The organism is Vibrio sp. SCSIO 43097 (genome assembly GCF_023650755.1).
Classification (GTDB): Bacteria; Pseudomonadota; Gammaproteobacteria; order Enterobacterales; family Vibrionaceae; genus Vibrio; species Vibrio alginolyticus.
This window is the reverse complement of record NZ_CP071841.1, coordinates 115,343-230,685: the sequence shown is the minus strand read 5'-3', so window position 1 is coordinate 230,685 and position 115,343 is coordinate 115,343. Positions and strand designations below refer to the sequence as shown.

At 44.1% G+C, this 115,343-nt stretch carries 103 protein-coding genes, 1 tRNA gene and 4 pseudogenes (2 of these 108 running past the window's edge); 51 read left to right on the top strand and 57 right to left on the bottom strand.

Annotation, left to right across the window (positions count from 1 at the left end):
* The 5 genes from J4N40_RS17405 to J4N40_RS17385 all read right to left on the bottom strand — a co-directional run.
* Window positions 1–1,639, bottom strand: partial view of a hypothetical protein gene (locus J4N40_RS17405; protein WP_054576781.1) — the 5' portion only. Its footprint begins 98 nt before the window's first position; 1,639 of the gene's 1,737 nt are visible here — the first part of the coding sequence; its start codon is at window positions 1,637–1,639; its stop codon lies off the left edge, out of view.
* A gap of 101 nt (window positions 1,640–1,740) precedes the next feature.
* Complete coding sequence (locus tag J4N40_RS17400; RefSeq protein WP_213876120.1) at window positions 1,741–3,342, bottom strand: BCCT family transporter; 1,602 nt, start codon at window positions 3,340–3,342, stop codon at window positions 1,741–1,743.
* A 109-nt stretch (window positions 3,343–3,451) separates the two neighbouring features.
* Entirely contained in the window at window positions 3,452–4,441 is a 990-nt protein-coding gene (locus J4N40_RS17395) for a membrane dipeptidase (protein WP_005388594.1), read from the bottom strand.
* Between the two features lie 69 nt (window positions 4,442–4,510).
* Window positions 4,511–5,971 carry an aldehyde dehydrogenase family protein gene (locus J4N40_RS17390; protein WP_053307779.1) on the bottom strand — a complete coding sequence of 487 codons (1,461 nt, stop codon included), beginning with the start codon at window positions 5,969–5,971 and terminating at the stop codon, window positions 4,511–4,513.
* 73 nt (window positions 5,972–6,044) lie between these two features.
* Window positions 6,045–6,443 (bottom strand): RidA family protein, encoded by a 399-nt coding sequence (locus J4N40_RS17385; protein WP_250654616.1) that lies wholly within the window; start codon window positions 6,441–6,443, stop codon window positions 6,045–6,047.
* A gap of 155 nt (window positions 6,444–6,598) precedes the next feature.
* On the opposite strand from J4N40_RS17385, the gene J4N40_RS17380 reads away from it, so the two are divergent.
* The gene (locus tag J4N40_RS17380; protein WP_005375788.1) at window positions 6,599–7,489 is read left to right on the top strand and encodes a LysR family transcriptional regulator; all 891 of its coding nucleotides are present in this window, start codon (window positions 6,599–6,601) and stop codon (window positions 7,487–7,489) included.
* Between the two features lie 80 nt (window positions 7,490–7,569).
* On the opposite strand, the gene J4N40_RS17375 is transcribed toward J4N40_RS17380, so the two are convergent.
* The 13 genes from J4N40_RS17375 to J4N40_RS17315 form a co-directional block, all read right to left on the bottom strand.
* Window positions 7,570–8,676 (bottom strand): NADH:flavin oxidoreductase, encoded by a 1,107-nt coding sequence (locus J4N40_RS17375; protein WP_171345438.1) that lies wholly within the window; start codon window positions 8,674–8,676, stop codon window positions 7,570–7,572.
* 671 nt (window positions 8,677–9,347) lie between these two features.
* Complete coding sequence (gene cyoE / locus J4N40_RS17370) at window positions 9,348–10,262, bottom strand: heme o synthase (RefSeq protein WP_165401665.1); 915 nt, start codon at window positions 10,260–10,262, stop codon at window positions 9,348–9,350.
* Entirely contained in the window at window positions 10,223–10,534 is a 312-nt protein-coding gene (cyoD, locus tag J4N40_RS17365; protein WP_005375783.1) for a cytochrome o ubiquinol oxidase subunit IV, read from the bottom strand. Before cyoD ends, cyoE begins: the two co-directional genes overlap by 40 nt.
* Window positions 10,534–11,136: a cytochrome o ubiquinol oxidase subunit III gene (gene cyoC / locus J4N40_RS17360; protein ID WP_005375782.1), complete on the bottom strand. Its 603-nt coding sequence runs from the start codon at window positions 11,134–11,136 to the stop codon at window positions 10,534–10,536. Before cyoC ends, cyoD begins: the two co-directional genes overlap by 1 nt.
* Window positions 11,126–13,162, bottom strand: a complete 2,037-nt coding sequence (gene cyoB, locus J4N40_RS17355) for a cytochrome o ubiquinol oxidase subunit I (RefSeq protein ID WP_005375781.1) — start codon at window positions 13,160–13,162, stop codon at window positions 11,126–11,128. Before cyoB ends, cyoC begins: the two co-directional genes overlap by 11 nt.
* A 5-nt stretch (window positions 13,163–13,167) precedes the next feature.
* Window positions 13,168–14,049, bottom strand: coding sequence for a ubiquinol oxidase subunit II (gene cyoA, locus J4N40_RS17350; protein ID WP_005388604.1), 882 nt, complete (start codon window positions 14,047–14,049; stop codon window positions 13,168–13,170).
* A 798-nt stretch (window positions 14,050–14,847) separates the two neighbouring features.
* Window positions 14,848–15,606 carry an SDR family oxidoreductase gene (locus J4N40_RS17345; RefSeq protein ID WP_053307782.1) on the bottom strand — a complete coding sequence of 253 codons (759 nt, stop codon included), beginning with the start codon at window positions 15,604–15,606 and terminating at the stop codon, window positions 14,848–14,850.
* 110 nt (window positions 15,607–15,716) lie between these two features.
* Window positions 15,717–16,622, bottom strand: coding sequence for a 3-hydroxyisobutyrate dehydrogenase (mmsB, locus tag J4N40_RS17340; RefSeq protein WP_053307783.1), 906 nt, complete (start codon window positions 16,620–16,622; stop codon window positions 15,717–15,719).
* A gap of 11 nt (window positions 16,623–16,633) precedes the next feature.
* Complete coding sequence (locus J4N40_RS17335) at window positions 16,634–17,773, bottom strand: enoyl-CoA hydratase/isomerase family protein (protein ID WP_053307784.1); 1,140 nt, start codon at window positions 17,771–17,773, stop codon at window positions 16,634–16,636.
* Window positions 17,774–17,781: 8 nt separating this feature from the next.
* Window positions 17,782–18,567, bottom strand: a complete 786-nt coding sequence (locus J4N40_RS17330) for an enoyl-CoA hydratase (protein WP_053307785.1) — start codon at window positions 18,565–18,567, stop codon at window positions 17,782–17,784.
* Between the two features lie 38 nt (window positions 18,568–18,605).
* A complete protein-coding gene (locus J4N40_RS17325; RefSeq protein WP_250654615.1) occupies window positions 18,606–19,760 on the bottom strand; it encodes an acyl-CoA dehydrogenase family protein in 1,155 nt (384 codons plus the stop codon).
* A gap of 19 nt (window positions 19,761–19,779) precedes the next feature.
* Window positions 19,780–21,273, bottom strand: a complete 1,494-nt coding sequence (locus tag J4N40_RS17320) for a CoA-acylating methylmalonate-semialdehyde dehydrogenase (RefSeq protein WP_206952826.1) — start codon at window positions 21,271–21,273, stop codon at window positions 19,780–19,782.
* 23 nt (window positions 21,274–21,296) lie between these two features.
* The gene (locus tag J4N40_RS17315) at window positions 21,297–22,508 is read right to left on the bottom strand and encodes an acetyl-CoA C-acyltransferase (RefSeq protein WP_025767662.1); all 1,212 of its coding nucleotides are present in this window, start codon (window positions 22,506–22,508) and stop codon (window positions 21,297–21,299) included.
* 275 nt (window positions 22,509–22,783) lie between these two features.
* Between J4N40_RS17315 and J4N40_RS17310 the strand changes: the two genes are divergently transcribed.
* The 5 genes from J4N40_RS17310 (at window position 22,784) to J4N40_RS17290 (ending at window position 27,801) form a co-directional block, all read left to right on the top strand.
* Window positions 22,784–23,158: a MerR family transcriptional regulator gene (locus J4N40_RS17310; RefSeq protein ID WP_017821195.1), complete on the top strand. Its 375-nt coding sequence runs from the start codon at window positions 22,784–22,786 to the stop codon at window positions 23,156–23,158.
* A gap of 66 nt (window positions 23,159–23,224) precedes the next feature.
* Entirely contained in the window at window positions 23,225–24,394 is a 1,170-nt protein-coding gene (locus J4N40_RS17305; protein ID WP_250654614.1) for an isovaleryl-CoA dehydrogenase, read from the top strand.
* Between the two features lie 25 nt (window positions 24,395–24,419).
* Window positions 24,420–26,024 (top strand): carboxyl transferase domain-containing protein, encoded by a 1,605-nt coding sequence (locus J4N40_RS17300; protein WP_085568958.1) that lies wholly within the window; start codon window positions 24,420–24,422, stop codon window positions 26,022–26,024.
* A gap of 29 nt (window positions 26,025–26,053) precedes the next feature.
* Window positions 26,054–26,893, top strand: a complete 840-nt coding sequence (locus tag J4N40_RS17295) for an enoyl-CoA hydratase-related protein (protein ID WP_085568957.1) — start codon at window positions 26,054–26,056, stop codon at window positions 26,891–26,893.
* Window positions 26,893–27,801 carry a hydroxymethylglutaryl-CoA lyase gene (locus J4N40_RS17290; RefSeq protein WP_250654695.1) on the top strand — a complete coding sequence of 303 codons (909 nt, stop codon included), beginning with the start codon at window positions 26,893–26,895 and terminating at the stop codon, window positions 27,799–27,801. Before J4N40_RS17295 ends, J4N40_RS17290 begins: the two co-directional genes overlap by 1 nt.
* A gap of 46 nt (window positions 27,802–27,847) precedes the next feature.
* Here the strand turns inward: J4N40_RS17290 and J4N40_RS17285 are convergent, their stop codons facing one another.
* The 3 genes and pseudogenes from J4N40_RS17285 to J4N40_RS17275 form a co-directional block, all read right to left on the bottom strand.
* A complete protein-coding gene (locus tag J4N40_RS17285; RefSeq protein WP_005375761.1) occupies window positions 27,848–28,726 on the bottom strand; it encodes a DMT family transporter in 879 nt (292 codons plus the stop codon).
* A gap of 391 nt (window positions 28,727–29,117) precedes the next feature.
* A complete protein-coding gene (locus J4N40_RS17280; protein ID WP_171342544.1) occupies window positions 29,118–30,431 on the bottom strand; it encodes a methyl-accepting chemotaxis protein in 1,314 nt (437 codons plus the stop codon).
* Between the two features lie 420 nt (window positions 30,432–30,851).
* A pseudogene (locus J4N40_RS17275) lies at window positions 30,852–30,968 on the bottom strand (universal stress protein); the annotation flags it as partial.
* A gap of 246 nt (window positions 30,969–31,214) precedes the next feature.
* On the opposite strand from J4N40_RS17275, the gene J4N40_RS17270 reads away from it, so the two are divergent.
* Window positions 31,215–31,655, top strand: coding sequence for a phosphate-starvation-inducible PsiE family protein (locus J4N40_RS17270; protein WP_005375731.1), 441 nt, complete (start codon window positions 31,215–31,217; stop codon window positions 31,653–31,655).
* 421 nt (window positions 31,656–32,076) lie between these two features.
* Here J4N40_RS17270 and J4N40_RS17265 read toward each other — a convergent pair whose 3' ends face one another.
* Together J4N40_RS17265 and J4N40_RS17260 are read right to left on the bottom strand one after the other, a co-directional pair.
* A complete protein-coding gene (locus J4N40_RS17265; RefSeq protein WP_054576790.1) occupies window positions 32,077–32,685 on the bottom strand; it encodes a MarC family protein in 609 nt (202 codons plus the stop codon).
* A gap of 279 nt (window positions 32,686–32,964) precedes the next feature.
* Window positions 32,965–33,390: a TraR/DksA C4-type zinc finger protein gene (locus tag J4N40_RS17260; protein ID WP_017635733.1), complete on the bottom strand. Its 426-nt coding sequence runs from the start codon at window positions 33,388–33,390 to the stop codon at window positions 32,965–32,967.
* 190 nt (window positions 33,391–33,580) lie between these two features.
* Here J4N40_RS17260 and zigA point away from each other — a divergent pair, with 190 nt between their 5' ends.
* On the top strand, window positions 33,581–34,780 hold the full coding sequence (gene zigA / locus J4N40_RS17255) for a zinc metallochaperone GTPase ZigA (RefSeq protein ID WP_250654613.1): 1,200 nt from the start codon (window positions 33,581–33,583) through the stop codon (window positions 34,778–34,780).
* 145 nt (window positions 34,781–34,925) lie between these two features.
* Here zigA and J4N40_RS17250 read toward each other — a convergent pair whose 3' ends face one another.
* Window positions 34,926–36,140, bottom strand: coding sequence for a CobW family GTP-binding protein (locus J4N40_RS17250; RefSeq protein ID WP_213972148.1), 1,215 nt, complete (start codon window positions 36,138–36,140; stop codon window positions 34,926–34,928).
* A gap of 523 nt (window positions 36,141–36,663) precedes the next feature.
* The gene (locus tag J4N40_RS17245; protein WP_005375721.1) at window positions 36,664–37,923 is read right to left on the bottom strand and encodes a peptidoglycan DD-metalloendopeptidase family protein; all 1,260 of its coding nucleotides are present in this window, start codon (window positions 37,921–37,923) and stop codon (window positions 36,664–36,666) included.
* A 147-nt stretch (window positions 37,924–38,070) separates the two neighbouring features.
* On the opposite strand from J4N40_RS17245, the gene J4N40_RS17240 reads away from it, so the two are divergent.
* Window positions 38,071–38,943, top strand: coding sequence for an aspartoacylase (locus tag J4N40_RS17240; protein ID WP_017821070.1), 873 nt, complete (start codon window positions 38,071–38,073; stop codon window positions 38,941–38,943).
* A 207-nt stretch (window positions 38,944–39,150) separates the two neighbouring features.
* On the opposite strand, the gene J4N40_RS17235 is transcribed toward J4N40_RS17240, so the two are convergent.
* The 6 genes from J4N40_RS17235 to J4N40_RS17210 all read right to left on the bottom strand — a co-directional run bounded on the left by J4N40_RS17235 (window position 39,151) and on the right by J4N40_RS17210 (window position 44,453).
* Window positions 39,151–40,164, bottom strand: a complete 1,014-nt coding sequence (locus tag J4N40_RS17235; protein WP_021707804.1) for a CobW family GTP-binding protein — start codon at window positions 40,162–40,164, stop codon at window positions 39,151–39,153.
* Complete coding sequence (locus tag J4N40_RS17230) at window positions 40,154–40,714, bottom strand: LbetaH domain-containing protein (RefSeq protein ID WP_017821071.1); 561 nt, start codon at window positions 40,712–40,714, stop codon at window positions 40,154–40,156. Before J4N40_RS17230 ends, J4N40_RS17235 begins: the two co-directional genes overlap by 11 nt.
* A 44-nt stretch (window positions 40,715–40,758) precedes the next feature.
* Window positions 40,759–42,093, bottom strand: a complete 1,335-nt coding sequence (locus J4N40_RS17225; protein ID WP_062730948.1) for a dihydroorotase — start codon at window positions 42,091–42,093, stop codon at window positions 40,759–40,761.
* 82 nt (window positions 42,094–42,175) lie between these two features.
* Entirely contained in the window at window positions 42,176–42,646 is a 471-nt protein-coding gene (locus J4N40_RS17220; RefSeq protein WP_017821073.1) for a Fur family transcriptional regulator, read from the bottom strand.
* A gap of 4 nt (window positions 42,647–42,650) precedes the next feature.
* Window positions 42,651–43,319 carry a DUF1826 domain-containing protein gene (locus J4N40_RS17215; protein ID WP_025767648.1) on the bottom strand — a complete coding sequence of 223 codons (669 nt, stop codon included), beginning with the start codon at window positions 43,317–43,319 and terminating at the stop codon, window positions 42,651–42,653.
* Window positions 43,320–43,658: 339 nt separating this feature from the next.
* A complete protein-coding gene (locus tag J4N40_RS17210) occupies window positions 43,659–44,453 on the bottom strand; it encodes an AraC family transcriptional regulator (RefSeq protein WP_047104473.1) in 795 nt (264 codons plus the stop codon).
* A 122-nt stretch (window positions 44,454–44,575) separates the two neighbouring features.
* Here J4N40_RS17210 and J4N40_RS17205 point away from each other — a divergent pair, with 122 nt between their 5' ends.
* A complete protein-coding gene (locus J4N40_RS17205; protein WP_115386706.1) occupies window positions 44,576–45,382 on the top strand; it encodes a sulfite exporter TauE/SafE family protein in 807 nt (268 codons plus the stop codon).
* Window positions 45,383–45,501: 119 nt separating this feature from the next.
* Here J4N40_RS17205 and J4N40_RS17200 read toward each other — a convergent pair whose 3' ends face one another.
* The 4 genes from J4N40_RS17200 to J4N40_RS17185 form a co-directional block, all read right to left on the bottom strand.
* Window positions 45,502–46,527 carry an alpha/beta hydrolase family protein gene (locus J4N40_RS17200; RefSeq protein WP_115386932.1) on the bottom strand — a complete coding sequence of 342 codons (1,026 nt, stop codon included), beginning with the start codon at window positions 46,525–46,527 and terminating at the stop codon, window positions 45,502–45,504.
* A gap of 398 nt (window positions 46,528–46,925) precedes the next feature.
* Entirely contained in the window at window positions 46,926–47,228 is a 303-nt protein-coding gene (locus J4N40_RS17195; RefSeq protein ID WP_042521903.1) for a hypothetical protein, read from the bottom strand.
* A 205-nt stretch (window positions 47,229–47,433) separates the two neighbouring features.
* Window positions 47,434–48,372, bottom strand: a complete 939-nt coding sequence (locus tag J4N40_RS17190) for an alpha/beta hydrolase (protein WP_017635745.1) — start codon at window positions 48,370–48,372, stop codon at window positions 47,434–47,436.
* A gap of 72 nt (window positions 48,373–48,444) precedes the next feature.
* Entirely contained in the window at window positions 48,445–49,359 is a 915-nt protein-coding gene (locus J4N40_RS17185; protein ID WP_017821078.1) for an alpha/beta hydrolase, read from the bottom strand.
* Between the two features lie 128 nt (window positions 49,360–49,487).
* Here J4N40_RS17185 and J4N40_RS17180 point away from each other — a divergent pair, with 128 nt between their 5' ends.
* On the top strand, window positions 49,488–50,417 hold the full coding sequence (locus tag J4N40_RS17180) for a LysR family transcriptional regulator (protein ID WP_115386707.1): 930 nt from the start codon (window positions 49,488–49,490) through the stop codon (window positions 50,415–50,417).
* 68 nt (window positions 50,418–50,485) lie between these two features.
* Here the strand turns inward: J4N40_RS17180 and J4N40_RS17175 are convergent, their stop codons facing one another.
* Window positions 50,486–51,679 carry an acetate/propionate family kinase gene (locus J4N40_RS17175; RefSeq protein ID WP_005375697.1) on the bottom strand — a complete coding sequence of 398 codons (1,194 nt, stop codon included), beginning with the start codon at window positions 51,677–51,679 and terminating at the stop codon, window positions 50,486–50,488.
* Between the two features lie 363 nt (window positions 51,680–52,042).
* On the opposite strand from J4N40_RS17175, the pseudogene J4N40_RS24675 reads away from it, so the two are divergent.
* Both J4N40_RS24675 and J4N40_RS24670 read left to right on the top strand, forming a co-directional pair.
* A pseudogene (locus J4N40_RS24675) lies at window positions 52,043–52,364 on the top strand (GGDEF domain-containing protein); the annotation flags it as partial.
* Window positions 52,365–52,489: 125 nt separating this feature from the next.
* A complete protein-coding gene (locus J4N40_RS24670) occupies window positions 52,490–52,666 on the top strand; it encodes an EAL domain-containing protein (protein WP_373921230.1) in 177 nt (58 codons plus the stop codon).
* Between the two features lie 100 nt (window positions 52,667–52,766).
* Here J4N40_RS24670 and J4N40_RS17160 read toward each other — a convergent pair whose 3' ends face one another.
* Complete coding sequence (locus J4N40_RS17160; RefSeq protein WP_248525413.1) at window positions 52,767–54,689, bottom strand: DEAD/DEAH box helicase; 1,923 nt, start codon at window positions 54,687–54,689, stop codon at window positions 52,767–52,769.
* 413 nt (window positions 54,690–55,102) lie between these two features.
* On the opposite strand from J4N40_RS17160, the gene rnb reads away from it, so the two are divergent.
* Both rnb and J4N40_RS17150 read left to right on the top strand, forming a co-directional pair.
* Complete coding sequence (rnb, locus tag J4N40_RS17155; RefSeq protein WP_017635749.1) at window positions 55,103–57,106, top strand: exoribonuclease II; 2,004 nt, start codon at window positions 55,103–55,105, stop codon at window positions 57,104–57,106.
* A gap of 71 nt (window positions 57,107–57,177) precedes the next feature.
* On the top strand, window positions 57,178–57,987 hold the full coding sequence (locus J4N40_RS17150; RefSeq protein WP_053307810.1) for a helix-turn-helix transcriptional regulator: 810 nt from the start codon (window positions 57,178–57,180) through the stop codon (window positions 57,985–57,987).
* Between the two features lie 33 nt (window positions 57,988–58,020).
* On the opposite strand, the gene J4N40_RS17145 is transcribed toward J4N40_RS17150, so the two are convergent.
* A complete protein-coding gene (locus tag J4N40_RS17145; protein ID WP_017635751.1) occupies window positions 58,021–58,374 on the bottom strand; it encodes a DUF3024 domain-containing protein in 354 nt (117 codons plus the stop codon).
* Between the two features lie 266 nt (window positions 58,375–58,640).
* Between J4N40_RS17145 and J4N40_RS17140 the strand changes: the two genes are divergently transcribed.
* Window positions 58,641–59,465 (top strand): phosphate ABC transporter substrate-binding protein, encoded by an 825-nt coding sequence (locus J4N40_RS17140; protein ID WP_017635752.1) that lies wholly within the window; start codon window positions 58,641–58,643, stop codon window positions 59,463–59,465.
* A gap of 63 nt (window positions 59,466–59,528) precedes the next feature.
* On the opposite strand, the gene J4N40_RS17135 is transcribed toward J4N40_RS17140, so the two are convergent.
* Window positions 59,529–60,209: a MaoC family dehydratase gene (locus tag J4N40_RS17135; RefSeq protein WP_115386709.1), complete on the bottom strand. Its 681-nt coding sequence runs from the start codon at window positions 60,207–60,209 to the stop codon at window positions 59,529–59,531.
* 329 nt (window positions 60,210–60,538) lie between these two features.
* On the opposite strand from J4N40_RS17135, the gene J4N40_RS17130 reads away from it, so the two are divergent.
* The 14 genes and pseudogenes from J4N40_RS17130 (at window position 60,539) to J4N40_RS17065 (ending at window position 72,639) form a co-directional block, all read left to right on the top strand.
* Window positions 60,539–60,629 (top strand) — tRNA-Ser (locus J4N40_RS17130).
* Between the two features lie 88 nt (window positions 60,630–60,717).
* On the top strand, window positions 60,718–62,052 hold the full coding sequence (locus tag J4N40_RS17125) for a tyrosine-type recombinase/integrase (RefSeq protein WP_250654612.1): 1,335 nt from the start codon (window positions 60,718–60,720) through the stop codon (window positions 62,050–62,052).
* 2 nt (window positions 62,053–62,054) lie between these two features.
* Window positions 62,055–62,834: a hypothetical protein gene (locus J4N40_RS17120; RefSeq protein ID WP_065788139.1), complete on the top strand. Its 780-nt coding sequence runs from the start codon at window positions 62,055–62,057 to the stop codon at window positions 62,832–62,834.
* Window positions 62,835–62,842: 8 nt separating this feature from the next.
* Window positions 62,843–63,046 (top strand): hypothetical protein, encoded by a 204-nt coding sequence (locus J4N40_RS17115; protein WP_130201316.1) that lies wholly within the window; start codon window positions 62,843–62,845, stop codon window positions 63,044–63,046.
* Between the two features lie 271 nt (window positions 63,047–63,317).
* Window positions 63,318–64,253: a tyrosine-type recombinase/integrase gene (locus J4N40_RS17110; RefSeq protein WP_250654611.1), complete on the top strand. Its 936-nt coding sequence runs from the start codon at window positions 63,318–63,320 to the stop codon at window positions 64,251–64,253.
* 56 nt (window positions 64,254–64,309) lie between these two features.
* Window positions 64,310–64,696: pseudogene (locus tag J4N40_RS17105) on the top strand (tyrosine-type recombinase/integrase); the annotation flags it as partial.
* 2 nt (window positions 64,697–64,698) lie between these two features.
* Window positions 64,699–65,523, top strand: coding sequence for a hypothetical protein (locus J4N40_RS17100; protein ID WP_250654610.1), 825 nt, complete (start codon window positions 64,699–64,701; stop codon window positions 65,521–65,523).
* A gap of 150 nt (window positions 65,524–65,673) precedes the next feature.
* Window positions 65,674–66,261, top strand: a complete 588-nt coding sequence (locus J4N40_RS17095) for a hypothetical protein (protein ID WP_250654609.1) — start codon at window positions 65,674–65,676, stop codon at window positions 66,259–66,261.
* Window positions 66,252–68,063, top strand: a complete 1,812-nt coding sequence (locus J4N40_RS17090) for a relaxase family protein (protein WP_250654608.1) — start codon at window positions 66,252–66,254, stop codon at window positions 68,061–68,063. Before J4N40_RS17095 ends, J4N40_RS17090 begins: the two co-directional genes overlap by 10 nt.
* 752 nt (window positions 68,064–68,815) lie before the next feature.
* On the top strand, window positions 68,816–69,292 hold the full coding sequence (locus J4N40_RS17085) for a hypothetical protein (protein WP_250654607.1): 477 nt from the start codon (window positions 68,816–68,818) through the stop codon (window positions 69,290–69,292).
* Window positions 69,293–69,644: 352 nt separating this feature from the next.
* Entirely contained in the window at window positions 69,645–70,478 is an 834-nt protein-coding gene (locus tag J4N40_RS17080; RefSeq protein ID WP_250654606.1) for a hypothetical protein, read from the top strand.
* The gene (locus J4N40_RS17075) at window positions 70,471–71,208 is read left to right on the top strand and encodes a hypothetical protein (RefSeq protein ID WP_250654605.1); all 738 of its coding nucleotides are present in this window, start codon (window positions 70,471–70,473) and stop codon (window positions 71,206–71,208) included. Before J4N40_RS17080 ends, J4N40_RS17075 begins: the two co-directional genes overlap by 8 nt.
* A gap of 344 nt (window positions 71,209–71,552) precedes the next feature.
* Window positions 71,553–71,876 (top strand): hypothetical protein, encoded by a 324-nt coding sequence (locus J4N40_RS17070; RefSeq protein ID WP_250654604.1) that lies wholly within the window; start codon window positions 71,553–71,555, stop codon window positions 71,874–71,876.
* A gap of 28 nt (window positions 71,877–71,904) precedes the next feature.
* Window positions 71,905–72,639 carry a hypothetical protein gene (locus J4N40_RS17065; RefSeq protein WP_250654603.1) on the top strand — a complete coding sequence of 245 codons (735 nt, stop codon included), beginning with the start codon at window positions 71,905–71,907 and terminating at the stop codon, window positions 72,637–72,639.
* Between the two features lie 580 nt (window positions 72,640–73,219).
* On the opposite strand, the gene J4N40_RS17060 is transcribed toward J4N40_RS17065, so the two are convergent.
* Entirely contained in the window at window positions 73,220–74,770 is a 1,551-nt protein-coding gene (locus J4N40_RS17060; RefSeq protein ID WP_025768974.1) for a methyl-accepting chemotaxis protein, read from the bottom strand.
* A gap of 285 nt (window positions 74,771–75,055) precedes the next feature.
* Between J4N40_RS17060 and modF the strand changes: the two genes are divergently transcribed.
* The gene (gene modF / locus J4N40_RS17055; RefSeq protein WP_250654602.1) at window positions 75,056–76,510 is read left to right on the top strand and encodes a molybdate ABC transporter ATP-binding protein ModF; all 1,455 of its coding nucleotides are present in this window, start codon (window positions 75,056–75,058) and stop codon (window positions 76,508–76,510) included.
* Here modF and J4N40_RS17050 read toward each other — a convergent pair.
* The gene (locus tag J4N40_RS17050) at window positions 76,498–77,970 is read right to left on the bottom strand and encodes an EAL domain-containing protein (RefSeq protein ID WP_054574374.1); all 1,473 of its coding nucleotides are present in this window, start codon (window positions 77,968–77,970) and stop codon (window positions 76,498–76,500) included. The genes modF and J4N40_RS17050 overlap by 13 nt on opposite strands.
* A gap of 348 nt (window positions 77,971–78,318) precedes the next feature.
* On the opposite strand from J4N40_RS17050, the gene J4N40_RS17045 reads away from it, so the two are divergent.
* The 3 genes from J4N40_RS17045 to J4N40_RS17035 all read left to right on the top strand — a co-directional run bounded on the left by J4N40_RS17045 (window position 78,319) and on the right by J4N40_RS17035 (window position 83,233).
* Window positions 78,319–79,053: an IclR family transcriptional regulator gene (locus J4N40_RS17045; RefSeq protein WP_005386192.1), complete on the top strand. Its 735-nt coding sequence runs from the start codon at window positions 78,319–78,321 to the stop codon at window positions 79,051–79,053.
* Between the two features lie 6 nt (window positions 79,054–79,059).
* Window positions 79,060–79,899 (top strand): arginase, encoded by an 840-nt coding sequence (locus tag J4N40_RS17040; RefSeq protein ID WP_005375657.1) that lies wholly within the window; start codon window positions 79,060–79,062, stop codon window positions 79,897–79,899.
* Between the two features lie 307 nt (window positions 79,900–80,206).
* Entirely contained in the window at window positions 80,207–83,233 is a 3,027-nt protein-coding gene (locus J4N40_RS17035; protein WP_250654601.1) for a polymer-forming cytoskeletal protein, read from the top strand.
* A gap of 63 nt (window positions 83,234–83,296) precedes the next feature.
* Here the strand turns inward: J4N40_RS17035 and J4N40_RS17030 are convergent, their stop codons facing one another.
* The 4 genes from J4N40_RS17030 to pcp form a co-directional block, all read right to left on the bottom strand.
* Window positions 83,297–84,589 carry a DEAD/DEAH box helicase gene (locus J4N40_RS17030; RefSeq protein WP_005386186.1) on the bottom strand — a complete coding sequence of 431 codons (1,293 nt, stop codon included), beginning with the start codon at window positions 84,587–84,589 and terminating at the stop codon, window positions 83,297–83,299.
* A 170-nt stretch (window positions 84,590–84,759) separates the two neighbouring features.
* Window positions 84,760–85,746 (bottom strand): CobW family GTP-binding protein, encoded by a 987-nt coding sequence (locus J4N40_RS17025; protein WP_115386713.1) that lies wholly within the window; start codon window positions 85,744–85,746, stop codon window positions 84,760–84,762.
* Window positions 85,747–85,809: 63 nt separating this feature from the next.
* Entirely contained in the window at window positions 85,810–86,073 is a 264-nt protein-coding gene (locus tag J4N40_RS17020; RefSeq protein ID WP_115386714.1) for a hypothetical protein, read from the bottom strand.
* Window positions 86,074–86,271: 198 nt separating this feature from the next.
* Complete coding sequence (pcp, locus tag J4N40_RS17015; protein ID WP_064354607.1) at window positions 86,272–86,910, bottom strand: pyroglutamyl-peptidase I; 639 nt, start codon at window positions 86,908–86,910, stop codon at window positions 86,272–86,274.
* Window positions 86,911–87,199: 289 nt separating this feature from the next.
* Between pcp and J4N40_RS17010 the strand changes: the two genes are divergently transcribed.
* From J4N40_RS17010 to trpB, 4 genes and pseudogenes are all read left to right on the top strand, one after another.
* Window positions 87,200–87,448, top strand: a complete 249-nt coding sequence (locus J4N40_RS17010) for a hypothetical protein (RefSeq protein ID WP_005375646.1) — start codon at window positions 87,200–87,202, stop codon at window positions 87,446–87,448.
* Between the two features lie 306 nt (window positions 87,449–87,754).
* Window positions 87,755–87,967 (top strand): cold-shock protein, encoded by a 213-nt coding sequence (locus J4N40_RS17005; protein ID WP_005375644.1) that lies wholly within the window; start codon window positions 87,755–87,757, stop codon window positions 87,965–87,967.
* 364 nt (window positions 87,968–88,331) lie between these two features.
* A pseudogene (locus tag J4N40_RS24620) lies at window positions 88,332–88,638 on the top strand (S1 RNA-binding domain-containing protein); the annotation flags it as partial.
* 400 nt (window positions 88,639–89,038) lie between these two features.
* Complete coding sequence (gene trpB / locus J4N40_RS17000) at window positions 89,039–90,262, top strand: tryptophan synthase subunit beta (RefSeq protein WP_005375643.1); 1,224 nt, start codon at window positions 89,039–89,041, stop codon at window positions 90,260–90,262.
* 131 nt (window positions 90,263–90,393) lie between these two features.
* Here the strand turns inward: trpB and J4N40_RS16995 are convergent, their stop codons facing one another.
* A complete protein-coding gene (locus J4N40_RS16995; RefSeq protein WP_005375642.1) occupies window positions 90,394–91,851 on the bottom strand; it encodes a DUF3360 domain-containing protein in 1,458 nt (485 codons plus the stop codon).
* 410 nt (window positions 91,852–92,261) lie between these two features.
* Here J4N40_RS16995 and J4N40_RS16990 point away from each other — a divergent pair, with 410 nt between their 5' ends.
* A complete protein-coding gene (locus J4N40_RS16990; protein ID WP_005375544.1) occupies window positions 92,262–92,678 on the top strand; it encodes a VF530 family protein in 417 nt (138 codons plus the stop codon).
* Window positions 92,679–92,829: 151 nt separating this feature from the next.
* Here the strand turns inward: J4N40_RS16990 and J4N40_RS16985 are convergent, their stop codons facing one another.
* Window positions 92,830–94,080, bottom strand: coding sequence for a DEAD/DEAH box helicase (locus J4N40_RS16985; RefSeq protein ID WP_005375545.1), 1,251 nt, complete (start codon window positions 94,078–94,080; stop codon window positions 92,830–92,832).
* Window positions 94,081–94,656: 576 nt separating this feature from the next.
* On the opposite strand from J4N40_RS16985, the gene J4N40_RS16980 reads away from it, so the two are divergent.
* Complete coding sequence (locus J4N40_RS16980) at window positions 94,657–95,862, top strand: MFS transporter (RefSeq protein ID WP_115386715.1); 1,206 nt, start codon at window positions 94,657–94,659, stop codon at window positions 95,860–95,862.
* The gene (gene yidZ / locus J4N40_RS16975; protein WP_033907131.1) at window positions 95,837–96,793 is read left to right on the top strand and encodes an HTH-type transcriptional regulator YidZ; all 957 of its coding nucleotides are present in this window, start codon (window positions 95,837–95,839) and stop codon (window positions 96,791–96,793) included. Before J4N40_RS16980 ends, yidZ begins: the two co-directional genes overlap by 26 nt.
* A gap of 251 nt (window positions 96,794–97,044) precedes the next feature.
* Here the strand turns inward: yidZ and J4N40_RS16970 are convergent, their stop codons facing one another.
* Together J4N40_RS16970 and J4N40_RS16965 are read right to left on the bottom strand one after the other, a co-directional pair.
* A complete protein-coding gene (locus J4N40_RS16970) occupies window positions 97,045–97,290 on the bottom strand; it encodes a hypothetical protein (protein ID WP_033906842.1) in 246 nt (81 codons plus the stop codon).
* 40 nt (window positions 97,291–97,330) lie between these two features.
* The gene (locus J4N40_RS16965) at window positions 97,331–97,546 is read right to left on the bottom strand and encodes a DUF3820 family protein (protein WP_005375557.1); all 216 of its coding nucleotides are present in this window, start codon (window positions 97,544–97,546) and stop codon (window positions 97,331–97,333) included.
* Window positions 97,547–97,690: 144 nt separating this feature from the next.
* Between J4N40_RS16965 and J4N40_RS16960 the strand changes: the two genes are divergently transcribed.
* Entirely contained in the window at window positions 97,691–97,999 is a 309-nt protein-coding gene (locus J4N40_RS16960) for a cysteine-rich CWC family protein (RefSeq protein ID WP_080276966.1), read from the top strand.
* A 38-nt stretch (window positions 98,000–98,037) separates the two neighbouring features.
* Here the strand turns inward: J4N40_RS16960 and J4N40_RS16955 are convergent, their stop codons facing one another.
* Window positions 98,038–98,382: a HopJ type III effector protein gene (locus J4N40_RS16955; protein WP_017634382.1), complete on the bottom strand. Its 345-nt coding sequence runs from the start codon at window positions 98,380–98,382 to the stop codon at window positions 98,038–98,040.
* Window positions 98,383–98,581: 199 nt separating this feature from the next.
* On the opposite strand from J4N40_RS16955, the gene J4N40_RS16950 reads away from it, so the two are divergent.
* The gene (locus tag J4N40_RS16950) at window positions 98,582–100,351 is read left to right on the top strand and encodes a choice-of-anchor I family protein (RefSeq protein ID WP_250654600.1); all 1,770 of its coding nucleotides are present in this window, start codon (window positions 98,582–98,584) and stop codon (window positions 100,349–100,351) included.
* Window positions 100,352–100,422: 71 nt separating this feature from the next.
* On the opposite strand, the gene J4N40_RS16945 is transcribed toward J4N40_RS16950, so the two are convergent.
* Together J4N40_RS16945 and phhA are read right to left on the bottom strand one after the other, a co-directional pair.
* Window positions 100,423–100,761, bottom strand: a complete 339-nt coding sequence (locus J4N40_RS16945) for a 4a-hydroxytetrahydrobiopterin dehydratase (RefSeq protein WP_005375563.1) — start codon at window positions 100,759–100,761, stop codon at window positions 100,423–100,425.
* Window positions 100,751–101,545 carry a phenylalanine 4-monooxygenase gene (gene phhA, locus J4N40_RS16940; protein WP_005375564.1) on the bottom strand — a complete coding sequence of 265 codons (795 nt, stop codon included), beginning with the start codon at window positions 101,543–101,545 and terminating at the stop codon, window positions 100,751–100,753. Before phhA ends, J4N40_RS16945 begins: the two co-directional genes overlap by 11 nt.
* Window positions 101,546–101,767: 222 nt before the next feature.
* Here phhA and J4N40_RS16935 point away from each other — a divergent pair, with 222 nt between their 5' ends.
* Entirely contained in the window at window positions 101,768–103,735 is a 1,968-nt protein-coding gene (locus J4N40_RS16935; RefSeq protein ID WP_250654599.1) for an acetoacetate--CoA ligase, read from the top strand.
* A gap of 155 nt (window positions 103,736–103,890) precedes the next feature.
* On the opposite strand, the gene J4N40_RS16930 is transcribed toward J4N40_RS16935, so the two are convergent.
* The gene (locus J4N40_RS16930; RefSeq protein ID WP_017821100.1) at window positions 103,891–104,466 is read right to left on the bottom strand and encodes a class I SAM-dependent DNA methyltransferase; all 576 of its coding nucleotides are present in this window, start codon (window positions 104,464–104,466) and stop codon (window positions 103,891–103,893) included.
* Between the two features lie 171 nt (window positions 104,467–104,637).
* Here J4N40_RS16930 and J4N40_RS16925 point away from each other — a divergent pair, with 171 nt between their 5' ends.
* Window positions 104,638–105,516: a LysR family transcriptional regulator gene (locus J4N40_RS16925; RefSeq protein WP_005375568.1), complete on the top strand. Its 879-nt coding sequence runs from the start codon at window positions 104,638–104,640 to the stop codon at window positions 105,514–105,516.
* Window positions 105,517–105,692: 176 nt separating this feature from the next.
* Window positions 105,693–106,586, top strand: a complete 894-nt coding sequence (locus tag J4N40_RS16920; protein WP_005389400.1) for a cation diffusion facilitator family transporter — start codon at window positions 105,693–105,695, stop codon at window positions 106,584–106,586.
* A 151-nt stretch (window positions 106,587–106,737) separates the two neighbouring features.
* Here J4N40_RS16920 and yddG read toward each other — a convergent pair whose 3' ends face one another.
* Window positions 106,738–107,640 (bottom strand): aromatic amino acid DMT transporter YddG, encoded by a 903-nt coding sequence (gene yddG / locus J4N40_RS16915; RefSeq protein WP_005389394.1) that lies wholly within the window; start codon window positions 107,638–107,640, stop codon window positions 106,738–106,740.
* A 120-nt stretch (window positions 107,641–107,760) separates the two neighbouring features.
* On the opposite strand from yddG, the gene J4N40_RS16910 reads away from it, so the two are divergent.
* The 5 genes from J4N40_RS16910 to J4N40_RS16890 all read left to right on the top strand — a co-directional run bounded on the left by J4N40_RS16910 (window position 107,761) and on the right by J4N40_RS16890 (window position 112,038).
* A complete protein-coding gene (locus J4N40_RS16910; protein ID WP_017634379.1) occupies window positions 107,761–107,910 on the top strand; it encodes a hypothetical protein in 150 nt (49 codons plus the stop codon).
* A 12-nt stretch (window positions 107,911–107,922) separates the two neighbouring features.
* Window positions 107,923–108,573, top strand: coding sequence for an isoprenoid biosynthesis glyoxalase ElbB (elbB, locus tag J4N40_RS16905; RefSeq protein ID WP_017634378.1), 651 nt, complete (start codon window positions 107,923–107,925; stop codon window positions 108,571–108,573).
* 333 nt (window positions 108,574–108,906) lie between these two features.
* On the top strand, window positions 108,907–110,055 hold the full coding sequence (gene yiaY, locus J4N40_RS16900) for an L-threonine dehydrogenase (RefSeq protein WP_005388247.1): 1,149 nt from the start codon (window positions 108,907–108,909) through the stop codon (window positions 110,053–110,055).
* Window positions 110,056–110,204: 149 nt separating this feature from the next.
* Window positions 110,205–111,281 (top strand): PQQ-dependent sugar dehydrogenase, encoded by a 1,077-nt coding sequence (locus J4N40_RS16895; RefSeq protein ID WP_250654598.1) that lies wholly within the window; start codon window positions 110,205–110,207, stop codon window positions 111,279–111,281.
* 142 nt (window positions 111,282–111,423) lie between these two features.
* Window positions 111,424–112,038, top strand: coding sequence for an HAD family hydrolase (locus J4N40_RS16890; RefSeq protein ID WP_169628795.1), 615 nt, complete (start codon window positions 111,424–111,426; stop codon window positions 112,036–112,038).
* A 108-nt stretch (window positions 112,039–112,146) separates the two neighbouring features.
* On the opposite strand, the gene J4N40_RS16885 is transcribed toward J4N40_RS16890, so the two are convergent.
* The 3 genes from J4N40_RS16885 to J4N40_RS16875 form a co-directional block, all read right to left on the bottom strand.
* On the bottom strand, window positions 112,147–112,626 hold the full coding sequence (locus J4N40_RS16885) for a Dps family protein (RefSeq protein WP_033906834.1): 480 nt from the start codon (window positions 112,624–112,626) through the stop codon (window positions 112,147–112,149).
* Between the two features lie 300 nt (window positions 112,627–112,926).
* On the bottom strand, window positions 112,927–114,927 hold the full coding sequence (locus tag J4N40_RS16880) for a HAMP domain-containing methyl-accepting chemotaxis protein (protein WP_033906833.1): 2,001 nt from the start codon (window positions 114,925–114,927) through the stop codon (window positions 112,927–112,929).
* A gap of 121 nt (window positions 114,928–115,048) precedes the next feature.
* Window positions 115,049–115,343: the 3' portion of a hypothetical protein gene (locus tag J4N40_RS16875; RefSeq protein ID WP_033906832.1), read on the bottom strand. It continues 59 nt past the right edge of the window; only the last 295 of its 354 coding nucleotides appear in the window; its start codon lies beyond the right edge, outside the window; its stop codon occupies window positions 115,049–115,051.

The following is a 115,343-nucleotide window of genomic DNA, read 5'->3' as shown; positions in this document are numbered from 1 at the left end:
GGTCGTGAATTTCATCTAACAACGGCGCACCTTGGAAGAAAGTTACTCGAACCCAACGATCCGAGCGCGGATCAAACTTAGTCGCACCAAAGATCGCCAATTTACAGCGCAGTAAGTGCATTGGTAACGCATCTTTACGCAGCACATTCATTTGAATATCCCCCATCGCACGGTTGCCTAACGTCCATACGCGACGTGTGATCGAACGATAAGCCGGTTTTTGCAATAGAAACTCTGCTACAGACATTTCTACATCACAGTCAAGCAAGGCCTGGTACAAGCGATTCACTTGTCTGCCAATATCAAGCGGCAGTTCTTTTTCTTCTCCAGCCTCTTCCCCGCGGACACCAAGCCTTGGCTCTTCTTTGTCTTGTGAGCGATACCAGAACCAGTAGTTGTTCTCAGCTAGTGAGTAATCCGCATCAATCGCCCAGCGGTACTTGCTTTGCAACACTTCCAGTAAATCTTGGATCTTTTTCCCGCCCGGAATAGATAACATTTCATCCGTATTCATTTGGCTAGCAAATTCATCCACTAAAGATGGGTAGAGTTCGATCAAGCAAGAGGTGAGGATTTCTTGGGCTTCCACACTCATTGTTTTCTTATGCTCGACCAAACTCGCCCAGTGCGGATGTAATGCCATTAACGTTGTTAGCTCCGATAGCAGTTGTTTGATGTCTGCTATCGCTTGATGATTGAGCCTGTCTTGATGTTCATTGATGGTGATGACTTGCTCTAAATGACGCTGTGCTTTTTGCAGCAATCCTTGCAAAGGAGCATGGAACGACGCTTCACATGGCATCGCAAAGACTCGCGCTACCGCACGTTCGCGAGAGGTCATCCATTGGTCAACGATGCACGGGTGATTAATCAAGTATGGAGCCATGCCTAAGCCAGTAGCATTGCCGACACCAAGGTAGCGCTGCAAGCCACGATGCAAAGCCACCGCCTTGTCGCCACCTTGTTGAAGTGCCAGATAGTGCACCCAATCTAGGCTGAATTCACGCAACATATATACGGCACACATTTGCGCACTAAAAGACTGGCTGAAATCTGAGTTGTTCTCTAACAGTTTGAAATCGGCGATACCAAACTTTCCGTTACCATAAACAGCTGTGGTACGCAGGATATAACCCACTTCCGCTAACTCTTTCGGCTCAGGCTGCTCGCCTTGAGAAAGCGCGCTAACAATGTGCTCAAACACGCGCACACTTTTGTTTGCGCGAGCAAGAACAAGTACGTTGTTTGGATTACGTCCCGCTTCTTGCAGCGGTACATTTTCTCGCAATCTTTCCAACAAAGTAACATCAACATCGCCTTGAACCAGTGCAAATGTGACGTCCCACTTTTCAGCAATTACGCGATCATTACGCTCGTCGTCGGCAATTTCATCACAGAATACCACCAAATGATAAACGTGCTCTGGCGTGGTCAATTTGTAAATCACATGACCATAACCACGAGGACAAAGCTGCCACTCATGCTTGGTTACTTGCCAGTTTTGGCTTGCCATATTACGAATCAGACTGCGAACAAAGCTGATTCGGTTTTGGTGCATTGCGCCAAGCCTTTCGGCTGCCATGACAATCGCTGCATCGCGCATAGTTGCTTCCGTATAAGTAGAACGATGTGCATCCATTTTGCTCACCACCTATTTGTTATTGTAAGAATACTAGGGTTTGTGCGGATGCAGGAGGAAAACACCCGCACAAGCTCCACGTTGTTTGAATTGAATAATTGTTATAGCCCTTGCTCTTTCGCCATTTTGATTGCAATTTGTGGCGCATTCCAAAGTGACGGTAACAGAATCAACGAAACCGGAACCGCGGTAATAACAATGAAAGATTGCAGAGCAGAGATGCCGCCAGAGCCAAGGGAAATTAGGATCAATGCCGTCACACCCATCATTACTCCCCAGAAGGTACGGATGATCGCATTCGGCTCCGTTTCACCACTGATCACGACACTGATTGTGTAGGTCATTGAGTCGCCCGTCGTGACGATGAAGATCGTGGTTAAAATCAGAAATAGAATTGAAGTCAGCATTGGCATTGGTAGTTGCTGAGTCACTGCAAGCAAAGCACCTGGCAAGTTAAAGCCCTCAAACGCCGCACTCACGCTACCCGGTTCAGCAATTTCAAACGCAAGACCTGAGCCGCCCACAATCGTGAACCAAAAACAGGTGGTTAACGGAGCCACAATACTGATGGTGGAAATAACTTGGCGAATAGTTCGACCACGGGAAATACGCGCAATAAAGATTGCCATCATCGGACCATAACCCAGGAACCAGCCCCAGAAAAATACTGTCCACCAACTTAGCCAACCTTCGTCACCGCGATAAGTCGCCATTGGGATAAAGTTATCCAACATGCTTCCTACACCTTGAATGTATCCGTTAAAGATAAAATTCGTCGGACCAAAAAACAGGATGTAAACCATCAATGCCATTGCCAGAATCACGTTGTAACGACTAAGCAGTTGCATGCCTCGGCTTAATCCACTGAGTGCTGACAAGGTGTAAAGCGCAATCGCAAACAAGATGATGATAAGCTGAGTGGTAAAGCCATCAGGGATATCAAACAACGCATTTAACGCGTAGCTAACCTGCAAGCCCAGAAACCCAATTGGACCAATGGTGCCCGCGGCTACCGCGATAATGCAGCATGCGTCAATCAATGCACCGAGTTGGCCTTTAAGTGCTCGTTCGCCCAAGACTGGGTAAAGCAAAATACGGGGTTTTAGTGGTAAACCTTTGTCGTAATGTAGGTGCATCACCACGATGGAAGTTAAGCTACCTACAATCGCCCAAGCTAGAAAGCCCCAGTGCATAAAGGATTGCGACAACGCATTCACCGCACCTTGCTGCGGGTTATCTTGCGCGCCGTATAGAGGAGGTGGGCTAACATAATGCGCGATAGGCTCAGCCGCGGCCCAGAAAACACCACCACCAGCCAATAAGGTACAGAAAATAATCGCCATCCAGCGGAAAGAATCCATTTCTGGTTTTGCAATCCCGCCCAACATCACCTTGCCTGTTCGCCCTGCAGCCAAGCCAAGACCAATAAGAAAAGTGAGAAGCAGCAGTAACTGCCAGTATGGACCAAACACCTGAACTGCCCAGCTAAAACCGGCGTTAACGATCGTAGATAACAGCTCGCCGTCATAAAGTGCAATAGCAACGAACAACGCGATGAAACCACCGCTATACCAAAAGGCCGGGTTATTCAGTCCTAATTTGTCCGTCGTGTTTTCTGTTGTTGATGTGTTGTGTTTTGCTTTTGACTTGCCCGATGACACGCTCATCGTGGAAGCTTTCATGCTATTGGTTAAATCAGACATACTCTGGCTCCAGAGGTTCTTTGCAGCAGCCAAAGACTGGCTACAAATGTGAGTTTTACGCCTGCCGTATTGTTATTATGTGGGCAGGCGGTTCCTACTTTGGGGAATGCTATGAAATAGGCTCTAATCCTTCTTTAAGGAAGTTGAACCAGTTTTCACCCAATATTTTTCCAGCCTCAGATTCACTGAATCCGTGACCCATTAATCCGTTGTAGATGTTCTCCATCCCTGCGCTGCCGCAGAACCATGGCAGCGCATCTGGCCATCCCGAGTTACTTGCTGAACCTTCGCCGTAATCCATCGCTTTTGACCAACGCCCGTTGCGCATCCACTCCAACACTTGTTGCGGCTGATTTAGGCACAAATCGCTACCGATACCTAAATGGTCAACGCCAAACATGTCTGCGGTTTTCGCAACCATCTGGCAGAAATCATCCAACGTGCACTGGCTGCCATTTGGCAAATGGAACGGATATAAACTGAATCCAATCAAACCACCGCGCTCCGTCAGTGCTTTGATCACGGTGTTGGACTTGTTGCGCAGTGCGTCATGCGCAAAAGTCGGGTTAGCATGGCTGATACAAATTGGACGCGAAGAAAGATCGATGGCTTCCAACGTCGAACGCTCTGCACTGTGGGACATATCAATGATCATTCCGACTCGGTTCATCTCTTCAATCGCTTGCTTACCAAAGCGAGTTACGCCGGAATCGTTTTGTTCGTAACAACCTGTCGCCAGTAAGCTTTGGTTGTTGTAGGTCAGTTGCATGATCAGCAGACCTTGGCGGCGCATCACTTCAATCAGACCAATTTCATCATCGATAGGTGAGCAATTTTGCGCGCCGAAGAAGATGCCGACTTTGCCTTCTGCTTTGGCTTTTTCTACATCTGCCATTGAATAAATAGGCATGATGAGGTCCGCATTTTGCTCGAAGCGCAAGTTCCACTCAGCAAAACGCGTTAAGGTTTCGCGCGCAGTTTCGTGGTAGACGATGGTGGCATGAACGGCGGTAATGCCACTCGCCTTAAGCGTTTGGAAATACTCTCGATCCCAATTGCAGTACTGCAATCCGTCAATCACAATCCGTTGTTGGTACATAACCACTCCTTAAACAATTTCTTAGCCTTTTCGTGCGGGCAGCTGACACCATCAGCTACCCTGCTGTTCTTAGTAAGGGCGCTGATAAGCGGTTTTCACCACGGTGTAGAACTCTTTGGCGTACTGACCTTGCTCACGAGGGCCAAAGCTAGATTCTTTACGGCCACCAAATGGCACGTGATAATCTGTACCCGCAGTTGGCAAGTTAACCATGACGCAGCCCGTTTGGACTTGCTGTTTGAAGATCGCGCTATTGCGCAGGCTTTGCGTGATAATGCCGCCTGTCAGGCCAAAGCGCGTATCGTTCGCGACTGCAATTGCCTCATCCAGATCAGAAACGCGAATCACGCTCGCCATTGGCGCAAAGACTTCTTCTTGGTTCACTTCCCAGCCATTCTGTGTATTTAAAAACAGAGTTGGTGACATGTAGTAACCGTCATGCTCTAGGCTCAGACGCTCACCACCGAAAGCCAGCTCCGCGCCTGCTTGGCGTGCGTTTTCGATCCACTCAAAGTTCGCATTCAGCTGGTTACCATCAACAACAGGGCCCATGAATACGCCCTCTTCTAGAGCGTGACCCACTTTAAGTTCGCTCATGCGTTTGATTAGCGCCTCAACATACGCGTCGTGAATTCCGTCCATAACCACAAGACGAGAAGACGCGGTGCACTTTTGACCTGCACCCGAGAATGAGCCTGCGATTGTCGCTTCGACAGCAATCTGAATGTCTGCATCATCTGCCACTACGAGCGCATTTTTGCTACCCATCTCTAGCTGACAACGCACAAAATTTGGTGCCGTTGCCGCTGCAACTTTACGGCCAGTGCCCACAGAACCAGTGAAGCTCACGCCGTTCACTTCCTTCGAATTAATAAGGGTATTACCGACTTGCGAACCGCTACCCAAAACGAGGTTAAACGTGCCGGCAGGTAAACCTTGGCGATGGATAATCTCTGTCAGCGCAACGGCACTTGCTGGGGTTAGGTTGGCAGGCTTCCAGACGACGCTGTTGCCAAACGCAAGTGCTGGCGCGATTTTCCAAGCCGCTGTTGCTGTTGGAAAGTTCCAAGGAGAGATAATGGCGATAACGCCGACGGCTTCACGAGTAACTTCAACGGAGACACCTGGACGGACGGAAGCAGCGTTATCGCCAATTTGACGCAGAACCTCAGCAGCAAAGTATTGGAAGAATTGGCCAGCACGGTATATCTCACCTCGACCTTCAGCAAATGGCTTACCTTCTTCACGCGAAAGTAAGGTGCCCAATTCGTCACATCGTGCAATGAGCTCATCACCAATCGCTTGTAGCACTGCTTGCTTGCGCTCGATTGGTGTTTTTTCCCACTCTGGCTGCGCTGATTTAGCCGCTTGAATCGCTTGCTCTACTTGCGACACACTCGCTTGTGCGAAATCGCCAATGTTTTCGCTGATATCAGAAGGGTTAATATTGGCGATGGTGTCCATGCCCGATTGCCACTCACCCGCTATATAGAGGGATTTTTCTGCTTGAACATTGTTAATAAAAGTCATGGTTCTTTCCTTGTTCTTCCGATTTGTGATGGCAAGCCACCCACTCACTGATCTCTAATTGTTCTTATTGGATTTATTCTGGTTGGCTTGCCGACGCGTAGACGACAAACTCCACCAACATCTCTTCTCGCGCTAACCCTGCAACCACCATGGCGGCGCGATTTGGGTACGGTGCTTCAAAATATTCCGCGTACACTTGGTTAACGGTCTTTAAGTATTCTCTATCAGTCACATAAATCAGGACCTGCAACACCGAGTCCAAAGACTCCCCTGCACACTCCAGGGTGTGAATGAGATTGTTAAAGGTTTGACGTGTTTGTGCTTCGATACCGCCTTCCACAACCGCGCCTGTGTCATCAATAGGAATTTGAGCCGTATACAGGGTTTCGTTGTTGACTATCGCCCATTCAAGCGGCGCTTTAGAAGCAAATAGACTGGTTTTAACTGGGTGTTTTTTAGTAGGAGTATTCACGTGCCTTTCAACCTTTGTAACAGCTTTGTTTCAATATGGTTAAATGATGCACATTGACAGGCGATAAATCTAACGGTAAATTTTTGACATTTGATAAATTAAACTTATCACTCTGTTTAAAATAACGTAAATAAAGGGATTAAGAGGCATTAGGGATGAGTATTAAGCTTCAACAATTAATGCATTTTGTGATGGTAGTCGAGGAAGGAGGCTTTCGAGCCGCTTCACATCGTGCAAATCGTTCTCAGGCGGCACTGTCAACATCGATAAAAGAGCTTGAAAAAATTCTAGGGCAAACGCTGTTTGAACCCGGAAACAAAACCAAATTGACCCCGTTTGGTGAAATTTGTCTTCCCAAAGTGGTTCAGTTTCTCAATATCTACAGTGCACTAGACAACGATCTCAAAGCAGCCGCTGCCGGACAGCAAGGGAGAGTGCGAATTGCGAGCGTTCCTTCTGTTGCAGCGAAGCTCATTCCTAGCGTGTTGGGCGCCTTTTGCGAACAGTATCCAAATGTAGAAGTAAGCTTGATAGACGATAATGCCGCTGGCGTCGAGGCTCGCCTACTCTCCGGTGAAGTCGACTTAGCGCTCGGTAACCCCTCTCACCTCGATGAGGGCGGCATTGACTTTACACCGCTGTTAGCCGATCCAATAGGCGTGGTGTGTTTAAAGGACAACCCTATTGCGAGTCATCCAGAAGGAATCGAGTGGCAAACTTTGTTGGAACAACCCTTTATCCGTAACGGCACTTGTACACTTCTAGATCCAACCCCAGCAAGAGCTCTGAGTCAGCAAGCGCTCTATTCGGTCGAAAATATTACTTCGCTATTTTCTGTCTTAGAACTTGGGATTGGTGTCACGACCCTACCGAAGCTTGCTTTCCCAACCAATGAAACACGCTTGGTTTGGATTCCGCTTATCGATCCACCACTTGAAAGGCAAATTGGTATATTTACGTTAACCGATCGCACGATCTCGCCTCAAGCTAAAGCATTTCACGATCTTTGTGTGCATTATTTAAACTATCAAAAAGAAGATAAATAATGGTTCGATTAACATGCGGATAATTAAAAGCCTCCATATTCAGAGTGGAGGCTAATTTGTATTTGTGTAGTCGCTTCGTTTTATTTTTTGCGACGATTTCGGTTCTTATACACCACGCAAAAGTTACCACGCTTGGTACGACACTTTGAGCAACGTTCGCAATCTACTGGTGCGCGATTGCCTTCTTTCCAACGTTTGATCAACTGCGGCTCAGCCAATAAAGGGCGTGACACAGCAAAAAATTGGATATCTGTGTTTTCTGCAATTTTCTCAATCGCATCAATGTCGCTCAGCCCGCCGACAGTAATCACCGGTATGCTAACGTCCTGACTGATCACGTGACCATATTCGTGAAAGTAACCTTCTTCTTGTAGTGTGTAACCATCGAACGTTTGACCAACAAGTTCGTTTGCTTTGCCGTGAATATTGCCAGACACGACGATCGCATCAACGCCTACTTCTTCAAGTTTCTTACAGACGACGCGAGTTTCATCGAACGTTAAACCGCCGTCAAAGAACTCTGTTGCCGTCAGTTTTACGAGGATGGGAAATTCGCTTCCAACCAGCTTTCTGGTTTCAGAATAAATTTCTAAAAGAAAGCGCATGCGATTTTCTAAGTCACCACCATATTCGTCTTCTCGACGATTATAGTACGGGCTTAAAAACTGGTTAATTAAATAAGTGTGCGCCGCATGAATCTCTACGCCGTCAAAACCAGCGTCTTGAGCACGTTTACTCGCCAATGCGAATGCCTTTACGATGTAGTCTATTTCGTCCTTTGTCATCGCTTTGCCTTGCGTATTTGTACCACGCTCAGGCACGTCACTCGGAGCGAAGATGACACGCTCACCGACGTTATGGGTGGTTTTGGTGCCACCGTAAGCAATTTGCATCACGATTTTAGAATCTTGTTGATGTACTAGCTCTGTTAGCTTTTTGTATTCTTCAATAAAAGAGTCGTTGTAGATCCCCATCATACCTGCGTTGGGTTTCTCTTCTTCAACGATATTGGCATAACCCGTGACAATAAGCCCAACTTCCCCTTTCGCAAGCGTTTCGTAAATATCGTAAAGCTTTACCGTCATGTGACCATCTTCGGTCGCCATGTTCTCCCACGTTGCGCTTCGCACAAAACGGTTCTTTAGGATCATGTTGCCAATGCGGGCTTCGGAAAACAAAATGCTCAAAACCAGTCCTCTTAAAGTTGTCTTTATGTTTTATCTTTTCGCAAGTAAACAAGAACGAAAAAGGAACAGCGATACACGATGTATGGCTGTTCCTTCTCTGAATCCTTGAGACCTGCAAACTACAGGCGCACCTTAATGCCTCGGAGACGACAAAACTTTAATCTGGGTTAATGTTTAGTGAGTTTTTAGACTATGTAAAAGGATGATTCTTAATCGTGTTCATTTCACTGGAGTTAAGATGCTTCCTCACCCACTTTCAGTCGTAAAACTTGTGTATTTCGCTAGCTGGTGATTCAACTTAAACATTCGCATTGTTAGTTTGTATGCTGCTATGGGAACTAGCACTACCCCAAATGTTTACATTACAAACTATCGATATTGAATTCTCATATGGTAAGTAGAGTTATTGCGCTGTTTATACTTTTTAGCTTAATCGTCGCTATCTCTTGACATTATTACGAGTCAGCGGAAACGCGCGATCTACTATGTTTTACACACTGGTTGTTTTTGCTTTTAGATATGAATACGTGATAGTGAAGCTAGAGGAGGAACAGGAAAAACAGGGAAAATAAAGGACAATAGAAAGTTAAATGACCTTACTTCTAGGTAAGGTCATTCATGCATTCAGCAGCAAAAGATATTGGCGCTTAGCAAACGCTTAGGTTTGGTTGTTACAGAGCTAGAGGAATCAACTCGACGCCAAGCACACCACTAATCCCCATCACCACTAGCAGTGAGACTTTAAACACCGACTTTGACCAAGCGATGTAGTTGTTGTCATCAATGCTGCGAAAGGTCACTTTCGTCCACATAAAGCAAACAACCGCTGCAACTGCTAAGTATTCATACCCTGCTTCACCTAGTAAAAATAACCCCAACGATACTGCTCCAAACGCTACGACATACGCTTTCATGTGTCGATGCGCTTTATGAATGCCTTCTTTAAGTGGCAATACGGGAATCCCGGCTTCTCGGTAGTCTTGCATGCGGAACATGGCAATGGCATACGAGTGCGGCATTTGCCAGAGACAGAACATGGTAAAGAGTAAAATCGCTTCCAAGCTAATGAAGTTTGTTACCGCTAAGTAACCCACCAATGGCGGAACTGCGCCTGAGATACTTCCCACTAAGGTTCCATACACCGAGTTACGTTTGTACCACATCGTGTAAAAGAACACGTAATACACGTAGCCAAGCAACACGACGACAGCGGATAGTGGGTTCACTCGGATAAATAACAGTGCGGTTCCTACCAGCAATAAAGCAAGTGCATAAACAAACGCAATATCGATATTGATGTTGCCTTTCACTGTTTCACGATTTCGTGTACGTGCCATCTTCTGGTCGATATCACGATCGAAAATATTATTCACCACACAACCTGAAGCGATGACTAACCCAACACCAACTAACGTCGTAACGAACAGCATTAGACTGGCTGGTTCTGTTTTTGCGGCGAGGAAGAACCCCGCCGCAACAGAAATCAGGTTGCCGAAAATAATGCCCGGTTTAGTGATAGACAAATAACTTTTCAGCATACCTTGACCTACAACTTCATGTTGACGTTCATGTTGTAGATGATCCATACCGAGCCAGCGATAAGGATAAGTACAACAATGGCGGTAAACATCAGTGATACAAGGTTCCAACGTCCGTCGGATGTTTTTGTTTCCATGTGCAAGAAGTATTTAAAGTGAACAAATATCTGCACTAATGCACATCCAAATAGAATCGCATAGGTCGTTGTATCTGGTAATGATTTCGTCCAAACAAAGTAGAACGGAATTACCGTCAGAATCAGTGAGGCAATAAAGCCTTTCACGTAATCTGACGAACTGGTTTCTACATGTTGATCCATTACATTACCCCCAGTAAGTAAACGATGGTAAAGACACAAATCCAAACGATATCTAGAAAGTGCCAGAATAGGCTTAAGCAGTTAAAGCGCATTGCCATATTGTCGTTCAGACCTTTCGTCGACAGTTGATGATACGCTACCGCTAACCAAATCAGACCAAAGGTTACGTGCAGGCCGTGCGTACCAACCAACGTAAAGAATGCCGACAGGAATGCACTTGTTTGTGGCCCATAGCCTTCTTCAATCAGGTGATGGAACTCATAGACCTCCATACAGATAAAGCCAAGACCAAGCGCGAACGTGACTAACATCCAGCGTTTGAGACCAGCAACGTTGTTGCGCTTCATCGCGATAATGCCAAAACCAAATGTGATACTGCTAAACAGCAGCAGCATGGTTTCGACAAACACGAATGGGAGTTCGAAAATGTCTTTACCTGTTGGGCCCGCAATTGAATTGCTCGACAGCACAGCGTAAGTCGCGAACAAGGTCGCAAACAATACACAGTCACTCATCAGGTAAACCCAGAAGCCAAATAGCTTGTTGCCATTCGTGTCATGGTGGTGATCATGGTCGTGATGTGCTGCGATATTAGTTTGCATACGTCACCTCCAGATCATCTTTACTTTCGCTGTCTTTCACTGAGTTTTTCTTCGCTTCTTCAAGCTGAGCTCGACGTTCAGCCTCAATTGCTTTGATCTCTTCAACTTCCACGTAGTAATCCACATCATCGTTATAGCTATGCTGAATACACGTCACGATAATACCGACCAAACTTGCCGCCGCTAGCCACCAGATGTACCAAATCATGCCGAAGCCAAATAGGAGCGACCAAGCCGACACGTAGATGCCTGTTGCCGTGTTTTTTGGCATATGAATACGTTCGTATTCCACTTCTTTAGTTGGATCGAACTCGCCACTTTGTTTCTGGTACCAGAAGGCATCCAGCACATCACCTTTTGGTAGGTGCGCAAAGTTGTAGAACGGCGGTGGAGACGATGTTGCCCACTCAAGAGTACGACCACCCCACGGGTCACCAGTTAGATCACGGTTTTGCTCGCGGTCACGGATACTCACGTAAATTTGGATGAACTGAGACAATACGCCCAGCGCAATCACAACCGTACCTGCTGCGGCAATCGACAACAGTGGGAAGTATTCTGGGTTGATGTCTTGGCTTAAACGACGAGTCATCCCCATGAAGCCCAGCGCGTAAAGCGGTAAGAACGCCATTAAGAAACCAATAATCCAAAGATAGAACGCGCGTTTGCCCCAAGTTTCATTCATGGTGAAACCGGTCGCTTTCGGGAACCAGTAAGTGATCGCAGCGAAACATCCAAACACCACACCACCGATGATAACGTTGTGGAAGTGAGCGATAAGGAATACTGAGTTATGCAGAACGAAATCTGCACCCGGAACAGCCATTAGTACGCCCGTCATACCACCAACAGTAAAGGTGATAAGGAAGCCCACCGTCCACATCATTGGCGTCGTAAAGCGGATGCGGCCTTTGTACATCGTGAATAGCCAGTTGAAGATCTTCACCCCTGTTGGGATAGAAATGATCATCGTGGCAATACCGAAGAAGGCATTTACGTTCGCGCCAGACCCCATCGTAAAGAAGTGGTGTAGCCAAACGACAAACGCAAGAATCGTGATAACTACGGTAGCCCAAACTAGCGATGTGTAACCGAACAACTTTTTACGTGAGAAGGTTGCGGTGACTTCTGAGAACACACCAAAAATTGGCAAGATCAAAATGTACACTTCTGGGTGACCCCAAGCCCAAATCAGGTTGACGTACATCATTACGTTGCCGCCAAGATCATTGGTAAAGAAGTGCATGCCTAGGTATCTATCCAGCGTAAGCAGAGCGATAGTCACCGTTAGGATTGGGAATGAAATGATGATCAAAATGTTTGCACACAGAGACGCCCAAGTGAAAACTGGCATCTTCATCATTGGCATAGACGGTGTACGCATACGCAAAATGGTCGCGAAGAAGTTCACGCCTGTTAACGTCGTACCAACACCTGATATCTGCAGCGCCCAAATCCAATAGTCGACCCCGACTCCTGGGCTAGCCTCAATACCTGAAAGCGGCGGATACGCCAACCAGCCGGTACGACCAAATTCACCTAAGCCGAGAGACATGTTTGTTAGGATGACACCTACAACAAACAGCCAGAAGCTCAAGTTATTCAGATACGGGAAAGCTACGTCACGCGCACCAATCTGCAATGGCACGATGATGTTCATCAGACCAATGACCAATGGCATCGCTACGAAGAAGATCATGATCACGCCATGGGCAGTAAAAATTTGATCGTAGTGATGCGGTGGTAAGTAACCTGCTTCACCCGCAGAAGAAAGGAGTTGCTGACTACGCATCATGACTGCGTCAGCAAAACCACGAACAAGCATCACCATCGCTACTGCGATGTACATGAAGCCAAGTTTTTTATGGTCTACTGAAGTAAACCATTCATTCCACAAATATTGCCACTTTCCGGCTTTGGTCACCGCGTAAACTACGGCTAAACCAACCAGCGCCACAACCGCTAGGGTGATGACGATAATAGGTTCGTGGAATGGAACTGAATCAAGAGTTAATCTTCCAAACATTACGATTATCCTTGGTTTTCAGGCAAACAGTTCATTGAACCAGGATGCTGAGTCACAACGTCGGTGAACAAGAACGGAGGAACGCTAGAGAACAAAGTGACTGGCTCTGCGATACTTGGCGCTGCCAGTGAGCTGTATTGCTCCCAATCTTCAATACGATCAGGGCTCGCCTTCACTTTCTGCACCCAATTTAGGAACGCAGCACGATCAGACATTGCTGAAGCTGTGAACTTCATTTGCGAAAAGCCTTCGCCGCTGTAGTTCGATGCAAAACCCTTATAGTCACCTTCGTGGTTCGCTATGAGGTTGAGCTTGGTTACCATTCCTGGCATCGCGTAGATCTGTGTACCTAAGCGAGGGATGAAAAACGCGTTCATGATGTTGTCCGAAGTCAGTTTGAACTGCACTGGCACGTCTTTCGGGAACGCCACATAGTTCACCGTCGCAATGTTTTCCTCTGGATAGATGAACAACCATTTCCAATCGAGTGACACCACTTCGATGGTCATTGGTTTAACATCACTTTCCAAAGGTTTGGATGGCTCTAGTTCATGAGTCGAACGCCATGTGATCGTCGCAAGAATCGCAATGATGATGATTGGAATTGTCCATACCACCACTTCGATTTTGGTCGAGTGTGACCACTCGGGTGCGTACTCTTCTTCAGTATTAGAGGCGCGGTATCGGTAAGCGAAGTAAATCGTCATTAAAATCACAGGGATTACAACGATCAACATCAGCAAAAGAGCAGTAATAATTAACTCTTTTTCTTGCACACCAATGGCACCTTTGGGGTCAAGTAAAGCTGAATTACATCCTGAGAGCATAAGTATGACGGACGCCAAACTTCCCCTCGACAAGATGCGTTTATATCTTGAGGCTTCCATTAACTTTCTCGATGGTTGTCTGGTTTCAAAACAGATGCCAATCAAAGTAAATAAGAGCTCACAAATTGCGCAGAGGTAATGTATGAGAACAAGAAGAAACTTCGATAAGTAGTTATTCTACTTACAATTTTTCAACTTCGTCATCAAGCATTTAACCAGCTAGAATGAACCGTTATTTGCTACGATACGATTGGTATCAAGCCAAGAACCAGTTGTTATAGTCATTAGAATGTTTATGTGTTGAGCATGAGTAACGTCGGGTTCAGAGCGAAACAAAACGGAATTGAGTGGAGATCAAAACCACACTCTTAGTGTGAGTTTATTGTTACACTTTGAAACACTATGTTACATTTGGCGCATTATGAGGAGTAAAAAGTTAAAGCTCATTAGCCACAACTGGAAACTAACCTTCCATTAATGGAAGTTACACACTTTAAATAGAATATTAACCTCAACACGAATTTCTCGTGCTTCAACAATTAATTATTTAAAAACAAATAGTTGAAACTTAAAATTGATGAGACTGACTATCAACTTCATTTACGCAGATAGCCTTAATGAGAAGCGGAAACTAAAAAACCAAAAGTGTGATCAACATCAAATTAATGATTTCACTTAATATTTGAGTGGTATTTACATCTCTTTATTGGATTGTGAGAAATCATTCTCAAGGTAAATCCAAACATAAGTTGTAAATACATTTGGGTTGCGCAGAATTGGCACTCCACAACATAGAAAATGCTGAAATGGAAAGAAACTTATTATTCAGGTCTATCAGAGCCTTATTTCAGTAGTCACTTACATACGAATGCCGCCATCCACTTCTAAAACCCTGCCAGTAAAGTAATCACTCTCAATAATGTATTTTACTGCATGCGCGATTTCGCTTGTTTCGCCCATCCTGCCAACTGGGATCATCTTTTCTAGTCGCTCTATGGCTTCGGGTTTCATTTGCTCTGCCATCGCGGTATGAACTACACCTGGTGCAACCGCCGCCGCGCGAATACCGTATCTTGCGAGCTCACGAGCCCATGTTGTCGCCATGGTCGCGACCGCCGCTTTAGATGCAGAATAATTGGTTTGTCCGATATTCCCTGCTCTCGCAACACTAGAAATATTGATGATAACGCCTCGGGAGCCACTCTCAATCATCTTGACGGCAGCTTCACGCCCACACAAAAATGTTCCTGTCACGTTAACGTTCATGACCAAATTGAATTGATCCAAAGACATCTTACTGATCACGCCATCTTTTGCTTTTACAAGTAACCCATCTCTTAACACGCCAGCGTTATTGACTAACCCATTGAGTTGACCAAAATCTTGGATAATCGCTTCAAACGTGGTTTCAACATCGATTTCGTTGGTGACATCCACTTGATATGTCAACGCTTTCGCACTCAGCATTCGACACTGCTCTTGTGTTTCCATTAAGCCACTGGCGTTTACATCCAACAACGCTAAATCAGCGCCAGCTTGAGCAAGGGTAATGGCCATCATTTGCCCAAGCCCCTGCCCTGCTCCTGTAATGGCAATAACACTACTTTTTATGTCCATATTGGTGCACTCCATAGCTCGTAATGTTCTCTATCTCAACCAGTCTAAGTTGGCCGAAATGATGCGCGTTTTAGGTCACCATCTCGGGCTGGTTTGTCACAAAACTCGGTCTAGCCTTTCTTACTCTTGTATAACTCAAATAAGCTTGAGAAATCGAGCTCGCCGTGGCCGCTCGCGTTGTGGAAAGAATATAAGTTGCGCGCTAACGACCCCATCGGAACCGAAGAATGTGTTTGTAACGCCGCATCTAACCCCAAGCCGAGATCTTTTAGCATGAGTTTGCTCATAAAGCCCGGCTGGTAATCGTGACTGGCTGGCGCACTGTCCATCACGCCTGGGCAAGGATTGTAAAGCTCCAATGCCCAATTTCGGCCAGAGCTTTGCAGCATGATGTTTGATAGCACTTTTGGATCGAGTCCATGATCGATACCTAGGTTTAATGCCTCGCACGTACCAGACATTAAAATGCCGAGCATAAGGTTGTTACAGATTTTAGCCATTTGACCATCGCCTGCTTTGCCAGCATGGAAAACATTTTTTCCCATATACTGCAAAATCGCATTGGCTTTAGAAAACGCTTGATCCGAACCACCAACAATAAAGGTTAATGTCGCCGCTTTAGCGCCAGCAACGCCCCCCGAAACGGGCGCGTCGACAAACAACACGCGTTTATTTGCCGCTTCATTGGCGACTAATCGCGCAGAGTCCGGATCAATGGTTGAACAATCAATCATCAAGGTACTTGGCGAGACAAGATTGAGGACACCTACGCCGCCGTGTAAGTCGCCAAGATACACGGAACGAACGTGAGATCCTGCTGGTAGCATCGTGATGACCGTGCTTGCACCATCCACGACTTCCTCGATAGAGCTCGCCACCACCGCACCAAAAGGTGCAAGTTGCTTTGCCGCTTCGCTATCGACATCAAATACTTGCACGTTAAATCCAGACGCTAATAAGTTTTGCGCCATCGGATGCCCCATTCTTCCTAAACCGATAAATGCGATGGTACTCATGATCATTCTCCTTATTGACCTAGTGTTTGTTCACCCAAATCAGCAAGCGGATGTTCGTCATCCGGCCAAAGTGAGGTAAACAAGGTATCGATGATATCTTCATCGACTTCACTGACATTGTTAAACATCCAGTTAGGTTCGCCATCCCGGTCAATAAGCCGAGAACGGACGCCCTCTTTAAACTCACCTAATAAGGCACTGCGAACCGATAAACTCAGCTCCAAGCGGAAGCAACCTGCAAGTGGTAAACTGTGGTATTCTTTCACTTGTCTGAAGCAAATATGCGCGGTGATCGGACTGCCTGCGGCGAACGTTTGTTTCGCGTTTTCTATCCACTGACTGTTCCCGTCGATAGCCATGATTCGCTGTGCTATCGTATTAAGATCAAAACCTTTGCACGCTTCCTCTATCTGATCTAAGTATGGACAAATTTGCGTGGTTGGTTTGCTATCAATAACTTGTTCTTCCATTAACTGTAGTAGTGCAGTTACCAACTCTTTCGCATCTTCTTTGCCCCACTGGAGCCGCTTTAGCTCATCCAGTAAGGTGGGATACTGCTCTTCCAACAGTAACCAATCGGCCAAACCAATAGTGACAGCGTCACTTGAATTTACCATTGAACCTGTCAATCCGAGGAATAAGCCCACTTGCGGATCTATCTGGCTTAAAAACCACGTACCTCCCACATCAGGATACAGTCCGATATTGATTTCTGGCATAGCAAGGCGTGATGTTGTTGTCACAACTTTATGGCTGGTTCCCATAAAAAGCCCCATCCCACCGCCCATGACAATACCTTCTCCCCAACCGATAATGGGTTTGTTGTAAGTGTGGATGAGATAGTCACACTCATACTCCAACGAGAAATAGTTCGTACAGAACTCTACGATTTTTTCTTTACTCTCGTTATGCATGACGTGATACATAGCTCGAACATCACCACCAGCACAGAATGCTTTTTCTCCAGCGCCAGTCAGTACCACACAAGCCATATGTGGATCATCTTGCCACTTGATAAGCTGATCGTTAAGTTGGACTAACATGTCATACGTCAATGCATTCAATGAAGCGGTGTTGTCTAACGTTGCGATACCAATGCGGTGCACGCCATCTAAGCACTCTATTTCACTAATGGTTACCATCCCTGCCATGTGGCCTCCTATCGGTTTTTCCATTGCGGTGGGCGTTTTTCTAAAAAGGCGCGAACACCCTCAACTTGATCTTCCGTATCAAAAAGATTCAGAAACAACTCTCGCTCTTTCATTAAGCCGTGCTTAAGTGGCGCAGAGCGCATATTTTGAATGAGCGCCTTACATGCGGCGACAGAAGATGGTGACTGGTTCGCAACAGATTCAGCAAGTTCCAGCGCTTTACTTAAAGCTTCACCTTTGGGAACCAACTCCTCAACTAGGCCTAGTTCTTTTGCTTTGTCAGCGCTGACTTGCTCTCCACATAAAATGATACGCTTTGCCCAGCCTTCCCCTACTAACGCTGTGAGGTTTTGGGTACCGCCAGCGCAGGGCAAAAGTCCGACTTTGGCTTCAGGTAAAGCAAGTACCGCTTGCTCTTCAACGACTCGAATATCACAAGCTAATGCCACTTCTAAACCTCCACCCATGGCGTAACCATTAATAGCGGCAATGGAAACACCACGGAATTCCGAGAGCGTTTCAAAGGCTTCACCAAAGCATCGCGCCATGTCTAACGCAATCGCTTTGTCACCGTCAGAAAATAGCTTGAGATCTGCACCAGCAGAGAAAAACTTTTCTCCACTGCCGGTTAAAACCAGTGCGTAGACCTGCTTATCATTGTTAAGTGTGAGTATCAGCGACTTCAGTACCTTGAGGCTCTCTGCTGTCCACGTATTGGCTGGCGGGTTGTTCATCGTCACCACCGCAACGTGATTAGTGATCGTATGTTGAATGGCTTCTTGGGTTAATGGCATATCTGAATCCTTTCTCAATGAGCAAATCCAATACTTCGCTACAGCAAGGCCGACTCCTCAGAGAGCAAACGACGTGCGATGATCAAGCGCATGATTTCGTTTGTCCCCTCCAGAATTTGATGCACACGCACATCTCTGAAATGACGCTCCATTGGATACTCTTTGATGTAACCATAGCCGCCATAAAGCTGCAGCGCTTGGTCGCAAACCTGAAAGCCCACATCGGTTGCGAACCGTTTTGCCATAGCGCAATAAGCCGTCGCATCGGGGTCATTTCGGTCGAGCTTGCTGGCGGCATAGCGCACTAACTGCCGTGCAGCCACGAGCTCTGTCGCCATGTCTGCTAATTTGAATTGTAAGGCTTGAAACTGCGCAAGCGGTTTGCCGAACTGCTTACGCTCCTGAATATACTGTGTCGCCTGTTCAAGGGCCTGTTGAGCCGTACCGACGGAACAGGTCGCAATATTTATACGCCCTCCATCAAGCCCTTTCATCGCAAAGACAAAACCTTGCCCTTCTTCGCCCAGTAAATGGCTAGCTGGAATAACGACATTTTCAAAAGTAACCGCTCGTGTTGGTTGGCTGTTCCAGCCCATTTTGGGTTCTTTGCGCCCATAGCTGATACCATCTGCGTGAGCAGGAACAACAAATGCAGACACGCCTTTGGCACCCGCTTCTCCGGTTCTCGCCATCACGACCAAAACATCTGTCTCTCCCGCGCCAGAGATAAAGGTTTTGCCGCCGTTGATGACATACTTATCTCCCTTTTTTGTAGCGGAAGTGGTCAGTGCAGCGGCGTCTGATCCTGCGTTGGGTTCGGTTAAGCAATAGGAGCCTAACCACTCCCCCGTAACTAATTTCGGACAGAACTGCGTTTTGGCTTCATCGGTAGCAAAACTGGCTATCATCCAACTCACCATATTGTGGATAGTCATGAAAGCGGTCGTCGACGTACAGCCCATTGAGAGTTGTTCAAAGATAATTGACGCATCCAAACGGCTTAACCCTAAGCCGTCATGTTCTTCTGGTGTGTAGAGACTGAGAAACCCCAGTTCCCCCGCCTCTCTCAATACGTCTTTGGGGAAAATCTGCTTTTCATCCCACTCCGCCGCCATCGGTGCTAAACGCTCATCGGCAAATTGTTGAGCGGTATCGGCAAATGCACGTTGATCTTCATTAAGTTCAAAGTCCATAAAAGCTCCTTTTATTCACTCAGCGCAGTTGGATGGTCAGATTGGGCCCCGTTGGAATATCGTCATCAAACCAACGTGCCGTCACCGTTTTGGTCTCGGTATAAAAACGTACCGCTTGTTTACCATACGCATGTAAATCACCATAGAAACTGCCTCTCCAACCAGTAAAGGAGAAAAATGGTAAAGGGACTGGAATAGGCACATTGATCCCAACCTGACCGACTTGAATGTCATGCTGATATTTTCTCGCAGCAGCGCCATTAGCGGTAAATATAGAAGTTCCGTTGCCGTACGGGTTGCGATTCACTAACTCAATAGCTTCTTGCAACGTTTCGACTTCCATACAAACTAAGACAGGGCCAAATATCTCTTGCGTGTAAATCGACATGTTCGCTGTTACACCGCTAAACAAGGTTGGGCCAATCCAGTTTCCATCGGGAAAGCCGTCCACTTCACACTGACTGCCATCGAGTTCACACACTGCGCCTTGTTGTTTACCATCTTCGATTAGGTCCAATACGCGTTGTTTAGCTTGCTCACTGATCAGTGGGCCATAAGCAGCCTGCTCATCATCCCAAGGCCCTGGGTGTACTTTCGCCATCGCCAGTTTCAGGTCTGCAATCCATTGTTTTGAATCGCCGACAAATACCGCAACAGAAATTGCCATACAACGCTGTCCCGCCGCCCCAACGGAGGCTCCGATTAGGTTATTCACCACTTGTTCCTTGTTCGCATCAGGCATGATCACCATGTGATTTTTAGCACCAGCAAAAGCTTGAACGCGTTTAAAGTGTTTCGTACCCGTGGTGTAGATATAACGGGCAACAGGAACCGAGCCAACAAATGACACCGCTCGAATGTCAGGATGAGCCAGCAGAAAATTGACTTGGTCTTTGCAACCGTGAACGACTTGCAACACTCCTTTCGGCGCGCCAGCTTGCTCAAATAGTTCGGCTAAACGAATAGAGGTCAATGGCACTTGTTCGGAGGGTTTGAGCACAAACGTATTGCCCGCAGCGATAGCGATTGGGAACATCCACAACGGAATCATGGCTGGAAAGTTAAACGGCGTAATGCCGCAACACACACCTAGGGGCTGAATCATTGAGTAACTATCAATATCCGTGGCAACGTTTTCGACGGTTTCTCCCATCATGTTGCTAGCAATGTTTGCCGCCTGCTCAACCACCTCGATACCACGCCACACATCGCCTTTGGCATCCGCTAAAATCTTACCCGTTTCATGAGAAAGCAGTGTGGCAAGCTCATCATGATGTTCTTTGAGCAAGTGCTGATAACGCAGCATAACTCGGGCACGCTCGGATACTGCCACTTCCTTCCAGGATTGGAATGTCTCTTTCGCATTATCAATGGCGGCTTCCATCTCGTGCTCAGTGGAACATGGGACGTACGCAATGACATCATTAGTGGCGGGATTGGTTACCTCAACCCAATCCGATGTTTGAGATTCACGAAACTCGCCACCAATAAACAAGGGAACCAAACGAGTCATCATTTACTCCTTTCTGATTTCAATTAAAGCGGTATTTCAATGCCTATCGCCGTGGCTTCTCCACCGCCGATACAAAGTGACGCAACACCCCGCATCACTTTTTTGGCTTCGAGATCACCATTGGTGCCTAGCGCTTGTAGCTGACGCAAACTGTGAATCAATGTCACCAGAATTCGTGCGCCACTAGCCCCTATCGGATGCCCAAGTGCACAGGCTCCACCTTTAATATTTACTTTGCTCGTATCAAGCCCAAGTTCCGCCACCGCTATTTGTGTCACGACGGCAAAGGCTTCATTGATTTCCCACAGATCCACTTCATAAATTGACCAATCTAGCTGGAACAGCAGTTGCTCAATTGCGTAGACGGGGGCCAAAGTAAATTCTGCAGGTTTTCTGGCATGTGTAGAGTGCGCCTTGATGATCGCAAGTGGTTTAAGCCCCTGATGACGCGCAGTGTCTTCATCCATAAGCACAAGAGCCGCTGCGCCATCTGAAATGGCACTCGAATTAGCAGCGGTCACCGTACCTTTTTCATCGAATGCAGGTTTGAGTTGAGGAATTTTACCAAGGTCAATCGAGCGAGGGTGCTCATCGTAGTTCAGCACCGCTTGTTCTGACTTGGTATTGAGTGAAACCGGCGAAAGTTCATCGGCAAACAAGCCTCGCTCTTGAGCTTCCAACGCACGTTTTGCCGACATCACGGCCCATTCATCCATTTGCTCTCTGGTGAACTTAAGCCTGTCAGCGACTTGCTGAGCATAAACACCCATTAAGTGCCCTTCGTAAGCATCTTGTAGCCCATCGAGAAACATGTGGTCATACGCAGACTGGTGCCCCATACGCATTCCCTTTCTCGCCTCCCTCAGCAGATACGGCGCATTGGTCATACTTTCCATACCACCAGCAATGGCAGAGCGAATCGTTCCAGCTTTAATGAGATCGTGCGCTAACATGACGCTCTTCATGCCAGAGCCACACACTTTGTTAATGGTGGTGCACCCTACACCCAAAGGAAGATCTGCCCCCATAGATGCTTGCCTCGCAGGAGCTTGTCCACACCCTGCTGGAAGCACACATCCCATGAACACTTCATCCACCGAAGTCACATTCACTTCGTGCATTGCCGCCTTGATCGCCAGTGCGCCTAATTGAGGAGCAGAGTAAGTTTGCAACTTGCCTTGAAAGCGCCCAATTGGCGTTCTTTTCGCGCTGACAATCCAGATGTCTTTTCCCATGATTCGCATTCCCTTAAGGTACATGTGAACACTTGGCAGACTGATGACACCCTACATAGAATTACTCACCAAGCGCCACACCAGCCTTTATCGCCTTTTTCACTAACAAACTTTCATTCCGCGATTTCTTGACGTTTACGTAAGCATAGCACTAGCCTTTACAATGAGATGAAAAAACACACCAAGCAGACGTTTATATTTCAAAGTTGATGTTCGGCCTTCCCATTTAAGGTTCGATTTCCAGAAACTGGATTTTTATTCGAGGTAAGTATGTTATGGAAAAATACAAGATCAGTGACCTCGCCAAGGAGTTTGATATTACTACTCGCAGTATCCGGTTTTATGAAGACGTGGGTCTGATTGAACCAGAGCGAAAAGGCAATATGCGCGTTTATCAACGCAGGGATAGAATTCGCCTCAAACTGATTTTAAGAGGGAAACGGCTCGGTTTTTCGCTGGCAGAAATTCGTGAACTTTTCGAGCTCTACGACATGCAACAAACCGAAGGACAGTTATTGAAAATGCTCAATATCATTGAAGAGAAACAAGCCGTCCTACAACAACAACTCAACGACATCAGCGTCGTTATGGCTGAGTTGAATGCCGCTAAGGAGCGTTGTATTCAAACACTCAAAAGCAAGCAGACATAAACGCTATACTCAATTAGCAACACCGCTACCGGCTTTTCCACCTTACCTCTGATACCGGGAGACGTTATGAAAAGCACCTATACCCCACTCAATTTCGGACTTGGTGATACCATCGATATGCTCCGAGAACACGTTAATGCCTTTGCTACGGAACATATTGCGCCCATCGCCGCTGAGATAGACCGCGATAACCAGTTCCCGAATCATTTATGGCCTTTGTTCGGAGAAATGGGGTTGCTTGGTGTGACCGTCGATGAAGAGCTTGGTGGTGCAGGCATGGGATACCTCGCTCATGTTGTTGCCATGGAAGAGATTAGCCGTGCCTCTGCGTCTGTCGCTTTAAGCTACGGCGCTCATTCTAACCTGTGCGTCAACCAAATCTTTCGTAACGGCACGCCTTCTCAACGCGAAAAATACCTTCCCAAACTCATTGATGGTACGCACGTTGGCGCCCTAGCGATGAGTGAGCCCAATGCTGGTTCAGACGTGATAAGCATGCAACTGAAAGCGGAGAACAAGGGCGACCATTTTGTACTGAATGGCAACAAAATGTGGATAACAAACGGGCCCGATGCTGACGTAGTGGTGCTTTACGCTAAAACAGATGTCAGCGCAGGTTCACGTGGTATTACCGCATTCATTATTGAACGTAACTTCGCAGGTTTCACTCATGCTCAAAAGCTGGACAAGCTAGGCATGAGAGGCTCGAATACTTGCGAACTTGTATTTAACCATTGCGTAGTGCCAAAAGAGAATATTCTTGGCGAGTTGAATCAAGGCGTCGAGGTGTTAATGAGTGGGCTGGATTACGAGCGCGTCGTCCTCGCTGCCGGACCACTCGGGATAATGCAAGCTTGCATGGACATTGTGGTCCCGTACGTACATGAACGAGAGCAGTTTGGAAAATCCATTGGCGAGTTTCAGTTAGTTCAGGGCAAGATCGCCGATATGTACTCTCGAATGAGTGCAGCAAAAGCGTATGTATATACCGTCGCAGCGGCTTGTGATCGAGGTAACGCAACACGCAAAGACGCCGCTGGCGCGATTTTGTACAGTGCAGAACTCGCCACACAAATGGCACTCGATGCAATACAACTGCTCGGTGGGAATGGCTACATCAATGAATACCCTGCTGGTCGTTTGCTACGTGATGCAAAGCTTTATGAAATCGGCGCGGGTACCTCAGAGATTCGCCGCATGTTAATAGGCCGAGAGCTGTTCGAAGAATCTCGCTAACGGAACATACGACAAGGAAGTCATTATGGCCATTATCAAAAGTAAAACTAAGCCAACTGACGAGTTATTTCTTTCCAATAAAGCCGTGATGGAAACGTTGGTCACTCAACTTAATCAACACATCGAGACCATCAAACAGGGCGGCGGTGAAAAAGCCATTGAGCACCAGAGGCAAAAAGGAAAACTCCCCGCACGAGAACGCATCGCGCGCTTGCTTGATGACAACACTGACTTTCTTGAAATCAGCCAGTTTGCCGCCTGGCAAGTGTATGACGAAGCGATCCCCTGTGCTGGCGTTATCGCCGGCATTGGTATCATAGAGGGAATTCAATGCATGGTCATCTCCAACGATGCTTCGGTAAAAGGCGGAACCTACTACCCACTCACGGTGAAAAAACACCTTAGAGCGCAAGAGATAGCCCAACGTTGCCAACTCCCCTGCGTGTACTTGGTGGACTCCGGTGGCGCAAATCTCCCTCATCAGTCCGACGTCTTCCCCGATAAAGAACACTTTGGTCGCATTTTCTTTAACCAAGCGAGAATGTCGGCGAAAGGCATCCCCCAAGTTGCTGTTGTGATGGGGCTTTGCACTGCTGGGGGCGCGTACGTTCCTGCCATGGCGGATGTCTCCATTATGGTTAAAGAGCAAGGCACCATTTTTTTGGCGGGACCACCTTTGGTGAAAGCGGCCACTGGCGAAGTCGTGACGGGTGAAGAGCTCGGCGGTGCAGACGTGCATTGTCGAAAATCTGGTGTCGCAGATTATTACGCTGAAAATGATGAACATGCCCTAATGCTTGCGAGAGAAGCCATTGCCAATGCCAATAGAACAAGACCTGTTAAGCCAGAAAACACCGTACTTCCTCCCCGCTACGACGCAGAAGAAATCTACGGAATCGTGAATGCAAACTTAAGACTGTCATTCGACGTTCGAGAAATTATTGCCCGCATCGTCGATGATTCTGATTTCGACGAATTCAAAGCCTTGTACGGCAGAACGCTAGTGTGTGGTTTCGCTCGTATTCAAGGACACTTGATTGGTATTGTGGCAAACAACGGTATCTTGTTTTCTGAATCGGCACAAAAAGGCGCGCACTTTATTGAGCTGTGCGCCAAACGGAAAACACCGCTTCTTTTTCTCCAAAACATTACCGGCTTTATGGTCGGAAAAAAGGTTGAAGAAGAAGGCATCGCAAAACATGGCGCCAAGCTAGTGATGGCCGTCGCTTGTGCTGACGTGCCGAAGTTTACCGTGATCATCGGTGGATCGTACGGCGCTGGTAATTACGGCATGTGCGGCCGAGCGTATGATCCAACCATGATGTGGATGTGGCCGAACGCGCGTATTTCTGTGATGGGCGGAGAACAAGCAGCAGGCGTTTTAACACAAGTTCGAAAAGACGCGAAGGAACGTCAGGGGGAAGCGTGGTCAGAGCAAGAAGAGCACATTTTTAGAGAATCGATCATAGACTTGTATGAAACACAAGGACATCCCTATTTTGCGAGTGCTCGGCTATGGGATGACGGAATTATTGACCCTAAAAAAACGCGTCAGGTGTTGAGTCAAGCGTTAATGGCAGCATTAAACGCCCCCATTCCTGATAGCGAGTTTGGCGTCTTCAGAATGTAAATATCCAAAGATGAATTAAGGAAGTAAATATGCAGGAAATGCAACCAAGCATTATTCCCAACGCCCAAAGGCAAGATGATGTTCTTTGGCATGTCGATGACAATGGCGTAGCGACCATCACTCTAAACAGAACAGCCAAGCACAATGCTTTTGACGCTTGTACGATCGACTTGCTGATCCACCGCCTAGATTATCTCGCTTTACGAACGGATGTGCGATGCTTGGTATTAAAAAGTAACGGCAAGCACTTTTCATCCGGGGCCGACCTGAATTGGATGCAGTCGATGGCCGACAGCACGAGGCAAGATAATTTCGTTGATGCCCAAAACTTGGCAAGACTCATGGAAACACTAGATTCGTTCCCTCAACCCACCATCGCGGTTGTACAAGGCTCCGCTTACGGTGGCGCGCTGGGATTGATTTGTTGCAGTGATATCGCCATCGCGAGCCAATGTGCCAACTTTTGCTTAAGTGAAGTTAAGCTTGGTTTAGTTCCGGCAACCATTGCACCCTACGTCATGCGCGCGATGGGGAATCGACAAGCTAGACGTTATATTTTAAGTGGTGAAGTCATTTCAGCCGAGGATGCCGAACGGTTTGGTATTGTGCACGAAGTGAAAGAAGCCAAACAACTTGAAAATGCGGTCGATAGCGTGATCAAGACGTTACTACTTAATAGCCCAGATGCGATGCGTAAAGCGAAAACGCTCTGTCACCAATGTCATCAAAACCCCATCGAACAACAACTGATTCACTATACTAGCAAGCTCATTGCGGACATTAGGGTATCGCCACAAGGCCAAGATGGCTTGCAAGCGTTTCTTGAAAAACGAAGCCCAAGTTGGGTAACCAAATCACAGGACAAGTAATGCTGCCTTCAAAAGTAAAGATTGTCGAAGTAGGTCCACGAGATGGATTGCAAAATGAATCTCCTGTTGCGACCCAGACTAAAATCCGGCTGATCAACTTACTCTCAGATACTGGGCTAACGCATATTGAGGCGGGCTCTTTTGTCTCACCCAAGTGGGTGCCACAAATGGCGGACTCAATAGAGGTCATGAAAGCAATAACACGGCGAAATCATGTTACCTACTCTGCCCTGACACCAAACCTAAAAGGCTTAGAACAAGCGTTAGAGGCTGGTGTCAATCAGGTCGCGATTTTCACTTCATCCTCAGAAGGATTCTGCCAACACAATATCAATTGCTCGATTGCAGAAAGCCTAACTCGCTTCGAACCTGTAATGCGATTAGCCACCAAACACGGCATCCCTGTTCGTGGCTATCTATCCTGCGTTGCCGACTGCCCTTACGATGGCCCGACAGCCCCTAAACAAGTGGCGAGCGTGGTCAAATCACTCATCGATTTAGGGTGTTATGAGGTGTCTCTAGGCGACACAATCGGTACAGGCACGCCAAACCGTATCGCTGCTATGCTAGAAGCCGTCATGTTGGTTGCACCTCTTCCCCAGCTTGCTGTCCATTTCCACGACACATGGGGACAAGCTCTCACCAACATTTATCAGGCACTGAGTATGGGCATCAATACCATCGACAGTAGTGTAGCTGGGCTGGGTGGATGCCCATACGCTCAAGGCGCATCAGGAAATGTCGCAACGGAGGATGTACTGTATTTGTGCCAAGGGTTAGGAATAGAAACGGGGATCGACTTAGAGCTACTGGCTAAAGCTGGCTGGATGATCAGCGAAGAGCTGGGTCGGCAGCCTACATCAAAAGTGTCATTAGCATTGCGTAACCGCGTATTATCACTTTCGTAGAAGGCCATCCGGCACCTCATTTTCTCCCAACCCAAGTTAATTTGCTCTACTTTCGAGTAGGGAAGCGAAACCGCCCGCCAGTACGATAAATAATTAGAGAAAATAAGATAAGCACACAACCTACTAGTTTATTTGCCGTTAGCACTTCGCCATACCACAGCACGCTCAGAATAACCGTCCAAACTGGTTCTAATATCATAATTAGAGCAGCGTTACCTGCCTGAACAAATTTTTGCCCCATGGTTTGCATTACGTAACGCAAGCTCGTCGCTAATAAGGTACTCAACGCAAACCACCACCAAATAGAGGAGTCCACCTCTGCCGGGAAAGATTCCATAAAAAATGAAACCAACAAACCTAAACAACCTGCTGAAAAAAGTTGCACGCAAGTAAGCAGCAGCACAGGTAGTTTTTGAGAGTATTTGCTGTTCACATTAAAATGAAGCGCCAAAACCAGTGCTGCACCAAGAAACCACAATTGACTGGCCGATTGTTTCCAGCCACCAACTAAAGAAAGACAAGCAAGACCTAATACAGCGATAGGCAAAGAAAGCCAGAAAATTCGTTGTGGTCGTTGACGAAACATAACCCATGCAACAATCGGCACAAACAGCATGGAAAGGCTCATGATAAATGCGCCTTCCCCAAGAGTATCACTGATAGAAATAGCGTAAATCCATGTCATAACGGCACTGCCTAACAGGAGCCCGACACCACCAGCAGAAAGCACATCTTTTAAGTTTGCTTTCAGCAAAGGTCGGTAACATAGAGGCAGTAAGCAGAGCGAAGCGATAGTAAATCGCGCCCCAATAAAGCCAAAAGGTGGTAAACCCTGTATTGTTTCCTTAGAGAATATCCAGCCAAGTGCCGCGATCATCGTCGTCGCAACCAGAATAACCGTCGCTTTGCGTTCTGAGTTAAACATAAGTACTCACAAAATATGGAACACACAATAGCGCAGCAAGAGAGTTTTACTGCGCTATTGTGTAAATTTGAAAGGGGTTTGTGTCGAGCGAAAAAGTGAAAGCCCGATCCTCTCCTGTATTGTTGTCACGCAGATTGAAGTTCTGCTGCTAGATACATTAAATGCAGGCAAAGTCTTAAGGCAAGCCTTTTCGCATACTAAATTACTTTGGCATTCTATACAGCAAGCAAACTGGCTAAAACCTGTACCGGGTGTCGAACTACCTCCCCTTCAAAACGCTTAACTTGACTGCGGCAGGAGTAGTATTGCGACTTAAGCGCTCCTCAATACAGGTTGAATAAGGCGAATTGCTTTTTACCAATCGCCTCTGCAATGAAAACTTATTGATTAACTACAACGAGCGGTTAAATTGCTCCACGGCCTCTACAACACGGCTAGCGCCATCTTGTATTTCATTCATCACATTGCCTGCTTTTTCAGAGAGCTCTAGCGTATCTAGTGCTTCTTTTTGGCATTTAGCGATCAGCTTAACTGCGTTATCTGTTCGCTGTAGGTTTTCACTGACCATTGTGACAATTTCATCGGTGGTTGCATTGGTTCTTGTAGCAAGCTGTCTGACTTCATCAGCAACAACGGCAAAACCTCTGCCATGCTCACCCGCGCGAGCCGCTTCTATCGCCGCATTTAACGCCAATAAGTTAGTTTGGTCAGCGATACCACTGATGCTATTTACCAACTCGCTAATACGCGATGAGTGCGCTTTAAGCTCGTCAATCGCGGTGTTCGCTTGCTGCATTTGCTCGGAAAGTATCTGCATCTTTTCTAACGTTGAGCCTATAACCTCTTGCCCTTGCAGGGTTTGTGTTCCAGTTTCTTGGGAGATTTCGTTCGCCAATTGCGCAGCCTGGGCCATTTTCTGTTCCTGCATCACCTGCTGGGTAATATCTGTCGCGAACTTAACGACCTTGTAGAGCTCTCCTCTGTCGTTATGGATAGGGTTATATGAAGCCTCTAACCACACCTCTTCACCATAACGGTTAACTCGTTTGAATCGCTCTGATGAAAATTGCCCTTTTGCTAAACGTTGCCAAAACTCACGGTAAGCTTGAGAGCTCGACTCTTCCTGATCACAAAACATGCGATGATGCTTCCCTAGAATCTGATCAAGCGCATAACCCATTGTGTTTAGGAAATTATCGTTGGCTTTTAAAACATGGCCATCTAATGTGAACTCAATCACCGCCATAGAACGACTTAATGCATTTAGCATGTCCTCTTGCTCACGGGATGATTTGATCGTTCGCGTAAGTTCAGAAGCAAAAACAAAAAAGCTTTCTACTTCTCTGCGCTCATTTAAAACAGGCTGGATAATCGTTCTTAACCAGGCTTCCTCACCATTACCTTTCCGTACTTGCAATGCCCCATTCCAGAACACTTTATCTTGGACGGCTTTCTTCATTCGATGAAAGTGGTCTGTATTGCGCGAATTTGACGGTACCAATTCAGTAATTGATTTCGTTAAGATCTCATCATCATGTAAGAAAAGTTCTTGCTGTAGTTTGGTATTTGCAGAAGTAATGAGGCCTTTACTATCCAATGTTAAGCGGATCATCTCTTCATCTAAACTGGTTTGGATTTGCTGCAGGATTTGCAACTCCTGCTTTAATCGTTGATTTTCTTGTTGAAGCGACTTATTAAAAAACATGACTTTCTCTCATTTGACCGACCTTCGGATTAGTCAAAGGTTTATTATTTGTATACCGAATAAACTGCAAGCGGCAAAATCGTTTGGTTGCATATTCAAACGCGATTTCTATTTCTTATCAAAGGACCCCGCTGGGAATACGGCGATTTTTTCTCCAGTGTAACCTAAGCGCAGTATACTGAAATTTCTTCAGCACCCAAGTTGTTTATATATTTATCAATATTAAAGCTCTTTATCGCCAATTTGAGGTTTGTATTTGTGGATATACTTATATGGAGAAGTGGTGTGTTCAGATCAATAAGCCTTTTCATTTAAAAAAAGGGCCTTGACTTAGTTCCAATAATTTTCGCCGTTTTACCGCTTTTCCACCCGACTTTTGAGCGATTACCCACTCCTTATTCGCTTGTATTTCTATTAACAACGCACGGAGGAACCAGCAACAAGCGCATCGATTTGCCCAGTATCAATACGTTGTGGTATCCGCTCATTCAGTTTGCCGTGAAGGTGATGAATCACCAGCTCACCAGTCGACTCGTCACGATCAGAAATGAGGCAATGAGGTAATGAGGTAATGAGGTAATGAGGTAATGAGGTAATAACGCATGACACCAGAGATTACATTGTGTGTCCAACATTGTGCCCACTCCTAAGTTTCATAACTTCCTTCCCTCGGGCGCTTCTATCTCTCACCACAGCAACTATGCTTAAAACGACATGTATTCAATTGTCTAGCTTCAACATATGAAGGTTAAGTGAACATAAACAAGCGAAGGAAACAGGGCCATGGAAGTCGATAAAAATGATAAGTTAACAAAAAAATTACAGATAGTGATTCATTGGTCTGTAAGAGTATTGTCGATAGTTATGTTGTTTGTAATCGTCATGGGTGTGATAGATGTTGCATGGACGATATATCAAAAACTTATCACGCCACCTAAACTCATTCTGACGATTTCAGATATGCTAGCCACTTTTGGTGCTTTTATGGCCGTTTTAATTGCTATTGAAATTTTCATCAATATAACTATTTACCTGAGAGAAAATGTTATTCATGTAAAAATCGTCATGGCCACCGCGCTGATGGCAATCTCCCGAAAGGTCATTATTATAGACTTTGAAACCTTGTCTCCAATGTACCTGATTGGAATTGCGGCTGTAGTTCTTAGTATGAGTCTTGGTTACTGGCTGATCCATAAACTGCCCAATAAGAGCCATACTGAATAAACTTCTCAGCCTCCCGAATTTTTAGATACTCTCAAGGCATGAAAAAGTCTTGTCTTGGCACGTTGGAAGCTAATAAATTCCTCCATGCTAGGCTCTATATACTGCTAGACTACAAGATTATAGAGTAGTGCCTAAGCGGAGAAATTATCGATATTGTTTTCTAGCAGCTAATCTTTGAGTATTGGCACAGCTCAATGGGGGCAAGTGTTGCTCCAGTTCCCCCATCTGATATATACCCTCAACATCTATGCATTTTACTTTCAACTTTTCCGTGGTCCTCTTAAACAAGGTCGTCACGAGTAGCCTGAAGGATTACATCCGGCTAGAAGTAACAGCCAGAAAAGTGATTGTCAGGTGGTCGGTCATCTCGCCGTAAAATTAGCTCTTAACGTATACCTTCAGCTCAGTTTGCGAAACAGCCTTAAAGGTCAAAGTAACTTTCAATCCCATTCAGAGTGTTGGTCGTGGCCACAGCGGCTAATATCAACCCCATGATCCGACTTACAGCACTAGCTCCTGTATTCCCAATAATCCTGTGTATGCCGCTGGCCATTAATAGCAAGATATAAACAACCAATAGTACCAGCAGCATCATAGCCACGGTCTGGACTTGCTCCCAAATATTAAACCGCACGTTCTCTGTGAGTAAAACGGCGGCTAATATTGCGCCAGGGCTAGCAATTGATGGAATGGCTAGAGGAAAAACTGCTGTATCATGATGACTATTGAGCGTTCTGATTTCTTCTGCTGGTTTACTCTCACCAAATATCATAGTCAAAGCAAACAAGAACAATACGATACCGCCCGAGATTTGAAACGCAGACAAGGGAATACGCATTGCTGTAAGTATGATTTCACCAGCAACAACAAAAAACAGTAGGATAGCAGCGGAGAATAGAGTCGCAAACAGAGCGACCTTACGCTTTGCCACTTCTTCATAGCTTTTTGTGGTTGCGATAAAAACGGGCACAGTACCTATGGGATCGATGACAGCAAAGAAAAAGATAAAAGTTGCCACAAAGTCAATCATGCTACTTCTCCAGTACCAATTTAGCTTTAAGGATAGAAGATCAGCTTGAAGTAGCAGAGAAAATGTTTGACGCTAACATAGCGAGAGCTCATTCAGAAAAACAAAAATGGTGCGTTATTTACAATACAGAACTTACTTCTATCCTATCGATAACTATTAATATCTCAAAGGTAATGACTACCATACCTAACGGTAGTCGCCATCGCTTTAGACTTCTCAGAGAACATCAAAAAAAACAAGTGAACGAGAAGAATATCGACGTCATAAGATAGTGAGGCTTTAGTGTTTATACCAGTGCTCTTTTGACTCCATTTGAGCTTTTACTTCTGCACTATATTCAGCAGTAGGTCGTGCCAATAACCTTGGAATGCCGATAGGTTCTCCGGACTCTAAACAATAGCCATACTCCCCTGTGCGCAAGCGAGCCAACGATTGTTGAATCTTAGGTAACAACTTTTGCTCTCTATCTATGATTCTTAATGCGATTGCAGATTGCTCCTCACTGGACGCCCTATCGCTTTCGTCACTGAATTCCATTGGCGCAATCATCTCTTCTTTCGCACGTTCAATATGCGCTAACGTCGATTCATAAAGCTCAAATAATCGGTTTTCAAAAAACGCGAGCTGAGCTTCATTCATATAATCCGCCTCGGGCGCTGCAAGAATTTCTTCTTCTGTCATGACATGCTTTTTCTCTTCGTTCATAGAACCTCCACACCGAGATAAGAGTTCGATCTCTAAATTCCGTACATCTGAATCTGTATAACTTAACGACGAATGAATGCGCCAATAAGGTACAGTACTCGACACAGTCACAAACTGCTTGATGCCAGAGTTAAGATCACCGACTATATCAATTGTTATATTATAACATTACACTATAAAGAGCATGAGCATGAACACCCAGAAACTCCCTGTTACGGTTTTGTCCGGCTTTCTAGGCGCAGGAAAAACAACCGTTTTAAGTCATATTCTTAACAATAGACAAGGCAGAAAAGTCGCGGTCATCGTCAACGACATGAGCGAAGTCAACATCGATGCGGCGACCGTTCAGAATGAAGTTTCTCTCAACCACAGTGAAGAAAAGTTGGTTGAAATGAGTAACGGCTGCATCTGTTGTACCCTGCGTGAAGATCTACTTGAAGAAGTTACTAAACTCGCACAAGAAGGCAGATTCGATTACTTAGTTATCGAGTCCACTGGCATCGCCGAGCCACTTCCCGTTGCAGAGACTTTTACGTTTGCTGATGAAAACGGGCTCTCACTTTCAGACGTTGCGCGTTTAGACACAATGGTTACGGTGGTTGATGCGATTAACTTTCTGCGTGATTACGATGAAGCTAAGTTCTTAACAGAGACAGCCGAATCCTTAGGTGAAGACGATGAACGCAGCGTCGCCGACTTGCTCGTTGATCAAGTAGAGTTCGCTGACGTTATCTTGATAAGTAAAACCGACCTCGCTGAGAAATCAGAAATCGAAAGGCTTCTTGCGATTCTCAGAACTCTCAATACATCCGCCACCATCCTTCCTATCTCGAATGGTGAAGTAGAACTTGATGCGGTACTCGACACACAAAGCTTCAGTTTTGAAAAGGCACAACAAGCCCCAGGTTGGTTGAAGGAAATGCGAGGCGAGCACATACCGGAAACCGAAGAATACGGCATTTCCAGCTTTGCCTATCATGCGAGACGCCCTTTCCATCCAGAGAAGTTTTACGACTTCCTCCACAATGCGAAAGATTACGGCAAACTGATTCGTTCCAAAGGCTACTTTTGGCTAGCAACAAGACCAGAGTTTGTCGGTCAATGGAGCCAAGCGGGAGGCATCGCACGTTATGGTGTTGCGGGTATGTTTTGGAAAGCGATTCCGAAGGAGGAATGGCCGACGGATCAAGATTACCTCGAGGCTATAAACGACATTTGGCAAGAACCATACGGCGATATGCGACAAGAATTGGTGTTTATTGGTCAGGGATTAGAGCAAGAGAAATTGATTGCTCGTCTTAACGAATACTTGTTAACAGAAGATGAGATGGAGCAAGGGCTCGACTATTGGTTATCTCTGGAAGACCCTTTCCCTGAATGGGAACAGTAAACGACTGAGATACAAAAAGCCTCCCACCATTCGGGAGGCTTTTGTTACACAGAGCCAATTTTGGTATACCGAGCCAACGCAACAAGTCCGCTCTTGGTACAAGCCGAGATTCAAACATGTGGCAATGGAATCTTCACCAGCGCAATCAAAACGTCTTCTTCTGACTCAACTTAGCTATTTTCTTTGGCCAAGGATCTTCAAATGTTGCCCCCTGTTGCCATTGCTCCAATTCCGCATCCGTTAAAAAGCAGCTTTCCAGCGCATCAATAAACACATCGACTTCGTTTTCTTGACCAATCACCGTTAAGCGACAACGACGATCACCAAAGCGGCTTTCAACACTGTCTATCTTATCTTGCAGGATTTGACGATGTTCTTCAGTGAAGTTTTGCGATTCGTCATTGATTACCGAAGCGCGCCAAAAGCCTGTAATTTCAAGCCCCACATTGCCATTCGCTTGGCTCCAAAGCAGTGAAACATCGTCTCGAGTTGGAAACCAAAAGAACCCTTTACTACGGAACACACCTTTAGTTAAATACTGATGGCAGGTATTCCACAAACGCGCAGGATGAAAAGGTCGATCATCTTTGATCACTTTGGCGACAAGGCTTTGTTCGTCTTTATCAGAGAGATTCAACGGCTCATTCACCGTCTCACGAAGTTCTGCGATTAACTGCTCAACGAGGAAGAAATTGTAGTCTTGCTCACCTTTCAACATGCGGATATCCAAGTTTCCCCATGACGTTTTGATTATCTCGGTGTAAACATTAAGCGGATGAATCCCCTGCGCGATGTTGCGAACGGTATTGTCATCCACTTTGTCCGTCTTGGTGAGCATGACACGGTTTGAGAACATAATTTGCTCTACCAACAAGTTTTCAACGCCGCGAACACCCTGCTTTACGTTCTCTTGCCACTTCGGAATTAAGGCAGAGCCTTGTCGATAGTCATCTCGCAACCAAGTCGCATCCACCAACGTAATCACGTCTTTGAGAGCGAATGGTGCGTTGTTTTTAAAATACTCAACCAAAGGCAAAGGATGACTACTGCCCGACGTTTCAATCACAATCCATTCTGGCCATTTTTCTGCGCAGAGCTTTTTAAGGGCTTTATCGAGCTGCCTTACACCACTCGGGCTGCTGATGCTGTCTCCACTGATCGTGACAAAGTTGCCCTGCTCTTCACTCACCGCATCGGTATTTAAGATAAGCACGCCATCAACGTCTAACTCACTCATGTCATTCACAATAACGGAAAGATCAATACCAGAAGAATCGGCTTGTTGAAGAATGTTGCGTAAAAAAGTGGTTTTCCCTGACCCGAGAAACCCATGCAAAATAGTGACTGGAATTGATGGCATACCTTTGACCTACAAACTCTGAATAAACACATGTTATAACATAACAATTTGATGAGTTATAGAAGGAATCCAATTGCTGTCTTAGACCCAAAGCTTAAGAATCGGTAAAGACCACAGAGACTGATTTTTCAGAACTCGCCTTCGTTTCTCAGCACGTTTCATCACCAGCAAAGGTCTGACTATTGATAAAAATAATAAGTGGTTACAAAACGACCATTGCTTTGTTTATAAAATTGGAGAAAGATGACAATACAGCGATTTATAGGAGGTGGTGTTATGACTTTAGTTCTTACCGTTCTTATTTTCCTAAGTTGTATTGCGATGCTCGCAATTGGTGTGATGTTTTCACGTAGGCCGATCAAAGGCGGAGATTGTTGCAAAGCGTCCGATGTTGCGGATGTGGACGCACGTAAAAGAAAAAATCGCAGTCATTATTCTTCTAGGAACACATATTGAGACTCACCTATTGCTCCAACCTCATAACACAAAATAGCATAACTGAGCCCTAACAAATTGTCGGGACTCAGTTTTTCGTTTCTACTAGATAATCAAACTCTGATACTCGCGCCAAAAATGAAGGTTTCTGGATGTTAGGAAGCGACTTCGCGATAGGTAAGTCGGCTTTCATTGCATCAACCGGACGATTACGAACTAAAACTTCAAAATGTAAATGTGGTCCGGTTGAACGACCAGTATTCCCAGAGAGGGCTATTTTTTGCCCACGCTTTATAACTTGACCTTTTTTAACCAAGATTTTATTCAAGTGTAGGTAACGAGTTTTGTACACACTGTTATGTTCAATCACTAAATAATTACCGGCATAAGGGTGCTTGCGGACCGCAATTACTTTTCCATCCCCAGTAGAATAAACTGGCGCACCGATTGGTGTCGCGAAATCCGTTCCGTTATGCGGGGTGACTCTTCCCGTCACTGGGTGTTTACGCTTAGGGTTAAACCCAGAGGTGATTCGGCGGTATGCCCTATCGACAGGATAACGGTTAAACGCTCGCTCCAAACTGTTACCAGCTCTATCATAGAACCGTCCATCCTCGGCTAGAAATGCAGCGACTTCGCCCTTCGCTAAGTTAAAAGAAATAGCCTTAATCTCACTATTGCCAGTTTTGTATTCACCTAAATATTGCTGTTTCACTAATATATCGAAACGGTCACCGGCTCTAAGAGATCGCGCAAAATCAATCTTATCTTTCATCACCTGCGTAATATTTGCGACGTGGCCTGATGCCAATCCTACTCGATGTGCCGAGACTGAAAAACTCCCTTTGATTTCTCCCGAAAATAAGGTTTCACGCCATTCCCCTGAAATTTCCTGAAATTCGTAAGAGAAGGAGCCATCGTTTTCTCTAGTGTAGATAGCCTTCTCTACAAGGCTCATATGATAAATTAGTCGACTCAATTGCCCCATGTCATCCATCACTAATTCAAGCTCTTCTCCGGGCTTAATCATATCTAGCTGGAGGTGATCAAGATCAACTGAGAGAATTTGCTGCAAAATACCGTAAGGGAGACCCAATTGAGCGAAGATACCACTGAGCGTATCTCCCACTTTAACTATGTAGTGTATTTGTTTAGGTTTAGGCAACGGAGTCAAACTGCTATCTGAGGGAACCACTATCTTTGATGATGGAGGTGGTGACGAATCACTGCTTTGATTCAGTTGAGTGCTGTGACTATCTTGATTTGGCTCATCCTCTGTAGGTAGAAGCAAAGCGACCGAAAAACAAAACACAGCAACGATTAAAGCAATAAATTTAAACTGACTCATGAGAAACTAAGTATCAATAACAACGATTGTTATGTTATAACATATCTAGGATTGTTTTTACTCAGTTTAGTAAACGTTTATTCAGTTCACTGGATTGGCTAAGAGAAGACCAGTCATTCAACCCATTCTCTTTGAGAAGGCTCAATAATGAACACATTCAATTCAGCACTTATCGTTGCAGGAACACACGGAAACGAACTTTCTGGTATTTATTTACATAAACTAATCAAAGAAAAACGTTACTCTGTCAATAGATCAACCTTTTCAGCCTGCTCGATCATCGCAAACTCCGAAGCAGCAAAACACAACGTCCGATACATCGATACAGACTTAAATCGCGAGTTCTCAGCAATGAATAGCAATCATTGTCCTGATTTGCATGAAAGCAAGATTGCACATCAATTTATCGAGAAATATGCAAACCAAGAAAAACTGTTGATTGTTGACCTGCACAATACAACAAGCAATATGGGAGCGACGTTGATTTTGCTTTCTAACGATGTGTTTTATCGGAAACTGGGCGCGTACGTCAAACAACGAATGCCATCAGCACATGTCCTTTTCGAAGAGCGAAAAGAATGGCAAGAGCAACCTTACCTTTGTACTGCTGGGCAATATGGAATAATGATTGAGGTCGGGGCGCAAGCACATGGTGCGCTAGAGTACAGTACGTTGGAGTTGATGAAACAGATGCTTACCGCAGTATTGGACTATGTTGAAAAGCACAACCTCAACCAAATAGGCTTACTGAGCGATTATGAGGCGTTTTTTTACACCGAAGAAATCAGGGTTCCACTTGATCAAGAGGGTATGCGGCAAGCACTAGTACACCCTACTATTTGTGGCAGAGATTTTGAGGCGGTCAAACCAGGAGCACCTTTATTAGCGACTTTCGCTGGTTATGATATCCATTGGAATGGCAAAGGGGAAATTTACCCGCACTTTATCAATGAGAGCGCCTACAGTACCGCAAATATAGCAATGGCCCTCGCTAAAAAAAGACGTGTTTCTTCCGTGTAACTTAAAGCAAGTAATTAGGCCACGTGTAACGTGGATACCTCACCCCATGAATAAAACTGTGCCTGAACCGCATAGGCAGAAAATACGGGTACTAACCCCACCCTAATACGGCAGCATAAGTGCCCTAAGCGCAGCTTTAAAAGAAACCCCACTAGAATTTTAAGGAGGTAAGACATTATGGTTAAAAGGAGAGTTTTCTCTTTTCTATCATGATGCCTTCTCCAAACATCGAAATAATCTATCTTCAAATTGGTCATCTAGACCGGAAGAGATCAGTTCTAGGCGGCTTTCTGAACACTCGTCTAGTTCAAACTCTGTGAGTCCATCTGATGTTAGATTGTAACCAAAAATACCGCTTCCCGTGATAAAAACCGCTTTCATTCGTTCGACCTTGAGGTCGAGCAGCAATAATCTCAGCTTTTGATGATCGAACACGTTTTCAGCGGATATACGCCAACCGATACTGTAGAAACCTTCCCCCTGATTGGTTGCTTTTAGAATGCCGCTCTCAGGCATAGGCAACTCAGGAACAAGTGACTTTTTCTCTCTTTCACGATAAAGAACAGAGGGCGTTTTTTGCACGTCAATACGAGTCGCTCCCTCACATTCATGAAAAGGGATAGCGCCATGTTCAGCGAAAATCACTTTTGTTTCCCGCAGACCGAGCTTTGCTATATAAGCCGTCAGCTTTTGCTCATCTTCATCTTGATAGAGATCGCGCTTATTACCTACCACTGTATCTGCGATAGTGATTTGCTGGTTAAACGTTTCATGCTCAGTGTACTTAGGATCCGATAGTTTACGTGCATCGACTAAAGTAATGTTTTTTTGCAAAGCGAGAATTTGACGATAATACTCGGTCGATAGCACTTGCAGTACTTCTTTAGGATGACCAAGGCCTGTAGGTTCAATCAACAATCGATCTGGCCTTGCTTCAGACAATAATTGATTTAAGGCGATTTGCATCGGAAGACCTGCTGCACAGCACATACATCCCCCGGGGACCTCTCGAATAAACACTTGGTCTTGTTGTTTTTTTTGGCCTTGTAACAAGCTGCCATCAATACCAACTTCGCCAAATTCATTGACCAATACAGCCCAACGTTCATGACTCGGTTTATGGGTCAATAAGTGCATTATTGCCGATGTTTTCCCCACCCCGAGAAAGCCAGTGATGATGTTAGTCGGCACTCGCGAAATCAGTGGCTTATTAAAGTTCATTGGCAATTCTCCGGTAGCCTTGGACTAGTTCATGGTTGGCAGAAACGACGGATTCGGAAAAAGCTGAATATTCTGGCGGCACTTTAGAGATACTCTCTAAATCAAAACCGACACCAATATTGGTCATCGGTGGTACATGGAAATAAGCGGGTAAATCGAGGCCATCGACGACACAGTTATGACGAATAACACACCTCTCACCGATGACGCTATTGAACACGACGGAGTTGAAGCCAATGAAAACATCATCACAAACCTGGCAAGGACCATGAATAATCGAACGATGAGCAATGGATGAGCGCTCACCAATGGTCACCGCAGCCCCTGCCTTAGAGTGAATTACGACACCATCTTGGATATTGGTGTCACGTTTGATGACGATAGCTTCCATGTCTCCATGGTTATTAACTTCGTCAGCTCGAATAACAGCATAGGGTCCAATAAAAACGTTATCCTCAATAATGACTTTGCCACAGATAATAGCGGTTGGATCGATAAAGGCTGTTGAGGACACCTGTGGCATATGGCCCGTTGGGTTTCTTCTTAACATAATGCTTCCAGTTTGTTTATGGCTCTTTTTTTACGGTCAGCGACTTAACGATTGAAGGATAAACGCATCGCTCCAGCTGGTTTATCGATGACTTTGTTATTGTCATAAACTAGCGCGCCATTGACCCAAGTCTTTTGAATTTGAGCTGAAAATTCATGTCCAGCAAAAGGCGACCAACCACAATGATATAAACTGTTTTCGTTGCTAACTCGTGTTGGGGTATGAGCATCAACCAACACCAAATCGGCGTAGTAACCTTCACGGATAAAACCTCGGCCTTGAATGCCATAGCGAATGGCCGGGTTGTGCGCAGTTTTTTCGACTACTTGAGTCAAACTCATATGACCTAAACGGACATGCTCGAAGAGAGTAAGTAACGCATGCTGAACTAACGGCAGTCCGGCTGGAGCCTGCTCGTAAGGCACTTGTTTTTCTTGCCAAGTGTGAGGAGCGTGGTCTGTTGCAATGATATCTATTTGCCCCGTATTTAACGCTTTTAACAACGCATCGCGGTCACTAGGAAACTTGATTGAAGGATTACATTTGATCAAGTTACCAAGAGCACCATAATCTTTGTTGCTGAACCAAAGATGGTGAACACAAGCCTCCGCGGTGATTGATTTGTCTCGAATGTCTCCCTCGTCAAAAAGTGCTAGCTCCTTCGCCGTTGTGATGTGCAGCACATGCAGTTGGCTGTGATACTTTTTGGCAAGTTCTACCGCATAAGAAGATGAAGCGTAACAGGCCTCTTCGTCACGCAAAATGGGATGGTCTTCGATAGTGAAACCTGGCTTCTTAAGCCTTTGCTTTTGCTGGTTTTGTTTAATAACAGTCCCACTTTCACAATGAGTAACAATGAGTACTGGAGAGTCACGAAAAATTGACTCTAACGCTTGCGGATCTTCGACTAACAAATTTCCTGTTGATGCCCCCATAAATACTTTCACACCACAATGTTGTTTGGGGTTAAGTTGTTTAATCTGTTCAAGATTGTCTTCGGTTGCACCGAGGTAGAAAGAATAATTCGCAAACGAGCTTTCTTTAGCGAGAGCGAACTTGCGCTCTAACGAGTCAATAGTCGTTGTAGCCGGACTAACATTGGGCATTTCCATGTAGCTTGTAATACCGCCGGCCACCGCTGCCCGCGACTCACTTGCAATTGTGCCTTTATGTGTCAGCCCAGGTTCTCGGAAATGCACTTGATCGTCAATCATGCCTGGCAGTAAGTAAGCCCCTTTAGCATCAATTACAATATCTCCGTGTTGTACGGATATATTAGTAGCAATCTTGTCAATTCGTTGATCAACAATACGTAAATCTGTTTCGGTAATGGCTCTTTCGTTGACCACCCGAGCGTTTTTAATCAATGTTGCTGACATAATTCATTCTTTTAGATAATTTGAAAAGGTGGCCAATACTCGGTCACCTTGTGAAGCTATAAGGGGAGATCGTGTGTCTGCCTCATAGGGGGCGGTTTGCGCATTCATCGCAAACACAGGAAATCTCAAATTGTGGGCTAAGAACGGTGAAGCCTTCTTGTATGGCTTTCGCACATACGCTAGAAATAACATTGGCTTCAACCGCTATTTCACTAACCTTTCCACACTGAGAGCAAATCAAAAACTGTGGAACGCCATGCTCCTGATCGCACGCGATTTGAGAACAAACGACGTATTTACTAGATGTATTGAGCTTATGGACAAAGTGCTCTGCTTCAAGGAAATCGAGTATTCGATAAACCGACATCGCTTGAATGTTTTGAGAAAAGTTGTGATTGCAGTAGTCAACTAGTTCGTAGGCAGAAAGCGGCTTCTCCGCATATAGCAGCGAAGTCAGTATCAATTTCCGTTTAGTAGTGAGTTGTTTACCTCGCAGCAGGCAGATTTTCTCTACCTGCTTCATGACGTCATCTACCGTTTTGAGCTTTCTCATATCTCTAGATGAAATCCAATGTGAGTAGTAAGCGACGTTCATTATCTGCAACATGTGGAGAGCGATGTATAAGTCCAGTGGCTTCATTGCCTTCCCAACCACTTCCTTTGAGCAGGGCAACATCGCCAGGCTGCATTCGTCGTATGGCACTTTCAGAGTCGTATAAGCCCGATAGGTGATCAGGTTGACCAAGACTACCGGCACCGAGTTTAGTGCGATCAATGGTATCGTTGGTTAACCATTCGGTCGCTCGGCCGGTATAAGTTATGACAAGTCTGCAAGGCACACGATCAAAGTGAAATTTCGGGCACATCGGGCTGTCTAGGCGAGTTAGTCTCAAACCTGCTTCTTTAACCTCAAACAAACAGCAGAACATATCGACGATTAAAGCAACATCTTCACTCAGCGCATCAGCACACGCATAGCCCTCTAACTTGCTTCGTACCCATTGTGCAGCATCATCTGGCGTGACACTTTGTACCAGTGCCAATCTAGGCTCCTGAGCCAGCATCAGATTAATGTCCTTCGTCAACTCTTTCGAGAGCGTTCGCTGCCATATGGCAATATTGTGCTCTGGTTTGTAGATGTCGCTAAGTATGTTCGCTGATGTCGATATCGCCAACGATGATGTTGTTTGGACACGAAGCGGGTTCTCAACTACATCAATGCTCATATATCTTCCTCCCAAGCGTTAAAAAGGTCAGGTAAAGGTTTTAATAACGTTGATTTTCTAGGGCTATGAGACCTAGTAATCGTTACGATTTCGCTCTAGTTCACGGACATATTGACACAGTCCCACCCCATGTAGAGTCAAGTCAGACAGCGCTTGTGAAGAAATCAACGTTTACTCTCTCTCAATAGGAGACTACTGGTTGTGAGATCAATTCTTTAAACAACAAATTGTAGAGCCCCAAACAAGGAAATGTTATAACATAACAATTAATCTTTTCAATATTTACCTTTTTTGATTAAAGATAATTAGGGGAACATCATGAGCATGCGAGCACGGAAATTATATTCCGCGATTAGAAAAGTAACGCGTGGGTGAATCGCCATAGACCCGACGAAACATCGCAATAAAGTTACTGGGCGTCGAATAACCTAAAGCATGTGCAATATCTCCCACCGATTCCCCTCGAGCTATCATTTCTAATGAATGTATTAGCAGTACTTGTTGCCGCCATTCACTAAAACTCATGTTTAACTCACTACGAATCAATCGTCTTAACGTCCGAGATGAGACTGCCCCGATATTGGCCCAATGCTCCACAGAATGCTTGCTGTTTGGGTCTATTAAAATTGCTTGAGTAACTTTTTGCAGTCTCGGATCACTGGGCAGTGGGATGTGGAGTGACTCATGAGGGCTATTGACGATTTCATCGGATATTACGGCAAGAATACGTAAAGACTGTATGGATAGATCGTCTGTTTTACTCCATATCGATGCTCTAACCGATAGGGCTTTCAACACATCGCTCATTTGGATCACGCAAGGTCTCATTGGAAACCGCTCACAACTCTCTGGAGTAAACAGTAATGAACGACCTTTCAGAGAACCACAAAAATAAACACTGTGCATCGCACCCGGGGGGATCCAACCAGCTCGGTGAGGTGGTAGTATCCACGTTCCTTCATCGGTTTTGACCTGAATTAGCCCTTCATCTATACACAGTAACTGGCCTCGATGATGACTGTGCCAATTATGTGGCCGTTGATCCAAATGGTTGAAGTCGCTCCTTTCATGCTGCCACTCCTTAGCGATCAGTGCGGCACCATTTTTCCATTCGCTGTAATCAGAGTTTGTCACTTTATTTACTCAATTCCATTTTGGCCATTATTCATTATTTTCTGTCCTCTTAACGTTACCATAGCAAGTTAGCGTTCGAGTAACATTTTAGCAACGATCACTTTATCGAAGGCAGAACCATCATGAACGAACCTATCTTTATTATCTATTACATTACAGCAGGCTTGGGCATTGGCTTTCTCGCAGGACTCGTTGGTGTGGGTGGTGGTGGAATGGCCGTCCCTATTTTTGCGTTTCTATTTTCACTACAGGAAATAGCTGATACGGAAGTAGTGCATCTTGCGTTAGGGACATCAATGGCTTCGATGATTGTTACAACATTGGGCAGCATGCGCGCTCACTACAAAAAAGAGAATGTAGACTCGACAATGGTAGGAAAAATGTTGAGCGGAGTTCTAGTCGGAACATTTTGCGCCACATTCGTAGCATCGTATCTACAAGGCGTCTATCTGGCAGGCTTTTTCAGCGTATTCATGTTGTATGTTGCTTATAAGATGTTTCTCAACACTGAAAATGAGTACAACCCTAACCCACATGGGGCTATCGGTAATATCACTGTAGGCTCGGTGATTGGCTCTGTATCAGCACTTGTCTCTATAAGCGGTGCGGGGTTGATCATCCCCTATCTTGTCCAGCAAAATTTTGAGGTAAAACGTGCTATTGGTACCTCTGCTGCGATAGGTTTCCCTATCGCGCTGTCAGGAAGCCTCGGTTACATGTTAAACGGATGGGAAAATACAGATTGGAACAACTTAGTCTTAGGATACATATACCTTCCTGCAATGATCAGCTTCTCCATTAGTAGCTACTTAACTACTAGCCTCGGCGTGCGTTGTGCAGCGTATTTCCCAAATAAAGTTCTTAAGAAAATCGTTGGTATTTTGTGTGTTCTTCTAAGCTTTAAAATGCTGGGACAAGTACTTAATTAAGGCAAATAATACGGTCACTAGTATGTCTTGCACTATGGTGGAGGGATAAGCCTGCACAAAACTTACTCCTCGCTTTGCTTACTCGAACAGACAACGTGTAAGAAAGTGTCACATTGTTGCTATTCTTGTGGCTTTGTTAGGCTAGTCAGAATTACATCCAAAATTTTCTGGTGATTGTCCTTTCTGGAAACCTCGTCACGCTCCTGGCAAAGTGCTTCCTCCCCTTCTGATGCGAGAATTTTAATGCCACGCTCAGTACATTCTGCGAACGCACTAAACTGACTCGCACTGGGGATCTCTTGAAACGTCACATTGGGAAGATCAACAAGTGATTCGGCTGGTGTCAGTGCGGGATGTAGCCGATCAGAAAGCGTCACCACGGTGATAGCATTGTTCATCAAGGCCAGAGTTTCAGGGACAAAAGTTTTCGTTAGCTCAGGGTTGATAACGACGACCGATTTCAGTTTGTTTTCAGACTGAAATCGGGGGAATTTTTGATCCGGGATGCTGGTAATATCAACGTTATTTTCACGTAACCAATGACAGTCTACATTGGTGGCGTTGTGACACGATGTTCGATATTTCTCCGGGCTTATTTTCGCTCCGGAGAGCATCAGCATAGATGTGCCGCCCAGAAAAAAGCCGACCCCCTGCACTGCATCAGTATCTACGCCTCCGGACAGTATCCCGACCGAACTTAATTCGTTCAGCCCAAGCACCAAATCACTGGTTCTGAATGTGATTTCATCAACAGCCATTTCTGCATTGATTTCGTTCGGTGCAGGAGGCTTTGGTACCACAACGACATAACCTTGTTGCGCCAGGCTCGAGGCTATCCAACCACTGTGGGAAAACGCTGACCGTGTTCCGCCCTGCGACAAAAGCACAACGGGAAATTTTCCACTTGCTAAAGGGGCATCTAACTGCGTTTCGACTGATTTAAAAATGTTCCCCCTACCAAACGAGAAGTTGTTTTTTTCGTTCGTGGTGGGATACCAATAATAGACTTCCACAGGCTTGTCTCTGTCTTCACTGAATCCCGTTTTGACTGTTAGCGCAGAATGGTATTTCGGCTCATTCGTACTGGCGCTGACACTGACACACAATGTAGCGAGTAGAAAAGACATTATTATTTTGGTTTTCATTTTTCCCTCAGCCGGCAAACACATTCTTCTGCACGGAATCTGAAGATAACGAGCAGAAGAATATCCATATATTTTGCGAAACATAGCAATTAAGCTATTCATAGTCGAGGTAACCCAAAGAAAATGATAGACCGCTCCAGCTAGAGCCTTTCTTTTCAATAATTTTCTGCGGATATCCACCATGCAGAAGTTTGTACTTTACTCATTGTAAACGACTAATCATTGCCTCTTAAGGCAACATTAGAAAACCAACCGTATTCACAATCCATAACTCCATAACTCATAGTTACACCGATGTATATCTAAGTGAGCTGAAGCTTCATTGCCCATCCAGTGCCCTTTGCATTTTTATAGCAAGGTAGCCAAGCACCATTTTATTACGGACCATTGCTGCGCGGCTAATGCTTTTGTTTTGTATCGTAACTGATTTGCTTACTGACGTTCTTTAGTTGCACTCCTGCCTTATTAAATGCCTTTTGAATAGTTGTGGAAACATGCTGGCGGCCCTCTCCTTCAAAAAAGTTAGCTCGATCTTGCTTCGTTTCGAATACGCAGACTATTTCTAAACTTTGTGGAAAAGAAGAGAATTTGACGGTATGAGTCACCCAAAGAAAGCCATCGTAGCCTTTTAGCGTATCTTCACAAACTTCGGTCAACACTTCTCTAATTAGATTCTCGACCTTCTTATCTGATTTGCGCATAAATTAAACTTCATTCCTATCTAACGCCTTTAATTAGGTTTCAGTGTACATTGTCTTAAACAGTATTTGGCAGTGGTATTTAGTCAATAGCCTGTAGATGAGGTTATTCGCACGAAGATTTACCGACCTACTCGCTTCGAACTACATCTTACGCTGTTAAAAATAAGCGCTTTGCAACTCTACAAAACGCTTCTAACTTATTAGATTATTTTAAGTGTGTTTCAAGGAATGCAGAAACCTTGTCCATTGCAATGCCGACTGCTTCTGGATGGTCATACAGTTCATAGTGAGACCAATTTTCCAAATTAACCAGCTGTCGGTCTTTTGATTGAACAGAGCGGCCATAAATTTCCTGCCCATCACGATAAGCACCAAACGCCCCGACTTTTTGCCCTACCACGGCCATAACAGGCTGAGTCAATAACGTTTCGGCAAATGCAAAGGCATCCCAGCTCAGTGTTTTCTGTGCATGTGAAAACAGCATACGAGTTGCACCACCTTCGGTTTGTCCACGTGATGTTTTGTAGTATTCAGTAGCTTCGAACACGTCTCGTTCTGTTAATCCATTTTCTTTTGCAAATTCAATATTTGGAGGAAGAAGTTCATCGATTTTCAGCTCTGAGCCGCGAGCTTCGGCTGTTCTCTGTGCAGCCATAGCTTCAAGATTGGCGATAGGGTCGTACATACTAAAGCCTTCACGGAACAAGCGGCCTAAGTTAACAGGCGTAATACCTACGACAGCTTTCAAGCGCTTTTCGGTTAGGGCTGAATTGATCATGTAACCACCACCGCCGCAGATACCGAGTCCACCAATTCTATTCTCATCGACATATGGTAAAGTTACTGCATAGTCGATAACGCGACTGATATCTTCAACACGTTGACTTGGGTCTTCTACGTAGCGAGGCAATCCTCCCGATTCTCCTTGGAAGCTCGCGTCAAATGCGATCACGACGTAACCTAACTCAGCAAGGGCTTTACCATAGACAGCGCTGGATGTTTGTTCTTTACAACTACCAAAAGGATGAACACTTATCATTGTTGGGTAGCGTTTCGATTCATTGAAGCCTTCTGGGAATAAAATTAATGCAGACATATCCCAAGACATATCAGCATTTCTAAAAGTGATTTTTTGCATATTCATAATCAATACCTTAAGAGTAAAAAGCCTTGAGAGCAGAAAGGCTCGAAGCAATTGAGCCTTTCATCGGGAATATTAAAGAGTGCGTTGGAAGAAAGATGCGAGTTGGGATACTGCGTCATCGACGTATTCGGCAACATCATAAAGCGACATATGGTTTGCACCATCAATGGCATACAAGGTTTTATCTGAACTCGCAGCACGTTCTATCAGGTCATCACTCATCCATTTGCTGCCTGCGTCACTACCAACGACAGCAAGAATTGGCTGAGTTAGGAATGCTTCCGCTTTGTGGTACGCATCGTAAGTAATGATCTGATTTAAGTTACGAGTTAGAGCAAAACCCGGCGCATTTGGATGTTCACAACGTGGTGTGTGGTAATACTCCCAAGCTTCGCGTAGTTCTGCATTTGAGGCATCTTCTTCACGCATCGGAGCTAGAGGAATAGTCGCGAATTCTGTACCATTCGTGTCGGTTGTGCGAGCATTCGAACCAAATTCTAAGTAACCAACAGCGTCAGCATCGTTAACCGAATTATCCCAACCATTACGGAACATTTGGCCAATGTTTACGGCACTAACCATACCCAGTGCTTTGATTCGACGATCATTGATCGCTGCATTTGCACTATAGCCCGCACCAGCACAAATCCCCATTGCGCCAATTTTATCGTTATCGACGTACTCTAACGTTGTCAGATAGTCGACGACTGCGCTCACGTCTTCAGTACTCGTGTAAGGGTTTTCCATTTGGCGAGGCTCACCTGTACTTTCACCTTGATACGAACGGTCAAACGCAATGGCAATTATGCCGCTTTTTGCAAGTTTACTCGCGTATAGGCCTGCGGTTTGCTCTTTTACGCCACCACCTGGGTGTGAAACAACAACCGCCGCATATTGTTTACTTGCATCAAAATCTGTAGGGAAGTTGATAACCGCTGAAATCTCAATACCTTGACCATTGAGATTTTTGAAAGTGACTTTAGACATAGCGACATTCTCCATTAGAGGTTAACTGTTCATCTCAGGCTGACCTGAGCTTCGAGGTAATATTAGTCAACACACTGTTTCGGATAAATATCGTTTTATCTACATGACTGTTTAGTTATACTTAACAAATGAGAATAGAACCTTCTTTAATTTCATCACTGACGTGGTTTGCACATATTGCTCGCCATCGCAGTTTCACTAAAGCAGCCTTAGAAATGGGGATAACCCGTGCTGCCTTATCACAACACCTGAAAGCGTTAGAGCAACAGCTACAAGTTCGGTTAATCAATAGAACCACTAGAAGTATGTCGTTGACTCAAGAAGGCCAACGTCTGCTTGATATTTTGCAACCTTCATTGATGAACATTGAGCAGGTCGTTAACGAATTGAACGACTCTCATCTTGAGCCTTCGGGATTAATCCGTATCAGTGTATCAAGAACCGCTGCTCGGCTGCTTATTGAGCCCTATCTAGGTGAGTTCCTCTCTCGTTATCCTAAAATACGCCTAGAGCTAATCATGGATGATGGGTTTTCTAACATCGTCGCAGAAGGCGTTGACGCTGGCATTCGCTTAGGATTAAGCTTAGATGAACATATGGTTGCGGTCCCTATTACTCCGCCGTTAACAACGGCAATAGTGGGCTCTCCTGAATACTTTAGGCAAAATGGACTACCTCAAACTCCTGAGGATTTAGAAGGTCACAATTGCCTTGCTTATCGTTTTACCTCTAGCGGAACAATTGATCATTGGTCGCTAACCTCTCCAGATGTTGCAAAGCGCACCCTCGTTTTCGAGCCTAAAGGCAATGCTATTTTTAATGATGACTATAGTATGTTACAAGCTGCAATACAGGGTGTGGGTTTAGTGAAGCATATTGATTTATGGGTGGAAAAGCACATAAATGAGGGAAGATTGACCCGAGTTCTGACACCTTGGTGCAAAGAGTTTCCTGGGTTTTATTTATATATACCTTCACGAGAGCATATGCCGAAAAAAATCCGCGTCTTGATGGATTTTTTAATCGAAAAGCGCGAAGCTCTGAAACTCAAAGAGTAATTACCAAATTGCTTTAAGTAAAAAAGCGAGCACGAGGCTCGCTTTTAACTTTCTGTTTTCGTTATATATTACAATAGCTCAACCGATTGTTTAGCTATCACAAATTCCTCGTTAGTAGGAATAACAAGAGCTTTGGCACCTAATAACTCAGATGTTGCAATAACACCTGCGTTACCAAACCTTGCATCTTCGTTACCTTTCTCATCTTCAACAAAACCTAACAGTTTTAGGTTTTTCAAGATTTCACGACGAATTGGTAGTGAGTTTTCACCAATACCACCAGTGAAGATGATGCCGTCTAATGAATCCAGAGCCGCTAGGTAGGAAGTAATGTATTTCGCAACGCGGTAAGTGAAGATCTCAAATGCCAACTTCGCACGTGAATTCCCCGCTTCCATTGCTTCTAGTACGCCACGAGCATCACTTGTCACACCAGATACACCTAAGAAACCTGACTTCTTGTTCATCATCTCGAACACTTCGTCTTTTTCCCAGCCTTTACGGAAAAGGAACTCGATAACACTTGGATCAAGGTCACCACAGCGAGTGCCCATCATTAGGCCAGCTAACGGCGTCAAACCCATACTTGTATCAACACATTCGCCATTTTTAACCGCACTCACTGATGCACCGTTACCTAAGTGCACAGTGATAAAGCTGCTTTCTTCAACCGGCTTATCTAGCATTTTCGCTGCTTCACGGCTTACGTAGTAGTGGCTTGTACCGTGAGCACCGTAACGACGCACTTTATGCTCTTCGTAAAGCTCGTAAGGAAGTGCGTACATAAAGGCTTTGGCTGGCATTGTTTGGTGGAAAGCAGTGTCAAATACAGCAAATTGAGGCAGTGAAGGGAACGCCGCCATTGCCGCTCTCATGCCTTCAGCGTTCGCTTTGTTATGAAGTGGTGCAAGTTCAGCAAGGCGCTCTACTTCTTGAATAACTGTTTCATCAACTTTCACAGTTCCTTTAAAGGTTTCACCGCCTGCGACAATGCGATGGCCTACAGCGACAAATTTTGAGCTCAAACCTAGAGTATCGAGTAGTTTTACCACTCGCTCAACAGCGTACTGATGATGGTTGCCACCAGCTGGAATTGCTTCAACGGTTTTTTCTCCCTGATATTTCCAACTGATTTCAGCTTCAGGTAGGCCAAAACACTCACCAATACCTGATACCAAAGCTTCACCGGTTTCAGAATCAATAACAGCAAATTTTAATGAAGAGCTACCAGAGTTGATCACCAGTACAAACGAATTAGACATGAAATAGTTATCCTGTTGTAGAGCAGAGGTTGTAATAGCGCTTGTGCGCTGCGTACTTCTTGTTTGCCCCTCTATTATTCAATAATTTTTTAATCTTTCAACAATCTTTTAGTAAAACCGATTTGATTGAACAAATTTTGTTGATCTGTAGCAAGTTTTGATTTTATTTGAAGGCTAAAAGATATCACTTGTTAAAGATAATTTATGAATAGGTCAATTTGTACAAAGTCAGATATATAAGATACGTTGTTTATTGGGTGAACAAAAATAACAAACCAATCAATAAATCGGGGTAATAATGTGCCCACTATTGCATTTCTATTAGTGATCTTAGGTTCGATTTTGCTCTGCTGGGGATGGCAGATGACAAAAAACATCTGCTCGAAAACTGACGTAACCGGGTGGACTTTTCCTATTATTGTTAATCAGCTGTTTCATTTTTGCTTATGCCGTTTTTTTGCACGCCATCATGCAAAAACCTATTGCTTCTCTCTTAGAAACGGGGGTTTCTCTTATACTTTTTGGCGGCAGTATCTTTGTCGTGCTGGTGATTAAGTGGAGCAACGATTCGATATTCGAGCTTCATACCGTTGCTGAAAGAGAGAAGCGCAATGCTGTCCATGACGCTCTTACTGGGCTCCCTAATCGTAAATACTGCTTTGAGTCTATCGAAGACATGACACAACCTGAAGGCCAATGACTGATTCAAATTATGAGATAACCTCAAAAACGTCGAAAGATTGATAATACGTTTCAAGGTAAGCTGGTTAATTTCTTTTCACAACAAGCCGCGCTGAAGGCTCCCGCTCTATCGTTGAGAACACGATTGCGCTAGCACATGGATTAGGGTATTCGGTCGTAGCAGAAGGCGTTCAAGACATGGACACACTGCATTTTTTGAGAAGTCGAGGCTGTGACATCATTCAGGGCTACTTGTTCTGTCCAGCCCTTAGACGAAGTAATAAGTTGGGTAAACAAACACGATGAAAAGCAAAACCGTATTAGACGCGCATAAAAAAGCCGAGCGCTTTGCTCGGCTTTCAATTCTTTTTGTAGCGACTTAAACCGTCGCTTTAATCACTAGTGATTATACGTCTGTACGACGGCCACGACCGTGACCACGTTCACCACGATGTGCACCACGGTGATCACCACCACGGTTGCGATCAAAACGACGTTCGCCACCTTCACGATTGCCATCGCGGTTGCCGTCACGGTTACCACGGAAGCCACCTTCGCGACGGCCGCCTTCACGACCACGGTTGCCGCCTTCGCGGTTGCCACGGTAACCACCGCCATCACGACGACCACCATCGCGACGACCACCGTCACGGCGACCACCACGAGACTCGCGGAAATCATCGAAATCACATACTACAGCACCAACATCTTGTTGACGGATACGTAGTTTGCTTAGCTTGTTCGCCGCGTCTGAAGTCATTGCTTTAGGTAGCTGTACGAATGTGTGACCTTGAGCTAGCTTGATCGCACCGATAGAACCTTTACCTAGACCTAGTTCGTTTGCTAGAGCGCCAACGATGTCTTTAACTTGAACGCCTTGCTCACGACCAACTTGAAGCTGGTAAGTATCCCAGTCTTGGTTGTTGAAGTTACGACCGCCATCGCGACCACCTTCACGACGCTCTTTACGACGTTGCTTGTCACGCTCAATTGCTTCAACCATTGGGTCTTCGCCAATGTAGAACAGAGGACGTTTGCCTTGCTGACGCTTAAGAAGCATAGCAGCAAGTGTTGCTGGGTCGATGTCTAGAGAAGTTTGTAGTTTCTCTACCAACTCAGCAAATTTGTCTAGTGCTTTGTGCTCTTTCTCTGCTTCAAGCTCAGCGCCTAGCTTAGCTAGACGAGCTTCAGCAACTTGGTCACGTAGAGGAAGTTGGATTTCTTCCATAGATGACTTAGTTACACGCTCGATAGTGCGAAGCATACGAATTTGGTTAGTGCGAACTAGAAGGATCGCTTTACCCTTACGTCCAGCACGGCCAGTACGACCGATACGGTGGATGTATGACTCAACATCAAATGGGATGTCGTAGTTGAATACGTGCGTAATACGTGGAACGTCAAGACCACGAGCTACAACATCAGTTGCAACTAGGATGTCAATAACACCTTGTTTGATGTGATCAACAGTACGCTCACGTAGAGACTGAGGAATGTCACCGTGCAGTGCAGCTGCTTTGAAGCCACGTGCAGATAGCCAGTCAGCCAGACGCTCAGTATCTTGACGAGTACGTACGAATACGATTGACGCGTCAGTTTCTTCAGTTTCAAGAAGACGAGACATTGCTTCATCTTTCTCTACACCTTTCACTACCCAGAACTGTTGTTGAACTTTGTCTACAGTGTGGTTTTTACCAGCAACGTCAACCGTTACAGGGTCACGAAGGAAACGTTCAACGATCTTCTTCAGCATTGGAGGCATAGTTGCAGAAAACAGAACGCGTTGTGCTGACTCTGGAGCGTGCTCCATGATCGCAGTTACGTCATCTACGAAACCCATGTTTAGCATTTCGTCTGCTTCATCAAGAACGAAAGTACTAACTTCGTCTAGGTGTAGACGTTCGCGATTGATAAGATCTTGAACACGGCCTGGAGTACCGACAACTACATGAGCGCCACTTTTAAGAGCACGCATTTGGTCGACAATAGATGCGCCACCGTAAATCTCTAGAACTTTCAAACCTTTGATGTTTTTACCAAGGTTTTTCATTTCCGCTGCAACCTGAATTGCCAGCTCACGAGTCGGAGCAAGTACAATCGCTTGCGGTTTGCGTTGGTTTAGATCGAGTTTGTTGAGAAGAGGCAGAGAGAACGCTGCTGTTTTACCTGTACCTGTTTGAGCTTTACCCAGCGCGTCAGCACCTTCCAATAGGTGTGGGATTGCCGCAGCCTGAATTGGAGTTGGTGACACGAAACCCATTCCGTCTAGAGCAGAAAGGATAGAATCATTCAGAGATAAATCACTGAATTGAATAACAGAATCTTGCATTGGGATCCTACTTAATTAAACAAAAAAACAGTCCCATATGCTCTTCCAATTCGATACTGATCCATCCAGATACTGATTCCATTCAGACGGGAACACAGCACAGTACACAACCGCGATAAGCCATTAGGGACGACTAAGGGAGGCGGATTATTCCTTAAAAGCATAAAAAAATCCAGAAAAAATTGAATTACATCACAATTTATTCTCAACAATGGTATTTTTAGCATATTTTTCCACCAACCCTACCATTCCCCGTAGATTCGCGTAACTCACAGATGAGAATTTCATCAATATTTAAGCCAATTTCTCGTGGTTAAATTGGCAAAATTCACGGCGAAATTACGCTCCACAGGTAGTAATAATAGCTCGCAATGATTATAGTGTGCCCAACTCCATAGGTAATTTAAGAAAAGATGTTTCAAGATAACCCACTACTCGCTCAGCTTAAGCAGCAAATCCAAGAAAACCTGCCTAAAAAAGAAGGCTCAATAAAAGCCACAGATAAAGGCTTTGGCTTTTTGGAAGTGGACAGTAAGACGAGCTTCTTCATCCCGCCTGCGTACATGAAAAAGTGCATGCACGGTGACAAAGTCATCGCCATTATCCGCACCGAAAATGAACGCGAAGTTGCAGAGCCACAAGAGCTGCTAGAACAAGCCGTGACTCGCTTTATTGGTCGAGTAAAAATGTTCAAAGGCAAGCTCAACGTAGCACCTGATCACCCACAGCTTAAAAAGCTATCTCTTAAAGCGAAACTAAAGAAAGGTCTAAAACCTGACGAGTTCGCCGAAGGTGATTGGGTTGTCGCACATCTTATTCGCCACCCTCTAAAAGGCGATAACTCTTTCTTCGTAGAAATTTCTGAAAAAATCACTGACGCGAATGATAAAATTGCGCCTTGGTGGGTAACGCTTGCTCAAAACGATCTACCAAACTCTGAGCCAGCAGGCATCGATAACTGGGAACTGAAAGACGACGCGGAGCTAGAACGCGTAGACATGACTCATGTTCCATTCGTCACTATCGACGGTGAATCGACTAAAGATATGGACGATGCGCTGTACGCGAAGAAAACCGTATCTGGCGATTTCGAACTCACCATCGCTATTGCGGACCCAACCGCTTACATCACACCTGAAGATGAAATGGATAAAGTAGCGCGTGAGCGTGGCTATACTATCTATCTTCCAGGACGCAACATCCCGATGCTACCTCGCGATTTAGCGGACAACCTATGTTCTCTGATTGAAGGTGAAACCCGCCCTGCTATTTGCTGTACCGTAACGGTAAGTAAAGATGGTGTGATTGGCGACGATATTAAATTCTTCGCGGCAAACATCAAATCACATGCACGCCTAGCATACGATCACGTGTCTGATTGGTTAGAAAACGGCAGCTCTGAAGCATGGACGCCATCTGAAGAGATCGCGACCATCGTTCGTGATCTTTATGAGTTCTCTCTTGCTCGCGCTGAATGGCGTGAGAAAAACGCAGTGGTCTTCCCTGATCGTCCTGACTACCGTTTTGAGCTCAGTGAAGATAACGATGTAATCGCTATCCACGCAGACATGCGCCGCAGTGCAAACCGTCTTGTTGAAGAATCCATGATTACCGCAAACATCTGTGCAGGTCGTACATTACGCGATAAATTTGAAACAGGTGTCTTCAATACGCATGCAGGTATCAAGAACGAGAAGATTGAAGAAGTGGTTCAACTTGTCAATCCAGAAGGCCAGTTGGAGTTCACAGCGGAGTCTATTGCTACGCTAGAAGGCTTTGCTGCGTTGCGCCGCTGGTTGGCAGCTCAAGAAACGTCTTATCTAGATAACCGCATTCGTAAGTTCCAAGCATACAGTGAGGTGGGTAATCAGCCTCTGCCTCATTACGCAATGGGTTTAGACATCTATGCAACTTGGACATCACCAATTCGTAAATACGGTGATATGATCAACCACCGTATGTTGAAGGCCGTCATCCTTGGTAAAGAACCCGTACAAAAACCAGATGACCAAGTAGGCGAAGAGCTAGCTCTACATCGTAAACATCATAAAATCGCTGAGCGAAATGTCTCAGATTGGCTATATGCACGCACGCTTGCTGATGAGCCGAGTAAGAAAACTTGTTTCACAGGTGAGATTTTCGATATTAATCGTGCAGGCGCACGTGTCCGACTTCTCGAAAATGGCGCAGCAGCCTTTATTCCTGGTGCACTAATTCTTGATAATAAAGAAAGAATTGAGTGCAATGGCGACAACGGTACCATCTCTATCGATAAAGAGGTCGTATACAAACTTGGGGATACATTGGAAATTGTCCTTACGGACGTAAACCAAGAAAACCGCAGTTTAGTTGCAAAGCCAACCCAGGTATTCGCTGAACAACCAGCAGCACAAACAGAACAGACTGTAAGTGAGTAATACCGAATGAAGTTAAAAGGCGCTCTATTGAGCGCCTTTTTTATTTGTTATGTAAAACGATAAGAAAGAGTATGCCGAACATTGAGATCATTCGCTTTAATCACTTCACTGCGCGCAAAAGTGAGCGTTACACTGCAACACATAATGGGTTATATATTGTTGAAGAAGGTGCCCTATTAGTTCATCAACCTAATGGCGAGCAATTTGAACTTAAAGCCGGAGATTTCACACTCTATAACTCCGCAGATCTGAGCAGTGCAGAAGCCGTCTCTAGTGACGGAGGCTTTAAAGCACTGGCTTTAGTCTTCAATCCAAATATATTCTGTGACTTTAAGAAAGCGCACCCGATGCTACGTTCCAAAACGGAAGAAAGGCGCTTCTATCCTTTTTCAACGCAATCCAGTAGCGAAGTAGCACAATTGAAGGACATGTTGGTTAAGTTAGCGAGTCGCAATGCTCCAGACTACACACAAAGCCATATCGCAATGGCATTGCTGTCGTTGATGGTTGAGGTAGAGCCAAACATCCTATCTATCATAGATGATGCAAGTAGCCTGAGCGACTCTCAAAAAGCCATTAAGTACATTGAGGGTAATATTGAAAAAGACATCACGCTAGAAGGCTTAGCGGCTCATATGAGCATGTCCATCGCGACCTTAAAACGTCGCCTCGCCGCAGATGATCTTTCGTTTTCTCAGATATTAAAGGTGAAACGGATAAACTTCGCAGCAACCCAACTGCGCAAGTCAGAAAAATCAATAACAGAAATAGCGTTTGAGTCTGGTTTTAAAAGTGCAGCGCATTTCAGTACAGCATTTAAATCCGTTTACAACATGACCCCCAAAGACTTTAGAAACCAAGTCGTTAAGCCTAAAGTATAAATCATGTCGGCATTCGCATCCGTTGGGCTCACCCTATTCCCAAAAACACGCTTGAGGATCACGCTCCAATTCGTTGAGTAAGTCCTCAAGCATTCGGCTAAATGGAAGTGGCTTATAAGGCACCCACCTTAACAGCTCGTTGTGATATGTGGGAACATAGAAATACCAAAGTTGGTTGTCCTCATCAAACATGATCTTCGCGACGGGAGAAGTATACTCGCTATGCTGGGAGTCGAGGAGAAAATGCGCCCGATGAAGCTCAACGCCATTTTCTACTAGCTCATAGAGGCACTTGCCCTGTTCGACAGGCAAGTTAGCATTACGCGCAGAGCAGAGCGATTGAACTGATTTGTATAAACGACTTGTCGCCATTTGGGACACTGACATCAACGTTCTCCCGATGGATGATAGTTAGAGCTGTCGATCCTAGTATATAACCTTTACATCATCACCGATGGTAGTTATCTACCTAACTCAAGTATAAGATAGCTATATTATCATTTGCCCAGATTATCATCTCAATCCACTTGGAAACGCTAGCTCCATCACCTCTTGACTAGAAACAATTCCCCTGTTTAACGCTAACAGTTCACAAAAGTGTAACCTGAACGCAATATCATAAACTCTGCTTTATCCCGTATATGGAGTTTAATATGTTACGTTTTACTGTGGCGACTTTATTGGCCATAGCAGTCTCCCTCCCTACCATTGCAAAAGAAATCAACATCTCAGGGTCAACGTCGGTTGCTCGTGTGATGGATGTACTTGCTGAGGAATACAACAAAACACACCCAGACGATTACGTTGCTGTTCAGGGCATTGGTTCGAGTGCTGGTATCACCATGGTCAATAAAGGAGTAGCCGAAATAGGCATGAGCTCTCGCTATCTGACTGAAAGCGAAAAAGGTGAAGATCTCAATGTATACCCTATCGCTTATGATGGCCTCGCTGTTGTTGTAAACCGTACCAACTCTGTAGAAAACCTTTCTCAGCAACAGCTGTTTGATATTTACAAAGGTAAGATTAAGAATTGGAAAGAGGTCGGGGGCGCAGATCAGCCTATCGCGGTGGTTACTAGAGAAGCGTCTTCAGGTTCACGTTACAGCTTCGAAAGCTTGCTGGGACTGACCAAAATCGTTAATGATCGCCTTGTCTCGGATATCAGCCCAAACAACTTGGTTGTAAACAGCAACAGCATGGTAAAAACCATTGTTAACCATAACACTCGCGCCATTGGTTTTATCTCTGTAGGGTCAGTAGATCGCTCGATCAAGGCGATTCAGTTAGATGGTATTGACCCAACCTCGACAAACATTAGCAATCATAAGTACAAGTTGGCGCGACCATTCCTAGTGCTATACAAAGTAGATAAGATTAGCGATGCAGGTAAAGGTTTTATCGCTTTCCTTCGTTCAGAGCAGGGACAAAAAGCGATTGCAGATTACGGTTATACGCCAGTAAAAAACTTTAATCAGTAAAAATGAAAAAGAGAGCACCTTGATGCTCTCTTTTACTATGTCGTGTTCTATCCGGTTTCGGAATTAGAAATGCAGTTGAATTACAGAGACCACAACCGCACCAGGTCGACGAATACCTTCAATTTCCACTTTAATTTCGCGCTCAATCTCCAAACCTTTTTTGATTGGCGTTACTTTTGTTAACGTGCTGACTGCACGAACATTATTGCCTGCTTTGACAGGGTAAGGGAAACGGACTTGGTTTAAACCCAAGTTAACTACCATTTTAGCTGTTGGGAACATTGGCTTGTCTGGATCGACTGAATCCGTCAGTTTAGGCAGCAATGCTAATGTTAAAAAGCCATGAGCGATAGTTGTCTTAAATGGAGATTCAGTTGAAGCACGCTCTGGATCAGTATGAATCCATTGCATGTCTTCCGTTACCGCACCAAATTGGTTAATACGTTCTTGAGACACATGAACCCAATCACCAGTGTGAATAACTTCGCCAATTTTTTCACTTAACTCGTCATAAAGCTTTTTAGCCTCAGGTGCCATTACGATCGGTGCAGGTTGAGGTGCAACTTCTTCGTTGACGGCTGGCTGCTGGTGATCACGAACTTTTGAGAAAAGAAAGCTATTTTGAGCTTTCCCCAAAAAGTCACTCCAATAATCGCGTAACGTTGGAGACATCCAATTCATAAACTCGGATTGATGAGCAGAAATCGCATCAACTTTGTCTTTAAATAGATTTGTGACCTTCATAAACACCCTTAAGAATTCTAAGCACAACTGGCTATACCAGTTAATTTTGAATTAGTTCACAAAGTCTTGCAAATACTTTCGGGCGAACACATGTACCCTAAAAGCATGTTATGTCTTATATATCAGCAAGATAACAATAAAACACCATTTTATTGACGTGCGCCAATATAAAGTAAAAACTCTACAAATTGGTACTTTTTGTCCCTTTTTCACTCCGTTTTCAAACTGTCCAACATCACATCAGTGATCATAGAACAAGCAAACAGTACTTCTATTATAATTCAGCACTTTACAAGTCAGACTATGCTCCTTATTATACCGCCCACAACGGAGAGATGGCTGAGTGGTTGAAAGCACCGGTCTTGAAAACCGGCATACGTTAATAGCGTATCTAGGGTTCAAATCCCTATCTCTCCGCCATTTTTCTTACGCATTAAGCCCTTGATTTTCAAGGGCTTTTTCGTATCTACAGTACTGCAAATCACTTTCATGACAATGAGGTGAGACAATGTACTTACAAAAAGCGCCAAACGGCGTATATCAGACTCGCATTTGCATCCCTAAGACTCTACGGGGGGCTGGTTACCCATTTGATATAAAAGTTAGTTTGCTAACCAAAGATCGCTCACAGGCGATAGAGCGCAATTTTAAAATGGCGTCTTGTATCAAGCTAGCTCTTGGCCAAGTTGAATTAACCAAACCTGTAGCATTCCAAAAATTTAAGGTTGTCCTTCACCGTCAGATAGATGAGCTGCGAGAATCTTTCAGCTCGCCAACAGCCTACAAACTAACCCCTGAAACCGTTGCGTATTTTGAAGATGACATTGTTTCAGACATTCCAAGTAATATCGATCTAACTAACCTTGAAGAGACTGAACCGAGCGTAAAGAGCATCTCTGCCGAAGTAGTACCTTTTACTCAGTTGCTTGAGCGATTTCTAGAAAGTAAGAAGAAGCGTAATGTTCGACAGCTTACGATCCATCAACTTGAGCAACGCATAAGTCACTGCATCAATTTCCTTGAAAAGGAGGGCATAAATCGGAATACAGTCAGTAGCTCTGACCTAGATAATTATATAGATCTGCTCTACTCTGAAGGACGTTCTACCAAAACCAACAAGGACTATTTCTCAGCAAGTAAGCAGTTCTTCAAATGGCTAAAATCAAAGAAATATATTCCTAATAACCCTGCTCAAGACTTAAATCCCCAGTTCAAAAGTAAAAAGCATGTCTCTGAACAACGTGAGCGTTGGACAACTGATGAACTGACATTACTAATTAAAAGTCCAGCGTTTACTCAACAATCGCTGGACTTTCAGTGGATCACTAAACTACAGCTCTTTCATGGGTTACGCACTGGCGAAGCTTGTCAGCCATATATCCAAGATATTGTTGTAGATGATGAGATCCCATATTTTCGAGTCACCGACCAATCTAAAGATCAGCACTTGAAAAACGAGCATGCAGTTCGAAATGTCCCTCTTCACCCTGCGATTCGTGATGATTTCGTCATATTTTGCGAAAGCCGCCGTCATAAAGGCAATGCCCCTCTATTCGATTACTCACCGCTCGGACCAGATAAAGATTGGACTAAAACGTATCGAACGCAATTCGGGAAGCTACAAACCAAGTTGGGTATGCTTGCTGGCAAGCGTCCTACCGCTTATGGACTACGCCACACATTCATTGATGTTCTTAAAGAGCAGGATGTTCCAGAACATAGCGTTGCCGAGGTTGTTGGTCATACCAACCCGAATATGACCTTCGGTCGGTATGGGAAGAAACATAAATTAGAGAAATTGCTTGAAATCGTTAGCACGTTCCAAATGGATCTAGAGGGGTAATTATGCAAAAACTCAGTCAATCGCTACGAAAAGCTATTGTTCTAGCACTCGAAGAGGGAGCTTCATACCGCGATCAACTCGATCTATCTCGCTTTCTAGCAATGGGGGTTGCGATGGAGCAGATTCACCTTATTGATACAGCGATATCTCTGCTACAGATCCATCCTTATTTGAACCAACACGACTTTGAATCAAAGTACGGTGTACAAAAGGTTCAGCTTACGATTGGCAGCGTGAGTAGCTTTAAGAACCTTCTCAGTCTAGAGGAATATACTTATCGCGACTGGTTAAAAATCAATAAGCTGACTGAAAATGAACCTCTTTGCTTACCATATTTGGTGTATCAATATTTCTCAGACGAAATTCGTCGCGATTTTATGAACGGTGCTTATCTTGTGGATAATCTACAAATCCAACTCGGCTCCAAGCAGTTAAATAGCTTCAAGTTTAAGTGTGGAACTACTGTTGGTATCCCGACAGATGTATTTGACATCATGATCTTTATTTTGATTTCGCGTTTTGGTAGGTACACAGGCTTTAAAATGAACTTAACTGACTCGGTACTGCATCTTTTCTCGCATACAGATAGCGTTGATATAGAAGTCCGTACCTATGCAACCGAGTTTTCGCATCGTACACAACATTCTGTATGCCTTATAGATGATCTCAACGAATCCAGTCCAATGCGCAAAGTGCGAAAGATTATCAAACTGGAGGAGTTTTCCATTTTTCACAAATGTAACTCAAATCGTGAGTTACTAGACTTGTTAGATTTTAGCTGAGGGGAAAAATGATGACTAACCAAGACGGTTCGCCAAAACTAACTTTAGATATAATGCAGCAAACTCTTCAACAAAAGTGTGTCGCCTCGGTGCTGCTGGGTGAAAATGGTACGTTACTTATGCAGTATGGCGACCACGTTAAAGTCTATGAAAATGATACATCAGCGTTTAATGCAGCGAAGCTATTAAGGCTAGTATCTTCAGCACTGTAACCCTAATATTTATTCTTCTATGAACCCCACAAGACGTAGTGTAGTTATTTGCACTACGTCATTTTTCGCTACTTGCGTCACATTAATTAAATTTAATGGTAAACGTTGTAATCTCGCAAGGGAAGAAAATACGATAAGTTAGTTAGCACTTACACTTATAAATATCAATAAGTTACGCTATGAAAAATATTCCAGATATGTATATTTTTCTTTATTATACATAGACTTACATTAAAGTTAATTATGCGTAACTATTGTGTAAAAAGAAACGTTGTGGTTTGATAATAAGCAAATAAACCAGACCATTATACATAATAAGGCTCCGCCAGAAGAGCCGCCCTTAATGGCCTATCACTCTATAGGTCTAGAAATGAACCCTACGAAGAAAAATGAAAAATCCCCTCGCCTGAAGTCTCGAATTAAAAAAGCTCGGAAAGGCACTCGCAAGTCTGACATTTCATTAAACAAAGATGATTACCCGCTAAGCTCAGTCGCCCAAGCTGTTTGTCATGAGCTAAATACTAAAGCGCTTGTTGTTGCTGAATCAACACTGAACGGAATGAAGACTCACGGTCGACATATCATCCTACACTTAGGTGATAAACCACTATCTGAACTTACAATTGAAGATATTGATGAACTCAAAATCACACTTCTCACACAAGGCAAAAAAGGCAAGGTCATTAACGGTTGTTACACTATCTTACGAGCCGTCTGCGATAAAGCTTGTTCCTCGGAACAGCAGAAAAACGACTTGATGGAAAAAATCAAAAACCTGAAAGTTGTCAATGATGAACCATTTCCTTTAACTGAAGATGAAGTACGTCAATTATTGTTGACTTCGACCAACCTTCAAATGGCTAAAGATATGACCGTCTTCGGTATTCTCTCAGCTCTTCGTATTAGCGAGCTAATCTGCGCATGTTGGGAAAATATCGAGTTTTATACAGAGGAAAGGATTGAAAAGTGTCGACTATACGTTGATTTAGCTAAACCATTAAACAAATACAAAGTAACTAAAACAGAAGAGTCTGAACGAACAATTGAGTTATCGCCAGAAGCAGCTCAATTACTCCGTAAACTCGAACGACTAACGGGTGACAAAGCACCTATAGCTATTGACGTTGTACAACGAGATAACATCACAGTTAAACGAGAAAAACGCAGGTTTGTTTTTTTAATGAGCAAACTGGTCATCCGTGGTTAAACCCCAAACAATTCGCAAAACAGTTTTTTACTGGGTTTCTCCAAGAAGCTGGTGTAGCACATCGAGGCCCAAACCAATTGCGACATACGGGAGCGTCGATACCTTTTAATCGAGGAGTTAGTGTCGCATGGATTGCTCAGTTACTTGGGCATCGAGACGTCAGTATTGTAGAAAAGCACTACGCAAAACGTAATAAAGTGAGCTTGAAGAAAGAGCAAGTCAAAGCAGATAAAACAGTTACAGAACTATTTAAAACGACAGATGAAAATAGCATTGTCGTACCTAATGACATTGTTGAAATTAAGCAAGCAGCGCAACCCATCGCCAGTGATGACAAAGCATTTATACAAAACTTACTCGAATTAGCACGTGCTGCAAAGAATGACAAACACAGAGAGCAAATCTACAAAATTATCGATGATACGCTTAAAGGTGGACAGTAATTATGAATACTACTTTGTCTTCCTCTCTTCCTGCCTTCCTCGGTCAGGAAGAAAGTCTTGTATCGCTCCGTGAAAGATTTTCCGCTGAACTGGAAAAGCAAGGCTATTCAACAGAAAAAGGTAAAACTATTGACGAGTATGCCTCAGCATTTAGCGATTCAAACACAGCACCCACTTCAGCAAAAGCGCTTCAAAAGCGTGTTGGTGGTGATTTTAAGCGAGTAGCGATCGCTTTCAAAATACTAAGGAAAGCTACAAAACCAACTACTATCGTTCGTAATAAAGCGCTGTGGTTTGTTGACTCTGAGCAGCGACTGACTTCTGCGCTTCAAGCCGAAATGTCTATCGTTTGGAAGGCTTTCGATGGTGAGGTTCAACAGCTCGTTAGCGCCCATACCCAAGAATCTCTTAAGCAAATTGATGAATTAGAAAAAGAAAACAAAGAGCTTGTTGAGTTCATTGACGAATTGCAAAAGCAGATACGGCAAACTGATTCACAGAGTCAAAAGTGCAATGAGTTAGAAAATAAACTTGCTCAATCAGAGCAAGTTGCTTCTGACTATCGGTCTCAAATTGACCACCAACAGCAAAAGCTCGACACGTTACTGTTGGTAAACCAAGAGCTTGTTGTTGAACGCACTCGCGCGAAAATGTTAAATGAGCATGTCGCTTCATTAACTCGCGATAAAGAACGTCTACAAGAACACAACACTAAACTCATTGAAAGTCTCACGAGCGCTCATCCAGATTGGTATTTCGGCGATTTGAGTGATGAAGATTCCAGCTTATCCGAAGAATTCCATGTCGACGACGGTGTGGAAAATTGATGTAAAAGCTAAAGAGCAAGGTTACCCCAACCCCGTATGAAGTTTCATCGGGTTGGGGAGCTAAGCGGCTGCTTAGAATCGCTTGGGCTGCGCCCAAACCCCTGAAAGAATACCCCAAATAATAATCAGACCTACAGAATAGGCACTAATATGACTAGAAAATACAAGAAAAAGCAGATGGCTGAGCACTATATTAACGATCCAAAGCTTACCGAACTGTTCGAAAAATCACTTGATAACTGTGTTAAACACAACATTAAAATCAGCAAAAACCGTTTGAAGAAAGATACTAGTTTAAAATCCGCTGAAGTAGATGCGCTTTACCAACACTACTGCGAAGCAAAAAACGCACGCGTTGAGATGAACTGCACTCTGCTGGATAAAAAAATCTGGAAGAACAAAGCTAAGCAAGCTAACAAAACTGTGTCACAGATTTTGTCTGAATCCTTATATAAAACTCAAATCATCGTACCTTTTGCAGAACAGACTAGAAAAGAGATGTTAGGCGTAATCAATGAACGTGTACGCTTTAATTCACTGCTTAACCAGACCGTGAAGTGGTGTAACACTCACAAGTCTGGTGCTGAAGCTATTCAAATACTCCTTGAGCTGAACCAACTTAATAAAGCCTTTGAGCAGCATGATTTACGTGTCATGAATATTCTAGCGAAACCATCTGTCGATCACCATTACCGAGTAGTTAAAGTAGACCCACTATCGGTGGACGCATGGCAGTAATTTCATTTTTCCGAACCAGCGGTATTGGGCAATCTAATTCGCAAGCAGCAACTGATTATCTCTATGGTCCTCTTTGCAGCCTCACTGAAGAACAAAAACAAATTTACAGTGAGGCTTATCAAATGCGCAAGTCTGCCAGAGAAGCGAACGACATACAGACAGAGTGGGAATGCGACTATATTCTCCAGCAGCAGAAAGGAAAACGCCGAAAGCCGCCACCAGAAGCGATTAATGGCAATCGCAAAGCAGTCGAATACGCAATTGCACATACACCTCACCAACATAAATATGTTTCTGGTGTGATTGCTCACGCGTTAGAAGATACAGATAAGTTACAAGCCAATCCAGAAATTGAAGCGGAATGGCGAGAATTATTCGAAGACTTATGTTTTGCGGGGTTCCCCACCAATGAACGTCTTATCGATTGGGTGCGTCACACGCACCAAGGCAATATAGAAAACCATTTTTTGATGCCAAGGATTCACCTTGCAACAGGATTGTCATTCAACCCTGCACCACCTGGGCATGAAAATGACTTTAACTTGTTACGTGATTACTTGAATTTAAAGCACGATTTAGCTAGTCCAATTGATGCCATGCATAAAAGGCTAACTCAAGAAGGCAAAGGCTTCGATAAGCGCTATAGGCTCAAGGAAGAAATCAATCGCTGGGTCAGTGACATGATTGCTAATAATCGAGTAAACAACCGCAATGACATTATACAAGCACTAAGTAGTGATAAGTTTAAAGAAAAGATCGGGGTTACCCATATTAGTCAGTCAGATAATTTTATACGCTTGCATTTTCAGGACAAAAAGAACGTTCGCCTGAAGGGCTTTGTCTTCACTTCCCTATTCAGTTCGAAAGAATCACTGACGCAATCCTGTGAAAGCATACAAAGCAAGGAAGAAAGACTACATGAACTAAAAAGTAAGCTGGATAAGGTCATTGCAAAACGAGCTGACTACAACAAAAGTCGCTACCGACTTGCACGTATTCAACCTGAAAAAAGCATAACGAAAGCGTATTACTTACCGCCCAATTCAAGATGGACAGCAACGCCGCCTTTTTACATACCGCAATCTCAGGCTAATTATGCACACATGCCTGAATTTAACCCATCCCTTAGAGGACATGAGATGGTTAAGCAACTTGAAGAAATCAAGGCATTGGCTGAACGAAACGCAAGAATAGCGCTAGAGCAGTATCACGAACAACAAAAAAAGTTTATCCAAGAATGGATGAGTTTTTTACTAGAAGGGAAAATAGAATATGAGCAGCATCGAGAAGCAATTAGCTTCACAAATTACGTCATTGACGAAGAATCAGCAGATTTCAAACGAGCATTTACTCGCTATGGTCGAGACACAGAACGAGTTTTACTTGAACACGATAAAAGAAATTCAAGAACAGTATCAACACGAACGCAAAACAATCTTGAACGACATTATTCAGGCCAATCAACTCATGATCCAAGAATATCAAGCCTCAGTAGAGAGCTTGAAAGGGCTATCGGCAGCATCAAACGAAATATCCGTATCCACGAGACAGCAAATCAAGAAATTGGAACATCGCTTGAACATGCTAGAAACTTGGCAGAAAGACAGCGGGACAGCTATCTCGAACTTGGTCGAGCTTTTGAAGTTATAGCTTCCGAACCGCAATTGAAAGATGAGCTGAAATCGCGCTTGGTTAGAAATGAAACACGTAAGACGTTAAGAATGAAGAAAGACGATTTGAGGAAAATTCTTAAAAAATTAAGGGAGCCACAAACTTACGGAACAGAAGGGGTGAATCGATGAGGCGTACTTGAACCCTAAAAAGCGCGCGGAGTAATCATCGGCGTTACTGAAATGAAAATGCCCACTACTTGCTTAAAAGCAGCGGAAAAAACTGTTCGAAATGTTCCGAAATATGCATTAGCGTTCGAACCATGTAAGGTTATTAATTTATGTTTCATATGGCGGATGCCTTCTTACAATCTAAATGCTTGTCCAACCAACAGATGCGAGCACTCTGTTAGAGTAGTGGGTAACCTCTGTTAATGTAGACTTCATTTTTCATAAGAATAACACAGAGTAACTTTCTGATTTATTTATGTATTTTTTGATTATACGGTCAGCAACTTCTGCTGCTTTAAAGTAAGTTGTTGAATGTTTAGGGTCGCGAACATTCATGTTTCAAGTACGCCTAATCGATATAACCCCAGTCCATATGCCTGCATGAGCGAGTTGAGCGCAGCATTAGATTTGCATACGCTGGCGGAGAGTTTCATTATCCTCGCCGCAAAGTATCTTTTCCAATAGCCTTGGTCATTTGGCTAAGTGAAATTTCCATACTTATCTAATGTGAAAAACCTAAATATACCCTATGGAGTATATTACTGCCGTATACTCTGTACAGTATAATTTGTACTAACTGATTTCGGTCTATCAACGCGCAACTTGATCACGGCTGACATGAAACTGCTCGAAACTCATCTAGAGAATAGGTTCATTTTTTCTATTTTGTACATATAGTGGAAATGTACATATAGTGGAAATAGGTTAGCTCAATGAACATTCTTTATGTTGGTGATTGGTCGCTGATGACTATAATTTTGTTTGGATTCAGCTTTTTTAGCTCGCGCATTTATTCAGGCCAATCAGCTCATGATGCAGGAATACCAAGCCTCAGTAGAGGGCTTGAAAGGGCTACTGGTAGCATCAGACGAAATATCCGTATCCACGAGACAGTAAATCAAGAAATTGGAACATCAATTGAACATGCTAGAGACTTGGCAGAGAGACAGAGCAACAGCTATCTCCAACTTAGTCGAGCTTTTGAAGTTATAGATTCTGCCCCCAGGCTGAGGGATGAGCTGAAATCGCGTTTGATTAGAAATAAAGCGCATAAAACACCATGTGTGAAGAAAGACAGTTTGAGGCGAATTCTTAAAAAAATTAAGGCAGCCACACGCGTACGATTAAGAGGGGTTGGCTCGATAAGTTGCATTGAAATGATGACAACAGAATCTCTTCTAGTAGACTAGTGCAGGTACCACACCCAATAATGCGCTAGGTAAGAAGGAGATGTCATCTTACTGCCTATCTCAAAGCTAGGTTCAGCTATAAATCGTAGAATACGGTTCCTATTTTTCGACACCTAGAAACTTTGTCTCCAAGCGCCTTAAAATGTATCGCCTTTTACGACAGGATTGGGGAGGGGCTAACAACTCATGATCAATCTGACACAAACGTTGCACAACAAGCTTTTTCTGAAATTATCCCTGCCAAAAAAATAGTTAGATCAAAAAAGACTTTGTAAGTCTCTATCATATCTAGCAATTAAGGCTACCCCAGATATACTGGATGCACATCTATTTAACCGCCCTAGGAATGTATATGAGCATCAGCTTTGATGTTGTGATTGCAAGTGATGACTACTCTGTAGATATGAATTCTGGACTCGATACGCTAAAAGGGGCATCTGAAGCTACTAGACAGATTGCCACTACAATTCTTGAAGAAAGAGTGCCAGAGAGACTATCGAGTGAAAGTAAAGTTCGAACAAACCTAAAAAAGAGTTTTAAAGGCTCTTTTGGTCAGCAGTTCTCTATTGATATATATGATGTAGATGTACAGAAGCGACTTAATAAGATTGGCAAGAAGGCATTTGTTGAATTGATATCATATTTTATAAATGAAGCTCTTTATCAAGAAAGCCTTGAGCTTTCCCCAAAGGCTAAAAAAGTTCTAAAAGATCTTGGGGTTAAACTCGAAGAGAAGTTAATTAAGCAACTGCAAAGAAGCTCTCTTGATCACTTGCATACTGTATCTAATAACTTTAATCAAGATGTGAAACTCAGGTATAGACAAAGTAGAGATAAACAAACGACCTTAGCTAAAGTTGACCGAGCAACACATGCTACTTTAAAACCACGAACAGACAGAACTAAACGAGACATCACTGCAAGTATTACTCGTCTTAATATCAATACTGGTAATGGCAGGCTTCAAATACAGGGAGCAGATGAAACAGTTGCATTTGGATTCCCTGTAACGAAGAAATATCTAGAGCTTAAAGTAGCAGCCAAAACGCCCTTTTCTGAAAACTTGCATACTAATAACAGCAGACCAAGAGAAGAATGGGAAACTCTACAACTTCGTGTCCATACGCAAACTACAAGTACAGGGCGAGTAATCAAATATATTATTGAAGGTATTGTCGATGCTTAATCGGTATTCAATTGCAGCAATCAGTTTGATGGCTGTAGTCGTTGCTTCTTATGTATTCCAATTCTATTTCAAGCTTGGGTATGAGATCTCAGAACATCCTTCTGATTGGGTAGATTTTGGTGATTTTTTTAATGGTCTTGTTAGCCCACTGCTTAGCTTCGTGTCCTTAGTATTGCTGATTCAGTCCTTAAATCTACAGAACCAAGCTAACACAGAGCTTAGGGCTGAGGTGCAACTAAATCATAAAAATGAACAGCTTAGATCATTTGAGACCTATTTCTTCGGGCTAATAGAAGCACAGAGATCTTCGTTTGCTAATTTCGAATTGGAGTTCAAGGAAGAAGAAGATGCTAAAACGCTGAGGGGAGTATGTGCAATACGAGCGCTTGAAGATCGGATTGAAGCTTTTCGTGAGCGCAATGCGCAAGATAGTGAAATAGAAGAAATGTTAGAGAAGCTTGACCAAGACGAACACATATATAACACAATTAGAGTGTTCTATAATATCGTGAAAATGATTACCGAAAGGCTCAGTGATGAAAACCAGTTTGATGAGACGATAAGAACTAATCAATTTCAAACACTTATTAGCTTTACTGAGTTCTCTCAGCTGAGACTTGTAATGATCTGTATGCAGTTTATGGATTATCCATCGGCTGACTACCTAAAGAACAACCATGAGTTCATGGCTGTACTAACGGATCTAGGCGGAGGAGCCGATCATTACTAGTTATTTGAAGTCTATTGACGTTAGTTTGGAAATACCTAGCTGACTTGCTGTTTTTACAATAAATAGTGTCTTCCCTTTTTGTATTTGGGTGCTTTCCAGCAGAGTCATAATTGACGATGTTATAGGTATCAAAGCATTTAAGAGTGATTCGGTACGCTTGGCGTTTACTATGCGAGCGGTTGAGGCGGTATTGTGTGTGGCATCGGCATTGGGTACCTCGCACCTTAATTGGTTGTAAATTTTGAATTCGGAACCATTTTAATAGTAGCTCTACCAAGATAGTTACGTTATAGTTAAGTAGAGTCTGTATTGTTGCAATTATTAAGCGACTATTGTGAGGTTATATGTTTTTGAGAAGTGCTCAAACATTGAAAAATGCTACTGAGGTTGTTCAGTCTTTTTTCGTGCCTGCAATTCAGGATACAATCGAAGTTCGTAAACTTTCAACTAGGCAAGCTCGACCACATTTTATCGTGGTTTTTGCAGCTAGTGTAGAAAAAGATGACTGGCAGCAAGTTCAAGTGGTTACAGAAGTGAGTTATGTGCGTAATCGTATTAGATATGCAATAAGGCCTTCAAAACAGTACCCAGAGTTAGAGTGCGTTGAGTCACAGTTAGAAGAAAAAATAAATAATGTAATAAAAAGCAGTATGATGTTAACTGCTTAATAATTAATAATTAGAAAAAGGTCGTTGGATGGCTCCAGCAGTAATTGTGGATTACAGCAAGGATTTATGTAATCCACCTCTAGGTTTAGATCGCACTTCTCCACTACTAATCAAAACGTTTTTTAATCCAGTTGATGGATATATCTATGAGATCAGGGAATTTCAGATTGTAGGAAGCAGCAATTCTGGTTGCATCGAAGTTGTATGCTACGAATACCCTGAAGATGATGATTTTACTTTAGAATATGCTGATCAGCAGTATACAGAGCATCAAGATAAGCTATTAGCTGCAAAAGAAGCTCTCGATTTAGAAATCCCACCAAAATGTGAAACTGTAGTGGCACGATACGTCTATAGTAACGCTAGTGTTTGCTTTCAACATCCAAATGAAGTGTTATCGGGTAAGCAAATTCGTGGTGCCTACGTTGATCCTGAATATGCCAGAGCCAAACTGACAAAAGAAGTTTATTTAACACTTTTAGATCAGCATGGCGTTCTTGTTAGTGATAATGTTCAAAGTGTTGATGGACACGGTTTATGGGCTTATGGTGTTTGTAACTGGGGCGAGGTTTCAGTGTATGACAGCAATACACAGCGTATTCTTTCTCGTTTGTTACCTACAGGTAATACTCCAGATCAAAGCGTAATTCCGTGGTCTTCAACAAGAGATCTTCAGTCTGGAGACGTAACTAGATTACGAGAAGGCTTTTGGACTGCTGGGGTTTGCTTGCGCCACCTGATTTTAGTATTACGAAAGAAATAAAAAACATAACAAGAGACTAAGGCGTCAATAACTAATTGTTGGCGTTGCTTTCACTTCCCCATTATACCATCTCTGAGCAGTAAGCTCAGGATAACAGCCATATTTCGCATACAGACTATTTACGGTTTCAAGATACTTTTTCTAATATTACATAAACGTTTTAGTAGTGCTGCGCTAAAACGTTTACGTTCAGCAATAAGTCCGTGTGTTCAGCTCTGGCATTCAGTGAGATGAAAATATAGAGAGTTGAACGCCGTTACATTGACTTTTTGTAAACGACCTGTAATATTGTGTCTAAGCCAATTGGCTTAGACACTTGTAATCGATTTGCGTAACTAGGTGTCGAAAACTCTCTTATATTCAAGGGTTTGTGAAGAATTATTAGCGAGTGATGGGGTTCAAATCCCTATCTCTCCGCCACTTATTTAGAAAGCTCGCATTTATTGCGAGCTTTCGTCGTTTTAGCTCTTAAAAAACGAGATTTAGAAATCCTCGCTCGTAAGCGAATCCAGCACTTCACTATATTCCAGTTAAAAGCCCGCTAATGTTTAGCGGGCTTTTAACTTCGATTTTCTAAAGTTTAAGCAAACTTCTTAATCATTTCAGACAGGTCATTGGTGCAATTTTGCACTTTGGTGTTCATATGATTCGTTTCAGTCATCAGTTCATACGATTCACTGTACTTTAAATTAAGCGACTGGATGTTTTCATTTATTTCATCCGTTACATAAACCTGCTCTTCTATCGCGACCGCAATTTGTTGGTTTCGTTCGACGACGTCCTGAACAAGGGACTCCAGTTGTTGAATGCTATCCAAAGCAGTACCTAGCAATGTTACCGTTCCGGTCGACATTTCATTACCTTTCTCTAACGCAGAAACCGCTGATTTGCTCCCATTTTGAATCCCTTCAATGGCCGATTTAATCTCTGTTGTCGATTCCTGAGTTCTTTTAGCTAAGGTTCTCACTTCATCTGCTACAACGGCAAACCCTCTGCCTTGTTCGCCTGCCCTCGCGGCTTCAATTGCAGCGTTCAACGCTAATAAATTAGTTTGTTCGGCAATACCATTGATGACTTCAACAACGGTTCCAATTTGCTCGGTTTGTTGGTTCAAACGTATGACCACTTTAGATATTTCGCCGAGCTCACCCACCAGCTCTAGTACCGATTGGTTAACATTATCGATAACGCTACGGCTGTCTATCATCGTATTTTGCGCTTCTAACGTAGCCTCGGCGGTCGCTTGAGCATTATTTGATATCTCAGATGAAGAGGCTTGCATCTCGTTGACCGCTGTTGCGACCGAGTCAATCTCCACTTTCTGTGCGCTTAAGTTCTCCGTCACTTGCTGGCTATTTGTCGCAGCACTGTTAGCACTTGCGCGCGTTTTTTCGCAAGAGTCTTTTACAGACACGCCAACGCGCCCCAATAGCGCATTGGCAAATTGCTTACGCATCTTCATACCCAGCTCAATCTCAGCCAGATCGTTGATTCTTCCGCAATAAATATATTCCATGAGTGGATTGTTGAAGTCTTGCCTAGCCTGTTTAGCGAGCTTCTCAACTGGTCTGGTTAATACATAAATAGAGAAAACGGAAAGTAACGCAACAACGCCAAACGCTATCACTGGTGATTGATTCATTTGTAGAATGAGTAAGCCAAGAAGGTTTGAAATTAAAAGGAAGAAGGCCGATCTCATCCACAAACGTGTACGAGGAAGATACATTTTCCACGGCTTACGATTATTTCGAAGCTTCGAATACGCTTTTTCCGCTCGCTGGATGTGTATACGCTCAGGTTTAAATCTCACTGATTGGTATTCCACAACTTCACCATTAGATTTTATAGGAGAAGCAAACGCGTCAACCCAATAATAGCCGCCGTTTTTACGTCGATTTTTGACCATTCCCATCCAGTGTTTGCCAGTTTTCAGGTGAGTCCATAAATCTTTAAAAGCCTGTTTTGGCATATCAGGATGACGCACAACATTGTGGGGTTTACCGATAAGCTCCCCTTCATCAAACCCCGCGACTTCATTAAAGTTTTCACTGGCATATTTGATGTAACTGGAGGTATCGGTAATGGAAACTAGGCTGTAACTCGAAGGGTAATCGTATTCCGTTTCACTCATAAACATGTGTCCTTACATTGATTAATTAACAAACGGCAAATATGAATTTATCAGCATAACATATACATGCATAATGATAGGTTGATTCAAAAATAAAACAAAATTATTGACAAGTTTACTTGTTACTTAATGACTCTAGTCGCATTTTTATCCTCTAATACAAGGCTTCGTTAATATGCACAAGACTGAGCACTGTTCAAAATTAATACACAAAAGCGCTTCCGTACTGAGTTCGTAAATTGTTATAAGTAATCCACTAAAACGAAAACAGGGAAGACAAACACAATGACTATTCACTTTCGTCAGCTTGCAGCTAAGAGAAACACGACACACTTGTTTATTGACGATTGGAAAATTAACACTCAGCAGTCTTGGGGGATATTCAGCGCGGATGGAGATATTGGCTCTCTGCTTGGAGACCTTATTTGTGATGAAATGTCACCAAATAGTGGGGAAATTGAGCTAAATGGGCTGTCCGTTGCGCAAGTCTCGTTATCAGAGCAACAGCGATTACTGGAAAGAGAATTAGAAAAAGATGATACGGATTTTCTTGATCGTATCGACCAAGGAAGCACTGTTTATTCATTAATCCTAGAACAGAGCCAAGACACTAACTTAACTGAACAGCTAGTTAATGATCTCGACCTAAGTCATCTTAGAGATAGTGGCTTCCGTGTTCTCTCTACCGGAGAAACCAGAAGAGTAATGCTCGCCCGAGCTTTAGCCACACAACCTGACTTAGTATTACTCGATAATCCATTTACTGGCTTAGATATTGCGCACCGAGCTGCTCTCGCTCGCTATTTACACTCGCTTTCTCAAAATGTGCAACTACTCATAACCTTCTCTCGCGAATCTGACATGCCTGAGTGGATCAATAGCATCGCGCTTTTCAGTGCAGGAAAGCTTGATAGTACAATGGATAAGTCCAGTTGGGATAATCATCCAATCATTGGACAAATAAAATCTCAGTCAGAGCAACAGAGTGAAGAAATGATAAGCTTGATACGTCAGCATCAGCACTCGACGCCATTCAACAACCCAATATTTGAACTAAAGAATGGGGCTGTCGAATACACCGATAAGAAGATTTTTACTGACTTGAACTGGCGCATAGACAAGGGCCAACATTGGCAGGTCAAAGGCCCAAATGGTTGTGGAAAGAGTACCTTACTTGGATTGATCTTTGGCGATCATCCGCAATGCTACAGCAATGACATTGATATTTTTGGTAAAAAGCGTGGTACTGGCGAGACAATCTGGGAAATTAAGCAGCATATCGGCATGGTGTCTTCAGCGCTACACCTCCAATATCGAGTCAATTGCAGCGCATTAGAAGTCATTTTGTCAGGATTTTACGATTCGATTGGGTTGTATAACCAGCCAACTCGCAAAGAGATGAATATTGCAAACGAGTGGCTCGATATCTTACATATGAGCCAGTACAAAAAAACCTCATTCAAGCAATTAGAGTACGGTCAGCAGCGACTATTACTGATTGCAAGAGCCATCGTGAAACAACCCACATTATTGATTTTGGACGAGCCGTATCAAGGGTTAGATTTTTTGGGTAGACGGTTAGTTAAGAACACACTTGAACTCATCGCTAGAGAGAATTTAAGCCAACTATTGTATGTGTCTCACTACCAAGAAGACCGCTTAGATAGCATCAAAAATGAGTTAGAGTTTGTGTTTGATGAAAATGCTCAGTGTTATAGAGCTAACGTCTACCAATCATAATGACTTCGCTGCGCAAGCTGCTCATAAGGTAATGGTTTGGAGTACAGGTATCCCTGATGATATCTCACTCCCATCTGCTTTAAGTGTTCAGCTTGCGCTATGGTTTCCACGCCTTCAGCGATCAATTGTACTTGTAATTCTTCCGCGAAATGAACCATCGCTTTTAAGACAGAAGCACTAAGGCTAGGAATACCAATGGTTTCGACAAAGCACTTATCGATTTTTAAGTAATCTATGCGCATGTGCTGTAGAAATGCTAACGAGGTTTGGCCAGTTCCAAAATCATCGATCAGCACATCAATACCATGCACTCGCAGCGCTGCAATGCATTTTCTCGCCTCTGAATCAATGAGCTGACGCTCCGTTATCTCTACCCCTAATGAGACTTTGTTTCGGCTCAACTGTCTGTCGAGCAATTGAATTTTTCTGATCGCGTTTGGTCCGACTAAATAACCAGGCGGCACGTTAATACCAAGGTGGACAGGCTGATCAAAGCCTAATTTACTGAAGTCCTCTGCCGCTTTATCCAGAACGAAATCAGTAAGTAAAAAAACCAATCCACTTTGCTCTGCCGCAGGGACAAACTCATCCGGAGAAATGAACCCCTTACTTTGATGCTCCCATCGCACTAGCGCTTCAAACCCGAATAACTGGCCGGTATCAACGTTAACTTGCGGTTGGTAATACAGGGTCAACTCTCCTCTTTTTATCGCTCTTTTAAGATCCAGTATCAAATTGCGATGGGGATCAATAAACTTATTCAACGCATACAAGCAAAGGTAGATAACGAAAATAATTGGAATTGAGTACAAAAAATAGGAAAGTGTTCTCTGTTTGACGAAAAGATCGCTGGCTTCGCTCAAAGCTTCATACTCAAACATTTGCGACGATTTGATACCGATAGGATTACTTCCCGCTCTTAATGCTCCTTCAGGTGAAACTTGATCATGGATAAACAGCGCAGAGCGTTTTAGGCGTAAATCGTTGTTAAACCCTATTGTTGCATTAAAGTAGTCATGATCGATAATCGTTACGGCTTGATAACCCCGCTCTCCCTCCGTTACCACAAGCAAGAACTGATCGTACAAGCTATCAACACTACCAAACGCTAGCGTTTGTCCCTTAGGAAAGGTGATGTGCTCAGCTAACGGTTTAGAGATACTTCCCAATTTCGAAGAACAAGTAATGACTCCCTCTTTCACAATGAGCATTTCTTCAATATCTCGTTCAAACATTAAGCTTTGCTGGAGCTCTTCACATCGTTCAGGGTGTAGCAACGCCGTGCGGTTTTCTGTCTCTATTTGGAATAAAATTTCATCTGCAATTTGCACATTTTTTTCTAATAAATGATTGAGATTGTTTTGCACGCTTTCACGAGCTAAATACAAAACCTCTCCAATAACCAAGGGAATAGGCAGAAGAAAAATGATGGCTTTTTTAAAAATCGCCTTATTCAGCATATAAAAGTAACCTTTTATAAAACCGATTTACTGAGATGGTACCTCGATTCCGATACCCGCTAGCAACTCACGTTTTTTAACATTATTTGTTTGGATTAACTCAGTATGCGAAACGCTGAGTAATACCGCAAACTAAACAATGTCTTATTCACTCCTGTTCCAATTTAGTATCAAGCGCCTCAAACCTGAGACTTTAATTCGACACCATGTTATGTCTATCGGTACTTGCGAAATTCTTTACCTGTCTGTTTCTCATCATGTAAGAATTACCCATTAAAATTATTTTTCTTTTCTCAGTGATTAAGAATTATATTTGTCGTAACTCCTACAACACGTTACAACACTCTCATGACGACAAACAAAGCTAATGCTAACCAGGTAAACGAAAAATCACTGCAGTTGTTAATGCAAGTTGCAGTTAGTCCGTTCCCAGTTTCGGCGAAAACGCTAAGCGAGCAATTGAACGTTCCTTTAAGCAGCCTTTACCGACACTTAAAACTGCTTAAAGAGTGGAATTTGATCGAAGAAAGCGTTCACGACAAGACATTTGTCGTTGGTCCGGCGGCATTATTACTCATGCACAGCTATGAGACCGCGCAACATGGGCTCGACATGGTCGAAACCATACTGGCTAGGTTGGTACAACAAACCGGGGAAATGGCCGCTTATATGGTACCAGCTGGTTATCGTGCGCTTTGTGTCAGACAGAAAGAAAGTATGCAGGCGCTGCGTTGCAGCTTCGTCCAGGGTCAAAGTCAACCTCTGCTGCGCGGTGCCTCATCTAAAGTGATGCTCGCTTTTATGCCTCAAAGTCGATGCGAGAAAATCTTGAGATATTTTAATCAAGATCACCGACGCGACGAGTGGGAAAAAGAGCTCACAACCATCCGTAAACACGGATATGCCGTCAGTACTTCTGAGATTGACCCTGGTGTTTCAGGTATTAGCGCACCGGTAATGAAAGGAAGCAAACTGATTGGCGCAGTCTCGGTGATGGCTCCGGCCCACCGAGTCGAAAAGGACAAGCAGCGCATTATTTTACATGTACTGCAAGCGGCAAGGGCACTACCACCAGAAAGGTAATTCATCATGTTAAGCTTTTTCAAACGCTATAAACTCCATCACACAGTGAAGCAGCCGCAACATTACCCTTTTTCTTTTATGACAGTGTGTGAGTATTTGCCACCCATGTCTAAGGGCGCGTTTGAATTAGCTGATCAAAGTTTGGAAAATGCTAGTGATTGGCTTTACCAACAACATGATCATGAAACCGCTGAGAACTATGGGCACTTCAACCACGACAAACTGGAGAATGGCGAGTTTCAAGAAGCATTAAGCCTTTCGCTTTCTCGTCACTCAATTCCGGTTTTAGTCACTAACTGTACCGAGGCAATCTTGTCCATGTTACCTGTGGTCGTGTCCTATCGAGACGAAGTGGGTGTCGTAAATATCGGGCATAACATGAACTTGAAGCCGACACTTGAGCCACGCTTAGGCTCTGCATTCCATTTTGCTCTTTCTCGCTATCAAAACGTACGATTGTTTTTTGCTGGCGTCAGTGAGCAAGAGACGAAGCAGGAAACGTGGGAATACGCGGAAGATCAAGGTTGTGATTGGGTGACCGAGAAAGAGTTTTCTTTTCGTCATCGCAATAACGTTAAGCAACAGATCGGCAATTACCTAGACCACTGCGACCAAATAATCATTAGCATCGACCTTGGATCTCTAAAAACCAAAAACAGCCTTGATGGCGCGTCAGAAATTGATATCCAAATGGTTCTACGCACGATTAGGCAATGTTTGGTTGCAGGTAAAGTGCGAGCAATTCAGCTCGTTGGCGATCGAGATTGTCTGGTGTATTCGAGACAAACGAAAGCCATACTAGAAGAGTTATATCAGATGGCCCCACTCATCGTTCACGCTGCCTAGCGTTATAAACATTCAGAATCAGGATCGCGTCCTTCCTGATTCTGAACCAACATGCTTACTCATTATCCTTAACTAACAAATAGTTACACATATAAAGCGACACACATCACACTTACCTCTTGAACTAACCTGACACTTACGTTGTAATAAGGCCGCTAAACTTTGGTATGACATACGAAATAAAAATTAACCAAAGTTCAATAACTAAGCGGCTTCAAAACAAAAAAGTACCGCAGCTATTCCAATTTCAGTGAGCATTTGCTCACGCTCGCTTGATGCCATCTTGTTCCACTCATTAGGACATTTGATGATGCGTCTTTGCAGTATTTTCACTGCGGTTCTTTTTTTACCGCTAACCTCACACGCCACCACTTATGACGTAAAAGATCTATCTGAGTTAGGTCAACTTTGCTCACACAAGAGTTTTAGTATCGAAAGCGATCGCACGACTTATCGCTGTACAGGGAAACTAGTCCTACCCGCTGGTGATAAAATTGTCTCCTCATTACCGGAAAAAGAGATAACGTTAAAAGCAGATTATGGCATTGTGTTAGAGGGGAATAATACGATTGGTGAACCCAATAAACGTATCTCTCTACACGCCCTCGCTACCGGATTAACGGTTAACAATGAGAAAGCATCAAACCTCGACGATTACCAAAACAAACACACTGTCATCTATGGTGATCTTCTATCGGCTTACCCAACAAAGCTGCATAACATTCTCATAGACGGGAATATTAAGCTAACAGGTTCGACACTTCACATTGATGGAACGTACAACACCATTATTGGTGATATTTCGACACACAGCACGACCAATGTATTTAATACAAACATCTGTGGTAAGGTCGAATCACAAGGCGAAACACTACACCTAAAAACAAACCATCCTTTACAAGACCATTTTGTCGTCGGTGATGTTTCTGCGCACAACTCTCTGATTATAAAAGATATGTCGATCTATGGTACGGCTGAATCTGTAGGATCGTCAGCTACATTAAGTGGCTCATTCTATAGTTCCACCGCAGCAATTAAATACTTCCAAACATTGAACTTCAACAACGCTCCAAATCAGCCTAGTCAAGTTTGTGGTGAAATCCAACAAACGCCAGGAAGTGCACAAACGAAAGCACAAGACAACAAATACACGCAATACTGTGGATTGGGCGAGGCTGATTGTCACTACTCTTCCCAAGTCTGTCCAATCACCCCTCAAGATGTTCCGAATTGCAGCATGCAGCCTCCATCGGAGAACGACTTAAACCTCAGCGTCACACCATCGGACGACATGGCACTGATGTGCGGCGACGATCTTCCGCAATTTACAGCAATGACAACCAATAATGGAGAAGTTGTAAGCGCAGAAGTCAGTGCAGCCCTATCACACCCTGACTTGTTCACTTTAGAGGTGGTTAAAGGTCAGCAGACATTAGAAGCAAACCAATTTATATCTAACGATAATGGTGAACTTGTTGTTCGAGTGGTTCCGAATAATATTGATACGATCTCGTTAGATACCAACTACACACTAACTTTCACTATGGCGAAAGACACGAGCAAGCATCAAACTGTTCGCTTTATGTTTACGCCATTTATGTTTGAGGCCTACTCAAAGACGAAAAGCGCCACTTTAAATGAAATACGCGTTATTGCAGGTAAACCAGAAAACGTGCATACGCGATTGCTTGCTTGTGCCTCCACCGGCGAACCTGTAGTGGCAAGCAACTACAATGGTACGCCTAAGGTTTTTCATCCATTGGTTCAACCATTAGGAGGAAGTGAAGGAAACTTTAGCTATTCAGCAGAATTTGAAGATGGCTTGTCTGAACATGGCCTTATCACGAACGAATCCGGCATATTTGAAGTGACATTGTCCGATCATTTTGAATGTGAGGGATTTGAAGAGTGCCCAGAAGAAGGCAAAGTGGAAGTGAAAGGAACATTTAATGTGCACTCGCGACCATGGACACTGGCTATCTGTGACAACCAACGTGCTTTGCCTTCTGGTACCTCTAAACAGGGAGATGGGTTTATCGCTGCTGGAGAACTTTTCTCTCTAACAGTGAAACCAATCATTTGGCAACCTGACGGCTCTGTAAGTGGTTCTGTTGAATCAGCACGCTATTGTGATGCCTCTATCACCCGTAATTTTATGCTTGATGACGCTCCAGCAGCATCCGTTGTCTTGTCGAGTGAGCAACATACGCCATCAGAGACAGCGAACCAAACCTCAAAATTGCTAAAAAGTAGTGACTCACTGGCTCAGGCGCATAATTCAGCCAAGAATGATCAATTCGTCTTTAATGGATTATATTGGGAAGAAGTCGGGAGCTTGAGAGTAAAAGCAAACCTAGAAAGTAAATATCTAGGTATGACTGTTAACGAAAGCTATCGTTACATCGGTCGTTTTTACCCAAAATATTTTCAAGTGCAAGACCAAGAATGGCACTACCCACATGGCCAAACTTTTGCTTACATGAATCAACCTTTTGAGAAAGTCACTTACGATGTTGTCGCACTCAATGCGAATAAGGAAAACGTGAAGAATTACGTCCACTTTTCGTCTAACCTTCAACAACATTTCGATTTAGGCGAGCTAAGCTCATACTCCGATCGGTTTTTGCCGCCTAAGCCTAAGAAGGTAGACTGGAAACTACTGGGTAGCGCGAGTGTTGGAACGTTTGTTATAGAGAAGCCCTCGACCAATGCGACTTGTAACAATAGCCCATGCTGGAAAAAGAACACGACAGATAAGCAATATCCTGATGGCCCATTTAATAAAGGGACTAACAGTGACAGCAGCAAAATAGGTATAGTCACGACTAAAGCCGTTGATGAGGTAAATTTCTTTGATAACAGCGAAATGCTCACAAAACAACCAGACATTCGATTCGGTCGTTTGAACTTTCAAGATGTAGGTGGCAACCAAGGCATGGTGATCAAAGTGCCACTTGATGTGGAAATTTGGCAAAACGGTCGATTTACAACTAACTTCGATGACAGCTCAACAACGGCGAATGGTGAATATTACTTCAGCACGCCAATTTGGTCTCATGCGCCAGCAAACAACGCCCTGCTTTCTGGCGTTGGAACGATGAGTATTGGCAGGATAACCGATATCGTTGCAAGCCAAATTGACTCAGCGCGCGAGCAAATACAATTCCACCTAGATTTAGACAGCTCAGGCAATCGCATCCCTTGGCTGAAATACGACTGGGATAGCTCTACAAGTGAAGAGGAAAACCCACCCGTCATTGTTACGTTTGGTATTCACCGAGGAAACGATCGCATTATTTATCGTGGTGAACCCAATATGCTTGGCCTAAATTAACGCGAAACGGCAAACAAAAAGAGCCCCTCAATTGAGGGGCTCTTTTCACACAGACTGTGTAATTTACTTTGCGCCACGACGCGCTTTCAGGCGCTTCACCATAGCAAGACGACGCTCTGCCGACCCTTGGTCTGTTGCCGACTGGTTCGGATTATTACGACGACCTTGACGATTCTTAAATGCTGGTTTTGAGTGCAGCTTTTCAATGTAAGATTCACGCTGTTTTGGTTCATAGCCTGCAAGCTCAATACGGCGAATGCGTTGCTGGATCAGATTTTCAACCTGAACCACCGTGAGCTCTTCATCTCGATTTACAAATGAAACAGCATGGCCTTGCTTACCTGCACGGCCTGTACGACCAATTCGGTGAACGTAATCTTCCGCTAAGAAAGGCATGTCATAGTTCACAACGTGAGGTAAATCTTCAATATCTAAACCTCGAGCAGCGACATCGGTAGCCACCATGACACGTGCTTTACCGGACTTAAACTCTTCTAGCGCACGACGACGAGCGCTTTGAGCACGGTCACCATGACAAACCACCGCTTTGATACCATCAAGTTTCAGCTCTTTTACCACTTCGTTTGCGGTCTCTTTATAGTTCACAAATACCAACACTTGTTTCCAGTTTTTGCGACCAATTAGCTCTGAAAGCAGTTCCGTTTTTCGCTCTTGATCAACTGGATATAGCACGTGAGCAACTGTTTGTGCCGTAGTATTTGCACGCTCTACTTCGATACGTTTTGGTTTACGCAGAATGTCTTTCGCTAACAGATTTAGCTGGCTTGAAGTCGTTGCCGAAAACATCATGATTTGTGGGTCTGTATCCACATCCAGCATGATCTTACGAACTGCATGAATAAAGCCCATATCCAAGATACGGTCTGCTTCATCAAACACCAAAAACTCTAAGTGTGCCACCGAGACATTACCTTGTTCGATGTGTTCTTCCAATCGACCAGGTGTAGCCACAAGGATATCAACACCATTTTCCAGTGCCGCAACCTGAGAAGACATTTTACGGCCACCGAAAATCGCCGCCACCGACAGATTGGTGTACTTCGTGTAAGCTTTGATGTTGTCAGCAATTTGTTCAGCAAGCTCGCGAGTTGGAGCCAAGATAAGTGCGCGAGCAGTCTTACGAGAAGCGCTACGGTTACTGTCTAGCAGCTGCTGAATCATAGGCAGAGAAAACGCAGCCGTTTTACCAGTACCTGTTTGTGCTGTAGCGAAAATATCATGACCTTTGCGAGCCATTGGAATCGCCTTCTGTTGAATTGGCGTTAACTTTTCATAACCGCATTCTGCCAGTGCTTTAACCACTTCTGGCGCAAAACCTTGAGATGAAAATGACATTGAGCGTATTCCTTAAACAAACCACTAAAAATAGCTTTAAAAATTTAGCCGTGCACTATACCCGAATTTGAGTGATTTATCTCACTTTTCTCATTGAAACGCTACAAAAGCAAAAACGGCGAACGCAGACAGATTGCTGGCTCACCGTTTCCGTTTAACATTTGTTCGATTTAACGCTTGATGCCAGACAACTGAAGGAGAATTTGCTCAAGTTCATCCCATGGCAACAGCTGAGAATCTATCACTTCTAATCGTGATTCAAACCCTTCTAAGCTGATTTCATTCACCGACACGACTCGGTTGGCAACATTAAACGCGTAACACCCCTGATCCGTGTTGACCACCGCTTTAACACGTTCAGCCGTTAAGTCCGAAAGCATTGAGAAGAGTTTATCAAAATCAAACGTGTACTCTGCCCCAAACAACCACCCGCAACTAAAATACCCTTGCCCTTTGTTCTCTTTACGCACAAAGGCTTCACCTGGCGGCAACTGGAATTGAGGCTCTTGGTGAGCATGGTCATGATGATGTGACTCGATATGGGAAGAAGCGCTGCCGTAAACCCGTTCGATATCCAAGACTTCTATCGGTAACTCACCATCATGAATAAGCTTACTGAATACTTTTGAGGGAGATTGGTCCGTCACCCAGTCATTAAACACATCAATGTCGTGGCTGGAACATAGGTCAACCTTACTACCAATAACCATATCTGCACTGTCTAACTGGTCCACGAAGTTTTGGTTAGAAAGATACTTTTCATCACTTAAGTTACGCGGATCAACCAAGGCAATCGTCGCTTTAAGATCAACGTAAGGTTCATACTGCTGTGAGGTAAGCGTCGCGATAACCTGTTTTGGATGACCAAGGCCTGTCGGCTCAATCAATAAACGGTCCGGTTTTTGACGCAATAATGCTGTGATACCTACCGACATCGGCACACCCGCAGTGCAGCACATACAACCACCCGGCACTTCTTTAATCAGCGCGCCTTGGTCGGTCATCAATGCACCGTCGATGCCAATCTCACCAAATTCATTGACCAAAACCGCCCAGTTTTCTTTTTCCGGTTTGTTCTTCAGTAGATTTAAAATCGTGGTCGTTTTACCGACACCCAAAAATCCGGTCAGTATGTTGGTTGGTACTCGATTTGACATGCTTATCTCCGACACGTTAGTGCATTAATGCTCCAGCAAAGTATACGGAGAATGTGACTCGCTTCAACGCTTTTTATCGCACTCATCAAGCTCATTGCGTGATGCGTTGGCACACATTTTTCGAGCTTGTTTGGGTTGACTTATCAACTCTGAACGCTTCATATCAGACAGGTATCTACTGGTATAAATAACGCAAGTAAAAAACGCGATAACAGCGACTACGATGGGAAGAACTCCGAGCGTGTTTTCGAATTTAAGCGCAGCAATAGCCAACGCGAAAACAACGACAGAGATAAGTGCGATTGACTTACTTTTGTTGCTTTTCATAATAACTCGCCTTTCGTAAAGTTAGCCCCTAACACCTCCTGTACTAGAGGAATGCCAGTTTGGAACAACATCTAACCTGACTATTCAATGCTACTCCTTTCGCTACTTGTGAAATTTGACAAAGCTAACATTTACTACAACATCAAACGACGAGCTTATTATTATCTTTCAGACACTTACTGGATTTTAAAACACTTACTAGCAAATCGTTCCACCGCTTACCAGGATATCGCTATCATTGGCAATACAAACTTGCGCCACCAGCCTTAGCCCTTCGACTATCATGTCCAAAGACATAGAAGGCTGACTGCCATCTACTGCTTGTTCTGGCAATAATGGGATATGAACAAACCCATGACGAATAGGTTTGTCTTTTAGATAATGTTGGATGCCATAAAAAAGGTGGTTACATACAAATGTTCCGGCACTGTTGGAAATCTGGCTAGGTATCCCCTGCTTTTGCAGCGTTTGAACAACACGCTTTATCGGCAGCGTCGAGAAGTAAGCATCAGGACCATCGGCCACCACGGGTTCATCAATCGGCTGATGACCAGCGTTATCTGGAATACGAAAATCATCGACATTAATTGCGACACGCTCTGGGGTTATCGCGCTACGCCCGGCCGCTTGCCCTACAGTAATCACACAGTCTGGCTGGTGCGCTTCTATTGCTTCAATAACGACTTTCACCGAGTCATATCGAACTACGGGGACTGGGCAAGTAACTATCACACCGCCTTTTATGGCCGCAGCCTCTAATTGCTTGACCGCTTCTAAGGCGGGGTTAATGGCGTCACCACCAAAAGGTTCAAAACCGGTAATCAGGACTTTCTTCATAACAGCCTTTAGGAAAAGAGTTTTACAAATTATTGCACTCCCCTTTACCCCATCCAATAGCAAAAGTATTGATGAGATAAACCAGACAACATTATGTGACTCATGTCTAACCAGAGAGTGTTTTCTGCCTCATTGAATCTAGGCAAGTTCCGGACTATCGAGACTAACTTATTGATGATTAGTGGCAGGGCAAGGTTCTCTCATTACATGACGCACGTAGAAGCTTGGTTTCCACGCTTAACTTAGGTAGAGTACGCGACCGCAATGCAATTCGAAGAGATTGAATACAATGAATATTGATAACCATGTAATCGAAACGATTGAAGAGTTAGAGGCATTTCTGCATTTAGTAGAAAGCGGCGCTCTTGGCCTTGAAGGTGTCACTGGCGTTGCGCTAGCCACCTCTAATACCGATGGTCGTCCATTTGTTGCCGTATTAGGAGAAAAGCACCAATTGCTCCTCGGTCGCTGGGTTTCGCAGCACGTATATGACAATGGTAAAGACATCGTTCGTAACGGCCCAACCAGAAAACACTAAGCGCTCGACGCCACCTATAACATCACGCCGTCTTATACACCAAGCGTATGCTTTGAAAGCAATGCGCTTGGTGTACTCAAAAAATAAAAAAGAAAAGGCTAGCCTTTATTAATTTTGTCGGTATACTGCACATCAGCTCTTACGGAAAGAGCTATTAATGTAATTAAAGATCAAAGTTTCTCTCAGTTCCACATCGAATTCCTCGTTTACGTTCCTGCGACAAAATAGTTATCTCTAAAATCATATAGTAGCACTTGATATTAGCTAAAAATTCAATATTTAAAACAATCAAATATAGAGGTATCTATGTCTAATAAATTAACTGGTTCAGTAAAATGGTTCAACGAAACTAAAGGTTTTGGTTTTATTTCTCAAGACAATGGCGGTGATGACGTATTCGTTCACTTCCGTTCTATTGTTTCTGAAGGCTTCAAAACTCTTACTGAAGGCCAAAAAGTATCGTTCGTTGTTGAACAAGGTAACAAAGGTTTACAAGCAGCTGAAGTAACTGCTCTGTAATTCTTTGTGTGGCATCAATGTTGTTGGTGCCACAATCCCCTTCCACTTATTACTGCCCTTACTATTCTCTATCTAAGTTTATATAGCCAAATCACTTACCTTACCTCTCCCACACCATCATTAATCACTTTCAATAAAGTCACTTTGGTATACATCTTTAGGTAATCACACAACCTACCTTGCAATTCCAGTTTGGAATTAAATTAATCTCATTCATATCTGAATCACTTCGCCTCATGCTTTGCTCATAAAAATAAAGTTTATAAAATAAAAGCGATTGGCGAATATAAGAGAAAAAATGAAATTAAATATATCTGCTCAATCAATAAATTCTAATAACTACGAGCACATAATCCCTAGCTGAGAGGTTGAGTCAGCACTGAAATGTCATTACATGAAGCCATTTATCGGACAACACTTCATAGGGACAGCGTGTGGAGTCACACACTTCGGGGTATTTGTTGAGTTAGAGGAACCGAACCGAAGGTCTCATTCCTTTATCAAGTTTCCAAAATGGTGAGTTCGAATTTGATGCAGTCAAACAAAAAATTTCCAGCCAGAGCGCCACGTTTACTTTAGGAGCTAAAGTGCACGTGTTGGTTAAAGACGCCGATTCGAGACAAAGAAAGATCATGTCCAACTTAAAAGACGCGGAACACGCGGTAGGTTAGCCTGTTTTAGGTTACTTTCTAATCCATTAATCAAAAATAAAAAATAAGCTTTTAATACCGCAATTAACTTGTGACATTTCGCTGACATCGACTCATTCTAAAACCCTAATATCTGACAAAGGAAACGAATCTAATTTTTGTTTCCAGACACCATCGCAGAGTGTATTTCCAGCATTCTGTTTGCCTCGAGAGGTTCTTATGACAGCCTAGGATCTCTCGAGGCTTTTTTGCATCTATTCAAACCACCTGATTCTACATCACAACTATTATCCCCTACACAAGTTGTACTTTTTAACTAGTGCACTAGATCGCGAACTCTGATTTAAGCAACTGATCACACAACCACTTCTAAATTTTGGGTATAAAAGTATCAATACTTTCGTTAACTAGGATGTAAATAATGAAAAACTCGTTTGATCTCACTATGCCCAACGAAGAAGGATACTTTGGTGAATACGGTGGTAGCTTTGTTCCACCTGAGCTTGAACAAATCATGCATGACATCAACGCAGCTTATGAGGAATGCAGCAAAGATCCTGAATTTAAAGCGGAACTCGCTCGCCTGTATAAGCACTTTGTTGGACGACCTAGCCCAATCTTCCATGCGGAAAACTTGTCTAAAAAATACGGAGCAGACATCTACCTAAAGCGCGAAGACTTAAACCATACAGGCGCACATAAAATTAACCACTGCTTAGGGGAAGCCATTCTCGCTAAAAAGATGGGTAAGAAGAAACTAATTGCAGAAACTGGCGCAGGGCAACACGGTGTTGCGCTTGCTACAGCCGCGGCATTGGTTGGCTTGAAATGCGACATTTACATGGGTGAAGTTGATATCGCCAAAGAGCATCCGAATGTCGTCCGCATGAGAATCCTTGGTGCTAATGTCATTCCTGCCACTCATGGGCGCAAAACCCTCAAAGAAGCGGTAGATTCTGCATTCGAAGCTTATCTGAAAGATCCTGATACACAACTTTATGCGATAGGCTCTGTCGTTGGCCCTCACCCATTCCCTAAAATGGTGAGAGATTTCCAATCAATTATCGGTAACGAAGCACGAGTTCAATTCAAAGAAATGACCGGCAAGTTACCCAATAATCTCGTCGCATGCGTTGGAGGTGGTTCTAACGCGATGGGGCTATTTACTGCTTTCTTAGAGGATGAACAAGTCGCCATTCACGGCGTTGAACCTGCGGGCCGCTCTTTGCAAAAGGTTGGCGAGCATGCTGCAACACTCACACTCGGTGAGCCAGGTATCATGCACGGATTTAAGTCTTACATGCTTAAAGATGCGCAAGGCGAACCTCAGGAAGTGTACTCTGTAGCAAGTGGCTTGGATTACCCATCGGTTGGGCCTCAGCATAGTTACTTAAAAGACATTGGCCGTGTCAATTACGGCTCAATCAGTGATGACGAAGCGATTGATGCCTTCTTTGAGCTGTCTCGTGAAGAGGGAATAATCCCTGCTATTGAATCCTCACACGCTGTCGCTTACGCAATTAAACTCGCACAGCAAGGAGAAACCGGCTCGATTTTGATCAACTTATCAGGCCGTGGTGACAAAGACATTGATTTTGTCGTTGAACACTACGGCGCAAAATACGGCATTGAATCACTCATATAGCCTAACTCCGTAGCCTAACCCTACATGCAAAAAGCTACCTGGTACTAGGTAGCTTTTTGTTTTTGTCTACTATTTTAAGAAGCAAGTCCCTTTACTCACTGCTCTCACTATACCTTTAGAGCATAATTCGATTAACCGATAAGAGCTGGAATGCCTGGAAGCTGACCAACAATAGCAAGGGAGCCTGCACATACGATAAACGCAGTGCCAGGAATCAGATATTTATCTTTGCGCGATAGTTCGTTAGCACGCTCATGGTCGCCGATAAGCCCGAGGTTATCCAACAGCATCGTGATTGCCCAACCGAAGACTGGATTAACGAATGCACAGGCAAAAATACAGATACCTGCACTGAGTGAATCTTTATGCTTATGGATCATCTGCATACCCGCTTCAAGGAGTGGTAAGAATACACCCACAATCAAAGCAACGCGCAGAACAGGTTCCCACATTGCTAGATCCATTGGGTAGCCAATTACCGCCGCCGCAATACACATGAAACCCGTCAACAGAGCGCCACCTGGAATAGGACGCTTGGCAATTGCGGCAGGAATCATGTACGTTCCCCAAGAAGAAGCTAGGTTTCCGCCCCCTAAGAGTGAACCAACCCCCTGACGAACAGATGCTCCGACCATCGTGTCGTCGACATCCATGAGTACACCTTTCGCTTCTTTTGGGTAGTTAAGTTCTTGAAACACACGATGGCCGAGATAATCAGGGGACCACATAGCGACTGCCAGTAGAGCAAATGGAGTCACGGCAATAAAGTGCTCTAGGGTTGGCCAGCCTAGCTGCCAGCCTGTATCTTCCCCCCACCAGTAGAATGGACTGAAATTAGGTAGGCCCGGTTCTGTGGTAAAAGCAAACTCAGCGCCCATCAAATAAGCAACAATACCCGCGAGTGCAGAGCACAATGGGATAGCGAGCCAACGTTTATTGATCTTGGCTAAGTAAGCGTAAACCATAACGGTTAGGCCTATGACCACAAACGAAATGTAACCTTGGTCCGTACTTGCAGCCCACGCTTCCGTCTTATTAATTTGCCCGAGCAACCCAACGGCACCAAGGTAGATCAACAACCCTCCTCGAACCCCGATACCAGTAAGAGTCATGAGTTTAGAGCCACCTTTGGTTAAGGCGAGAATTAACCCAAAAACACACACCATCAAACCTAGCGCGAGAGGGTGCCCTCCTGCAGCTGCAATCATAGGAATCAGCGGTATCATTGGGCCATGGGTTCCCGCTAAGTTTGCATTCGGGTTTAGGATGGCAGAAAACAGTATGACGAACAGGGCTCCAGCGATAAGTAATTCGTAACGCACGTTTTCTGCAATGAATTCCGGAGATAAACCAAACTGAGCAGCAAAAGCGGAAACCATGGCAGTGACCATCACCACTTTACCAATGGTTGCTGCTAATGCCGGTACCCAGTCTTCGATTTCAATACTGTAATCACGTGAAGGCAAATGAATTCCCCAGCGACGGAAACTCATGACGGTTAAATCATGATTTAGAAAGTCTTCTCGGTTTTCAAATTCATGCGGTTTTTTGCGCACATCCCTGTAAAAAGTCTTACTTTTGTCAGACATTGAGTCATCCTTTTATGTTTCAACGTTGAACTACGTCAACTAGAGTTTCGCTTGGTAGACAGACCAATACGAGACAACACCCACATCAAACATCGAGGCCACACCAAGAAAGTGGTATGGCTAATTTTTGATTTGAACCTATTAAGCATGTATTGCTATCGGTAGGAATATTAGACATTAGTAAAAGAACAACAAAAATCTCACTTATTACACAATAATTTAACATCGAGCTGGGACGCTTGAACTTTTAAGAGTCATTTTTGAGCAGAGAGCCAAGTAGAGCGGCCAATTCCGATTTATACTTTCAAGGTAGAGAGCACTGTACTCGCATCCATCGCAAAGTAACTATAGATATCTCTGCATTGTATACTTTGTTAAACTCCGCCCTTTAATGAGTAAGGCCCTTAAAAATGATGACTGACGAAGAGAGAATCGAGCTGCAACAGAACAATCCACTGCACGGGTTAAAGCTAGAGACTATGTTGCAAGAGTTAGTAGATTTTTACGGCTGGGACATTCTAGATACAGCAATGCGTTTTAATTGCTTTAACACTAAGCCTTCGATTGCAAGTAGCGTGAAGTATTTAAAGAAAACCGAATGGGCGAGAGAAAAATTAGAAAACTTTTACCTTTATCGCTTTAAGCGTATGCCACGCGCGAGCGAAGAAGAATACAACTTACCACCAAGAGCTCGTACCTTCCCTCATGGCCTTGAACCTAAAGAGCCAATGCCGCTAACCGTTGACTCTATTCTTAAGTCACAAGCTAAAGCAGCGTCTGCATTTAAAAAGCGTTCACCTCGCGGACGCCCTGCTCGTCGCCAATAACACTATCTTGAAAAGCAATAGAGCCCTACTGGTAGCTCCAGCAGGGCTCTATTGTTCTTTAAAGGAATGGCTAGAAGCGAAGACTCAAGCTAGTGAGCATTCCCTTTCTCCAGCAACTCCCGTAAGTAAACTCACATGTAGTTTACGTTTTCTATTGATTACGCTTTTTCTTCTTTTTACCCGTACCTGCTGGCTTCGCTCGCGGCTTCATTGGTAAAAAGTAGGCTTCACTCTGATCGTCTTCCACTTCAAAACCGACTACCTGCTCGCGTTCAAGTTGGAACTTATTTTTCTTTTCTATCACTTTGAAATGGTGGTAGTCGTCGTAATCGATAAGAGATAATCCTAAACCTACTTCACCAGCACGACCACTACGACCGATTCGATGCATATAATCAGCAGGGCTACGCGGAAGATCGAAGTTAATCACCACTGGAAGTTTTTCAATATCAAGGCCGCGTGCTGCGATATCGGTGGCAATAAGAACTTGAATCTCGCCAGACTTAAAACCGTCAAGGACACGAGTACGAGCGCCCTGCCCTTTATCACCATGGAAAACTTCAGCGGTAATACCGCGTTTTGACAACTTTTGAGCTAAATGATTACAGGCATTCTTAGCATTCACAAAAATCAGAGTCTGTCGCCACTGATGCTGTTTGATTAAGTGCGCGAGTACCGCCGTCTTCTCACCTTTATTTACACTAAACACGCGCTGCACCAAAGTGCTGGCTTCTGCGCTCTGCAACTGAACTTCAACAGGGTCGCGGAGCAACTGCTGAGCCAACGTCGTCACTTTATCAGGGAAAGTTGCAGAAAATAACAGCGTCTGTTTCTTCTCTGGGAGTAACGCAAGAATCTTATTCAGTTCTTCGGTAAATCCGAGGCTCAACATACGGTCGGCTTCGTCAAGAACAAGCGTTTTTACTTGGTCCAACTTAATCGCGTTACTGGATACCAGATCAAGTAATCGACCCGGCGTTGCAACAATGATGTCACAGCCACCACGAAGCGCCAGCATTTGTGGGTTCACCGATACACCACCAAATACGGCAACCGTTTTGATCTTATCTCTGAGATGGTATGAGTAAGATTTGACGTTATATGCCACCTGTGATGCCAACTCACGAGTTGGTACTAAAATCAGGTGGGAAACGAAGTTGCCACGGCGATTGTTTGATTCGTCTTGCTGAACAATTTTTTGCAAGATTGGCAGCGAAAAAGCAGCGGTTTTACCAGACCCCGTATTGGCACCACCAATAATATCTTTCCCTTCAAGGATATCAGGAATAGAACGGGATTGAATGGGCGTCGGTTGGCTGTATTCCAACGCTTCTAGTCGCTCGACTAATGTTGGAATCAGGCCAAGATCGGCAAATGTCGCTTGCTGTGTTTTATCTGTCATTACGATGAGTGGCTCAGTGCTAGTAAAGGCCGTGTATCTTATGCTATTTCGCGTCTGGATGTTAGAGATAATGGCCCAAACAGAAGATTGGTGAAAGAAGCACTATAGGGTTCAGGAATTTCCTTTCACTAACATGAGTTAATGGTTTCGGTAACCAATACTCTACGACCAAGATGGTAGCGTTCGCGATAAGCAAAGGGAAAAGGAGCCAGGCATTCTGACTCCTGTAAAACAAAACACATTGTATTTTGGGGAAAGAGATTACAAAGGCAGGCCACATCCGAATCAAAGGCTTAACCACACTATTTAAGCTCTGTGGTTTTGAGAGCTTAATATAGCTTGAGAAAACTCCAGGTCACTAATGTCCATCGTTGTCTATTTAACTAATGTAGTGGACTCGGTTGTATAGATTACTTTCTCCCAATACCACGGTTCTTCTTAGGGCAAATTTGACTGCTATAGCCACAATCGTTACTGATGTCGTATATGGAAATACCTGTTGTCAGAAAGGTAACGCGCCAAAATGAGTAATGTTGCATATCATCCTCGTAAGCCCAATTCCTTCACGAGGTAGTAATGGAAAAAATTAATTTATCCCGATATCTGATATGTAGCTTCGCCTTTGTGTTGCTTTATCCTACGGCAATAGATATCTACTTGGTTGCTTTACCACAAATCGCCCATGACCTGTCTGCCAGCGAATCACAACTTCATATTGCTTTTTCTATTTACCTCGCTGGTCTAGCATCGACTATGGTTTTTGTTGGGCGAACTGCTGATTGTTTAGGACGCAAACCTGTTGCCATTTGCGGTGCAGTGATTTTTACCCTTGCATCAATGTTCGCGGGCTCTGCTGAGACCAGTAATAGCTTCCTAATAATGCGCTTTTTCCAAGGCGTAGGTGCCGCATGTTGCTATGTAGTGGCCTTTGCCATTTTGCGTGACACTCTAGGGGACCCAGAGCGAGCTAAGGTTCTATCGATGCTTAATGGAATTATCTGCTCTATTCCAGTACTTGCCCCCGTGATCGGCAATCTGATTATGATCAAGTTTCCGTGGCCCGTGTTATTCACTGCCATGGCGATAATGGGTGTTGTGATAGGTTTAATTGCTTGCTTTGTCTTGAAAGAAACCTTGCCTAAAACCAAGCGCACAACTTTAAAGGTGAGTGAAGCTTCGAACGAATCACTATCTAACCGCTTTTTCATATCGCGCGTTATTTATACATCTTTAGGCGTCACAGCTATTCTCTCTTATGTAAATACGTCACCAATGATAATAATGGATTCAATTGGTTTTACTCGAGGCGAATATTCAACAACGATGGCACTACTCGCGATGGTAGGTATGACGACATCGTTTTCAGTTCCATTTGCTCTTTCTTGCTTCAAACAAACCACATTGATGTTCGCTGCACAAATGACCAATTTTCTGTCGGCTATCGTTATTCTCGCGGCTCACTTGAATAGCGATAGTCCGACACTTTATATGGTAGGATTCACTCTGCTCAGCATGAGTTTTCCAATGGGGTTTGGTGTGGCGATGAGCCAAGCGTTAAGCCAGTTCTCACGCAAAGCTGGACTTGCAAGCTCTATGCTTGGCATAGGTCAGGTTTCTTGGTCTGCACTTTACATTTGGTTGATGGCGACGCTAGGTGTGTCGGCCGTGATGATGTTAATGATAGCGTTGGTTGCTAGTGGCGTTATTGGACTCTCCGTAATATTATTATTTCCAAATCATAACGTTAGTGAGCCTCATGAAGAAATCTCTTGCCCGACTTGATCTTAATTTACTGCTCACTCTGCAATTGCTACTGCAAGAGCAGAGTGTTACTAAAACGGCGAAAAAACTTAATGTAACTCCCTCAACCGTGAGTAAGTCTCTAGGCAAACTACGCGCTTGGTTTGATGACCCGCTTTTTGTGAATACGCCGCAAGGCCTAAAACCAACAAATCTCGCGACAAACGTGCAAGTGCTTTTGTCAGACTGGATGCAGATCGGTAACCAGATTGTTTCACTCAGAGGTGATGATGTTCCAAGCGGAGTTAAATTTCATCTTGGAGTAGAGTCGCCATTGTCACTCATCATGGTCGACGAACTGACCAAACGAATCCATGACTTTTACCCAGACTCAACGGTAAAGTACCATAACTGGGATGAGGACTCATTAGATGCCATCACTAGCGGTGAAGTGGATATTGGTTTTACTGGCCGCGAAAGCCATCCTCGCTCCAAAGAGTCGTTAGAACTGCTACCGTATTTCATTAACTTCGAAGTGTTGTTCTCAGATTTACCTATGGTGTATGTCCGCAAAGATCATCCTGCGCTCAAGCAAGAGTGGAATTTGGATACTTTCTTAAGCTATGCCCATATCAATGTAGCATGGGAGAAAAATGACAGTTGGGTGTTGGATGAGATCTTGGCTGAGCAGGGACACACTCGAAACGTTAGCCTAACGATGGCGAGTTTCGAGCAAGCTTTATTTGTTGCAGAAAAGCCCGACCATCAAATGTTAACCACAGCACCAAAATATTGTCAGCGATACTGCGAACAGCTTCACCCCAACTTAATAGCGTTGCCTATCCCCGTTGCTGAAGATTATCAGCACAAGCTACTGATTCCATTTACTATGATTTGGCACAAGCGCAATAACCAGAACCCTAAAATCGTGTGGTTGAGGGAGACGATAAAGAGCCTGTATGGCACAAGTTGAACAGTTAATGTTTAAGTACATTTAAAGTAAAGGAATAGACATTCTCCCCCTTTATGTTGTCAATAAGCGTAGGAGTGTGATCTTGCCTTCTATTAGATTAAATACTTGAAAATCTTGGACTCTATTATCCACTTCGAAATTGATTTCAGCTCATTTGGGGACAAAAAAGAGTCAGCCTAACGGTCTGGCTCTTTTGAATGAAAAAATAGTCTGGTGGGAGAACTTGTAAGGCTGTGGCAGGTTACACTCACTTACTCCTTAGGCAGGTGACCAGTTTCCTTCGCAAGCTTTTGCATCGCCTCGGCAAACGTTGTTGTCCCGCCTTTAGCTTTAAGCTGTATTACCTTATATCCCAACTTTTCCAACGCTTGGCGCTCTGCCAAAACAGCTTTGTCATTGTGTTGGCTACCTTGAGCTGGCTGATGAATGTAGCATCCCTCTAGTTTACCATCTTCGACCAATTGGTGATGTTTCAGTGCATCGATATCAAAATTCATAATAAGTCTTTTCATTAAGAGTGGGAGTTTCTGTGGCTAGTTACATACGCTTCAAAGGCTTCACGACACTATCTAAGCCTTCAATTTTGAGCGCTAAACATAGCTTGAGCAAATCCCCTAGCTCGCCGCTTGGCCAGCCCTTTTTATCAAACCACAGTAAGTATTCTTCAGGCAGGTCGATTAACACTCGCCCTGCATATTTCCCAAATGGCATTTGCATTCTAGCGAGTTTAATGAGGTTTTCTTTTTCTAACATAAGTGACAGAGAGTTAAGGTAACTCGTCCAAGGGTAACACTGGTTCTCCCTCCTCACCAGCAAATCGCAGTCACGTTTATTTTTGGCGGCCTTGACTCGCTTTATGCTAGAGTACGCGGCATAAAAAATGAGAACGAGAAAGCAATGAAGTCACCTTGTCGAGCAGCATGTAAAAATAACGCCGGAATATGCTCTGGTTGTCACCGAACGATGGATGAAATCATCCAATGGAAAGACAAAACCGATCTCCAACGAGATGCGATTATCGAACAAATCGCAGGAGAAGATTCAACGCACAGTTGTCCTGAGTGCGGGACTCAAGCCCATTGTGATATCGCCGCAGGCAAAGAGACATGCTGGTGCTTTACTATAGAAACCCGTGATTTACCCAAGCCAAGCGCCAACCAGCTGTGTTTGTGCCGAAAATGTCTAGAAAAAAAGCCAGTCGCGTAATACGACTGGCTTACTGATCATCGTTTTCTGACTGGTGTTTATTTAGCGGTTAAAGCGGACGCTTCAAACTTAATGCCTTCCCACCCTGTCACCATAAAATTACGAATATTCTGGTGATCGCTGTTCTCTGGATACTGCAATACATCTTCACGATAAAAACGGCCAAAGCAGGCTAGCGTCGCTTCTTTGTCTAGGTTGTTTAGCAAACCGAAAGCGAAGATCTTACACGAACCGTTGTTCTCGCCTGCATTGTTTTGTGTCTCACCATTTACAAAAGCGGTTGGCTCAAACGTATAGTTATCTTCGATCACCGCCATCGTTGCTTCAAATTCGACCTGCTCTGGTGACGCTGCCAATAAATCTAAAAACGATTTTAATTCCATTATTCCTCTATCCCTACTTCATCATATTGATGACACATTAGTTTCATAAAAAGCCAATATAAGAGTCATCAATCATACATATATTCAGAGCCTTACCAAATCACACGTCATTCAGCGCTCTATCATTCCAGTTGCGGAAATGGACAGCAGCATAAAACCCATGCTGATTGACAACCTATCGGATTGATAAGGAGATATCATGATCACCCCTTTAAAGGCAATCGGTGCACTCGCATTGTCATCACTTGCCATCGCGTGTTCATCACAACCCGAAGATACCGTGGCTTCATTCGCTACACAATGCAAACCTACCACTGCGCCCGTTACTGGGGAAACTTCAATTCAAGGGTTAACGTTTATCGGGACATCCGTTGCTGATGCTCCATTCGATACATCGGCAGCTGAAATCGTGAGTTATGACGCCTGTACAGATAAGCTCTATGTGGTGAATGCTCAAGCAAAACGTATCGATGTACTTTCTATGGATGACAACGGCGTACCAACGCAAAGCGCATTCATTGATCTCAACAGCGCTGGCGAAGCAGCGGGCATTGAAATTGGCGCAGCAAACAGTGTCGCTGTATTCAATGGTTTGGTAGCTGTTGCGATTGAAAACAGTAATAAACAAGCGAATGGTATTGTTGGCTTGTACCGCTCCGACGATTTGTCATTAGTCATGACGTTTCCAACAGGCGCATTGCCAGACATGGTTGGCTTCTCGAAAGATGGCCGATACATCGCAACCGCTAATGAAGGAGAACCAAACAGCGATTACAGCATTGACCCTGAAGGTAGTATCACTTTGATCGATCTGAGCCTTGGTGTTACTCAAGCAGAAGTGACACAAATTGGCTTTAACGAATTTGATGGTTCACGAAAAGCAGAGCTCCCAATGAATGTGCGTATTTCGGGGCCAAACGCCACCGTCGCACAAGATCTAGAGCCTGAATACCTCACTTTTGCAGATAACGGTAAAATCTATGTCGCGCTACAAGAAAATAACGCCATGGCAATCGTCAATCCAGAGAGCAAATCGGTAGAAAAAATTGTTGGCTTAGGTGAGAAGTCTTGGTCGGGCGCTAAACTCGATGCATCCAACAAAGACAAAATCATTGAGAACTTGAAAAGCTACCCACAACTGGTTGGCTTATTTATGCCTGACACTATCGACAGCTACTCAGTGAATGGGAGTACTTACATCGTATCTGCAAATGAAGGCGACGGGCGTGAGTACGGATTCAAAACCACTCAAGAACTGTGCGACAAAGCTGGCTTTATGTGGGATGAAGACGATTACCTTGGTACAGATGAATACACATCTGAGCAAGGGAGCTGTTTAAGCCATATTGATGAAGTGCGCGGTAAGAAGCTGAAAGTAGCAGCAGAACACCCATTGGCAGAGGCACTAAAAGACAACAAACAACTCGCGCGTTTAAAAGTGATTAAGCCGGAACAAACGCTTTCTGCACAAGAGAATGTTCAATCATTTGGCGCGCGTTCATTCTCGATTTGGGATGAAAACGGCAAGTTGGTCTTCGATAGTGGTGACGATTTCGCGACTATCGCGCTGCTGAATGAAGGCAAGAACTTCAACAGCACCAACGATAACAATAATAGTGGCGATGACCGAAGTGATGATAAAGGTATTGAGCCAGAGGCGATTGAAGTAGCACAAATTAACGGTCGTCATTACGCGTTTATCGGCTTGGAGCGTCAAGGCGGTATCATGATTTATGACTTCACAGACCCGAAACAAGCGCAGTTTATGCATTACGTAAACCGCCGTGATTACAATCAGCCAGTATGTACAGAAGTCGAAGATGGCGAATGCATGAACGACACATACAATCCAAAAGCAGGCGATTTAGGTCCAGAATCCATTAATTACTTTACCCGTAATGGTGGTCATTTTATCGCCGTTGGCAATGAGGTATCGGGCACGACATCCGTCTTCCGAATCAATCTATAAAGTAATGTAAAAGTCATTTAGAACCAAAACGCCCGACGTAAGCCGGGCGTTTTTTTGTATGAGGTAATGTCCTACTCTGCCGATGCTAGCGCGTCACACTTTGATGCGCAGATAAAATCGTTTTTATGCAGACCTTTGATAGAGTGACTCCACCACGTTACGGTAACCTTACCCCATTCCAACAAAATAGAAGGATGGTGGAACTCATCTTCTGCCAGTTCCGCGATTTTGTTACTGAAAGCCCATGCTTGTTTGAAGTTCTTAAATTTATACACCTTTTCTAGTTGAGGTATATCTTCTCTTTCAATGATCTGCCAATCAGACAATTGCAGAAGCAGAGACTGTTGTTCTTCTTTGCTTAGTGCAATGGCATCGATACTACAAGCTTCGCATTTTTGTTCATTCAACATGAGCAGGTTCCTTTGGTTCAAAAAGTGGAGGAAGCAGTCCAGCTTCAATCGCTAGATCGGCTTGTTTCAATAAATTTAACTGACTAATTTTAAAGAGCTGAGAAAAGTCATCAATCACGTAATACTTCGGTTGCATGATGTCGATACGATAAGGCGTTCTCAGCACTGTTTGTAATTCAAATGGGTCGCGAATTGCTGCATCACTCTCTAATGCGTAGAGGGTTTCGCCAGGAGATGAAAGAATACCACCACCGTAAATTTTGGTTTTGTCCCCTTCTTTCACCAAACCAAACTCTACGGTAAACCAGTAGAGGCGAGCGAGATAGGCTCTTTGTTTTGGGGTAGCGGCTTGCCCTAGTTGACCATAATGCTCGGTAAATGCAGCAAAGTCTGGGTTGGTTAACATCGCGCAATGACCAAATATTTCGTGGAAGAAATCTGGCTCCTGTAAGTAATCGAACTCATCTCTTGTACGCAAGAATGTGGCGACTGGAAAGCGCTTATTACCGAGTAGATTAAAAAATCGGTCGAAATCAATAAGCGCGGGAACGGGCTCCACTTGCCAACCTGTTGTCTCCATCAAGACACGATTAATTTCTGGCAACTGAGGAACGCGGTCTTGAGGTAAATCAAGCAGCGTCAAACCGTGTAAATAAGCCTCACAAGCTCTGTTTTGGATCACACCCATTTGTCGTGTTACCAAATCTCGCCAAATGGCGTCTTCTTCACGGCTCCATTCAACCCTGCCTTCCTGGTTTACGGGTTTAGAACGATACTGGGTCATGGCTCATCTCCATTAACAAATCCTTTACATTAAGCCTATCTGTAGTCTTAAGAGCTTCCAATCCCTGCGCGATTTTCTCAGCATCATCCCGATGTAACATATTGTTTACAACTCATCGTAACTGCATGATTTTTATGACACGATATAATATCTGGCTTGTTTGACTTTATCGTGTATTCCTCTCAAACTAAAACCTGTTATCACTTTGTTATAGAGGGACCTATGCGCGAGAGCAGCAAAGTATGGCAACCGAGCGAAAGTCGTATCGAAGAAGCCAACATTACACAGTTTATTGAACACATTAATCGACAAGGAAGTACCCTTGAAAGCTTCGCTGATCTGCATCAATGGTCACTCGATCATGTAGAAAAATTTTGGCAGGAAGTTTGGCTATTCTGCGACGTCATTGGCACTCAGGGAGAGACCATAAAAGAGCGAGCAGAAAGTCGCTGGCAGCAACATGTTGAAAATAGGGATATAAAATGGTTCCCAAACGCGCAAATTAACTACGCCGAAAATTTGCTAACCTACGCGTGTCACCAACCCGATGATCTCGCTATTTGGTTTGAAAATGAACGTGAAGAAAAACAGACCTACACCTGGAAACAATTGTGCGAAGAAGTTTCGAGTGTGCAGCAATGGTTGAAAGAATGTGGAATTAAGCAAGGTGATGTCGTCGCTGGTTATTTACCTCACCTACCTCAAACGGTGATAGCCATGCTAGCAACCACTAGTTTAGGGGCGACCTGGACTTCCACCTCACCTGATTTTGGCGTCGAAAGCGTTTTGGAGCGCTTTGGTCAAGTGAAACCCAAAATCCTGTTTACTTGTGATGGCTATACATTCAATGGCAAAACTTTCGATATGTCTGAGAAAAACCAGCATATTGCGGATCATCTTGATGGTCTTAAACAAGTTTGCCAAATTAGCTACCTTAAACCACACATTTTTGAATGCGATGTCTGCACCCAAGATTGGCAAAACGTCCTGAATCAATACACCCCCGAAGCGCTGACTTTTACTCGTGTGAATTTTAACGATCCGCTATTTGTGCTTTATTCTTCAGGCACAACAGGCAAACCGAAATGCATCGTTCATTCCGTCGGCGGAACGGTGCTTAATCACTTGAAAGAGCATCAACTGCATTGCGATATTCAACCGAACGACCGAGTGTTTTACTACACAACCTGCGGCTGGATGATGTGGAACTGGCACGTTTCTTCACTCGCGAGCGGTGCATGTTTGGTGATTTTTGATGGTAGCCCTGTTTACCCCACTCATAATGTGCTCTGGGACCTCGCAGAACAAGCCGAAGTGACGCTATTTGGAACCTCAGCAAAATACCTAGAGGCGCTGGAAAAAGCACCTTTTTCTCCGCAGAAAAGTGATGCATTTCCAAGTCTGAAAACCATTTGCTCAACGGGCTCTGTTCTGTATCCAGAACAGTTTGATTATGTCTATCAGCGCATTAAAGAAGATGTACACCTCGCCTCGATTTCTGGCGGAACAGACATTTGTGGCTGCTTTGTATTAGGCAACCCTATTTCTCCCGTTTATCGGGGAGAGTGCCAATCAGCAGGGTTAGGGGTCGATGTCCGAGTCTTTAACCCACAAGGTAATAGCGTAATGGGAGAGCGCGGTGAGTTGGTTTGTGCCAATTCATTACCCAACTTCCCTGCTGGCTTTTGGAACGACACCGGTGAGAGATATCATCGCGCTTATTGGGATAAGTTCGACAATATTTGGCACCACGGCGATGATGTTGAACAGACTCGCGTTGGGGGATACGTGTTTTATGGTCGAAGTGATACCACGTTGAATCCCGGTGGCGTAAGAATCGGCACGGCCGAAATCTATCAGCAAGTGAACTGTATAGACGGTATTCTAGATTCGATCGCAGTAGGAAAAGAAGTCGATCGCAACGAACAAATATGGCTGTTTGTCCAATTAGTCAAAGGGGTAGAGCTCAATGACGAGATGATCGCTTCCATCAAAGCACAGCTAAAGTCTGCATGTTCTCCAAGGCATGTACCTAGTGCGATTTACGCAATAAGCGATATACCTAAGACACGCTCAGGAAAGCTGGTCGAGTTAGCCGTTAAGCAAGTCGTTAACAACCGAAACGTCGAAAATTTAGGCGCAATAGCCAACCCTGAAGTGCTGGAGGAGATACGCAGAATAATCGTCTAAAAATAACCTCCGAAGACTTAGTTGTTCGAGTATGTCCTTGCCTGCACCACGACGACTTGTTTAGAGCAAGTGAAGTTACACATACCCTCAGCAGATAAGAAAAAAGCGAGCTTGTTAGCTCGCTTTTGTCAATTTTTGTTCTTTATTCAGCGGTATTAGCGACGACCAAGCCCCATTAATACCGACATTGTTTTACCATCAGATGTAATGTCAAAAACGTGTTGCGATTCAACTTCAGTAAAACCCGCTTCTTTCAGTGCACGCTCAGACTTCGCAAGGGTAAAACCGTCTTGTTCACATTCTGCAATCCAATCAAAATGAACAAAATAGCCGCCGTGGTTAAGTAGAGAATGCGAGATCGTTAATGACGCGTCTAAGTCTTCCACGAACGCTAAAACTGATGATGCAACCACCAAGTCGAACTGTCCACGAAACGCAGGGTGCTGAGCAACCAAGCCGCGAGATAATGCATCTACCACAGGTTCTACGTTGACGAGCTCTTTTTTATCGAGTTCCTCAATCATGGCTTCCGATGCGTCTAATGCTACGATGTCTTTAACCATCGGTGACAATCGTTGACTTAACTGCCCTGTTCCGCATCCAAAATCTAGTACTTTAATGCCATCAAGCTGAGTTAGCTGTTGTAACTGCTCAAACACCGACTGCGCAAATTGCTCTGTTGCTGGATTTGATTCCCAGTTTTTTGCTAAGCCGTCCCAATCTTGTGCCATCGTGGCCTCCATGTTCACTTTTTGTAACCCACATAGATTACCGCAAAACCGTTAAAAGACCATAGACTTATCTGGCGGATTCGCGTTTTTTTCGATAATCTTTCATGGCTTTGGGAGCGCATCTGCATAATACCCAAATTATTTGAATTCATTTATTGGTTGTGTCAAATCATGAACTTAACTCAAGTAGAAGCCTTCTGCACCATCGCTGAGTGTGGTTCTGTTTCTGAAGCGGCAAGGCAACTCGACTGCAATCGTACCAAACTCAGTATGTCGATTAAGGCATTAGAGAAAGATCTCGACGTTGAATTGTTTAACCGAACTGGCAACCAGCTCACCCTCTCTGAAGCTGGGAAAGCCATTTACAAAGATTGCGAACACCTACTTATCATCGCACAACGGGTCAGAAAGACCTGCGCTCAAATCTCGGAAGGGTTTAACGCGGAAGTTTGGGTAGCACGTGACGACTCCTTACCTGATGATCTCTGGCAAGAATTATCTCATACATTGAATAACCGCTTTCCTTCAACAACCTTCAACTTAATCTTGGCATCCAGTGGCGACTTAGCCAACTTGGTCAGTACCCACCAAGTAGATTTTGCTTTCGGTGTTGATTATGAGCGAGTAGACGATCCTCGTATCGTATATAACCCATTAGGTAAGATACGTATGATGTCAGTATGCAGTGTAGAACACCGCCTAAGTAAGATGCGCCGTGTCTCAGACGAAGATCTACGTAGTCAGATGCAAGCACTAATGGTGTACCTAAATGAGAAAGACAACCCTGAACTGCAACCTTTCTCGACTCGATATATTGGTTTTTCGAGTTTTGACTACATGCTGAACACCATCTTAGAAGAAGACGCTTGGGGCGTGCTTCCTGAACCATTAATCCGCCATTACCTTCGTCAGCAGAAGCTCGCCGTTATCAAACACACATACGGCTTGACGCAAGAAGACTACTGTATGTTTTCACCTAACGGCCATACTGAGCATCCAGCAATGACGTGGTTAGCAGATAAATTGAGCGAGTATTTATTTGACTTCTAAACATTTTATCAGTGAGCGTCAATTTTATTGACACCAAAAAATCACAGTAAGCCATTGTTTTATAAGAACATAAATAAAAACGCAATTTTTTAAATTAGTTACTGGTCACTTTGTGGTTGCCTAAATTACCTTATGAGCGAAGAATAGTAAGGTATTAAAATTCAAAGGCATCTTTTATGTGTGACAGGACAAGCAAAAACGAAAACCGTATTCTAACCATTTCAGCCCTTTTGGCATCTGGGTTCGCTGCTGGTGGTATGGTACTTGGCTTGCTTGTAGGCTCAATTGTCATTGTTTTTGACGGTGTTTACTCTTTGGTCAGCTTACTGTTAACTTTATTGTCACTGGCCGCTTCTTACTATATTAACAAGCCTTCAAAATCTGTATTCCCATTTGGAAAAGCGGTCTTAGAACCAATCGTTATTGCGATAAAAGCAGCCGTCATTTTAGTGGTTGTAAGCTTCTCTCTCTACTCTGCGATATCAGCATTGATGTCTGGAGGTCGCGAGGTCGATGCTTCTATTGCGACCTTATTCGGCATCGTGAATGTTATCGGCTGTGGTTACGCTTGGTGGTTTATGGCGAAACGCAGCCGCCGCTTCTCATCAGGCTTGATTGAAGCGGAGAAAAAACAGTGGCAAATGGATACTTTGTTGAGTGTGGCGGTGACCGTAGGATTTATCTCGGCTTGGGCTGTTTCACTAACGCCATTCTCTGAGTATGCGGTATATGCCGACCCCATGATGATGGTTTTAATGGGCTTTTACTTCCTCAAAGTACCGTTCGATATGCTAGTAGGTGCCTTACGTGAACTACTAATGATGACACCAAGCAAAGAGCTGTGTCAGAGCGTTGGCAAAGATGTTCTTGAGATTGAAAAAGTGACTGAGCATCAATTGAAACTGGCTGGCGTAACGAAGGTGGGCCAAGAGCTACGAGTAAATGTGGACGTACATATTGATGACGACACATTGGAGCTTGACACACTAGAGCACACTCGTAAGCAGCTTATCAAGCGACTGTCAAAGCACAGATTCAAGCTTCAACTACACTTGAACGTCGCTTATTAGAGCGCCACCAAAGAGCCGTTAAAACTCAATAAAAAGCTCCCAATCTCGGGAGCTTTTTTAATTTTTTCGATTTAGTTGCTTCGTATTCGAATACAGCTCGCAAGGGAGATCTGTTCGTTGCTCACTTAAATTCTCTGATCTCGTTGGTAACTTACCCAGCCGCTTCGCGCTTCTCTTTGGTGACTAACCAACACATCAGCGAGCCCACCGTTACCATCACAACGCCCTGCCAAAAGCTATGGCTCAGAGTTACGCCAAGAATAATGGAAGAAAATAAAGCGGAAAAAATGGGTGTGAAGTAAGACAAGGTGGCGAGAAAAACCATATTGCCGCCAACGATCGCGATATTCCATAAACCATAACCACCAGCCATTAAAGCGGCAGAGGCCACTAAGTACCCCATCGCTTCCCAACTGAATGTCATTGGTGGCTCATCCGTAAACGCGTATTTGACCCAAAGCGAAACAGCTGTTGCAATAAAAAACAGGGTAATCGCATTATGTTTAGATTGCTGCCTTTGGGTTAAGTTGCAATAAAAAGCCCATATAACCGCGCCAGCGAAAGCCATAAAATACACCAGAGGGTTACTACTAACATTGGACATGATCTGAGTTATGGATAAGCCATTCTCACCGCTCACAGTCCAAGCAACCCCAACAAACGCCAGCGTAACTGCGGGATAAAGCAACCAGTTTGTTTTTTTATTGCTGCCAAGGACCGCAAATAAAACCGTCAGTGCGGGCCAAAGGTAATTGACAATCGACACCTCAATTGCCTGCGCGCGCGAGTTGGAATATCCCAAAGATAGAGCGAGAAATATTTCATAACAGACGAACATCGCACCACCAAGCGCAAGATACTTGGGAGAAAAGTAAGACAACTTTGGAATACCGACCACGATAAGAAGGAAAACAGAGCTAAGAGAGTACAACATGGCTGCCCCGCCTACAGGACCTAAACTCTCCGTAACCAACCTCGCGATGCCAAGCAGACAACTCCAAGAGAGAATCGCGATACAACCATAAAGTGTGAAACGAAATTGCACTGATTTCATGTGACCTACCACTCACGAATGCCAAAGGAAACGTCAGCTTAACTCAAAAATGATCAGGTTCAACGTACTGTTTTATAAAAATCAGTATAAAAATCATTCTATTAAGCCGTTGGAGTCGATATGAAACATTTTCTGCCCTCTAGTGTTATGCTTACACCCTTTGTTGTGCGCTACTATGATGAAGATGACAACGAGAGTGAAAACGTTAAAACACATTCGGAAACGCATGGTCTAGATAGCGAAGAGCAATCTAAGGAACGTTCAGAGTAAAGGAATCCAAACATGAAAAAAGTCGCAGTCATTTTAAGTGGTTCAGGCGTTTACGACGGTTCTGAGATCCACGAAGCAGTGTTGGCGCTCTACGCCATCGAGAAGGCAGGTGCAACTTGGCACTGCTTTGCACCTAACATTGACCAACTCCACGTCATCAATCACCTAACTGGTGACGAAATGGATGAAACACGTAACGTATTGATCGAATCAGCTCGTATTGCACGCGGAAATATTGACGATGTCGCCAAACTTAACGTCGATGAATACGATGCCCTACTGCTTCCAGGTGGGTTTGGTGCCGCGAAAAACTTAACCGACTTCGCTGTTTCGGGTGCGGAGTGCTCCATTAACACACACGTAGCTCAAGCTTGTCGCGCGTTTGCTAATGCGAAAAAACCAGCTGGCTATCTGTGTATTTCTCCTGTCATTATTCCGATGATTTATGAGCAAGGCGTGAAAGGAACGGTAGGCAACGATGAGGCAGTCTCAATAGCATTTAATCAAATGGGCGGTGAACACACCACGTGCCCTGTCGAAGACATCGTTTTTGATGAAAAACACCTCGTACTTTCAACCCCTGCTTACATGTTGGCAGAGAATATCTCTCAAGCGGCTTCAGGTATCGAAAAGTTAGTATCAAAACTGATTAAAATAGCTTAATTATTAGTAGTTAGCTTATAAAACACTTCCCTATCCCCATTGATAATTAAGTTATTAATGGGGATTTTTTATACTTTAGTCGAATTTAGAGATATATCCGCGTCAGAAGTCAATTTCTGCCAATCGTTTGCGTCCATAGTTTCATATTTGTTCTACTTTATATCAGTGTTGCACTTATACGCAGTGCAACAAGATCACTGTCACAGTTTTTCTCTTGCAAGTACCTCTAAGTGGGTAAACTTGCTTTAGATCAACTTCAATCTGGAAACGAATGTGCGACAGTAAATGGCAAATTAAGAAAGATTATTAAAAATAACGACGGAGCTATCCAATATGACAAGTGCATTTTTTATCCCTACGGTAAACCTAATGGGCGCTGGTTGTTTGAAAGACGCAGCAGACAGCATCCAATCTCAAGGCTTTAAAAAAGGTTTGATCGTTACGGATAAGATCCTTAACCAAATCGGTGTAGTCAAACAAGTTCAAGACCTTCTCACTGAGCGCGATGTAGCAACCGTTGTGTTTGATGGCACTCAACCAAATCCAACTATCAGCAACGTTAACGACGGCTTAGCACTTCTTACTGATAACGAATGTGACTTCGTTATCTCTCTAGGCGGCGGTTCACCACACGACTGTGCGAAAGGTATCGCGCTTGTTGCTTCTAACGGCGGCAAAATCGCAGATTACGAAGGCGTAGACCAATCTGCAAAACCAATGATGCCACTTATCGCGATCAACACGACGGCGGGTACTGCATCTGAAATGACGCGTTTCTGCATCATCACTGACGAAGAGCGTCACATTAAGATGGCTATCGTTGATAAGCACACAACACCGCTTATCTCGGTAAACGATCCAGAGCTAATGCTCGCTAAACCTGCTTCGCTAACTGCGGCAACAGGTATGGATGCCCTAACTCACGCGATTGAAGCTTACGTATCTATCGCGGCAACACCAATCACTGATGCAGTAGCAATCAAAGCGATTGAGCTTATCCAAGCTTACCTACGCACAGCAGTGAAAAACGGTGAAGATCTAGAAGCTCGTGAACAAATGGCATACGCACAGTTCATGGCGGGTATGGCGTTCAACAACGCTTCTCTAGGTTACGTACACGCAATGGCACACCAGCTAGGTGGTTTCTACGACCTTCCACACGGTGTTTGTAACGCGATTCTTCTACCTCACGTACAGCGTTACAACGCGCAAGTATGTCCTGAGCGTCTACGTGACGTAGCAAAAGCAATGGGCGTAAACGTAGAAGGCATGTCTGCTGAAGAAGGTGCAGCGGCAGCAATCGACGCTATCGTTACTCTAGCGAAAGATGTGGGTATCCCAGCAGGTATTAAAGAGCTTGGTGCGAAACTAGAAGACATCCCAACACTAGCAGACAACGCACTGAAAGACGCTTGTGGTTTCACTAACCCTAAACAAGCAACTCACGAAGAAATTTCTAAGATCTTCGAAGAAGCGATGTAATCTCGCTAACTAAACAATTCTCTAGCCTTAATTCAATCCCCGATCTCGTATCGGGGATTTTTTACATTCATATACAAGTGAATCTCTGCCAAACATAGTCTTTTAGTGTTAGCTTTTAAGTATTAACACGATTCATATTGGAAGGAACCATGAGAACGATTGCTGCTACCCTACTCGCTTGTTTATCCTGTTCTGCCAACACTGCCGAATACCGCGCCAACGAAGTGGCGAGTGGATTTCAGATCCCTTGGGGGATCGAGTTCTTAGATAATCAACGCGTTATCGTCAATCAAAAGAACGGTACGGTTTCGTTGCTGGATATCACCACAGGCAAACCTCAAAAGCTGTTTAACGTTCCCGATGTGAACACCAGTGGACAAGCCGGCTTATTGGATGTTGCGCTCGCACCGAATGCCGATAAGCAAAACCCGCAACTCTTCTTTACCTACAGCAAGCGTACGAGCAAAGGCAATACGGTGGCGTTAGCGACGGCGCAATTGCAAAACAATCAGCTTGTAGGTTGGAAAGATCTCTTTGTTGCTGATGCCTTCACCGATACAGGTCGCCACTACGGCAGTCGAATTTCATTTGTAGACGATAAAGTTTACTTCTCAATCGGTGACCGTGGCGAACGTGATAATGGACAAGACACTCAAACCCATGCTGGCAGTATTCTACGCCTTAACCTTGATGGTTCGGTTCCGCAAGACAACCCATTCAAACCTTCCGAAGCTCGTCATGAGATATGGAGTTACGGGCACCGTAACCCACAAGGTATGTTTTACGACGAAGCAACAAAACAGCTGTGGTCTATTGAACATGGACCACGCGGCGGCGATGAAATTAATCTAATCAAGAAAGGCGCGAACTACGGCTGGGCAAAAGTCTCTCATGGTAAAGAATATTGGGGTCCGTTGGACGTCGGTGAAGCTAAGTCGTTACCGGGAATGGAAGATCCCAAGCTGGTATACGTCCCTTCTATCGCACCCAGTAATATGATTTTGTACCGTGGTGATAAATACCCAGAGTTGGACGGAAAAATCCTCGCCGGTGCCTTGAAGCTGGCGCACATCAACGTGGTTTCTATTGAGAATGGCAAGCTCACCGAATCAAAAAGATTGATGGAGAATCTTGGTGAGCGAGTAAGAGATATAACCATCAGCCCCGATGGTTATATCTACTTTTCTACCGACAGCGGCAAAATCTTTCGTCTTGAGGAAAGGTAATCAAACACTAAAATCGTTAAGACTATTTAATTTGTGACGTACTAGTGATTTATTTTCGTACAATCTAAGCAGAAGAATCTAAACTTAACAATAACCTTTTGTTTTTTAAAACGATAGTTCGGTTAAGTTGTACGAGGTCATTATGATTCCATTCCCTTTACAGCTCGATAAAATTAAAGCCGTGGTGTTTGATTTAGACAACACCTTGGTGAGTTCTGATATGAACTTCGGCGAATTGCGACAACAGTTAGGTTGTCCGCAGAGTGAAGATCTATTGGATTTTGTCGACGCACTTGAGCACCCTCATCATCGAGAGCACGCTCATAACGTGATATTTGATTACGAGATTTCTGATGCTGAGCAGTCTGCTCCAATGATTGGCTGCCATGAATTGCTCGCCCACTTGCATCAAAATGAAATCAAAACCGCTATCGTGACGCGCAACTGCCAAATCGCCACGCTGCGCAAACTAGAGCACAACCAAATCTCTGTGGAGCGAGTCATCACTCGTGAATGCTTCCCGCCCAAGCCAGACCCATTGTCTTTGCAGGTGTTGGCGAAAGAGTGGCGTTTGATGCCGGATGAAGTGCTTTATGTCGGCGATTACCTTTATGACTTACAGGCAGCGTATAACGCGCAGATGCCCTCTTGCCTTGTGCACCATGGGAATCAAGAAACCTTCAATGACTCAGCCTCGTTGGCGCTTAATGAACTCAGTGATTTATTGAGCCGTTTTGAATCCTTACCACGCAAATAAAGCACACATATAAAATACGCAAACAAAAAAAGGGGCACCAACGTGCCCCTTATGACTTATTCCCGATTGTTTCATGCGTTCCCAAGGATTGCTTGGGTGATGCGCTGCTTAGCCTTGTAGGTAAGCGTTAAGCATCCACATTAATTTTTCTTGCTCACGGATGTAGTCACCCATCAATGCCGCTGTACCTTCGTCATCTGCTTCACCCGCGTTTTGTAGAATCTCACGCTGTTTTAGAAGTAGAACGCTAAAGCCTTGAACCAGACCTTGTACACACTCCTCACCAGAAGTCGCGTTTTGATGTTCTTTAATTTCACTTGCTTCCAAGTAGTTGCTGAATGAGTGCGCTGGCGTATGACCCAAAGTTAGAATACGCTCTGCAAGCTCATCGATTTTTGTTTGTAGATCAGTGTAAATCTCTTCAAATTTTACGTGCAGTTCGAAGAATTGCGCACCTTTAATGTTCCAGTGGTAACCGCGAGAGTTCATGTACAACACTTGGTAATGCGCTAGCAGTTGATTTAACTGTTGAGCTAGTTGTGCTGATTGTTCGCTGTCTAGACCAATTAGGCTTACTTGTTTGTTCATAATGTTGCTCCTAGAAGGATGATACCAATCGTAGTAACGAACTATTCTCTTACCGGGATTGGTATAAAGTTTAAAAATTCTTTTGCAGTATTTGCTGCCGATGGAGTCATATTACGACTCTGACTCGGTGAAGAAAATTTGGTTTTAGCTATGATTTAAATAGCCAAATCCAATGAGCAAGCAGACGAATATCGGCGTATCATCCAACAAAAAGCCCCAATCCTTTTTGTGTAAAAAGAATTGGGGCTTTTTTACTATTTGGTTAACGTTCAAAAGTAGATGAACAGACGTAAACCTTATCTATGCCGTTTTGAAAGTTGCCATCTGTTGATTCAGCTCAGTAACTTGCTCTTTTACTTGCAATGATGTCTCTGATGCACGTTGGCTGTTATTCGAAACCTCATCCACTGATTGAGTTATATCGGACATCAATCCAGTGATCGAGTTGGTCGCATGAGATTGCTGCTCTGCCGCTGCCGCAAGCTCTGCCATTTGTTCATTCAAAGAACCAATTTGTTCAGTAGTGACGAGCAAACGAGTTACCGCTTTTTCAATGTGCTCAGCGCCCTGCTCCGCAAGTGATTGGCTGTGTTCAATCTCCTCAACCACCGAATTGGTCGAGCGTTGAATCGCGTTGATAATGCCGTTGATTTCTGTCGTCGATTGAGTAGTGCGAGTCGCTAACATACGTACTTCATCCGCCACAACTGCAAAGCCTCGTCCTTGGTCGCCCGCACGCGCTGCTTCTATCGCGGCATTCAATGCCAGTAAGTTAGTTTGTTCTGCTAAGCCTTCAATCACCTCTGTAACTCGACCAATGGCTTCGCTCTCTTTGCTTAACTGCGTCACTTGCGTGCTCGCGGTTTCAATGCTGCCATGTAAGCTTTCCATGGTGACTTTGTTTTGCTCTAGTGCATCGCGACCTTGTTCAATCTCGCCTTTTGAATCAGAAAGCTTCTGTACTGATTGATTGGCTTGATCTAGGGTGTTACGCGCGGCTAAAGCGATTTCATCCAATTGGCTTCCCATTTCAACAATGCTGGTCTGTTGCTGTTCAACATTCAATGAAGTGACTTGCGCCGATTCCAATAAAGCTCCCATGCTGGTATCCACTTGGTGCGCTTTCTCACTCACCCCTGCCACGATGCTCGCTAACGATTGGTTCATGCGGTTAATCGAATCGGTAAGGTCTGCCAATTCATCTTTCCCAACAACAGTTAACGGAGGCTGAGAAACATCTCCTGAAGCGATCGTCTTGGCTCGCTCCGATAAGTTTTTCACTCGGCGACCAATGGTGTTGCCCATGTATTTTGAAATCGCTACTGCGGCAAACAAAACTAATGCTGCTGCAATCAACATAGTGGTCAGTACGTTCTTGATCGACTGATTAATACCCTGTCCACTTTGATCAGCACGACTTTGCTGAGCCAATACGATCGTTTCTAAACTTTGGTCTAGTGCATCCGCTGCTGGCAACAGTTCATTCGCCATTAACAAGTTTGATTCGTTCCATTCTGGCGATTGACGCAATGCAATCACCTGCTCTGCTAAAGGAAAGTACAGTTGCTGCATTTCTTTAAACAGTGACCACAGTGATTGGTCGTTATCGGTAAGTCTGTCGAGTTTGCTATCGATTTCCGCCACAGATTGATTGTGGTATTTAATCAAGTCGTGGTATTTGTCTAGATGATCTTGCTGCCCGTATAACAGGAAATCTCGCAGTGCAGACAGTGCATTGGCGAGCGAGGTATAGCTGTCGGCATAAACTTTGAACAGACGTTTTCTGTCTCCACCGAATGGGTTTCCTGACTCTTCGTTGATTAAGCTTTGAAGCTGGTCAAGTGCCACTTCTGCAATGGGTGCCGCTTCGTTAATAAAGAGGTTGTGTGCGGGTAAGTTCTCATCACTGTGGCTAAGTTCAATCAGCTTGTTTAGAGAAACTTTTACCGCGTCCCACTGGCTTTGGATCGCTTGAAAATCCTGTTCAGAGATCAACGCCTGCAACGTTGGAAGCGACTCGTCTGTAGATGCCATGATATTACGCACGTCCTCACTCAGACGTGCGCTCGCCTCTTCATCGCCACCTAGCAACATGTAGGCTCGAATAGAAGACAGCGACGCTTGAACGGACTGTTGGATACCGCGACTGGTGTCGACGGTCGGTAAATCGGATTTAAGTAACGAAGAGGCGTATTGCTCTACGGTAGTGACGTTGCGATACGTGAATACCGCTGATGCCATAAAAAGTACGGCTAGCAGCACAAAACTGAGCTGCAACTTCCCTGATATCGTAAGGTTCATCCATAAACTCCTGACAACGATGAGCCTTAAATATAACGATGTTTACAAAAATGTTAAATACAGGTGTCAAAAGTTACTAAGAAAACCATGTAAACCACTATTTTAAGCCTATAAATAGGGCTTATTCGAAGTATGGTATGCGCTCACTACGTAAAATCAGATAATTAACGTAAGTCGTTTCTAAGCAGTCTTGCTCCCACAACGAAAGAATCCGCTTAGTGGCGAAGTAGTAATCTTTATTACGCAGTAACACGCCCACCGTGCGGCTGAGCTGCTCAAAGCGCTGTTGCTCATTAGCAGAGATGTCATTGTCCTCATTTTCAATGATGGGCGCCAATCCATCGGCAAACCAATTGTTCAGAATTTCACGCATCTCAAGTTCTGACTCTGGTACATCGATACTCGACAACTCGCGA

Coding starts and splice junctions, on each gene's coding strand:
- yidZ (WP_033907131.1), top strand. CDS start 95,837: ATGAAGAAATCTCTTGCCCGACTTGATCTTAATTTACTGCTCACTCTG.
- J4N40_RS17265 (WP_054576790.1), bottom strand. CDS start 32,685: ATGATTGACTTTGTGGCAACTTTTATCTTTTTCTTTGCTGTCATCGAT.
- J4N40_RS16930 (WP_017821100.1), bottom strand. CDS start 104,466: ATGGCACAAGATTGGGACGGCTTAGCAAAAAACTGGGAATCAAATCCA.
- J4N40_RS17315 (WP_025767662.1), bottom strand. CDS start 22,508: ATGGGAAAAGACATCTGGATTGTCAGCGCGAAAAGAACGCCAATTGGG.
- J4N40_RS17335 (WP_053307784.1), bottom strand. CDS start 17,773: ATGGCAGGGATGGTAACCATTAGTGAAATAGAGTGCTTAGATGGCGTG.
- J4N40_RS17145 (WP_017635751.1), bottom strand. CDS start 58,374: ATGTCAGTGTCCCAAATGGCGACAAGTCGTTTATACAAATCAGTTCAA.
- yiaY (WP_005388247.1), top strand. CDS start 108,907: ATGACAAGTGCATTTTTTATCCCTACGGTAAACCTAATGGGCGCTGGT.
- J4N40_RS17330 (WP_053307785.1), bottom strand. CDS start 18,567: ATGCCATTAACCCAAGAAGCCATTCAACATACGATCACTAATCACGTT.
- J4N40_RS17090 (WP_250654608.1), top strand. CDS start 66,252: ATGGCAGTAATTTCATTTTTCCGAACCAGCGGTATTGGGCAATCTAAT.
- cyoD (WP_005375783.1), bottom strand. CDS start 10,534: ATGGATCAACATGTAGAAACCAGTTCGTCAGATTACGTGAAAGGCTTT.
- J4N40_RS17150 (WP_053307810.1), top strand. CDS start 57,178: ATGCCGAACATTGAGATCATTCGCTTTAATCACTTCACTGCGCGCAAA.
- J4N40_RS16965 (WP_005375557.1), bottom strand. CDS start 97,546: ATGTTAGAAAAAGAAAACCTCATTAAACTCGCTAGAATGCAAATGCCA.
- J4N40_RS17095 (WP_250654609.1), top strand. CDS start 65,674: ATGACTAGAAAATACAAGAAAAAGCAGATGGCTGAGCACTATATTAAC.
- J4N40_RS16920 (WP_005389400.1), top strand. CDS start 105,693: ATGTGTGACAGGACAAGCAAAAACGAAAACCGTATTCTAACCATTTCA.
- J4N40_RS16880 (WP_033906833.1), bottom strand. CDS start 114,927: ATGAACCTTACGATATCAGGGAAGTTGCAGCTCAGTTTTGTGCTGCTA.
- J4N40_RS17320 (WP_206952826.1), bottom strand. CDS start 21,273: ATGACTCGTTTGGTTCCCTTGTTTATTGGTGGCGAGTTTCGTGAATCT.
- rnb (WP_017635749.1), top strand. CDS start 55,103: ATGTTTCAAGATAACCCACTACTCGCTCAGCTTAAGCAGCAAATCCAA.
- J4N40_RS17180 (WP_115386707.1), top strand. CDS start 49,488: ATGAGAATAGAACCTTCTTTAATTTCATCACTGACGTGGTTTGCACAT.
- J4N40_RS17185 (WP_017821078.1), bottom strand. CDS start 49,359: ATGTCTAAAGTCACTTTCAAAAATCTCAATGGTCAAGGTATTGAGATT.
- J4N40_RS17225 (WP_062730948.1), bottom strand. CDS start 42,093: ATGTCAGCAACATTGATTAAAAACGCTCGGGTGGTCAACGAAAGAGCC.
- trpB (WP_005375643.1), top strand. CDS start 89,039: ATGAAAAACTCGTTTGATCTCACTATGCCCAACGAAGAAGGATACTTT.
- J4N40_RS16990 (WP_005375544.1), top strand. CDS start 92,262: ATGATGACTGACGAAGAGAGAATCGAGCTGCAACAGAACAATCCACTG.
- J4N40_RS16895 (WP_250654598.1), top strand. CDS start 110,205: ATGAGAACGATTGCTGCTACCCTACTCGCTTGTTTATCCTGTTCTGCC.
- J4N40_RS17300 (WP_085568958.1), top strand. CDS start 24,420: ATGGCCATTATCAAAAGTAAAACTAAGCCAACTGACGAGTTATTTCTT.
- J4N40_RS17065 (WP_250654603.1), top strand. CDS start 71,905: ATGGCTCCAGCAGTAATTGTGGATTACAGCAAGGATTTATGTAATCCA.
- pcp (WP_064354607.1), bottom strand. CDS start 86,910: ATGAAGAAAGTCCTGATTACCGGTTTTGAACCTTTTGGTGGTGACGCC.
- J4N40_RS16995 (WP_005375642.1), bottom strand. CDS start 91,851: ATGTCTGACAAAAGTAAGACTTTTTACAGGGATGTGCGCAAAAAACCG.
- J4N40_RS16945 (WP_005375563.1), bottom strand. CDS start 100,761: ATGTTGAATGAACAAAAATGCGAAGCTTGTAGTATCGATGCCATTGCA.
- J4N40_RS17045 (WP_005386192.1), top strand. CDS start 78,319: ATGACGACAAACAAAGCTAATGCTAACCAGGTAAACGAAAAATCACTG.
- J4N40_RS17400 (WP_213876120.1), bottom strand. CDS start 3,342: ATGTCTGATTTAACCAATAGCATGAAAGCTTCCACGATGAGCGTGTCA.
- mmsB (WP_053307783.1), bottom strand. CDS start 16,622: ATGAGTACCATCGCATTTATCGGTTTAGGAAGAATGGGGCATCCGATG.
- J4N40_RS17240 (WP_017821070.1), top strand. CDS start 38,071: ATGAACACATTCAATTCAGCACTTATCGTTGCAGGAACACACGGAAAC.
- J4N40_RS16890 (WP_169628795.1), top strand. CDS start 111,424: ATGATTCCATTCCCTTTACAGCTCGATAAAATTAAAGCCGTGGTGTTT.
- J4N40_RS17390 (WP_053307779.1), bottom strand. CDS start 5,971: ATGACTTTTATTAACAATGTTCAAGCAGAAAAATCCCTCTATATAGCG.
- J4N40_RS17140 (WP_017635752.1), top strand. CDS start 58,641: ATGTTACGTTTTACTGTGGCGACTTTATTGGCCATAGCAGTCTCCCTC.
- J4N40_RS17325 (WP_250654615.1), bottom strand. CDS start 19,760: ATGGACTTTGAACTTAATGAAGATCAACGTGCATTTGCCGATACCGCT.
- J4N40_RS17135 (WP_115386709.1), bottom strand. CDS start 60,209: ATGAAGGTCACAAATCTATTTAAAGACAAAGTTGATGCGATTTCTGCT.
- J4N40_RS16955 (WP_017634382.1), bottom strand. CDS start 98,382: ATGGAATTAAAATCGTTTTTAGATTTATTGGCAGCGTCACCAGAGCAG.
- J4N40_RS17380 (WP_005375788.1), top strand. CDS start 6,599: ATGAGTATTAAGCTTCAACAATTAATGCATTTTGTGATGGTAGTCGAG.
- J4N40_RS17160 (WP_248525413.1), bottom strand. CDS start 54,689: ATGCAAGATTCTGTTATTCAATTCAGTGATTTATCTCTGAATGATTCT.
- cyoA (WP_005388604.1), bottom strand. CDS start 14,049: ATGGAAGCCTCAAGATATAAACGCATCTTGTCGAGGGGAAGTTTGGCG.
- J4N40_RS16950 (WP_250654600.1), top strand. CDS start 98,582: ATGATCACCCCTTTAAAGGCAATCGGTGCACTCGCATTGTCATCACTT.
- J4N40_RS17025 (WP_115386713.1), bottom strand. CDS start 85,746: ATGTCAAATCGAGTACCAACCAACATACTGACCGGATTTTTGGGTGTC.
- J4N40_RS16910 (WP_017634379.1), top strand. CDS start 107,761: ATGAAACATTTTCTGCCCTCTAGTGTTATGCTTACACCCTTTGTTGTG.
- J4N40_RS17100 (WP_250654610.1), top strand. CDS start 64,699: ATGAATACTACTTTGTCTTCCTCTCTTCCTGCCTTCCTCGGTCAGGAA.
- J4N40_RS17075 (WP_250654605.1), top strand. CDS start 70,471: ATGCTTAATCGGTATTCAATTGCAGCAATCAGTTTGATGGCTGTAGTC.
- J4N40_RS17005 (WP_005375644.1), top strand. CDS start 87,755: ATGTCTAATAAATTAACTGGTTCAGTAAAATGGTTCAACGAAACTAAA.
- cyoC (WP_005375782.1), bottom strand. CDS start 11,136: ATGCAAACTAATATCGCAGCACATCACGACCATGATCACCACCATGAC.
- J4N40_RS17220 (WP_017821073.1), bottom strand. CDS start 42,646: ATGAGAAAGCTCAAAACGGTAGATGACGTCATGAAGCAGGTAGAGAAA.
- J4N40_RS17040 (WP_005375657.1), top strand. CDS start 79,060: ATGTTAAGCTTTTTCAAACGCTATAAACTCCATCACACAGTGAAGCAG.
- J4N40_RS17085 (WP_250654607.1), top strand. CDS start 68,816: ATGAACATTCTTTATGTTGGTGATTGGTCGCTGATGACTATAATTTTG.
- J4N40_RS17285 (WP_005375761.1), bottom strand. CDS start 28,726: ATGTTTAACTCAGAACGCAAAGCGACGGTTATTCTGGTTGCGACGACG.
- J4N40_RS17245 (WP_005375721.1), bottom strand. CDS start 37,923: ATGAGTCAGTTTAAATTTATTGCTTTAATCGTTGCTGTGTTTTGTTTT.
- J4N40_RS17305 (WP_250654614.1), top strand. CDS start 23,225: ATGAAAAGCACCTATACCCCACTCAATTTCGGACTTGGTGATACCATC.
- J4N40_RS16970 (WP_033906842.1), bottom strand. CDS start 97,290: ATGAATTTTGATATCGATGCACTGAAACATCACCAATTGGTCGAAGAT.
- J4N40_RS16985 (WP_005375545.1), bottom strand. CDS start 94,080: ATGACAGATAAAACACAGCAAGCGACATTTGCCGATCTTGGCCTGATT.
- yddG (WP_005389394.1), bottom strand. CDS start 107,640: ATGAAATCAGTGCAATTTCGTTTCACACTTTATGGTTGTATCGCGATT.
- J4N40_RS17030 (WP_005386186.1), bottom strand. CDS start 84,589: ATGTCATTTTCATCTCAAGGTTTTGCGCCAGAAGTGGTTAAAGCACTG.
- J4N40_RS17125 (WP_250654612.1), top strand. CDS start 60,718: ATGTACTTACAAAAAGCGCCAAACGGCGTATATCAGACTCGCATTTGC.
- J4N40_RS17175 (WP_005375697.1), bottom strand. CDS start 51,679: ATGTCTAATTCGTTTGTACTGGTGATCAACTCTGGTAGCTCTTCATTA.
- J4N40_RS17050 (WP_054574374.1), bottom strand. CDS start 77,970: ATGCTGAATAAGGCGATTTTTAAAAAAGCCATCATTTTTCTTCTGCCT.
- J4N40_RS17260 (WP_017635733.1), bottom strand. CDS start 33,390: ATGAACGAAGAGAAAAAGCATGTCATGACAGAAGAAGAAATTCTTGCA.
- J4N40_RS16980 (WP_115386715.1), top strand. CDS start 94,657: ATGGAAAAAATTAATTTATCCCGATATCTGATATGTAGCTTCGCCTTT.
- J4N40_RS17215 (WP_025767648.1), bottom strand. CDS start 43,319: ATGAGCATTGATGTAGTTGAGAACCCGCTTCGTGTCCAAACAACATCA.
- cyoE (WP_165401665.1), bottom strand. CDS start 10,262: ATGGATCATCTACAACATGAACGTCAACATGAAGTTGTAGGTCAAGGT.
- J4N40_RS17035 (WP_250654601.1), top strand. CDS start 80,207: ATGATGCGTCTTTGCAGTATTTTCACTGCGGTTCTTTTTTTACCGCTA.
- J4N40_RS17195 (WP_042521903.1), bottom strand. CDS start 47,228: ATGCGCAAATCAGATAAGAAGGTCGAGAATCTAATTAGAGAAGTGTTG.
- J4N40_RS17190 (WP_017635745.1), bottom strand. CDS start 48,372: ATGAATATGCAAAAAATCACTTTTAGAAATGCTGATATGTCTTGGGAT.
- J4N40_RS17295 (WP_085568957.1), top strand. CDS start 26,054: ATGCAGGAAATGCAACCAAGCATTATTCCCAACGCCCAAAGGCAAGAT.
- J4N40_RS17310 (WP_017821195.1), top strand. CDS start 22,784: ATGGAAAAATACAAGATCAGTGACCTCGCCAAGGAGTTTGATATTACT.
- modF (WP_250654602.1), top strand. CDS start 75,056: ATGACTATTCACTTTCGTCAGCTTGCAGCTAAGAGAAACACGACACAC.
- J4N40_RS17115 (WP_130201316.1), top strand. CDS start 62,843: ATGATGACTAACCAAGACGGTTCGCCAAAACTAACTTTAGATATAATG.
- J4N40_RS17250 (WP_213972148.1), bottom strand. CDS start 36,140: ATGCCATCAATTCCAGTCACTATTTTGCATGGGTTTCTCGGGTCAGGG.
- J4N40_RS16960 (WP_080276966.1), top strand. CDS start 97,691: ATGAAGTCACCTTGTCGAGCAGCATGTAAAAATAACGCCGGAATATGC.
- J4N40_RS16925 (WP_005375568.1), top strand. CDS start 104,638: ATGAACTTAACTCAAGTAGAAGCCTTCTGCACCATCGCTGAGTGTGGT.
- J4N40_RS17280 (WP_171342544.1), bottom strand. CDS start 30,431: ATGTTTTTTAATAAGTCGCTTCAACAAGAAAATCAACGATTAAAGCAG.
- phhA (WP_005375564.1), bottom strand. CDS start 101,545: ATGACCCAGTATCGTTCTAAACCCGTAAACCAGGAAGGCAGGGTTGAA.
- J4N40_RS17010 (WP_005375646.1), top strand. CDS start 87,200: ATGAATATTGATAACCATGTAATCGAAACGATTGAAGAGTTAGAGGCA.
- J4N40_RS17345 (WP_053307782.1), bottom strand. CDS start 15,606: ATGGACATAAAAAGTAGTGTTATTGCCATTACAGGAGCAGGGCAGGGG.
- J4N40_RS16935 (WP_250654599.1), top strand. CDS start 101,768: ATGCGCGAGAGCAGCAAAGTATGGCAACCGAGCGAAAGTCGTATCGAA.
- cyoB (WP_005375781.1), bottom strand. CDS start 13,162: ATGTTTGGAAGATTAACTCTTGATTCAGTTCCATTCCACGAACCTATT.
- J4N40_RS16885 (WP_033906834.1), bottom strand. CDS start 112,626: ATGAACAAACAAGTAAGCCTAATTGGTCTAGACAGCGAACAATCAGCA.
- J4N40_RS17080 (WP_250654606.1), top strand. CDS start 69,645: ATGAGCATCAGCTTTGATGTTGTGATTGCAAGTGATGACTACTCTGTA.
- elbB (WP_017634378.1), top strand. CDS start 107,923: ATGAAAAAAGTCGCAGTCATTTTAAGTGGTTCAGGCGTTTACGACGGT.
- J4N40_RS17205 (WP_115386706.1), top strand. CDS start 44,576: ATGAACGAACCTATCTTTATTATCTATTACATTACAGCAGGCTTGGGC.
- J4N40_RS17290 (WP_250654695.1), top strand. CDS start 26,893: ATGCTGCCTTCAAAAGTAAAGATTGTCGAAGTAGGTCCACGAGATGGA.
- J4N40_RS17235 (WP_021707804.1), bottom strand. CDS start 40,164: ATGAACTTTAATAAGCCACTGATTTCGCGAGTGCCGACTAACATCATC.
- J4N40_RS17020 (WP_115386714.1), bottom strand. CDS start 86,073: ATGAAAAGCAACAAAAGTAAGTCAATCGCACTTATCTCTGTCGTTGTT.
- J4N40_RS17120 (WP_065788139.1), top strand. CDS start 62,055: ATGCAAAAACTCAGTCAATCGCTACGAAAAGCTATTGTTCTAGCACTC.
- J4N40_RS17200 (WP_115386932.1), bottom strand. CDS start 46,527: ATGAAAACCAAAATAATAATGTCTTTTCTACTCGCTACATTGTGTGTC.
- J4N40_RS17230 (WP_017821071.1), bottom strand. CDS start 40,714: ATGTTAAGAAGAAACCCAACGGGCCATATGCCACAGGTGTCCTCAACA.
- J4N40_RS17070 (WP_250654604.1), top strand. CDS start 71,553: ATGTTTTTGAGAAGTGCTCAAACATTGAAAAATGCTACTGAGGTTGTT.
- J4N40_RS17395 (WP_005388594.1), bottom strand. CDS start 4,441: ATGTACCAACAACGGATTGTGATTGACGGATTGCAGTACTGCAATTGG.
- zigA (WP_250654613.1), top strand. CDS start 33,581: ATGAACACCCAGAAACTCCCTGTTACGGTTTTGTCCGGCTTTCTAGGC.
- J4N40_RS17270 (WP_005375731.1), top strand. CDS start 31,215: ATGGAAGTCGATAAAAATGATAAGTTAACAAAAAAATTACAGATAGTG.
- J4N40_RS17060 (WP_025768974.1), bottom strand. CDS start 74,770: ATGAGTGAAACGGAATACGATTACCCTTCGAGTTACAGCCTAGTTTCC.